The 115,343-nt window shown below is 38.2% G+C and carries 101 protein-coding genes, 1 tRNA gene, 1 other RNA gene and 2 pseudogenes (1 of these 105 cut by a window edge); 44 read left to right on the forward strand and 61 right to left on the reverse strand.

The features are described from left to right. The 9 genes and pseudogenes from F938_RS06180 to F938_RS06215 all read left to right on the forward strand — a co-directional run. Nucleotides 1–232: pseudogene (locus F938_RS06180) on the forward strand (DUF7666 domain-containing protein); the annotation flags it as partial. 169 nt (nt 233–401) lie between these two features. Next, nucleotides 402–1,538 carry an ATP-binding protein gene (locus tag F938_RS06185; protein ID WP_005030386.1) on the forward strand — a complete coding sequence of 379 codons (1,137 nt, stop codon included), beginning with the start codon at nt 402–404 and terminating at the stop codon, nt 1,536–1,538. Further along, a complete protein-coding gene (locus F938_RS06190) occupies nt 1,535–1,888 on the forward strand; it encodes a hypothetical protein (RefSeq protein WP_005030388.1) in 354 nt (117 codons plus the stop codon). The genes F938_RS06185 and F938_RS06190 overlap by 4 nt, the downstream gene beginning before the upstream one ends. Nucleotides 1,889–1,937: 49 nt before the next feature. Further along, nucleotides 1,938–2,303, forward strand: coding sequence for a hypothetical protein (locus F938_RS06195; protein ID WP_034715124.1), 366 nt, complete (start codon nt 1,938–1,940; stop codon nt 2,301–2,303). 4 nt (nt 2,304–2,307) lie between these two features. Then, nucleotides 2,308–2,625 (forward strand): hypothetical protein, encoded by a 318-nt coding sequence (locus F938_RS06200; protein ID WP_005030390.1) that lies wholly within the window; start codon nt 2,308–2,310, stop codon nt 2,623–2,625. After that, complete coding sequence (locus F938_RS06205) at nt 2,612–2,794, forward strand: hypothetical protein (protein ID WP_005030392.1); 183 nt, start codon at nt 2,612–2,614, stop codon at nt 2,792–2,794. The genes F938_RS06200 and F938_RS06205 overlap by 14 nt, the downstream gene beginning before the upstream one ends. After that, nucleotides 2,781–2,957: a hypothetical protein gene (locus tag F938_RS24315; RefSeq protein ID WP_005030394.1), complete on the forward strand. Its 177-nt coding sequence runs from the start codon at nt 2,781–2,783 to the stop codon at nt 2,955–2,957. The genes F938_RS06205 and F938_RS24315 overlap by 14 nt, the downstream gene beginning before the upstream one ends. Further along, nucleotides 2,950–3,285 (forward strand): hypothetical protein, encoded by a 336-nt coding sequence (locus tag F938_RS06210; RefSeq protein WP_005030396.1) that lies wholly within the window; start codon nt 2,950–2,952, stop codon nt 3,283–3,285. Before F938_RS24315 ends, F938_RS06210 begins: the two co-directional genes overlap by 8 nt. Continuing rightward, nucleotides 3,285–3,461 carry a helix-turn-helix domain-containing protein gene (locus F938_RS06215; RefSeq protein ID WP_005030399.1) on the forward strand — a complete coding sequence of 59 codons (177 nt, stop codon included), beginning with the start codon at nt 3,285–3,287 and terminating at the stop codon, nt 3,459–3,461. Before F938_RS06210 ends, F938_RS06215 begins: the two co-directional genes overlap by 1 nt. Here the strand turns inward: F938_RS06215 and F938_RS06220 are convergent. Both F938_RS06220 and F938_RS06225 read right to left on the reverse strand, forming a co-directional pair. Further along, on the reverse strand, nt 3,451–4,689 hold the full coding sequence (locus tag F938_RS06220; RefSeq protein WP_005030403.1) for a tyrosine-type recombinase/integrase: 1,239 nt from the start codon (nt 4,687–4,689) through the stop codon (nt 3,451–3,453). The two genes, F938_RS06215 and F938_RS06220, sit on opposite strands and share 11 nt — an antisense overlap. A gap of 165 nt (nt 4,690–4,854) precedes the next feature. After that, nucleotides 4,855–4,930, reverse strand: a tRNA-Arg gene (locus F938_RS06225). Nucleotides 4,931–5,117: 187 nt separating this feature from the next. Here F938_RS06225 and F938_RS06230 point away from each other — a divergent pair. The 11 genes from F938_RS06230 (at nt 5,118) to F938_RS06280 (ending at nt 16,465) form a co-directional block, all read left to right on the forward strand. Further along, the gene (locus tag F938_RS06230; protein ID WP_005030406.1) at nt 5,118–6,053 is read left to right on the forward strand and encodes an ABC transporter ATP-binding protein; all 936 of its coding nucleotides are present in this window, start codon (nt 5,118–5,120) and stop codon (nt 6,051–6,053) included. Further along, nucleotides 6,050–6,823, forward strand: coding sequence for an ABC transporter permease (locus tag F938_RS06235; protein ID WP_004831680.1), 774 nt, complete (start codon nt 6,050–6,052; stop codon nt 6,821–6,823). The genes F938_RS06230 and F938_RS06235 overlap by 4 nt, the downstream gene beginning before the upstream one ends. Next, nucleotides 6,823–7,647 (forward strand): NADPH-dependent 7-cyano-7-deazaguanine reductase QueF, encoded by an 825-nt coding sequence (gene queF, locus F938_RS06240; protein ID WP_005030409.1) that lies wholly within the window; start codon nt 6,823–6,825, stop codon nt 7,645–7,647. Before F938_RS06235 ends, queF begins: the two co-directional genes overlap by 1 nt. 17 nt (nt 7,648–7,664) lie before the next feature. After that, nucleotides 7,665–8,315 (forward strand): hypothetical protein, encoded by a 651-nt coding sequence (locus F938_RS06245; protein WP_005030410.1) that lies wholly within the window; start codon nt 7,665–7,667, stop codon nt 8,313–8,315. 345 nt (nt 8,316–8,660) lie between these two features. Further along, complete coding sequence (rodA, locus tag F938_RS06250; RefSeq protein ID WP_010590864.1) at nt 8,661–9,803, forward strand: rod shape-determining protein RodA; 1,143 nt, start codon at nt 8,661–8,663, stop codon at nt 9,801–9,803. A 33-nt stretch (nt 9,804–9,836) separates the two neighbouring features. Beyond that, nucleotides 9,837–10,838, forward strand: a complete 1,002-nt coding sequence (mltB, locus tag F938_RS06255; protein ID WP_004831688.1) for a lytic murein transglycosylase B — start codon at nt 9,837–9,839, stop codon at nt 10,836–10,838. Nucleotides 10,839–11,123: 285 nt separating this feature from the next. Next, on the forward strand, nt 11,124–11,735 hold the full coding sequence (locus F938_RS06260; protein WP_005030413.1) for a septal ring lytic transglycosylase RlpA family protein: 612 nt from the start codon (nt 11,124–11,126) through the stop codon (nt 11,733–11,735). Between the two features lie 212 nt (nt 11,736–11,947). Beyond that, nucleotides 11,948–13,111 (forward strand): MFS transporter, encoded by a 1,164-nt coding sequence (locus F938_RS06265; RefSeq protein ID WP_005030414.1) that lies wholly within the window; start codon nt 11,948–11,950, stop codon nt 13,109–13,111. Nucleotides 13,112–13,303: 192 nt separating this feature from the next. Beyond that, the gene (locus F938_RS06270; protein ID WP_005030415.1) at nt 13,304–15,091 is read left to right on the forward strand and encodes an amidohydrolase; all 1,788 of its coding nucleotides are present in this window, start codon (nt 13,304–13,306) and stop codon (nt 15,089–15,091) included. A gap of 19 nt (nt 15,092–15,110) precedes the next feature. Further along, nucleotides 15,111–15,884, forward strand: coding sequence for a DUF4850 domain-containing protein (locus F938_RS06275; protein WP_005030416.1), 774 nt, complete (start codon nt 15,111–15,113; stop codon nt 15,882–15,884). A 134-nt stretch (nt 15,885–16,018) separates the two neighbouring features. Next, nucleotides 16,019–16,465 carry an Mpo1 family 2-hydroxy fatty acid dioxygenase gene (locus tag F938_RS06280; protein WP_005030417.1) on the forward strand — a complete coding sequence of 149 codons (447 nt, stop codon included), beginning with the start codon at nt 16,019–16,021 and terminating at the stop codon, nt 16,463–16,465. Between the two features lie 51 nt (nt 16,466–16,516). On the opposite strand, the gene F938_RS06285 is transcribed toward F938_RS06280, so the two are convergent. The 6 genes from F938_RS06285 to rpsB all read right to left on the reverse strand — a co-directional run bounded on the left by F938_RS06285 (nt 16,517) and on the right by rpsB (nt 21,140). Then, complete coding sequence (locus tag F938_RS06285) at nt 16,517–16,831, reverse strand: AzlD domain-containing protein (RefSeq protein ID WP_005030418.1); 315 nt, start codon at nt 16,829–16,831, stop codon at nt 16,517–16,519. Next, nucleotides 16,828–17,574: an AzlC family ABC transporter permease gene (locus F938_RS06290; protein WP_005030419.1), complete on the reverse strand. Its 747-nt coding sequence runs from the start codon at nt 17,572–17,574 to the stop codon at nt 16,828–16,830. Before F938_RS06290 ends, F938_RS06285 begins: the two co-directional genes overlap by 4 nt. Nucleotides 17,575–17,698: 124 nt before the next feature. After that, on the reverse strand, nt 17,699–18,520 hold the full coding sequence (locus F938_RS06295) for an AraC family transcriptional regulator (protein ID WP_005030420.1): 822 nt from the start codon (nt 18,518–18,520) through the stop codon (nt 17,699–17,701). A gap of 135 nt (nt 18,521–18,655) precedes the next feature. Beyond that, nucleotides 18,656–19,204, reverse strand: a complete 549-nt coding sequence (locus tag F938_RS06300) for a DUF3465 domain-containing protein (protein ID WP_004831702.1) — start codon at nt 19,202–19,204, stop codon at nt 18,656–18,658. 168 nt (nt 19,205–19,372) lie between these two features. Next, nucleotides 19,373–20,248 carry a translation elongation factor Ts gene (gene tsf, locus F938_RS06305; protein WP_004722025.1) on the reverse strand — a complete coding sequence of 292 codons (876 nt, stop codon included), beginning with the start codon at nt 20,246–20,248 and terminating at the stop codon, nt 19,373–19,375. Between the two features lie 139 nt (nt 20,249–20,387). Next, on the reverse strand, nt 20,388–21,140 hold the full coding sequence (rpsB, locus tag F938_RS06310) for a 30S ribosomal protein S2 (protein WP_004831703.1): 753 nt from the start codon (nt 21,138–21,140) through the stop codon (nt 20,388–20,390). Nucleotides 21,141–21,359: 219 nt separating this feature from the next. On the opposite strand from rpsB, the gene map reads away from it, so the two are divergent. The 3 genes from map (at nt 21,360) to F938_RS06325 (ending at nt 24,963) form a co-directional block, all read left to right on the forward strand. Beyond that, nucleotides 21,360–22,187 carry a type I methionyl aminopeptidase gene (map, locus tag F938_RS06315; protein WP_004831704.1) on the forward strand — a complete coding sequence of 276 codons (828 nt, stop codon included), beginning with the start codon at nt 21,360–21,362 and terminating at the stop codon, nt 22,185–22,187. A 327-nt stretch (nt 22,188–22,514) separates the two neighbouring features. Next, the gene (locus tag F938_RS06320; protein ID WP_005030424.1) at nt 22,515–23,564 is read left to right on the forward strand and encodes an OmpW/AlkL family protein; all 1,050 of its coding nucleotides are present in this window, start codon (nt 22,515–22,517) and stop codon (nt 23,562–23,564) included. A gap of 172 nt (nt 23,565–23,736) precedes the next feature. After that, nucleotides 23,737–24,963: an MFS transporter gene (locus tag F938_RS06325; RefSeq protein ID WP_005030426.1), complete on the forward strand. Its 1,227-nt coding sequence runs from the start codon at nt 23,737–23,739 to the stop codon at nt 24,961–24,963. 332 nt (nt 24,964–25,295) lie between these two features. On the opposite strand, the gene F938_RS06335 is transcribed toward F938_RS06325, so the two are convergent. The 6 genes from F938_RS06335 to F938_RS06360 form a co-directional block, all read right to left on the reverse strand. Continuing rightward, complete coding sequence (locus F938_RS06335; RefSeq protein ID WP_005030428.1) at nt 25,296–26,540, reverse strand: NADH:flavin oxidoreductase/NADH oxidase family protein; 1,245 nt, start codon at nt 26,538–26,540, stop codon at nt 25,296–25,298. A 133-nt stretch (nt 26,541–26,673) separates the two neighbouring features. After that, a complete protein-coding gene (locus F938_RS06340) occupies nt 26,674–28,272 on the reverse strand; it encodes an ATP-binding cassette domain-containing protein (RefSeq protein WP_005030430.1) in 1,599 nt (532 codons plus the stop codon). Next, nucleotides 28,244–29,260: an ABC transporter permease gene (locus F938_RS06345; RefSeq protein ID WP_005030432.1), complete on the reverse strand. Its 1,017-nt coding sequence runs from the start codon at nt 29,258–29,260 to the stop codon at nt 28,244–28,246. The genes F938_RS06340 and F938_RS06345 overlap by 29 nt, the downstream gene beginning before the upstream one ends. Further along, nucleotides 29,260–30,330 carry a microcin C ABC transporter permease YejB gene (locus tag F938_RS06350; RefSeq protein WP_005030434.1) on the reverse strand — a complete coding sequence of 357 codons (1,071 nt, stop codon included), beginning with the start codon at nt 30,328–30,330 and terminating at the stop codon, nt 29,260–29,262. Before F938_RS06350 ends, F938_RS06345 begins: the two co-directional genes overlap by 1 nt. A 114-nt stretch (nt 30,331–30,444) precedes the next feature. Further along, the gene (locus F938_RS06355; protein WP_005030436.1) at nt 30,445–32,283 is read right to left on the reverse strand and encodes an extracellular solute-binding protein; all 1,839 of its coding nucleotides are present in this window, start codon (nt 32,281–32,283) and stop codon (nt 30,445–30,447) included. A gap of 77 nt (nt 32,284–32,360) precedes the next feature. Then, on the reverse strand, nt 32,361–35,648 hold the full coding sequence (locus F938_RS06360) for a LysM peptidoglycan-binding domain-containing protein (RefSeq protein WP_005030439.1): 3,288 nt from the start codon (nt 35,646–35,648) through the stop codon (nt 32,361–32,363). 215 nt (nt 35,649–35,863) lie between these two features. Here F938_RS06360 and dnaQ point away from each other — a divergent pair, with 215 nt between their 5' ends. From dnaQ to nudC, 3 genes are all read left to right on the forward strand, one after another. Next, on the forward strand, nt 35,864–37,279 hold the full coding sequence (gene dnaQ / locus F938_RS06365) for a DNA polymerase III subunit epsilon (RefSeq protein ID WP_005030442.1): 1,416 nt from the start codon (nt 35,864–35,866) through the stop codon (nt 37,277–37,279). 127 nt (nt 37,280–37,406) lie between these two features. Further along, nucleotides 37,407–39,050: a hypothetical protein gene (locus F938_RS06370; protein WP_005030444.1), complete on the forward strand. Its 1,644-nt coding sequence runs from the start codon at nt 37,407–37,409 to the stop codon at nt 39,048–39,050. Continuing rightward, nucleotides 39,050–39,808 carry an NAD(+) diphosphatase gene (gene nudC, locus F938_RS06375; RefSeq protein ID WP_005030446.1) on the forward strand — a complete coding sequence of 253 codons (759 nt, stop codon included), beginning with the start codon at nt 39,050–39,052 and terminating at the stop codon, nt 39,806–39,808. The genes F938_RS06370 and nudC overlap by 1 nt, the downstream gene beginning before the upstream one ends. A 36-nt stretch (nt 39,809–39,844) precedes the next feature. On the opposite strand, the gene F938_RS06380 is transcribed toward nudC, so the two are convergent. The 4 genes from F938_RS06380 to F938_RS06395 all read right to left on the reverse strand — a co-directional run bounded on the left by F938_RS06380 (nt 39,845) and on the right by F938_RS06395 (nt 42,921). Next, a complete protein-coding gene (locus F938_RS06380) occupies nt 39,845–40,747 on the reverse strand; it encodes an alpha/beta hydrolase (RefSeq protein WP_004831721.1) in 903 nt (300 codons plus the stop codon). Further along, nucleotides 40,731–41,435 carry a BON domain-containing protein gene (locus F938_RS06385; protein ID WP_004831722.1) on the reverse strand — a complete coding sequence of 235 codons (705 nt, stop codon included), beginning with the start codon at nt 41,433–41,435 and terminating at the stop codon, nt 40,731–40,733. The genes F938_RS06380 and F938_RS06385 overlap by 17 nt, the downstream gene beginning before the upstream one ends. A gap of 107 nt (nt 41,436–41,542) precedes the next feature. Beyond that, nucleotides 41,543–41,959, reverse strand: a complete 417-nt coding sequence (locus F938_RS06390) for a YraN family protein (protein WP_005030449.1) — start codon at nt 41,957–41,959, stop codon at nt 41,543–41,545. Between the two features lie 11 nt (nt 41,960–41,970). After that, nucleotides 41,971–42,921, reverse strand: a complete 951-nt coding sequence (locus F938_RS06395; RefSeq protein WP_005030451.1) for a penicillin-binding protein activator — start codon at nt 42,919–42,921, stop codon at nt 41,971–41,973. 10 nt (nt 42,922–42,931) lie between these two features. On the opposite strand from F938_RS06395, the gene rsmI reads away from it, so the two are divergent. Together rsmI and lptA are read left to right on the forward strand one after the other, a co-directional pair. Then, nucleotides 42,932–43,774 (forward strand): 16S rRNA (cytidine(1402)-2'-O)-methyltransferase, encoded by an 843-nt coding sequence (gene rsmI, locus F938_RS06400; RefSeq protein WP_004831728.1) that lies wholly within the window; start codon nt 42,932–42,934, stop codon nt 43,772–43,774. Between the two features lie 194 nt (nt 43,775–43,968). Then, nucleotides 43,969–44,415, forward strand: a complete 447-nt coding sequence (lptA, locus tag F938_RS06405) for a lipopolysaccharide transport periplasmic protein LptA (RefSeq protein ID WP_227567140.1) — start codon at nt 43,969–43,971, stop codon at nt 44,413–44,415. Nucleotides 44,416–44,487: 72 nt separating this feature from the next. Here the strand turns inward: lptA and F938_RS06410 are convergent, their stop codons facing one another. The 7 genes from F938_RS06410 to F938_RS06440 all read right to left on the reverse strand — a co-directional run bounded on the left by F938_RS06410 (nt 44,488) and on the right by F938_RS06440 (nt 54,398). After that, complete coding sequence (locus F938_RS06410; RefSeq protein ID WP_004831732.1) at nt 44,488–44,739, reverse strand: hypothetical protein; 252 nt, start codon at nt 44,737–44,739, stop codon at nt 44,488–44,490. A 172-nt stretch (nt 44,740–44,911) separates the two neighbouring features. Further along, the gene (locus tag F938_RS06415; RefSeq protein ID WP_005030455.1) at nt 44,912–46,153 is read right to left on the reverse strand and encodes an FAD-dependent monooxygenase; all 1,242 of its coding nucleotides are present in this window, start codon (nt 46,151–46,153) and stop codon (nt 44,912–44,914) included. Further along, nucleotides 46,150–47,361: a 2-octaprenyl-6-methoxyphenyl hydroxylase gene (gene ubiH, locus F938_RS06420; protein WP_005030457.1), complete on the reverse strand. Its 1,212-nt coding sequence runs from the start codon at nt 47,359–47,361 to the stop codon at nt 46,150–46,152. The genes F938_RS06415 and ubiH overlap by 4 nt, the downstream gene beginning before the upstream one ends. A 328-nt stretch (nt 47,362–47,689) precedes the next feature. Next, nucleotides 47,690–50,524 (reverse strand): TonB-dependent receptor domain-containing protein, encoded by a 2,835-nt coding sequence (locus F938_RS06425; RefSeq protein ID WP_005030459.1) that lies wholly within the window; start codon nt 50,522–50,524, stop codon nt 47,690–47,692. A gap of 270 nt (nt 50,525–50,794) precedes the next feature. After that, entirely contained in the window at nt 50,795–51,886 is a 1,092-nt protein-coding gene (locus tag F938_RS06430; protein ID WP_227562169.1) for a tetratricopeptide repeat protein, read from the reverse strand. A gap of 248 nt (nt 51,887–52,134) precedes the next feature. Then, nucleotides 52,135–53,457, reverse strand: coding sequence for a Xaa-Pro aminopeptidase (gene pepP / locus F938_RS06435; RefSeq protein WP_005030462.1), 1,323 nt, complete (start codon nt 53,455–53,457; stop codon nt 52,135–52,137). A gap of 308 nt (nt 53,458–53,765) precedes the next feature. Further along, on the reverse strand, nt 53,766–54,398 hold the full coding sequence (locus tag F938_RS06440; protein WP_005030463.1) for a UPF0149 family protein: 633 nt from the start codon (nt 54,396–54,398) through the stop codon (nt 53,766–53,768). Between the two features lie 64 nt (nt 54,399–54,462). On the opposite strand from F938_RS06440, the gene F938_RS06445 reads away from it, so the two are divergent. The 3 genes from F938_RS06445 to ssrS all read left to right on the forward strand — a co-directional run bounded on the left by F938_RS06445 (nt 54,463) and on the right by ssrS (nt 55,583). Further along, nucleotides 54,463–55,014 (forward strand): hypothetical protein, encoded by a 552-nt coding sequence (locus F938_RS06445; RefSeq protein ID WP_004831739.1) that lies wholly within the window; start codon nt 54,463–54,465, stop codon nt 55,012–55,014. 2 nt (nt 55,015–55,016) lie between these two features. Continuing rightward, the gene (locus F938_RS06450) at nt 55,017–55,301 is read left to right on the forward strand and encodes a cell division protein ZapA (RefSeq protein ID WP_004831740.1); all 285 of its coding nucleotides are present in this window, start codon (nt 55,017–55,019) and stop codon (nt 55,299–55,301) included. A 100-nt stretch (nt 55,302–55,401) separates the two neighbouring features. After that, nucleotides 55,402–55,583: non-coding RNA, 6S RNA (gene ssrS / locus F938_RS23690), on the forward strand. 269 nt (nt 55,584–55,852) lie between these two features. Here the strand turns inward: ssrS and F938_RS06455 are convergent. Together F938_RS06455 and F938_RS06460 are read right to left on the reverse strand one after the other, a co-directional pair. After that, on the reverse strand, nt 55,853–56,269 hold the full coding sequence (locus tag F938_RS06455; protein WP_026040274.1) for a GFA family protein: 417 nt from the start codon (nt 56,267–56,269) through the stop codon (nt 55,853–55,855). Between the two features lie 93 nt (nt 56,270–56,362). Continuing rightward, entirely contained in the window at nt 56,363–56,569 is a 207-nt protein-coding gene (locus F938_RS06460; protein ID WP_005030465.1) for a hypothetical protein, read from the reverse strand. A 198-nt stretch (nt 56,570–56,767) separates the two neighbouring features. Between F938_RS06460 and F938_RS06465 the strand changes: the two genes are divergently transcribed. Continuing rightward, the gene (locus tag F938_RS06465; protein ID WP_228129442.1) at nt 56,768–57,199 is read left to right on the forward strand and encodes a GNAT family N-acetyltransferase; all 432 of its coding nucleotides are present in this window, start codon (nt 56,768–56,770) and stop codon (nt 57,197–57,199) included. Nucleotides 57,200–57,819: 620 nt separating this feature from the next. Here F938_RS06465 and F938_RS06470 read toward each other — a convergent pair. The 3 genes from F938_RS06470 to F938_RS06480 form a co-directional block, all read right to left on the reverse strand. Continuing rightward, nucleotides 57,820–60,405, reverse strand: coding sequence for a TonB-dependent hemoglobin/transferrin/lactoferrin family receptor (locus F938_RS06470; RefSeq protein ID WP_005030469.1), 2,586 nt, complete (start codon nt 60,403–60,405; stop codon nt 57,820–57,822). A 143-nt stretch (nt 60,406–60,548) separates the two neighbouring features. Beyond that, nucleotides 60,549–61,532 carry a FecR family protein gene (locus F938_RS06475; protein WP_005030471.1) on the reverse strand — a complete coding sequence of 328 codons (984 nt, stop codon included), beginning with the start codon at nt 61,530–61,532 and terminating at the stop codon, nt 60,549–60,551. Further along, nucleotides 61,522–62,070 (reverse strand): sigma-70 family RNA polymerase sigma factor, encoded by a 549-nt coding sequence (locus F938_RS06480; RefSeq protein WP_005030473.1) that lies wholly within the window; start codon nt 62,068–62,070, stop codon nt 61,522–61,524. The genes F938_RS06475 and F938_RS06480 overlap by 11 nt, the downstream gene beginning before the upstream one ends. A gap of 160 nt (nt 62,071–62,230) precedes the next feature. Here F938_RS06480 and F938_RS06485 point away from each other — a divergent pair, with 160 nt between their 5' ends. Next, on the forward strand, nt 62,231–62,605 hold the full coding sequence (locus F938_RS06485) for a hypothetical protein (RefSeq protein ID WP_010590871.1): 375 nt from the start codon (nt 62,231–62,233) through the stop codon (nt 62,603–62,605). A 257-nt stretch (nt 62,606–62,862) separates the two neighbouring features. On the opposite strand, the gene F938_RS06490 is transcribed toward F938_RS06485, so the two are convergent. The 15 genes from F938_RS06490 to kdpA all read right to left on the reverse strand — a co-directional run bounded on the left by F938_RS06490 (nt 62,863) and on the right by kdpA (nt 84,418). Beyond that, nucleotides 62,863–65,190, reverse strand: coding sequence for a TonB-dependent receptor (locus tag F938_RS06490; protein WP_005030477.1), 2,328 nt, complete (start codon nt 65,188–65,190; stop codon nt 62,863–62,865). 260 nt (nt 65,191–65,450) lie between these two features. After that, nucleotides 65,451–66,941 carry a surface lipoprotein assembly modifier gene (locus F938_RS06495; protein ID WP_005030480.1) on the reverse strand — a complete coding sequence of 497 codons (1,491 nt, stop codon included), beginning with the start codon at nt 66,939–66,941 and terminating at the stop codon, nt 65,451–65,453. A 63-nt stretch (nt 66,942–67,004) separates the two neighbouring features. Continuing rightward, the gene (locus F938_RS06500) at nt 67,005–67,763 is read right to left on the reverse strand and encodes a Slam-dependent surface lipoprotein (protein WP_005030482.1); all 759 of its coding nucleotides are present in this window, start codon (nt 67,761–67,763) and stop codon (nt 67,005–67,007) included. A 202-nt stretch (nt 67,764–67,965) separates the two neighbouring features. Next, nucleotides 67,966–71,097, reverse strand: coding sequence for a TonB-dependent receptor (locus tag F938_RS06505; RefSeq protein WP_026040275.1), 3,132 nt, complete (start codon nt 71,095–71,097; stop codon nt 67,966–67,968). Between the two features lie 422 nt (nt 71,098–71,519). Then, entirely contained in the window at nt 71,520–72,533 is a 1,014-nt protein-coding gene (locus F938_RS06510) for a FecR family protein (protein ID WP_005030486.1), read from the reverse strand. After that, a complete protein-coding gene (locus F938_RS06515) occupies nt 72,534–73,055 on the reverse strand; it encodes a sigma-70 family RNA polymerase sigma factor (protein ID WP_005030488.1) in 522 nt (173 codons plus the stop codon). It abuts the gene before it with no gap. Between the two features lie 282 nt (nt 73,056–73,337). Then, on the reverse strand, nt 73,338–73,775 hold the full coding sequence (locus F938_RS06520; protein ID WP_005030490.1) for a Fur family transcriptional regulator: 438 nt from the start codon (nt 73,773–73,775) through the stop codon (nt 73,338–73,340). 21 nt (nt 73,776–73,796) lie between these two features. Beyond that, nucleotides 73,797–74,222 carry a YbaN family protein gene (locus F938_RS06525; RefSeq protein WP_005030492.1) on the reverse strand — a complete coding sequence of 142 codons (426 nt, stop codon included), beginning with the start codon at nt 74,220–74,222 and terminating at the stop codon, nt 73,797–73,799. 30 nt (nt 74,223–74,252) lie between these two features. Continuing rightward, a complete protein-coding gene (locus tag F938_RS06530; RefSeq protein WP_005030494.1) occupies nt 74,253–74,849 on the reverse strand; it encodes a biliverdin-producing heme oxygenase in 597 nt (198 codons plus the stop codon). A gap of 41 nt (nt 74,850–74,890) precedes the next feature. Next, nucleotides 74,891–75,748, reverse strand: a complete 858-nt coding sequence (locus F938_RS06535) for a TonB family protein (RefSeq protein ID WP_005030496.1) — start codon at nt 75,746–75,748, stop codon at nt 74,891–74,893. A gap of 366 nt (nt 75,749–76,114) precedes the next feature. Then, nucleotides 76,115–76,825 (reverse strand): response regulator, encoded by a 711-nt coding sequence (locus F938_RS06540; RefSeq protein ID WP_005030500.1) that lies wholly within the window; start codon nt 76,823–76,825, stop codon nt 76,115–76,117. Nucleotides 76,826–76,852: 27 nt separating this feature from the next. Then, entirely contained in the window at nt 76,853–79,510 is a 2,658-nt protein-coding gene (locus F938_RS06545) for a sensor histidine kinase (protein WP_005030502.1), read from the reverse strand. Between the two features lie 519 nt (nt 79,511–80,029). Beyond that, nucleotides 80,030–80,632, reverse strand: a complete 603-nt coding sequence (gene kdpC, locus F938_RS06550) for a potassium-transporting ATPase subunit KdpC (RefSeq protein ID WP_004828681.1) — start codon at nt 80,630–80,632, stop codon at nt 80,030–80,032. A 20-nt stretch (nt 80,633–80,652) separates the two neighbouring features. Next, the gene (gene kdpB, locus F938_RS06555) at nt 80,653–82,683 is read right to left on the reverse strand and encodes a potassium-transporting ATPase subunit KdpB (RefSeq protein ID WP_005030503.1); all 2,031 of its coding nucleotides are present in this window, start codon (nt 82,681–82,683) and stop codon (nt 80,653–80,655) included. Between the two features lie 10 nt (nt 82,684–82,693). Further along, complete coding sequence (gene kdpA, locus F938_RS06560) at nt 82,694–84,418, reverse strand: potassium-transporting ATPase subunit KdpA (RefSeq protein WP_005030506.1); 1,725 nt, start codon at nt 84,416–84,418, stop codon at nt 82,694–82,696. A gap of 315 nt (nt 84,419–84,733) precedes the next feature. On the opposite strand from kdpA, the gene F938_RS06565 reads away from it, so the two are divergent. After that, nucleotides 84,734–85,534, forward strand: coding sequence for an undecaprenyl-diphosphate phosphatase (locus F938_RS06565; RefSeq protein WP_005030508.1), 801 nt, complete (start codon nt 84,734–84,736; stop codon nt 85,532–85,534). Between the two features lie 191 nt (nt 85,535–85,725). On the opposite strand, the gene hfq is transcribed toward F938_RS06565, so the two are convergent. Both hfq and F938_RS06575 read right to left on the reverse strand, forming a co-directional pair. Next, nucleotides 85,726–86,067, reverse strand: coding sequence for an RNA chaperone Hfq (gene hfq, locus F938_RS06570; protein ID WP_005030511.1), 342 nt, complete (start codon nt 86,065–86,067; stop codon nt 85,726–85,728). A 153-nt stretch (nt 86,068–86,220) separates the two neighbouring features. Continuing rightward, on the reverse strand, nt 86,221–86,487 hold the full coding sequence (locus F938_RS06575; protein ID WP_010590876.1) for a hypothetical protein: 267 nt from the start codon (nt 86,485–86,487) through the stop codon (nt 86,221–86,223). Nucleotides 86,488–86,641: 154 nt separating this feature from the next. Here F938_RS06575 and F938_RS06580 point away from each other — a divergent pair, with 154 nt between their 5' ends. After that, the gene (locus F938_RS06580; protein WP_004828666.1) at nt 86,642–87,322 is read left to right on the forward strand and encodes a heavy metal response regulator transcription factor; all 681 of its coding nucleotides are present in this window, start codon (nt 86,642–86,644) and stop codon (nt 87,320–87,322) included. After that, a complete protein-coding gene (locus tag F938_RS06585; protein WP_005030515.1) occupies nt 87,315–88,691 on the forward strand; it encodes a heavy metal sensor histidine kinase in 1,377 nt (458 codons plus the stop codon). Before F938_RS06580 ends, F938_RS06585 begins: the two co-directional genes overlap by 8 nt. Nucleotides 88,692–88,994: 303 nt before the next feature. Here F938_RS06585 and F938_RS06590 read toward each other — a convergent pair whose 3' ends face one another. Beyond that, a complete protein-coding gene (locus F938_RS06590) occupies nt 88,995–91,364 on the reverse strand; it encodes a heavy metal translocating P-type ATPase (protein ID WP_005030518.1) in 2,370 nt (789 codons plus the stop codon). A 268-nt stretch (nt 91,365–91,632) separates the two neighbouring features. Here F938_RS06590 and F938_RS06595 point away from each other — a divergent pair, with 268 nt between their 5' ends. The 5 genes and pseudogenes from F938_RS06595 to F938_RS06615 all read left to right on the forward strand — a co-directional run bounded on the left by F938_RS06595 (nt 91,633) and on the right by F938_RS06615 (nt 97,386). Next, nucleotides 91,633–92,004 (forward strand): copper resistance CopC family protein, encoded by a 372-nt coding sequence (locus F938_RS06595; protein WP_005030520.1) that lies wholly within the window; start codon nt 91,633–91,635, stop codon nt 92,002–92,004. 62 nt (nt 92,005–92,066) lie between these two features. Beyond that, a complete protein-coding gene (locus tag F938_RS06600; protein WP_005030522.1) occupies nt 92,067–92,948 on the forward strand; it encodes a copper resistance D family protein in 882 nt (293 codons plus the stop codon). 648 nt (nt 92,949–93,596) lie between these two features. Continuing rightward, complete coding sequence (locus tag F938_RS06605; protein WP_010591551.1) at nt 93,597–96,077, forward strand: heavy metal translocating P-type ATPase; 2,481 nt, start codon at nt 93,597–93,599, stop codon at nt 96,075–96,077. 17 nt (nt 96,078–96,094) lie between these two features. After that, a complete protein-coding gene (gene cueR, locus F938_RS06610) occupies nt 96,095–96,556 on the forward strand; it encodes a Cu(I)-responsive transcriptional regulator (RefSeq protein WP_005030526.1) in 462 nt (153 codons plus the stop codon). A gap of 142 nt (nt 96,557–96,698) precedes the next feature. Next, nucleotides 96,699–97,386: pseudogene (locus tag F938_RS06615) on the forward strand (IS982 family transposase). Nucleotides 97,387–97,446: 60 nt separating this feature from the next. On the opposite strand, the gene F938_RS06620 reads toward F938_RS06615, so the two are convergent. Then, nucleotides 97,447–97,635, reverse strand: coding sequence for a heavy-metal-associated domain-containing protein (locus F938_RS06620; protein WP_004828649.1), 189 nt, complete (start codon nt 97,633–97,635; stop codon nt 97,447–97,449). 627 nt (nt 97,636–98,262) lie between these two features. On the opposite strand from F938_RS06620, the gene F938_RS06625 reads away from it, so the two are divergent. From F938_RS06625 to F938_RS06635, 3 genes are all read left to right on the forward strand, one after another. Beyond that, entirely contained in the window at nt 98,263–99,156 is an 894-nt protein-coding gene (locus tag F938_RS06625; protein ID WP_005030531.1) for a LysR family transcriptional regulator, read from the forward strand. A gap of 97 nt (nt 99,157–99,253) precedes the next feature. After that, nucleotides 99,254–99,577 carry a hypothetical protein gene (locus F938_RS06630; RefSeq protein WP_004828645.1) on the forward strand — a complete coding sequence of 108 codons (324 nt, stop codon included), beginning with the start codon at nt 99,254–99,256 and terminating at the stop codon, nt 99,575–99,577. A 153-nt stretch (nt 99,578–99,730) separates the two neighbouring features. Further along, nucleotides 99,731–100,630, forward strand: a complete 900-nt coding sequence (locus tag F938_RS06635) for a LysR family transcriptional regulator (RefSeq protein ID WP_005030533.1) — start codon at nt 99,731–99,733, stop codon at nt 100,628–100,630. 253 nt (nt 100,631–100,883) lie between these two features. On the opposite strand, the gene F938_RS06640 is transcribed toward F938_RS06635, so the two are convergent. The 12 genes from F938_RS06640 to pcaH form a co-directional block, all read right to left on the reverse strand. Continuing rightward, entirely contained in the window at nt 100,884–101,321 is a 438-nt protein-coding gene (locus tag F938_RS06640; RefSeq protein WP_005030535.1) for a fimbrial protein, read from the reverse strand. A gap of 63 nt (nt 101,322–101,384) precedes the next feature. Further along, a protein-coding gene (locus tag F938_RS23695) for an IS3 family transposase (protein ID WP_228129510.1) occupies nt 101,385–102,517 on the reverse strand; the annotation gives its coding sequence in 2 pieces (ribosomal slippage) (nt 101,385–102,265 and nt 102,265–102,517; 1,134 coding nt in all). A 53-nt stretch (nt 102,518–102,570) separates the two neighbouring features. Further along, the gene (locus F938_RS06655) at nt 102,571–103,326 is read right to left on the reverse strand and encodes a hypothetical protein (protein ID WP_005030538.1); all 756 of its coding nucleotides are present in this window, start codon (nt 103,324–103,326) and stop codon (nt 102,571–102,573) included. A gap of 3 nt (nt 103,327–103,329) precedes the next feature. Beyond that, nucleotides 103,330–105,885 (reverse strand): fimbria/pilus outer membrane usher protein, encoded by a 2,556-nt coding sequence (locus F938_RS06660; protein WP_010591321.1) that lies wholly within the window; start codon nt 105,883–105,885, stop codon nt 103,330–103,332. 27 nt (nt 105,886–105,912) lie between these two features. Beyond that, nucleotides 105,913–106,623, reverse strand: a complete 711-nt coding sequence (locus tag F938_RS06665; RefSeq protein WP_005030542.1) for a fimbrial biogenesis chaperone — start codon at nt 106,621–106,623, stop codon at nt 105,913–105,915. Between the two features lie 33 nt (nt 106,624–106,656). Next, nucleotides 106,657–107,262, reverse strand: coding sequence for a fimbrial protein (locus tag F938_RS06670; protein WP_005030545.1), 606 nt, complete (start codon nt 107,260–107,262; stop codon nt 106,657–106,659). Nucleotides 107,263–108,110: 848 nt separating this feature from the next. Continuing rightward, entirely contained in the window at nt 108,111–110,534 is a 2,424-nt protein-coding gene (locus tag F938_RS06675; RefSeq protein ID WP_005030547.1) for a glucose/quinate/shikimate family membrane-bound PQQ-dependent dehydrogenase, read from the reverse strand. 16 nt (nt 110,535–110,550) lie between these two features. Beyond that, a complete protein-coding gene (locus F938_RS06680) occupies nt 110,551–111,879 on the reverse strand; it encodes a carbohydrate porin (protein ID WP_005030550.1) in 1,329 nt (442 codons plus the stop codon). Between the two features lie 16 nt (nt 111,880–111,895). Beyond that, entirely contained in the window at nt 111,896–113,356 is a 1,461-nt protein-coding gene (locus F938_RS06685) for a right-handed parallel beta-helix repeat-containing protein (protein WP_005030552.1), read from the reverse strand. A gap of 20 nt (nt 113,357–113,376) precedes the next feature. Then, nucleotides 113,377–114,156: a type I 3-dehydroquinate dehydratase gene (aroD, locus tag F938_RS06690; RefSeq protein ID WP_370469258.1), complete on the reverse strand. Its 780-nt coding sequence runs from the start codon at nt 114,154–114,156 to the stop codon at nt 113,377–113,379. Nucleotides 114,157–114,391: 235 nt separating this feature from the next. Then, nucleotides 114,392–115,021: a protocatechuate 3,4-dioxygenase subunit alpha gene (gene pcaG / locus F938_RS06695; protein WP_004828630.1), complete on the reverse strand. Its 630-nt coding sequence runs from the start codon at nt 115,019–115,021 to the stop codon at nt 114,392–114,394. An 11-nt stretch (nt 115,022–115,032) separates the two neighbouring features. Then, nucleotides 115,033–115,343, reverse strand: the 3' end of a protein-coding gene (gene pcaH, locus F938_RS06700) for a protocatechuate 3,4-dioxygenase subunit beta (RefSeq protein WP_004828629.1). 415 nt of this gene lie beyond the right edge of the window; 311 of the gene's 726 nt are visible here — the last part of the coding sequence; the start codon falls outside the window, past its right edge; its stop codon occupies nt 115,033–115,035.

Genomic DNA, 115,343 nt, shown 5'->3' on the forward strand with positions numbered 1-115,343 from the left:
AAGCCAAATCATTGAAAAAGAAGATTGCTTTGGTGTGGCAGTTGGTGTGGGTTATCAAAACAAAGCGCGTGCACCAGAAGGCAGTGCAATTGTTTTAGCTTTCCGTGGTGATGAAGGTGAGATTATTCACATCCGCGCTTCAAAGGTCGGTGATAACGGTGTTAAGGCAAACACTTGGTACCAGTTGAGTGAAGATGGTGAGTTTATTGAAGTCAAGGAGCCACAACAATGAATATGCTTTCTAAACAACCTATATACGGTGTCGATTACATTCATTGCGTCAACTGTGGTCGCACCGTTCAAAACAAAAAAGCAATAAGCACAAATGGTCACTCATGGATCTGTTCATGTGGTTGGTTCAAAAACATTTGGTCTTGCAAAGTGGCTTAGGGGAATAACAAATGGCTATTCAAATTATTACTGCTGATCAAGCGCTAACAGTTAAAGCAATTATCACATACATCTATGCCGATCCTGGTCTTGGTAAAACTTCGATGGGTTTCACTGGTGACAAAGCAATCTCATTTGACTTTGACAAAGGCTCACATCGTACAGGTGAACTTCGTCGTGGTGCCGTGGTACCGGTTCAGAAGTGGACTGACATTGGTAATCTGACTGAGCAAGACTTGGCACCTTACAACACAATTGTTTTGGATACTGTGGGCGCAATGCTTGAATGCATTAAGTCTTACCTACTATCAATTCCTAATAATCGTCAGAAAGACAATACATTGAAGTTAAAGGCGCAAGGTGCTGCAAATGTAATGTTTAAGAACTATGTGCATATGCTTATTAGCATGGGTAAAGATGTAGTTTTCTTAGCTCATGCTTCTGAAGATCAAAACGGTGACCAAGTGATTTATCGTCCAGATCTAGGCGGTAAAAACCGTAATGAGCTATATCGAATCGCCGATGTAATGGGTTATTTAACCACTGTCAGAACACAAGAAGGCAAGACAGCAAGAGTTATTAACTTCAATCCTTCAGATACTCATCATGCAAAAAATGCAGGTGCTTTGGGTGGTGAAACTGGAGAAGTATGGGTTCCTGATCTAAAAGAGAATCCTACATTTTTGGCAGATTTAATCAGTCAAGCCAAGGACCACATTAATACTCTAACCCCTGCCCAATTGGCAGCAAACAAAGCTATTGAAGAATTTAATAACTTTGCCCAAAGCTGTGAGGAAGCCGCATATGCAAGTGATCTAAATCAACTGACTGAATCCCTTGATAAAGATCACGCGTTTTATCACAACATGCGTCAATCAATGCTCAAGCGAGCAAAAGAACTTGGATGTGTATTTGATAAAGAGCGCAATGCTTGGTCCAACCCTCCTGAATTCAATGCAATCTCTGATGCTCAGCGTGATGAACTTCAAGACATCATCTCGATGAATGGATTAGACGTTAAAGAAGTCTGTGAACACTTGGGAATAGACGCCCTCTCAGCAATTGAACTATCTCATTTCTCCGATGTTAAAGCAGAAATCACACGTATTGCAGTGGAAGGCTTCAATATTGAAGGAGCTACTCAATGACAGCATATTTAGCAATTATGGCTAACGGTGAAAGTGTTGATGCAGTTCGCATCGGCACTCACTTTGAAAGCTTAACTGGTGAAATCCTAGATCCAATCTCATTCGTCAATTTTGATCTGATTACCCGTGATCAATATGCATTTGAGTCAGATTTCAAAAAGTACACAATGAAAGCAGATTTCAGTAAATTTGACAGTCTTGTTTATCGAAATTCATTCACCGATGCAGCTTACAAGCTTTGGCGTATTCGTGGCGGATTGTCAATCGATGACCCTGAATACAAGGTGATTGAAAAAGATACCTATATTCCGCAATCCCCTATTTACCGTGGTCGCCGAGGTGAATCATGACCCTCCTAAAACTTTACTTTCAACTTTGGCAAATGGCGTGGTGGTTGTGATGGAAAAAACATACCAACCAAATAGCAGATATCCACTTCAAGATCACTTGGTTGTTGATATTGAAAACAATGTATTGGAATTTCCTAGAAAAAATACCAAGAAATGCCAACACATGTTTGTTGAAATTGATACCAAAGCCCTTGAATTGGTTTGTAAGAAATGTGGCACAAAAGTCAATCCAGTTTTATGGATTAAGGATTCAATAAGTTATTTCACTCGTATTCAGCAAGATATTACGGAACAACGCGAAAGACTTAAAGAAGATGAAGCCGAATTAAAGAATCGCTCAAGAACACGCTGCCAACACTGTACCAAAATGACAGCAATCAACTTGAAGCATCATAATTTTCAGATATTAGGGTGATGAGATGGAAAATAAAGAATGTGAAGCTTTTGAGAGTGTTTTTACAGCTGAAAACGGTTGGGATTTAACTTGTATAAATGGATGTTATCAAAATATAGGAACATTTAAGGCATTTGCAGGTTGGCAAGCAGCCAAAAAAAAAGCTACCCCCGAAGGGTTTGTTTTGGTGCCGAATGACACGATCATGAGCATTTATGATACTTGCGATAAAGCCCTAGACTCTGATATTGCGTATAGATCAGCATTGCTGAATATTAAAAACGATGTTGCTCAATATGCTGATTCGATCGAAGCACAGGAACAAAGTCATGACTCTAAATGAAAAAATCAATTTAATAATTCGTGATGTAGCAGAGCTTCCCGATCGCACAAGCCCTGAAGATTTTCCAGAGGCATTGATTGTGACTAGTGATGAACTTGAAGAGATTTTAATTCATCACTTAATCAATGAGCATGATGTAGTGCAGGAGCAGAATCATGATGAAATGTGATAACTGCGGTAATGAAAATTATTTGCTACTTACTCGCCAAAACCCTAAGGGACAAAAAGGTATTTTTCATTGTGAACAATGCACTGGAACATTGGTTGACAATGTGGGCGAAGCGCTAGTTGAGGCAATTAAAGGTGATTCTCAGGAGCAAAGTCATGACTGAGCAAACATTTAAAATAAAACCAATTGATGTTCCAGGTGACTTAGATAGTTACTGGTTCCACCCTGATATTGCAAAACACGACACTATCACTGATGGGGCTGAGCATTACACTAATGAGCAATGGTTACAGCTTAAAAAGAATCTTGGCATAGAGATAATTTATGATCACTGGGATTACCAAGATATTCCTGAAATCCCTAGTGATGACAGCGCTGACTGGTCTAACTGGAAACCTGTTCCACCTGAAGAAGGTTTATTTTTAATTGCTGCATATGACACAGAAGATGGTCCAGTTTTGTGGTGGGCTAAGGAAAAGGAGGAAGGTTGATGGTTATAACAGTACCTCAAGCAATTAAACTTCTTGGGGTTCACCGTTCAACTATATATAGAATGTTTGAAACTGGTGAGCTCAATAAAGTTAAGCTTGCTAGATCAACAAGAGTTGAACTTCCTGAACACTTAGAAAAAGCATATGCGAAACAAATCAAAGCCCTTAACTTTTAAGGGCTTTTTCTTTTAATGAGTCAAGATAATCAGACCAAGCCTGCATCATGATTGTTCTTTCATCTAAGTATTTGGTTCTGTTGTATGCCCTGCCATGCATATCCCGAACTTGATGCCCCATCTGTTGCTCAATTCGCTCAATAGGAAATTTCAAAACTTCATCTAATAAGGTGCGGGCGGTTGCGCGGAACCCGTGACCTGTAGTCTCACCATTTTTGAAGCCAAGATTCTTAAGTGCTTTATTAATTGAACTATCACTGAGAATTCTAGTTTTGCCCCAATGATTTGCAAAACAATATTCACTATGCCCTGTAATCACTTTCAGCTCTTTAAATAGTGCCAAGACTTGTTTTGATAAAGGTACAACCAATTGAGTGCCTAAAGCGTTTTCTGTTTTAGAAGGTGTGTAGGACCATGTCGCATTTTCAAGATCCACGTCTTCCCATTTTGCCATCCGCAATTCACCTGGTCGAACAAAAACTTGAGGCAAGATTTTTAAAATATAACAAGTGATAATTGATCCGCGTTTGTCATAGCCATCAATGTTTAAAAGAAGTTGACCTAATGCTTCAGGATCAGTTACAGCTGAATGATGCTTAACCTTTCCTGTCTTTAATACACCTTGAATATCCATTGCAACATTTCGATCGCAGAAACCAAGCACAATTGCATATTTAAAGACTTGGCTGGCTTTGGATCGCATTCGTCTAGCTGCTTCATACTTGCCCTGCTTTTCATATACTTGGCAAACAGATAAAAGTTCACGTGCTGTAATTTCGTGAATCGGACGTTTCCCAATGGCATCAAATAAATGTTGATATGAAAATGCATTACGTGAAGCTGTTGAAGGCATAACACTTTCGGTCTTCATGAATTCACGAGCAACTTGTTCAAACGTATTTGCCAGTGCATTTTTTGCCTGATCTTCTTCAAGCTTCTTTTCAACAGATGGATCTATGTTTTGGGCTAATAACTCTCGATATTCATCACGCATTTTACGCGCCATAGCAAGTGTGACAGTTGGATAAACACCAAGGCTCATTGTTGCGTATTTTTTTGAAACTGGTCGTCTGTAGTTAAAGCGCCAATAGGTTCTACTTGCACTATCTATATAAAGGTATAAACCGCCACCATCAAAAACCTTTTTGGCTTTATCTGGATTTTTCTTATGAGCTGAAATTTCTGCCCTAAGCTTTGTGTCTGTCAGATTTACTATTAATTTTGCCATTTTGAGGGTACATTTTTATTAGGTTTTACAGCATACCCCCAAATGTACCCTTATTATGAGGGTATACAGAGGAACAAACTGCGACAAACTGAGACAATAAGAATGTCTAGATGCTTTTAATATAAAGGGTTTTGAGACAAATTGGAACAAGGAGGAACAGTAAGATGGTACGCCCAGCGGGACTCGAACCCACTCCACAGGCTTCGGAAACCTGTACTCTATCCAGTTAAGCTATGGGCGCTTAAATTGAGATGGCACATCATAACAAAAAAAACCGTGAGGTAAAGCATTTATAAAACAACTCTTTTCATTGATGATCATGCTTTAAACAATGTTCTATATTTGCAATGTAGAATTCCGTCTAACTTACTTGGTTTATTCAAAAAGATCGCTCACAATACACACTCCTGAAACCATGTGAGAATTTCATGACTGATGCCTTGACGTTAAGAGATTTATCGAAAACCTATAGAAATGGATTCCAAGCACTCAAAGGAATCAATCTAACTGTTCCAGAAGGAGAGTTTTACGCACTTTTAGGACCGAATGGTGCAGGTAAATCTACAACAATCGGTATTATCAGTTCCTTGACACGTAAAACTTCAGGAACCGTGGAAATTTTTGGACACAACCTAGATACCCATCCATCAAATGCCAAACAATGTTTAGGTGTCGTCCCTCAAGAGTTTAACTTTGGTCAATTTGAAAAGATCTTTGACATCTTAGTGACCCAAGCAGGTTATTACGGTATTCCTCCAAAAATTGCACAAAAACGTGCAGAAGAATACTTAGAAAAACTTGGATTATGGGAAAAACGTAATACTCAAGGTCGGATGTTATCTGGTGGGATGAAACGCCGCTTAATGATTGCCCGTGCCATGATGCATGAACCGAAACTTTTAATTTTAGATGAGCCAACTGCTGGGGTAGACATTGAGCTGCGTCGTTCAATGTGGGACTTTCTCACTGAAATGAATGAAAAAGGCACCTCAATTATTTTAACCACACATTATTTGGAAGAAGCTGAAATGCTTTGTCGCCAAATCGCGATTATTGACCGTGGTGTGATTAAAGAGGACACCTCAATGAAAGCCTTTTTAAATCAACTCAGTGAAGAATCATTTATTTTTGATTTGGAGTATCCAATCGAGCCCATCACTGTTGACATCATCGGGGTTAAATTTAATTTAATTGATCCAATGACACTAGAAGTCACGATGGACAAAGCACACGCTTTAAATGATTTATTCCAACTTTTAGAAGCTCAAGGTATTCGTGTACGCAGTATGCGTAATAAATCGAATCGTCTAGAAGAACTCTTTGTTAAAATAGTGGAGAAAAACCTGCAAGGAGCAGCACAATGAATTTTAATCAACTGCAAATTGCACTTTACACACTGGTCTTAAAAGAAATTCGCCGCTTTATGCGAATCTGGCCACAGACACTATTACCACCCGCCATTACCATGAGTTTGTACTTTGTAATCTTTGGTAATTTGGTTGGTTCTCGGATTGGTCAAATGGGTGGATTTAGCTACATGCAATTCATCGTACCCGGTCTGATTATGATGGCTGTAATTACCAACAGTTATGCCAACGTCTCTTCAAGTTTTTTTAGTGCCAAATTTCAAAAAAGTATTGAAGAGCTTATCATGAGCCCAGTTCCATTACACATGGTTTTATGTGGTTACGTGATTGGCGGGGTGTGTCGTGGTGTGCTTGTCGGTGCGATTGTCACTGCCATGAGTATGTTTTTCACTGACCTTTATATACATAATATTTTCGTGACCATATATACGGTGATTGTGACCTCACTATTGTTCTCTTTGGGTGGTTTTATCAATGCTGTATATGCAAAATCTTTCGATGATATTTCAATTATTCCAACCTTTGTATTAACACCACTGACTTATCTTGGTGGGGTATTTTACTCGATCAGTGCTTTAAGCCCATTTTGGCAAAATCTCTCTTTAGTTAACCCGATCGTATATATGGTTAATGCTTTCCGTTTTGGAATTTTAGGTCATAGTGATGTCAATGTTACTTTGTCTTTAATCATAGTGACACTTTGCTGTGGCTTACTTTATGGTGTTGCTTACTATTTACTTTCTCGTGGTTCAGGAATGCGTGAATAATGTCTGTTGAACAATCTTTATTGGGTAAAGAAACCAATTACCCGACCACCTATCAGCCTGAAATTCTTTTCCCAATATCACGTGCACAAGCACGTGAACAATATGCTGAAGTTGAAGGCATATATCAAGGTCAAGATTGGTGGCATGTTTTCGAAATTTCTTGGCTAAATGCTAAGGGAATTCCTCAAGTTGCGATTGGGCGTATTGCACTCCCAGCAACATCACCGAATTTGATCGAATCTAAATCACTCAAGCTGTATTTTAATAGCATGAACTTTACTCAGTTTGATTCCCGTCAAGCTTTTATCGATACTGTTGAAAAAGATTTGTCTCAAGCAGCGCAAGCACCTGTCACTTTAACGTTGTTTCAAGTGGATGATTTAGACATTACCAAACCGACAGGTATTTGTATTGATGATCAAGAACCTGACTGTCTGGTCAATCATCCAGATGCTAGCCTTTTGGAATTCGATCAAAACACTTCAAATACAGATAAAAATGTTGAAATTCAACTATTTTCACACTTATTAAGAAGTAACTGCCCTGTGACAGGTCAACCCGATTGGGGGACTGTTTTTATCCGTTATCAAGGTAAAAAACCTTGTTATCGTAGTATTTTAGCTTATATTATCTCCTATCGTCAGCATAACGGTTTTCACGAACAATGCGTGGAACAAATTTTTGCCGATATTTGGCAAAATTTAAAACCAGAAAAGCTGATGGTTTATGCAACTTATACACGCCGTGGCGGTTTAGATATTAATCCGTGTCGTGTATCTGATGAATCATGGATGCCAAGCCCAATTCGATTGGCGCGACAATAAACATTGAGGTTGAACACATGCCTTTTTTTGGTTTTGTACCTTCTGAAGAACTACTCAAGAATATTCAGACAGGTATCGAGAAAAAAAACTCTAACGAACCACTCTATCCTTTACGTGATCAAACAGCCTTACTTATCAATGAAGAAATTATTGATACGCTTTTGATTGAACTTGTTCGTCGTTTCCCTGCAAGCGACAAACGAGACACTGCGGAAAAACTCGCGGGTTATGTCAAATCAACCGTTGCTGTATTACTTAAACAGTTATTAAGTAAAGCAGACAATGATGTGGTTCGCCAGTCTGTAGATTTTTCAGAACGTAGTCTATTTAAAGATCCGCAAGGTCAATATCGAGTTGGGGTTAACTTAGATCCTAATTTGGTTATTAACCTAAAAAATAGCTTTGCTGAAGTTCAAGCCAATGGCGATGTCAATCGTGCCATTTTAGCAGAGCAATTTAAACAGTTTGCTGATGCAACTACCAACCACTTTATGCGCGACTTTAATAAAACCCTTGATTTAGGGATGATTAAACGTAAAGCAGCAGATATTGGTGCAGCGGCTGTAGGTAAAGCTGTACATATCGCAATTGATAAATTGATTCCTAATTTAAATAAGGATGAAATTGCAGCAGTTGCAGAATATTACGACACTTTATTTTTTAATTGATCGATAAATTTTAATTGATTTTTTAAATATAAAAATGCCCTTTTGATTCAGGGCATTTTTTTATGCTCTCAATCTGTCAGTTTTAAAATATATAATTTCTTTTTAAATTCAAACAACTAATCACAACTATAATTATATACTATTGGAGCGTGTAGAAAATTTTAGAATTAATCTCAACATATCAGCGTAAATTGGCGATTCAGCTTTAGCTTTAACATCTTTCATCTATAACCCCCCCCCCTCTAAATATTCAAACATAATTTTGTTGCGAAGTATTGATATTCATTGCCTTCGGAGGGGATTGTGATAGCATGCGCAAAACATATTTTTGTACAAAATAGACCAATGGCACCAAGCGCTCAATATAAATTTTTACGGCATTCTCCTCGTGATGGTTTAAGCACCGCCACGCTCCCTTCTCGTTGGCAAAGACTACATATTGACCCTTGGTTGAGTTTATTTCTCATTTTAAATGCATTACTGGGCTTAACCGTGCTTTATAGCGCATCGGCACAGGATATGGGGTTGGTTTCCAAACAAGCAATGAGTTTTGGGATCGGTTTCTTAGTGATGTGCAGTTTAGCCCAAGTCCCACCCAAAGTTTATCAAGCGTTCGCACCATATTTTTATCTTTTTGGTTTGGTCTGTCTGGTTGCAGTTAAGCTATTTGGTGAAGTGCGAATGGGCGCACAGCGTTGGATTGGTATCCCAGGCTTCGGTAGTGTACAACCCAGTGAGTTCTTAAAAATTGGTATGCCCTTAATGATTGCTTGGTTTTTATCACGTAATCCACTTCCACCAAGCTTTAAGAATGTCGTTTTGTCATTATTGATGATCGGTATACCTTTTATCCTAATCGCTGAACAGCCTGATCTAGGGACATCACTGTTGATCTTAGCCAGTGGGATTTTTGTGCTCTTTCTCAGTGGGCTTTCATGGAAAATGATTTTAGGAGCGGTTAGCGCAGCTGCTGTGGTTATTCCAGTGGCTTGGGAGTTTTTACTGCATGATTACCAACGACAGCGTGTTCTCACCTTATTTAATCCTGAAGCTGACGCCTTAGGCACAGGCTGGAACATCATTCAATCTAAAACGGCGATTGGCTCAGGCGGATTTATGGGCAAAGGCTACTTAGAAGGGACTCAATCACATTTACACTTTTTACCAGAAGGTCACACTGACTTTATTATTGCTGCATTTTCGGAAGAATTTGGTTTGATTGGTATCCTACTTTTGATCACCATTTACTTTTGTATTATTTTTAGAACTTTTCAAATGAGTTTACAGTGCTTCCATAATTTTGGTCGTTTGGTTGCAGGTACATTTGCTTTGTCATTTTTTGTTTATGTATTTGTAAATGCAGGCATGGTCAGTGGTATTTTACCTGTAGTCGGTGTACCACTACCCTTTATGAGTTATGGTGGCACAGCAATTATTACTTTAATGGCCACTTTTGGCATTGTGATGTCGATCCATACGCATCGTTAATTTTTTATCATAAATAATTAGGAAATATAACCTATGCTTACTTTTGGGCTTTTACAGAAGGTTAAAAATATCACTTTCTGTGCGGCAGCATTTTCACTGACCAGTTTTTGTCAAGCCAATGATTTTGCCAGCAACCCTGAATACAATAATTTTAAAGCCAGAACTATGCAAACATACGGCTTAAGTGCAGAACAGATTGATTGGGCAATGAATGGTTCACGCAATTTACCGAATATCATCAATATCATGGAACGCCCAGGTGAAAGCAAGCCTTGGTATCAGTATAAGACTAACTTTTTAGCCGAAGGCACTATTCAGCGTGGCGTGCGTTTCAAACAACAATATGCAGATACCCTAAATCGCGCAGAACAGCAGTTTGGTGTGCCTCAATCGATCATTTTGGGCATTCTAGGGGTTGAAACAGGTTATGGCTCGAATAAGGGCTCATTTATCACTCGTGATGCACTTGCTACACTGGGTTTTGGTTATCCTCGCCGTGCTCAATATTTTCAGGATGAATTAGGTGCCCTTATTGCATGGTCATATAAAGATGGTGTTCCAACCAACTCGATTGTTGGTTCCTATGCAGGTGCTGTAGGCTATCCGCAATTTATGCCAAGTAATGTGTCTAAGTTTGGTGTGGATTATGATGGCAATGGTCATGTCGACTTGCGAAACTCTGCTGTAGATGCAATTGGTTCTATTGCGAACTATCTTGCTCAGCATGGTTGGCAACGCGATCAACCGATTGCATTTTTAGCGCGATATACAGGAAACAATCCTGATGCAATCATTGCCAAAGATTTAACCCAACCTGTTCCTTATGGTTCACTGAAAAATTTAGGAATTTCTCCATTAAACCCAATTGTTAAAATTGATGATTTAGACTTGGTCAATATTATTCAGTTACAAGACACAAATGGTCCTATTTATTATATTACTTATCCTAATTTTCAAGTGATTACCACATATAATAGAAGCCGCATGTATGCCACCGCTTTATGGCTTTTAGGCACTGAAATTGTAAGTCGATAAGACTTACAATTTCCTTTAGATAGAATAAGTCAAGAAATATTTTTGTTAATTTGATCACATTATATACTTTTTAAATAAATTGTTACAATATTGGTTATTTTTTAATCAAAACCTGTAAGAATTTGTCCTTTTTGTAACGGTTTCTTAAATAATGCTAGACACCTTTAATGCAGCTTGAATATTATCCTTTCCGTTAAATGCAGTTGCAAAAGTGAATTTACAGACCTCTATGGTTAATTTTCAGCGACTTAGAAAGTTAAAATTGAGGTTCCAAGGAGTTAAACGATGCATGCTTCACTCAAATGTGTGATAGCCCTGACCATGGGTCTGAGTATGACGCAAGTCAACTCAGAAATGGTTCAGTCATCATATTTAAATAATGATTCGGATAGTTCGAGTCTAGCTTCTCGTGTGATTAGCAAAGATTCAACAAATTTCAATTCTCATTTTTCAAACCTAAACAGTTTGTCAATTACTGAACGTTCTGGCGACCAAGTACGTCGTCAAACTATTGCAGCAAAGATTCAAGTTCCTGAAGATGAGCCTTCAGTAATTGATAAACTTAATGAAGTTGCTTCTAATACAGTTCGCAAATTTAGCCAAACTGGTGTTGCATCTTGGTACGGTCGTCAGTTCCACGGTCGTAAAACTGCAAGTGGTGATACATTCGATATGAATGATCTCACAGCAGCTCATCGTAGCCTGCCATTAAACTGCTTTATTCGTGTAACCAATAAAGACAATGGTAAGAGTGTTGTGGTTAAAGTTAACGATCGTGGTCCATTCCATGGTAATCGTGTACTCGATCTCTCTTATGGCGCTGCGAAGCGTTTAGGTATTACAAATTCAGGAACGGCACGCGTTAATATTGAACGCGTAGACGGTCCAAACTCGTAAATCACTGCATGCATTTAACAAAAGCCACTTTCCAGTGGCTTTTTTATTATCACTTAAAAATACTCATGTCCGAATTGCCCCCTTATTTTTTTAATTATTCCCCTTTTCTTTAAAATTATTTCCAATCAAAATTAAAATTCAATGAGCACAGGAAGTGTTCGAGAACATATCCAAAAAAAGCAAAAATCTAAAATTAGGCAAGTGAGTCCAGCATGGAAGCAAACCATAAGATCCACCGTGTAGATCATCGAATACTCAGCAGAACACACAAAGTGATTGCGCTCGGGTTTGCGACACAAGGACTTGGTTACGCCACAGTCATGACTGCTCTCCCCACAATAAAAGACCGATTTAAGTTAACTGAAGACCAGTTAGCAATGATCATTCTAGGAGTCTGTATTGCTGCAGCACTCGGTTCAATTTTAGCCGATCGTATAGCGGTTAAACTTGGGTCACGACTTGCCATTGTGACTGGTTTTATTTTTGAAGCCATTGGAATAGCAATTGCTGCATTTAGCCCAAATGTGATGCTGATGATTGCGAGCTTCTTAGTGTATGGGCTTGGACTAGGCTGCTTAGATGCAGCACTTAATATGCAAGCCGTCATGATGGAACAACGACTTGGGAAAAGTGTTTTTGGCGGTTTCTTTGCTTGCTATACAGCGGCTGCTTTTCTAGGCGCATTGATGATGTCAGCCACTGTTTCAACCCCACTTGGCGCAACGACAGCATTATGCATCGCTGTGGTGATTGCGTGCATCACCTCGCATTTGTCTAGAAACTGGTTATTTCAGCAAAAACAGTGTGCAGAATTAAATCCACAGCAGAAGCCAGCCATCCCATATCAACAACTACTTATTTTTGGGCTAATTATCCTAATTGTATTTACTGTCGACTCCGCAATCAGTACTTGGAGCTCCATTTATCTCAAAGATGTTTTAGCAAGTTCAGCAACGATTGCTCCTTTAGGTTATGCAGCTTATCAAATTGGAATTTTACTGACGCGATTAAGTCTTGATTATTTGCTGCGATTTAAAACAGCCACATGGGTTGCATTAGTCACAATCCTGATCGGAGCATTTGGATGTGTATTATCAGGAATAAGTCATTCACTCGTTACCGTAATCATTGGTTTTGCGCTGGCTGGTGTCGCCGTAGGTGCATTGGTCCCACTGACCTTTTCCGCCGCAGGTCGTTTAGATGAAAATCGACGAGATGAAATTATTGCTCGAGTTAATATTTTTAATTATGGCGGTGCTGTTGCAGGTGCAGTTATTGTTGGCTTACTTGCAACGCCTTTTGGTTATGCCCCATCGTTTATTGGCTTGGCATTTGCTTTGCTGGGCATCCTTTATTTTAGAAAAAGACTGGTTTAATCTGTATCAATTCTAATCTTACATTCATAAAAGTGACTAAATAGCCCAGTTTAAATATGTGAAAAGTAAACATCATTTCTATACTTAGCATGAAATCTTTGTTAATTTAATTCTTATTCTATACGCTATTTTGAATTCAATTGTAGCGACGTATATTCAATTCTAACAATACAAAAACTAGGGTGATTCACTATGTTGCAACTTAACCCATCCCAGCTTGTTCGATTTATTGCTCCTATCATCTGCATCAGTAGTTTTGGATTGCTCAGTGCTTGTACCAACATCGCTCAATCAGATCCCACAAAATCTCAAACTGTCACAACTTCCCTTCCACAAGCCAGTACACTTTTTTATGGTGGCTCGATTTTGACCATGCAAGGGATGTCACCACATTATGTAGAAGCATTGTTTGTCAAAGATGGAAAAATTGTCTTTGCAGGTGATTTAAACCAAGCACAGAAACTCAAACAAAAGAATACTCAAGTAATTAACTTAAAACGTCATACTCTACTCCCCGGGTTTATCGATGCACATAGCCATTTAAACAGTGTGGGTTTACAGCAAACTGTTGCCAACCTCTATCCAACACCAGATGGCAATGTATCCGATATCCCCTCTCTGATTCATGAACTTTCCTTGTGGCAACAAAAAAATCCTGATTTTATTAAGGCAACCTCAGGATGGATTATTGGCAATGGTTATGATGATGCGCAACTGAATGAAAAACGCCACCCAACTGCTGATGATTTAGACTTGGTTTCGACCAACCATCCTATTATTGTCTTACACCAATCAGGTCATTTAGCCTCAGTCAATCATAAAGCGCTTGAGGTTTTAAACATCAATCAGAATACACCTAATCCAACTGGAGGGATTATTCGCCGTAAAGCAAATTCTCAAGAACCCAATGGCGTACTTGAAGAAGCTGCCGTTTTCTCAGCAATGGCAACTGCTTTTAGTCAAGTGCCACCTGAGATCATGCAAAATATGGCAAAAACAGCGCTCAATACCTACATCAAAAATGGCTATACCACCGTACAAGAAGGTCGTGCTGATCACGGCACAGCTGAATTGTGGCGAAGTTTTGCCGCTATCAACCAATTAAATATTGATGTTGTAGTTTATCCCGACATCATGAATGAAAAAAACTACATGCTTAAAAATGGCAGCAGTCTAAATTACCAAAACCATTTTAGAATTGGCGGGGTAAAAATCAGCCTAGATGGTTCTCCTCAAGGCAAAACTGCATGGCTCACTCAGCCTTATCTTGTTCCACCAGAAGGCAAAAGCAAAGATTATCGAGGTTATCCTGCTTATCCTGATATCAAACAAGTTCAAGATGCAATTAATCTTGCTTATCAGAATCACTGGCAAATTCTTGCACATGCCAATGGAGATGCTGCAATTGATCAATATTTAACAACCATTGAAAAAGCAAATACTCAATATGGATATGCAGACCGCCGTAATGTCATTATTCATGCCCAAACCATGCGTGAAGATCAATTAGATCAAGCCAAAAAACTTGGACTGATTCCATCATTCTTTTCATTACACACCTACTATTGGGGTGATTGGCACAAACATGAAACGCTTGGCGCAGAACGCGCTAACCGAATCTCCCCAACTGGATCTGCTTTACGCAAGAATATGATTTTTACTGAACATCATGATGCGCCTGTTATTCCACCCAAGAATATGATGGTGATTGATGCCACTGTGAATCGAACGACCCGTTCTGGAGATGTTTTAGGTGAAGATCAAAAAGTCAGTCCCTATATTGCTTTAAAATCAGTGACTGATTGGGCTGCATATCAGTACTTTGAAGAAAAAAATAAAGGTACTTTAGAGCAAGGAAAATTGGCGGACCTTGTACTTTTAGATCAAGACCCTTTAAAAGTCCCTTCTCAAAAGATCAAAGACATTAAAATATTAGCGACCTATAAAGAAGGTCGATTGATTTATCAACGCCCTCAATAAAGATCAAAAAGGATAAGTCATGCTCAAGCAAAAAATTTTAATCATGATTTTATTCCTGCTCAGTGGTTTTGCTTATGGCGATATTTCCATATTCAAAGCCACTTTTCCAGCGTTGAAAAATAACAAAGCGCCACATCAACAACACCACATCGAAAAGCTGCCAGCGACCAGACTTAATCATGATGTTTTTGTCGACACGTATATTGCTGCCATTCCCAATCCATTTAACGATACTGGCTTTTATAAAGACGATTCCGTATGTAACAACAACAAAACCCAAGCTGTGAAGTGTCAATTTAATTATCAATTGTCCACAACACAGGCTAAAAATTTCAAAATTATCTTGTTACCTGGTATTGGTCCCGTACTCATCCCTAAAACATGGCAGGTCATCAGTACAGATTTAGGACCTTCTGGTGTCGCTTATGCTGTACTCGCAAGTTCTCAAAAAGATGAAGCGATCACAATTTACAATTCATCTGCTTGTGTTGGCTGTGCCATGCACAGTGCCAGTTTATATTTTCCAAATGTTCGAAAACTCAGTCTAGCCAATGAGTTTGGTGCTATTGAGGACAAAAATCATCTATTAAAGATCGTCAGAGTGAACAAAAACAAAGTTTATTTTAGTTATCAGATTCCCAACCACAACGCACATACACATGGTATCGCCTACTATAGCGATGAAAGTGACGGTAATGACATCACCAACTTTCAAGAAATCAAAGTCACGCTCAAACCGCAACACCAAACTTGGGCACGTGATATCTTAAATTTTTATCAAAGCACGCATTAAAATAGGTCGACTAAAACAATCGGAATTGATTTGGTCAGTCGGATTTTGACCTCAAGCCAATTCTGAATTATATTATTTTCAGGAAAATTAAAGCTAGATGAACAATAAAGCCAACCATCTGCATGGAGCGCCAAATGAAAAACATTACTGAATGGTTTGATGAATATAGTGAAAGTCATCAAAACAAAACCAATAAAGCCATCCATTGGGTCTGTGTTCCTGCGATTTTATTTGCCATCATTGGAATCCTTGCACATTTTAGTGCCTTGCTTACAGCCCTTCTTTTAGTGCTTACACTGGTTTTCTACACCCGCTTAGATATTGTGCTTGCTGTCGCCATGACCGCATTGATTGCCGTCATGGCATGGGTGATCTACCTGCTTCCTGTTGGCGTTGGTTTTTATATTGGCGTGTTTGTTTTGGCATGGATTGGACAGTTTTATGGGCATAAAATTGAGGGTAAAAAACCTTCATTTTTTAAAGATCTTCAATTTCTCTTGATTGGTCCTGTATGGTGCATGGATGCATATCTAAGTAAAGTACTGCCAAAATGGAAAACACGCCAAAAACTGGCTTTTTAAGGTAAATACATTGAGGGGAAATTCCGCACTGAGGTTCCCCTCCATTTCCTGTCAATTGAATAAATAAAACAAACCATAGAAACACAGTAGACTTAGACCAAGATTGACTAAGATTTTTTTAGAAATCAGCGCTAAAACAATACATACGATCGCTGTTAAAAAATAAGCATCCAAAGGTAAAGCTCGCAATTGCTGATCATTGAAGAACACAATCGGTGCACAAATGGCGGTGAGTAAACAAGGTGCAGAATACTGCAACATATTTTCAATCCAATGCGGTAACTTAAATGCAACTTTGGGTTCGAGAAAGAAATATCGATTTAGAAATACAATAAATGCCAAGCTTAGTAGCAATAACCATGTCATTGTTGAACTCCTAAGCTTCTAAGTCTTATCAACTTTGCTGCACACATCGCACTCAACATGCCAAAAATTCCTGATAATACAATGCTGCCTTCGAATTGAAGATATTTAAAGATACAGGCAAAAATTAAGGTAAAGATCACCCCAATCAAGGTCGCTTTGTTTTTAATCATTGGTACAATGATGAGAATAAATACCGCAACAATCGAAAAATCGAGGTGTAAACTTTCTAAATTAGGTATCGACTGTGCCAGCAAGATGCCAAATAAGCTAAATAAACACCATGCTAAATAAAAACATAAGCCAGCGCCAAATAGATAAGCGAAGGTTCGTTGCTTATTTTCCCCTATTCCCACTGCAAATAATTCATCGGTTAACAGAAAGCCAATCACCAATCTCTGTCTAAAAGAAAATTGAGTAACATCCTTACGGAAGTTCAAGGCATAAATCAAATGTTGACTGGTTAAGAAAAACACCGTAATAAAAATGGTCCAAACCGAAGCCCCCGCCATAACCAAACCCAAACTCACCAGTTGAGCAGCACCTGCAAATACAACAGCCGACATCGAAAAAGCCTGAGCAAAGGTCAATCCTGCGTTGATGGCCATCGAACCTGCCAGAATCCCCCAAGGCAATACAGCGATTGATAAAGGTAAAATATCAACAACACCTCGTAAAAATGCTTTTTTATTCAAGTCGGATTGCGATTGAATGTCAGCAGAACAAGGTTCAAATTGATGACTCATTAATTAAATCCAAAACCACGAATAGGATGAGTATCTTCAAAAGCAGTGGACGTGGCTTGCATGAAATTGCTGCTTTATTGCTGTCTAAGGATTTCTTATAACGTTTAAAAGATGTTGAACTAGGCTAAATATTCAAAGTGCTTAAATATTGGGACGGTGTTACGCCCATTGCCTTTTTAAAATGTCGATTAAAATGGCTTTGATCTGAAAAGCCACAATTTTGTGCTGTCATTGCGATCGTATAACCTTGTTTTAATAATTGCCGTGCTTTATGCAAACGGACTTGTACCAACCAACTGTGTGGCGGCAACCCTGTATACTTTTTAAATTCTCGCAAAAAGTGCCAAGGACTCAATCCTACAGTTGCAGCCAAATCAGTCAAAGAATAATCTCGCTCAGGAAAAGCATTCAATAAATCTTTGACAATTTCAACTTTACGTTGTGCTTCAGGAAGCTCTGCGGGTGTTAACTTTGCTCGACCATAGCGACTGATTAAACGAGCCAAAGTTGATAAATACAGACTTTCCTTGAGCAACGTATTTTCTTTTTGTTCTAATAGATCAAACAATAAGGTAAATTGTTGTGCCAAGCCAACATCGTGAACAACAGCATAAGGAAACCAAGGCACACTATTTTTGACACTAAAAAAATCTTGCCCTGCCTCAAGCAACATTTCGGGTGTTGGATAAATTGCTCGGTATTTCCAACCCGACTCAACCGCAGATGAACCTGTGTGAATTTCATCTGCATTGACTAAAATAATGTCACCTTTCGGCGCTGTATGTAACTGCCCTGTTCGATAAAAACTTTGCGCACCATCTTCAATCACACCAATACAATAACCTTCATGCACATGCTTTGAAAATTGCTTATGGTGATACTGTGCTTTTAACAACTCCAATCCACCTAATTCTTTAAGGTGGAAATAGTTTGCCCACTCCTGCATGTTTTCGATTCAAACGCCTTCTGATGGCTTAAAAATAGCACGATTAGAAACAAGGTATAGAACAAAATTGCTGTCGAAATCTGAATAGAATAACAATCAACTAAATTTTATAGAACTGAATGAACAATGCACTATTTATTGATAGGTTTTTCCATCATGCTTTAACCAACCATCTTCATGACGGCGACTTGGATCATGATGTGTCCAATGAATCACACCACCTTGATTACTGTATTCATACTCTCCAAAAAACTCAACACGATCGCCTTTACGTAAATGATCAATTCGTGGTGCTAAATCAATATTATGTGCGACCAAGACAGTTAAACCGTTATCCAATGAAAGTATGAATTTTTGATGACGTGAACCTTGAGTATCGTCACGTAATATTGCTTTTACTCGCCCTTCCGACTGAACTTGAACATTACTCAACTTTCCATCAAAAGCTTGACGAATAACCGTTAACCCTTGCTGATTTTGACTATTGTTTGACTGCGTGTTTTGAAAATTTTGCTGATCACTTGATTTAGAATCAAATTGTGCAGCACGATTGTTTTGATCTTGGGAATTAACTTGAGCTTGCCCAGTTGATGCCTTGTTTTGTTGGTTTAGGTCAATACCAAAATAAGCAGCAACAATTACAGCGATTGCAGCACCAATACCAAGTTGCGTTTTGTTTGCCATTAAGTTTTAGTCTAAGCAATATGAATAATAGAGATTATAAAAGAATAACGCTCATCATTTGTATAAAATCATTTTACTGATTCTTCTTGAATTTTTTTCTTTAAAATCAATAGCAATAAAAAACCCCTCAAATGAGGGGTTTTCAATAATTATACTCAGAAAGTAAAATTATTTAGCAGCAGCCTGAGCAGCAGCAACTTCTTCAGCAAAGCTCATTTCAGCTTTTTTCTCAATACCTTCACCTACTTCGAAGCGAACGAATTGAGCTACAGTTGTTGCAGTCGCTTTCAATACTTCAGCAACTTTTTTGTCGTTGTCGATAACGTATTGTTGACGCTCAAGAACAACTTCGTTCAAGTATTTTTCAACTGAACCAGTTACCATTTTTTCAACGATGTTTGCTGGTTTACCAGATTCGATTGCTTTAGCTTCTGCAATTTCTTTCTCTTTAGCGATAAGATCAGCAGAAACGTCTTCAGCAGTTACAGCAACTGGGTTGAACGCAGCAACGTGCATTGCAATACCTTTACCAGTTTCAGCAGAACCTGTGTAAGAAACAACAACACCAATTTTTAAACCGTGTTTGTAAACTGCAAGGTTTTCACCTTCTACAATTGCAGCACGACGAACTTGAATGTTTTCACCGATTTTTTGAACAAGCGCAATACGAGCTTCTTCAACAGTTGAACCGTCTTCAAGTTTCAATTCAGCAATTTGAGCAGCGTCAGTTACGCCAGCAGCAAGTGCAGCAGCAGCAACTTTAGCAGAGAAACCAGCAAAGTTTTCGTCTTTCGCAACGAAGTCAGTTTGACAGTTTACTTCTAAAAGAATTGCTTTGTTACCTTCTTGAGCAATCGTGATTGCACCATCAGCAGCAATATTACCAGCTTTTTTAGCTGCTTTTGCTTGACCTGATTTACGAAGGTTATCAATCGCTAATTCGATGTCACCGTCTGCTTCTGTTAATGCTTTTTTGCATTCCATCATTGCAAGACCAGTACGGTCACGTAATTCTTTTACCATGCTCGCAGTAACTGCAGTCATGTTGTTCTCCTAAATACGGTAGAATATGAATCTGTTCAACAAAAACGGCCCAAAGGTTTCTCTGGGCCGTTTTGCTTTATCGACGCTCAATTTGTCATCATTTTAATTCACAAAAATGACAAGCTTGCGTCAAAACGCATTAAGCCTCAGGAGCTTCTTTCGCAGCTTCTTCGCCTTTAGCTTGAGCATTTGCTTGAGTTTGAGCGTATTCTTTACCAGCAAGAATCGCATCAGCCATTGCAGAAGCATAAAGTGTAACAGCACGGATCGCATCGTCGTTACCAGGAATAACGAAATCTACGTTATCTGGGTTAGAGTTTGTATCAACGATACCGATTACTGGAATACCAAGGTTTTTAGCTTCTTTAATCGCGATTGCTTCGTGATCAACGTCGATGATGAACAATGCGTCAGGTAAACCACCCATGTTCTTAACACCGCCTAAAGAGCGTTCAAGTTTTTCCATTTCACGAGTACGTTCTAATGCTTCACGTTTAGTAAGTTTAGCAAAAGTACCATCTTGTGATTGAGTTTGAAGATCTTTCAAACGGTTGATTGACTGACGAAGAGTTTTCCAGTTAGTCAACATACCACCCAACCAACGGTGATCAACATAAGGTTGACCAGCGCGCTGAGCTTGCTCACGAATGATGTTAGAAGCAGCACGTTTTGTACCAACGAACAATACTTTGTTCTTTTTGCTTGCTAGATTGTTAACAAAATTCAAAGCATCATTTAACGCAGGAACAGTGTGTTCAAGGTTAATGATGTGAATGCGGTTACGCGCACCAAAAATGTATTGACGCATTTTTGGGTTCCAGAAGCGAGTTTGGTGACCAAAGTGCGCACCAGCTTGAAGAAGGTCGCGCATGCTTACGTTGTAATCTGCCATTTTCTTTACCTTAAAAGTTTGGGTTAGGCCTCCATATGTCCGCATTCTCCACCCTTTCAGGCACCCAGAGTAATGTGACGACATATGTGCGGATTTTTAAATTGCCCTTATCAAAATTTCCATAAACGATTCATAAAGAAAGTCACAGAAAGCATTTGATAAATTGGGCGGCTATTTATACCATAGTCACATACAAATTTCCAAAAGTTTTTAAAGATCATGAACAGTACTTACGAAGCGCCCCGTCGATTAATCAAAACCGCAGATGAAATTGAGAAGATGCGTGTTGCAGGTCGATTGGCTGCAGAAGTTTTGGATATGATCAAACCGCATATCAAACCAGGTGTCAGTACACTGGAGTTGGATACGATTTGTCATGACTATATTGTCAATACACAAAATGCTATACCTGCATGTTTGGGTTATGGCGCTGCACCCGGCCGACCGGCTTTCCAACATGTGATTTGTACTTCTGTGAACCACGTGGTATGTCACGGCATTCCGTCTGAAAGTAAAATCCTGAAAAAAGGCGATATCCTGAATATTGATGTCACAGTGATTAAAGATGGTTACCACGGCGATACCAATATGATGTATGTCGTTGGTGGAGAAACTTCAATCATTGCAGACCGTTTATGTAAAGTTGCTCAAGAAGCAATGTACCGTGGTATGGCAACCGTTAAACCAGGCTCTACAATTGGCGATATTGGTGCTGCAATCCAAAAGTATGTTGAGTCAGAGCGTTTTAGCGTTGTCCGTGAATATTGTGGTCATGGTATTGGCACTGTATTCCATGACGAACCCCAAGTTTTACATTATGGACAACCAAACTCAGGTATGGTTTTAGAAGAAGGTATGACCTTTACCATTGAGCCGATGGTCAATGCAGGCGTTTGGCAAACCCGTTTGATGGGCGATAAATGGACTGTCGTAACCAAAGATCATAGCCTTTCAGCGCAATACGAACATACACTTCTAGTCACTAAAAATGGTGTTGAAGTTTTAACCGCGCGCCCTGAAGAAGACTTGTCTCGCTTTCAGAAATAAATAAGTCATTGACTAAACTGACTTGAGTCATTTAAGAAAAGGTCATATTGATATGACCTTTTTTTATTACTGCAATTTTCCACTATAAATAAGATATTGTTTTAAAATATTTTTTACCGTAAAAATCTTCTATTTTTACAATGTAATGCAATATTAACACAATTACATAGATGCTAAGATTATCAACCCGATGATAAATAAAACATTAAAAAAAGAACATTCACTTAAAAAAAGACCTTGCAAAAGCAACATTCAAACACAGCAAAAAATCCTAATAATAAAAATACATAAAAATTAGTATCAATTGCGGACATGGAGTCCAATTCTATGAAGAAATCATTACTTTGCATGATCACCACATGTGTGACTTTACCTATGATGGCACATGCGGATTCACCTTATTTCAGTTTTAAAGATGGTGATGGATTTAAGCGATTTTCTGTATCAGCAGGCTGGTTACATGCTATGCCACAAGGCAATGGCAATCCCATCAAAGTGAATACCGCCGTTGCTGAAGGAACCCAATCAAAAGTAGGAGATATTTCTAAAAAAGCTGTACTAGATGCAGCTGTTAAGGAATCAAATCCTTTTCTATATGGTGCAATCGGTCTTTTAGGTGACACAATTCCCAGTGCTTTAACTGGTACAGCGACTGTCAATGGCTTATCGAGTTGGACTGCTGAAGGTACAGGCTTAACAGCAAAAGATGTTGATACTTTTGGCTTGATGGGCAATTATTACTTTACTGACAATATTTCTCTAGAGTTTAAAGCGGGTATTCCACCTAAAGTTGAGATTGAAGGTAAAGGTCAAATCTATGCCCCTTTGACAGGCAAAGATTCAACTCCACTCGGGAGTATTGACTTACAGAAAGATATTCCGATTACCGATTTATCCAAGCACTCTAAAGCAGCATCGGCAACTGCATGGTTACCAGCAGCAGAGTTACATTATCAATTTGGTAAATCTGGTGTAAATAAATTTCGACCTTATCTTGGTGTCGGTGTGATGTATGCACATTTCACCCATTTAAAAGTCGATAATGGCGTGAAAGATGATTTGATTGCAGCAGGTCATATGATTCAAAATGTCTTAGATAATCAAGCAGGTGCTGCACTTGACGGTAAACTATCTTCAGCAAATCCTGTAGTCAAAGTCAAAGCAGATGATGCTTGGGCGCCTATGGCAACATTGGGTGCAACCTATGACTTTAATGAGCGTTGGTTTGGCGTAGGCTCAGTAACTTATGCTCCTATGAGTAGCGATGCCACAATTACCATTTCAAACTCAAATACCAATAAAGATCTTGTTACGGCTAAGACTAAAATTGATATCGATCCTCTGATTACCTATGTGGGTGTAGGTTACCGTTTTTAATTTCTGAGACTAAAATGATTTTCTTGAAAAATCATTTAATCAATAAATTAAAATCATTGACCTAAACCGAGCAGATTGATCACTAAAATTTATCGATCGATAAAATTTTATTCTATCGCTAAGTCCCATTGAATCCTCTACAATTCTCATATGATGATTCAATGGACCACTTATGTCAGCGCTACAGGACGACACTCGCTTTTCTAAACCTCTCATTTATATGCTCATTGGAAGTGCTTTTATTCTGGCACTTTCTTTGGGTGTGCGTCATGGTTTTGGACTTTATTTAGTCCCGATGAGCCATGAGTTTAACTGGAGCCACCAAGTTTTTAGCTTGGCAATTGCTATGCAAAACTTACTCTGGGGTGCTGTTCAACCCTTTACAGGTGCACTTGCTGATAAATACGGCAGTAAAAAAGTTGTTGCAGTTGGTGGTGTACTTTATACGATTGGCTTGTTGTTGATGTCAGTCAGTTCAAATGCCCTTTTACTTGACCTTAGTGTCGGTTTAATTATTGGCTTAGCTCTCTCTGCAACTTCGTTTTCGGTACTGCTTTCAGCAGTTGGGCGTGCCGCTCATCCAAGAAAACGCAGCATGGCTATGGGGATTGCAAGTGCGGCAGGTTCATTTGGGCAATTTATCATGTTGCCTACCACCCTCCTACTGATTAAAAACTTTGGATGGTCTTCGGCACTGGTCATCACGGCAGTCTTGGTTGTATTGATTATCCCATTGGCATGGATGCTGAAAGCACCAATGTATACCCCGCCAAATGCAGTCAAGCAGGCGCTAAAACCGAGCTTAACCTTTAAGCAAATTTTAAACATTGCCTTTCATCACAAACCTTTTCTGTGGTTGGCCTTTGGTTTCTTGGTATGTGGATTCCAAGTGGTGTTCTTAGGTATCCATCTTCCTGGCTATCTGATTGATCATGGTTTTGATGCTTCAACAGGTACAGTATTTCTTGCACTGGTTGGATTATTTAATATTGTAGGAACCTATGCCGCAGGTTGGTTAGGCGATAAATATTCAAAACCTCATTTGTTAATGGGTCTCTATGGCTTACGAGGCATAACCATTATTGCATTTTTGATGCTGCCACTGAGCATCTGGACGGTATATGCTTTCGGCATCATTATGGGGATTCTTTGGCTTTCAACGGTTCCTTTAACCAATGGCATTGTTGCCAATATGTTTGGTGTAAAATATTTAACCATGCTCAGCGGTATTGTATTTTTCACCCATCAAGTCGGCTCATTTTTTGGTGGCTGGTTGGGTGGCTTAAACCATGATATAACAGGTAACTACAACATCATCTGGGGTTGTTCAATTGCGTTAAGTCTGTTTGGCGTTATTGTGCACTTCTTCGTGAATGAGGAGGCGGTTGTCGATGACTGATACTGATATATGGTTAAAATTTGCTGTTTGGGGTGTCATTATTCTATTGTTGCTCTTGTCTAGCCTACTGTGGTTTAACACACCTGAATTGTTTGAATATTTTAATATGGCTTTTTGTGCACACTAATTTGAACTAAATTTGACGACTTAAACGTTTGAGCTGAATCTCAGTGCGATTGATTCGAAAGCGTTCAAAAAAAGCTGCCAGACAATCGTGCTTATGGCAGCTTTTTTAAAATTCACTATTCAGTCTTTATTTTTTGAATAAAAAAGTTTAGACATTAAAAAGACCATTTCACAATGGTCTCTTTAATGATCAATCTTAGATGACCTTAAGCTGATTTGCGTGAGTTTACTCGCCCTTGAATCACAGCTTTGACATTATTTTTGGCATAATTCAAGAATACTTTTAATGGTGAAAGTTTCGGATTTGGCTTTTTGCCTTCACCGATCGCTTTAAATTGAGCGGCATACCAAAGGATTTCCATAATTGCCATTTTATCAACAAAAGGAATACCGGTTTTGATTTGCTCTACTGCGTAGCGCACATCTCGACCTGCGATCAAATGATTACTCACATCAGGCTCTACTGCCAAAGGACGAGCAATACCAATAAATTCGCAAGCGCCACTCTCCAGTGCTGCATTCATCCCTTGCGCTGTGCGGAAACCACCTGTCACCATCAGATGACATTTGACCTCTTTACGGATTTTTTCAGCAAAATCTAGGAAATATGCTTCACGTGCAATAGTGCTTTGTTTACGCTTGTCAGCCTTTGCTCCCGCCATTGCTGGTGCTTCATAAGTTCCACCAGAAATTTCGATAATATCAATACCAGCTGCATCAATCGCTTTGAATACTTGCACCACTTCTTCTTCAGTAATTCCACCACGTTGAAAGTCCGCAGAGTTCAACTTAACCGATACAATAAATTTTTCTGAGGTTTTGGCACGAACTGCTTGATAAATTTCCAATAAGAAACGCATACGGTTTTCAATTGAACCGCCCCACTGGTCTTGACGCTTATTGGTCAACGGTGAGAGAAATTGGCTGATCAAATAACCATGTGCGCCGTGGAGCTGCACCCCTTCGAATCCTGCTTTTTCACAAATCCGCGCTGATTCTGCAAAACGCTGGATAATATCTAAGATTTCAGCTTCACTTAACGCTCGAGGAGTCCCAAATGTGGTTGCCAGTAATGGACTAAACGGTACGGCAGATGGCGCAACTGTTTCTTTATTTAGCCCTTTTGGACACTGACGTCCCGGATGTGACAATTGAATCAATTGCACCATGCCGTGTTTTTTTCCGATATTTGCCCATTCAGTCAATTTGGCAAGATCTCGCTCGGTTTCAACCACAACCACACCCGGCTCATTTTTAGCACGGAAATCGACCATCACATTACCAGTGATCGCACAACCCAAACCACCTTTGCCCCATGCATCATACAGTCCCAAATGCAGTTGATTGGGTTGTCCGGCATGGTTTGCCAGTGCCTCACTCATCGCACCTTTAATAATGCGGTTTTTAAAAATGGTCTTATTTATTTCTAATGATTCTGCAAGATGGCTCATGGTCAAATCTCTTCAATGATTAGAGTTTTTACTCTATTTTAAATTTAACATAGTTCAAGCGTAAATCTGACAATTTAATTTGTCAATTTTGTAAGTGTGACTGAAGAGATTAAAATTGCTCAATCATTACAGCTTAATATTGACTCGCTTTAATTAAATTTTTTGTGTAACTATTCAACGGCTTGTCAAATAAATCTTGGGTATCTTGGAACTCGATAACCTTCGCCTCTTTCAGCACCAATACTTTCTGACACAGTGCTTTGACTACTTGCAAGTCATGACTAATAAATAAATAGCTCATTTGATAGTCTTGTTGCAATTGACGCAATAATTTCACAATTGCACGCTGTGTGGTTCGATCAAGTGCAGATGTTGGCTCATCAAGAATCAGTAATTTAGGTCGCAGTACCACTGCACGTGCCAAAGCGACACGTTGACGTTGTCCTCCTGAAAGCTGATGCGGATAAAGTTGTTTCACGACAACAGGTAATTCAACTTTATTCAAAATTTCATTGATCCGAATAATCATTTCTGATTCTTTTAAATTTTGTAGTGCCAAGCCCTCTCGAATAATCTGATCGACCGTCATTCTTGGGTTTAAACTGCTTAATGGATCTTGAAAGACAATCTGAAAATTGCAGCGTAGCGGTCTTAATTTGCGCTGATTCAAGCGATTAATATCTTGATTTAATAAAATAATATTACCTGTACTTTCAATCAGTCTTGCAATTGCCAAAGCTAAAGATGTTTTACCAGAACCGCTTTCTCCGACAATCCCAATGGATTCAGCACGATTCAAACGCAAATTTAAAGGCTCAACCGCAATAAAATAATCTTGGATTCGATTTAAAACTCCTTTCCGAATTGGAAATTTGACCCCGAGTCGATGTAAAGATAGTACCAAATGACTGTCATTCGGTGTTGGATTGGCTTCACCAAAGTTATGATCCAGTAAATATTGGGTATATGCTGTTTTAGGTTTTAGAAAAATATCTCGAACTAAACCCTTTTCTTCAACTCGTCCCTGATTCATCACGATCACTTGATTGGAATATTTACGAACCAAATTCAAGTCATGGCTAATCAGGATCATCGCCATTTTATGATTCAAAATCAGCAATTGTAATAAGTTTAAGACTTGGGATTGTAAGGTAACATCCAATGCTGTGGTTGGCTCGTCTGCAATAATAATTTCAGGTTTTTGTGCCAATACTGAAGCGATTAAAACACGTTGTCTTTGCCCGCCCGACAGTTCATGTGGATAACGTTGTAACTTATCCTCAGGATCATCCATCCCGACATCACACAATAAATCATAGACACGTTTTCTGGCTTTTTCTTTAGACATCCCTTCTAAAATTAAGGTTTCACCCACAATCCGTTCTACTTTATGCAATGGATTTAAAGCGGTCATCGGTTCTTGAAAGATCATGGCAATTTTTTTACCACGAATATTTAATATACCATTTTGATTGAGTGCCAATAAGTCGTGTTGATCATAGACAGCTTGCCCTGAAACTTTTAAATCATCTGGAAGTAATCCCAGTAAAGCCAAACCGCTGATAGATTTCCCGGATCCACTCTCCCCGACAATCGCTACAGTTTCACCGACATGTAAATCAAAATTCAGATTCTCAACCAGCACTTTCTGTTGTTTATTTTCAATGTGCAGATGCTTAACAGACAATAATAAAGATTCATCATTATTTTTGGCGTCTTGGATCGAATGCATCGCGTGTCGCCTCCCCAATATAAATTAATAATGACAAAACCAACGCCAATGTAAAAAAACCTGAAAGTGCAAGCCACGGTGCATCTAGGTTATTTTTACCTTGTAGCAGTAACTCTCCCAAAGATGCGGCATCAGGTGGTAAGCCATAGCCTAGAAAATCCAACGCCGTAAGTGCTGTAATATTTGCAGTCAACATAAAAGGTAATTGTGACAAGCTTGAACTCATGACATTTGGCAGAATATGCCTAAAAATAATCACTAAATCACTTACGCCTAATGCACGCGCTGCTTGCACATAATCCAAGTGACGCGCACGAAGGAACTCCGCTCGCACAATACCCACCAACTCTGTCCAGCCAAAAATCAACATGATCAAAAACAGCCAATACACACTTGGCGTAAACAAACTGACTAAAATAATCACCATAAATAAAGTGGGTAATCCTCCCCAAACTTCGAGGATTCGTTGCCCAATCAAATCAATCCATCCACCATAATAGCCCTGAATCGCACCCACAACGACTCCAAGAAAAGCAGCAAACAACGTAAGAGCAAAACCAAATAACAAGGATATACGTAATCCATACAGGATTCTGGCCAAAACATCACGTCCTTGGTCATCTGTTCCCAACCAATTTTGCGTTGTAGGTGGTGATGGTACAGGGACAGCTAAATCTAAATTAGGGGTCTGATAGGAGAAGCGTAGAATAGGCCAAATCGCCCAGCCTTTTTCATCAATCAACTGTTGAACAACAGGATCTCGATAATCAGCTTCAGTTTCAAAAACTCCACCAAAGGTTGTTTCTGGATAGGCTTTAAACACAGGCATGTAATAGTGCTGATCGTATTTGACCAATACTGGCTTATCATTGGCAATAAATTCAGCTGAAATAGAAATCACAAACAGTGCCATAAATAGAATAAAACAGCCAAAGCCCAATCGATTTTGTTTAAATTTCTCTAAACGGGCATGCATGATTGGTGACATTATTTCGCACCTCTTGATTCAAAATCAATCCGAGGATCAATCACCCGATACAACACATCGCAAATCAATCTTAAAATCAGACCAAAGAGGGTCAAAAAGAATAAAGTACCAAAAATCACAGGATAATCACGCTGTTGTACAGCTTCAAAACCCAGTAAGCCTAATCCATCTAAATTAAAAATTATTTCGATCAGTAAGTTACCTACAAAAAACACCCCCACAAGCACTTCAGGTAACCCTGCCACAATCACCAATAAGGCATTACGGAATACATGTTTGTAGAGCACTGTATTTTCGGTCAAACCTTTGGCACGTGCAGCGAGTACATAATGCTTATTTAACTCTTCCATAAATGTATATTTTGTAAGATAGGTTAAACTGGCAAAACCACCCAGCACCATTGCCAACAAAGGTAAAGCCATGTGCCAAAAATAATCAATCACCTGCTCAAACAAGTTCAAACTGTGAAAGTTGTCTGATACAAAACCCTGTAATGGAAACCACTGAAAATAAGAACCACCAGCAAAAAATACGATCAACAAAATCGCAAAGACAAAAGCAGGAACGGCATAACCTACAGCGAGTAGCAATGATGTTGCTCGATCAAAAAAAAGACCATTCTGTTTGGCTTTCCTTATACCCAAAGGAATGGAAATTAAGTAAATCAGCAAAGTGCTCCATAAACCCAAAGACATTGTGACTGGCATTTTTTCGAGTAAGAGTTCTGTAACAGGTTTATCTTTAAAAAAACTGCTGCCAAAATCAAAAGCCAAATAATTGCTCAGCATCAGTCCAAAACGTCGATACGCGGGTTGATCAAAACCATATTGCTTTTTGATTTGCTCAACCATTTCTTGGCTCAAACCTTGCGCACCACGATACTCATGACGGTCGATCGAAGCAGAAACTCCACCCGTGCCGATATGATCTCGTTGAAAGTTTTCTGCTTGCTGAATCGCCTGTTCAACAGGTCCGCCTGGTGCAATTTGAACCACAACAAAATTGATCAATAAAACAAAGAACAATGTTGGAATGATCAGTAATAGCCTTTTGAGTATATATGTGCCCATTGCAACAAGGTTCCTTATGTCCTCATGAGGATGGATGAATCAATTTAACTACGACTTAATTTGAGTCACTTATGTTTTGCATACTATTGTCTTTTAGACAATTTTTTTCATCGATTATCTTTTTAAATATTGCTCTACTTTTTTAGTTTCAATCGGATCAGCCCACCAATACTCCAAACCGAGTGATAGTTTGGGTTTAATTACAGGTTGATGATACATGTTCCAATAGGCATACCAATTTTTATCATTGCCATAGGTCAGAATTTGATAATAACCAGCACGTAACACACGATCGAGTACACGTGTATGTAATACCAGTTGTTCACGATTTGGGGAAGCAATCATCTTTTGGATCAATTGATCGATTACAGGATTTTTAATTCCTGCATAGTTATAATTGCCCACCTCATCTGCTGCTTTAGAACCCCACATTTGAGCCTGTTCAGCACCTGGCGTCAAAGATTGTGGCATATCCATTGGTGTCATCTGAAAATCCAAACGGCGCATACGTTCAGTATATTGCGGCAAATCCACTTGGCGAATCGTAACTTGAATACCTAATTTTTTTAAATTGCGTATATAGGGCAGCAAAGTTCGTTGCGCACCATCCTGATGAATCAAAAACTCAATGCGAATAGGTTTCCCTTGCTGATCAAGCAATTGACCTTGGTAAAAACGATACCCTGCTTTTAATAAAATAGAACGTGCAATCAACAGGTTTTGCCGATTAAAACCACTGGCATCAGAAACAGGATATTGCCAATCTGCTAAAACACCTTCTCGTTGTAAAGTTGGAAGTTGTTTAAGATAAGGTTTAAGAATCTCTAGTTCTTGAACACTGGGTTTCCCCGTTGCAGCTAGCTCACTGTTTTGAAAATGGCTTTGTAGTCGAATATTTTGACCATATAACAAAGCTTTGTTGATCCATTCAAAATCATAAGCATAGGTTAAGGCCTGTCGAAAATACAGATCATTAAAAGGTGTTTTCCGGGTATTAAATACCAAACTTTGAGTTAATGCCGGTGTTTGAATTTTAGCGGTATAAGCTTTGACTAGTCCTGCTTTTACCGCAGGAAAATGATATGCAGTCACCCAATTGCGCGCGCTTTTCTCTTGGTAAAATGTATACTGTCCGGACTTAAAGCCCTCAAAAGCAACCTCAGGACTGCGATAATAAACATATTTGATTCGATCAAAGTTATAACGTCCGCGATTGACAGGCAAGTCTTTTGCCCAATAGTGTGGGTTCCGTCTATAAGTAATACTACGTCCAGAATCAATTCGTTCAATTAAATAAGGACCAGATCCTAAAATCGGTTGCAAAGTCACTTTGCTATAGTCTTTATTTTTCCAATCCGCTTTTGAGTAAATTGCGATCTTTGCCAAAATATAAGGCATATCAGGATTATGGGCAGATTTAAAGGTCATTTTTACCTGATACTTGGACAACACTTCCGTTTTTGCCAAATCAGATAAATACATTTGAAAGCCAAGATTGGCTTTGGTCTGAATCGTATCAAAGCTAAATTTGATATCTTCAGCGGTGACTGGTGACCCATCACTAAAACGGGCTTGAGGATTTAGGTGAAAAATGACATATTTGGTTTTAGCGGGATCATAACTGACTTTTTCAGCAAGTAGTGGATATAACACACCTGGTTCATCCAACGAGCTATCCATCAAGCTATCAAATACATAGTTGATTCCTTCAGTCGAACTGCCTTTGCCATTCAAACTGTTTAAATTATCAAATGTACCAATACTTGACGTACTGATATAACCGCCTTTGGGCGCATTGACATTGGCATAAGGCATGACCTGAGCTTTGACATATAATGGCGAATTATGAACCGCAATATAAGGTGTAGTCTGAATTGCAGCAGCTACATCCACTGCAATACCTCCCCCCAATGCCAATACGAATGTACTGACATGTGTAAAACTCAGGTGCATTCCCCTACTTTCCTTGATTCAAAAAATCATTTTGAAAATTTAAATCACTCAGTAAATCCATCTATCACCCAAATCAATTAAAGATTTGGAACTTTGATAATACTGCCAATACGTAAAGCGGCATTTGGTTTCAGATCATTCATCTCAGCTAATGCACCAGTATCGATACCGAACTTACTGGCTAAACGAATCAATGAGTCGCCACTTTTCACTTTGTACTCAGTGACAGTTTTAGGAATACGAATGGATTGACCGCGCTGTAAACCAGCACGTGGACTTAAATCATTCATCTCAGCCAGTTCTTGTACGGATAAACCCACACGACTTGCAATGACATTTAAAGATTCGCCTGCCTTAACAGCATAACTTTCAGTATTCTTACTCGCTGCTTTAGATGAAGACTTTGCTGAAGCTTTTAAGTCTTCCTTTTCCTTAGAAAGCGAGGATTTACTGGGTAAATCTCCGTCAATTTTCAAACGTTGTCCAACATCAAGTGCTTGATTACGAGATAAACCATTTAAGTCGCTCAAATAGCTCAACTGTAATTTATATTTCTTGGCAATACTTGCCAGCGTCTCACCTGATTTTACGACATGAATGTCCTTGCTTGAAGCTTCAGATTTTGCTTCACTTTTGCTATGTGCTCTGTCTTTAGCACTACTTTCAGGTGTCCCTGTTAATTTGAGCTTTTGTCCAACCAGCAAACCTGAAGTCGTTGTTAGACCATTTAACTCAGCAATTTGGTTAACTTGTAAATTATATTTGTTAGCAACTGCAATCAAACTATCGCCCGATTGAACTGTATAGGTCTCTGGAGTAGAACTTCCAGCAGGAATTTTGATCACCTGACCTACAAGTAAGTTTCGAGATGGAGAGAGTTTATTCAACTCAGCCAACTCCGTTAAAGATAATTTAGACTGTGCTGCAATACTGGATAAACTATCACCACTTTGAACTTTATAGTTTTCCGTTTTATAGCTTGGTTCAGATTTCAGATTTTTAAACTTACTTTGCTCAACCACTTTCGACTCAAGCTTGTTCTCTTGCTCATTCACTTCATTAAGGGGCACATTGATTTTTTGCCCGACAAACAAACTGCTTGAAATATCTAATCCTGGAGTTAAATCAGCAAGTTCATGTACTGATAATGCATAACGATCAGCGATGATTTTGAGATATTCACCACGTTTGACCACATAAGATTTAGTTCTTACTTTGGCAACGGGCTTAGATGTATCTGCTCGAACCACAGTCTTATTAATTTCTGATAATTTATCATCAGCAGTATCTTTAAGTTTTAATTTTTGACCAACAAATAAATTACTGTTGGTATTCAAATTGTTATAACTTGCCAATTGTGAAACCGATAAATCAAATTGATTGGCAACGCCAGTTAAGCTGTCATTCGGTTTAACCACATAAGTGGTCGGTGCTGACTCTGTTGCTTTCCGTGAGGTGGTTGGCGCATCAATCTGTGGTTTAGCATCATACAAATACAATGTTGCACCAACAAATAAAGTTCCATTTGGATCCACTTGGTTCCATTTGGCAATGTCACGCCAATTGACTCCATTTTTCAAAGCAATCGTTGCTAAAGTATCACCTGCCAAAACAGTATAAGTGCTGCGTTTACCTTTAGGAGGTTCCACCACGACTTCAGTATCAGTTTTCTTAAAGTTCTTATCTTGATTCAGTTTCGCTTCTTCAGAATTTGCAGGTGTAGTATCAGCCAAGCCTTTAGGATAGGCAAATCCAACGGTATTTTCTCTACCCTGCACTTCTGCGACTGATTGACTGGTCTGAATCGCAGTCAGTTTAATTTTGCCGTCATACGGGTCTAAAACTTCTGTACCTTGTGGCGCAATTGCTTTAATTTCTTTAACAACTTCTTCTTTTTCTGCTTGTGTTGCTTGTGGCTCTAACACTTGTTTAACTGTTTCTTTTTCACCTTCAGCTTTCACCGCAGCAAGAATTTGAGCCTTTTCTCGTGCAGAAATAGGCGGTTCTACTGCAACAGGTTTAACATTGGCAGCCGTAGTAACGGCAACAGGAATACGTGGTGCACTTGGAATATCTGCATTGGCGGCAAATCGCGCCAAAGCATCTGAGCCCTGTGGCGTATTCTTTAAAGTATTTACTGAATTTGCAGTGCTGGTTGTCGTAGTGGTTGCTTTATTTGAACTCAATACAGGTGGCGTGGTACGGGTCGGCGTAATCGATTGCGTTACCGTAGACGTTACACCAGCAGGTGTTAAAGTCTGGGTTGCTGTCGTTGGGCTATTATTGCTTGCCCAAAATCCACCATCAGAGCTTGATTTTAAAGCTCTTAACTTGGAATCAATTGTTGGGCTTAAATCAGCAGGAATCAAAATTCGTAAAGTACTTGATGGATCAACAACTTCACCACGATGCCCTGGATTCAGTGCGTACAATTCCGCACGGCTTAAACCTGTGATGGACGCAATTTGATTCAATTGTGCACCTGGTGGAACAGCGACTTCTCTAAAATGCGGACGATTGGCAATCGGCGGTAAACTTACACCATATTTAGATGGATTTTTAATGATTTGTGCGACCGCCAAAAAGCGCGGAACATAGTTCATCGTTTCTTGTGGTAATCGTAATGACCAATAGTCTGTTGGCAACCCTGCTGCTTGGTTTCGATTAATTGCCTGTTGAATTCGTCCTGGACCAGCATTGTATGCTGCCAATGCCAATTCCCATGAACCAAACTGATTATACAAACCACCTAAAAACTCATATGCTGCACGAGTGGACTCAACCACATCACGACGCCCATCGTACAAACTGGTTTGTCTTAAACCGTAAATTTTACCTGTGCTTGGGATGAACTGCCACATTCCCGCTGCCGCAGCACTACTGGTTGCAGCAGGATCGTAAGAACTTTCAATGATTGGTAATAATGCCAATTCAGTTGGCAAACCGCGACGTTCAGCTTCTTTTACTGTATGGTAAAGATAACGTGATGCACGGGCACTCAAACGATCAATATAAGGTTGACGAGAAACGAACCAGCTTCGTTGTGCATCAATCCGTGGGTCCCAATGGTTTTCATCCATTTTAAAACCAACAGACATGCGCTTCCAAACGTCACCATGTTTTAAAATCAATAAACGATCACCTTCTACCGCACGCATATCAGTTGCTGACAGAAGATCCTCTAGTGAATCCAAACTGTTCGCGTCCAACATCCCTGACGACTTTGATGTTTGAGTTTTTGACGTCGATGGGTTCGAAGAACACCCAGCAGTCAAACCCAGTGCCGCCAATGCAGATGTTAATAGTGATAGTTTAAAGAAAACAGATGCAGTAGGTTGCCACACCATTGTGGTAGGTTTAAACATAAGGGTTCCGAACAACATTTAGTAAATTATTTTATCTTTGCCATTTTAGTAGAGCTTAGGGCGCATACAAGGCAAAATTTGAATGCGAATTGCATACAAATGTTACAAGAAATTAAAAAAATCTCAGTTCATGCGTAGAAAACGCTGATTTGCGTATACAATAAATTCTTAAACCACGATGTTCAACTCTTAATTCACTTTCATTGGTTATTACTATGTCACAAACAATCACACTTTATGTCGACGGTGCTTGTAAAGGCAACCCAGGTCCTGGTGGCTGGGGTGCTTATATCATCACTGAAACTGAAGAGCATAAATTGTGTGGTGGTGAGCTGGATACCACCAATAATCGTATGGAGCTGAGTGCTGCGATTGAAGGCATTTCATTTTGCCCTACAGAAGCGAAACTGATTATTTGGACCGACTCCAACTATGTGAAGCGCGGTATTACCGAATGGATTGAAGGTTGGAAAAAGAAAAATTGGAAAGATGTCAAAAATCCTGATTTATGGCAAAAACTGGATCGCGTATGTAGAGGTCGTGAAATCGAATGGAATTGGATTAAAGGTCATGCAGGTCATGCAGGCAATGAAATGGCTGATCAATTGGCAAACTTAGGTACGGAACAAACATTGGCAGCAAAAAACACGAAGGTGCCTCAATCAGCCACCGAACAGATTGTAGAAAATAATGATAAAAAAAAAGATGAAAAAGACTGGTTGCTTGATGATCCCTTCGGATTTGACTTGATGGAATCCGATGAAACTATCGATACTGAATTGCCGACACCCAAACAAACTGTGACAAGTTCTGAGACACCAAATAATAATTTGCGTGATCAAGATGTAGTAGAACAGGTTGAACAAAGTACTCTAATGAAAGATATGAATATTCACCCGCAAATTGTGATTACACCTGCGACCATAAAACTGCATGGACCTAAACAGTTTATTCTTGATACCGAAACCACAGGTTTTTATTATCAGGACAGTGATCGAATTGTTGAAGTTGGTGCGATTGAAATGGTCAACCGTAAACTCACAGGCAGTTCGATTCACATCTATATTAATCCAGGAAAACCTGTAGGTGAGTCAGAAGCCATCCACGGGATCACTGATGAATTTTTAAAAGACAAACCCAAGTATGAGGAAATTGCCGAAGTCCTATTCGACTACTTAAAAGGCAGTGAAATCATTGCACATAATGCAAGCTTCGATATGAACTTCTTGGACATGGAATTCAAACGCAGTGGTCTTCCTGCCCTGTCTGAAGTGTGTACAGTGACTGATACTTTAGCGATGGCTAAAAGTAAGCATCCAGGACAAAAAAACTCTTTAGATGCACTTGTTCGACGTTACGAAATTGTTCAACGTGACCGTACTTTCCACGGCGCATTGCTCGATGCTGAAATTTTAGCCGATGTTTATCTCGCAATGACAGGCGGACAAGTATCCTTTGACATGGATGCTATTTCTGCACATACTGAACAAGCTCAGGGGAATACAACACGGCAAAAAATTGAAATTGATGTTCCAGTAATTTACGCTTCAGATGAAGAATTGGAAGCACATGAGAACTGGGTCAATAAATATCAAGAAAAACATGGGGAAGCCTGCATTTTTGCAAAATAAAATTTCCTATTTAGGCTGATTTTTTCTGTAAAAAATCCCTTGTTCAGCTATATTAAAACTTAGAAAATTAGCCTCGTTTTGAGGCTATGCAATAGAACATTTAGATACCCAGGAAAGGTGCAGATCAATGTCTTACCAAACCTCTATACATTTTGATCCGACGGCATTACTGATTATTAAAAAAGAAGTCGATAATTCAATTTTACAAGTTGAATCTGCTGTCAGCAGTTTAGTTGAAGATCAAACTTTACCTTTTGGAATTGATGATGCATTGCTACAACTGGAACAATGTAGTCATGTACTGATGCTGATTGACATGCCTCAAGTTGCCAAAATTGCCGAACTTTCAGCACAAGTCATGCGTAAAATCATGCAAAACCCACGTGAAATCAATACTCAAGATGTGATTGCATTGAGCGAAGGTACAACCATGCTCAAACGTTACATCGAGTTTAGTTGTCTACGTGAAGTCAAAGTGCCACAATTTTTGCATGATACACTAAACCGCTTGGAACTTTCTTTAGGTTTAGAACTCACACCAGAAGGTCAAGCTATTGTGCCACTACTGGATTGTGTGACGCCTAATTTTAATCTCTTACAAACTCCAGACTTGGAACATTCAGTGCATGTACATAAGCTTTATAAACTGTGTCTGCATAAACTCTTAAATCAACACGAGACAGATTTAGATCTGCAAGGGATAAAACTGGTTGGCAATTATTTAGCCAATATCGCTCAAGGACAACCGAGTGCTCAATATTGGGCGCTGATTGCTGTGGCTTTAAATCAGATTGAAAATATTATCCTCAACGATACACGTTTAAGAACATTAATTAGCATCGAAACCAACATTTCATCATTCTTTAAAGACCTTGCAGGATTTATTCCATCCTTAACCGATACTGCAAATGTATTGAGTATTTGTATTAGTCAGGAAGATGAAATTTCTCAACACATTCGTGAGCAAATCAATGTAGGCGAAGATATTTTAACGGATACTCAATTACAGATTTTTAGTCGTCATTTGTACGGACCAGATTTCGATACGATTCATAGTGTCAGCCAGCTCATTACAGATGAAATGTCGCAAATCCGTAATGATATCGAGTTTAATTATCAAAATATGAGTGATGAAAAAACTCAAGAATTAAAGAGTAAACTCACAGACCTTGCACATGTATTTAAAGTACTTAACTTAAATGAAGCCTATAGCGAACTAAAACAGCAAGCTGATCTGTTGTCTCAAGAAAACATGCTGAGAGATGAAAACTATGCACAGCAATTGATGAATAGTATTCTATCTGCGATGAACTCTATTGGAATTCTTGAACGCAATTACACTTCTAATCGCTTGCAATTAAAGGTCAATAATCTACATATTTCTTTAGACCGTCTTGATGAAGCTCACACCGCTTTACTGACTGAAACTAAAGCAATGGTCGATTTAAGCTCACAAACACTGGTTCAATATTTACAAGATCCGCAGTCTACAAGTCTAGAACTACTACCTTCTCAATTATATGAAATTGGAGGAGCTTTATTGTTTCTTGCAGCCAAAGATGGTCAAAAGGCATTGGCACAGTCTGCCGAATTTATTCAGTCTGGACTCAACAAAGAACAGATATTTAACCAACAACAGATCAATAAACTTCTGGATGTGTTAGCCAGTGCAGATATGATGATTGAAAATCTACAGAATAAACAACCTGTTTTGCAAACGATGTTTGATGTAGCATTAGCAAGTAGTCAAAATTTAAAATCGGTAGCCTAATGTCAGAATTATCAGTTGCTTATATCTTTCATCACCAACAACTTTTAGTAGATGAAAACTTACAACTTCCGAAAGTAGAGAAATTGGCAAGTGATATCAGTTTTAACTCGGGTGATCAAATCATTGCCCGAGATCTTTTTATTGAAGATGAAATTCCACAAGGTTATCAACTGATTCCAATTCGACAGCTCATCTCACAATGGACAAAATCTGAATTTGAACAAGCCAGTCGAGCAGTGCAACTGCTTGAATGGCGTCGAAATCATAAATTTTGTAGTCACTGTGGACATGAAACAGAAGTTCACCCGATTGAATATGCAATGGTTTGCCCTGCCTGTCGTTATCACCAATACCCTCGCGTACAGCCGTGTATTATTACGGTGATCACACGCGGCGACAATGAAATTTTATTGGCTAAAAATGCCAAGAATAAAACTAATATGTATGGTCTGATTGCAGGTTTTGTTGAAGTCGGTGAAACCCTTGAAGAAGCGGTAAAACGTGAAACTTTGGAAGAAGTCGGTTTAAAAGTAAAGAATGTACAATATTTATCGAGTCAACCGTGGCCTTTTCCAAGCAATTTGATGCTTGCCTTTAAAGCCGAATATGAGGCGGGTGAAATCGTATTGCAAGAAGAAGAGATCAGTGATGCGCAATTTTTCAAATTTGATCAATTGCCTGAAACGCCGTTTACAGGCAGTATTGCACATGCCATGATTGAACATGTGATTCACAATACACCGATGCACCAAGATTAATTTGATCCGTATCCTTAATAAAAAGCCTAGCGATTGCTAGGCTTTGTTCATTGCATCATCGAGTACTTTTATAATTTCCGATCGTGTCATAAAGAAACGACTGAATAAACTCGAAACACTTCCCATAATCGAGATATGTCCCGTTTTAGGAATCGTCAAGATTTCACAATGATTACCTTGTTCATGTAATTGTTGTTTGAAATCAAATGAGTTTGAAGGCTTTACGATTTGATCATTTTCAGCCAGAAATAAATAATGCTTTACATCATTCTTGGCAACAAAGTAATAAGGCATCACTTGTTGATATGGAATCGCCTGATCAAATGCATCTTCAGCCAAAGCATCACCTTTATAATCAAAATGATAAGGTCCCGCAATTCCAATCATGGCTTTGATGTTTGGTTTTAGCGCCAAAGCATAACTTTTGGGATGATAAAGCAATGAGGCAATATTAAATGCCCCAGCTGAATGCCCCATGAGTGCAATTTTATCTGTAGTAATCCCTAAACGTGTTTGCTGTTGTTCAAGATAATTCAAAGCAACGGCTAAATCATCAACATAGCTTGGAAACTTATGTTCAGGTGCTAAATGATAATTCATAATCGCAACGTTATAGCCATAGCGACTAAATGCTTCACCTACAAATTTATAGGCACTTTTATCACCATGATTCCAAGCACCACCATGTACAAAAACAATTAAAGCTTTGTTATGTGTTTGATGGGAAAGATATAGATCTAAACGTTGTCGAGCTTTTAAACCATAAGCAATGTTTGATTTTATGGAATACCCCTTTTTAGGGGTTAGTCCATTGATCGTTATGCTGCCTAAATCATATAAACGAAAATCTTGATAATGTGCTTTAAACTTAACTTTAAGCTGTTGAAATTGCTTATCAAGTTTAATTTTTAGCAATTCTAATCTATTGTTGGATAACATTATTGTTTTGCCCTGAAGCATCTGGATCAATTGCAACAGGAGTTTGCACATCTGGTTGTTGTGCATTGTTTACCACAGGTGCCGTAAACGATGAAGTTTGAACTGAATTATTTGCTTGCTCAACATTGTCAATCAAGGTCACAATTTTAGTCACATTTCCAACCTTTTGTAGAACATCATTTAAATCTGCGATTTCAGCATTATTTAAACGACCCAAAACATACAGTACGCCATCTTCAGTATGAACCAAAACTTTGTTATCAGAAACGACAGGCGCTTTCATGATTAAGCCACGCGTATTTACGGTTACAGAAGCGTCTTGCATAATCGTGCTATAGCCGATTTGATTGCCAACAGTTAAATAATTATGTACCGCTTTTACGTCACTCATTGCACGTAAATTGTCTTCGGCAAGCTGCTTTAAATGTGCATCAGGCACTTGTCCAGTCAGTAAAACATTACTATGGAAACTATTAATATTTACACGAGATTGTTTAAATCGAGCATCCAGCTTATATAGATTAATTTTCGCAGTACGCTCAATAGAAGAATCAATAAAAACCTGCCCTAAAGATCGGACACCGCTTTCTGTTCCCACTGGTGAAGAACCAGTACCACCTGAGATAAAACTAGCGCAACCAGACAAACTTGCTACACACATCATGGTGATGACAATACGCTTTAACACTCAGCAAGACTCCTAATGATTTTAACTGACAACACAACATCCTGATTACTCATTAAGATGTTGGAACATATCTTTTTTTTGATAAAAAACTGTGAGGCAATTCTTCATCACAGATTAATCAAGTCTGCATCCAAAGTAAATGCATTTTCAATCCAAGACTGATCATAAGAGATTTTAGTTAAGTCTTGCTGTACGTTTTTTGCAATTTTATGATGTAAATCAAACCCAATTACATCAAAACGACAATAATACTGTTCATATTGCGGATATTCTTGTAAAAACCTAAACGCTGTTTTGATCATTTTTTGTTGCTTAATCAAATTCACTGCTTCAAAGGCATATCCCCTATAGCTTGACGTTCTGGCTTTCACTTCAATAAAAACTAATTCTTGCTGTGTCTCAGCAATAATATCGATTTCGCCAAAGCGAGAAAAATAGTTCAATTTGACAATCGTGTAGCCAGACTGCCGCAGTATTTTTACTGCCTCATGCTCTGCCCATTGCCCTAAATTATTTTTAGCCATCGATCATTCAACTATAAGGGCACTAAGTTATTTTTAGAGCGCTCAAAACATTGTGGAATGCGCTCAACGCGATTACCTTCAATTTTAATTTTTCCTGTCCGCCCATTAAAGGTTAGACTTTTGACATTGGGATCTAACACAAATTGTTCAGCAATGTACCAAGCATCACCACCAAACGCATATAAACGTTGGTAAGGTAATGACTTTGGTTGATCCTTATAGGCTTTCACCACATCTTCCCATTCTTTGATATACAAAGCAGGCACATCACAGAACTTCATGCCTTTCGGTAATGTTCTACTTTCATTTACGGCGATCGCTTGAGTATAAATATTCTTTTTCTTTAACTTCTTTAAATTTGCCAACCATTGATTTGACCCAAGCAATAAAATACCTTCACTTGCTTTGGTCGTATTTGGCATCGCATCTACTGGGTCAACTTCTCCTGCATAATTTGCGAAAAGTGCATTTAAAAAGCTGATTGATTCTGCCTCAGTGCCCTTTTCACGAACAACATAGAGTTTGCTGACTTTATCATGCTGAATATAATCCAGAAGTGCTAAAGCATCGTCATTTTTAGACAGACTATATTGCCAAACATTTTTATGGGTCGGATACACCTCATTCAAAGCAAGCACTGGAACTTTGGGTTTTAAATTAATCAATGCTTCTACATCTGGACGTGCCAAAGGACCAATAATCATTTTGGTCTTTTTATTCACATTTTGCTTCAATATGGTTTTGATGGTTTTTTGATCAGAATCGACAAATTTTAATGGAATTTGGTTCTTGGATGCATGAGATGCATTCAATATTCCTTGTTTGATACTTAAACCTGCTCGCGACATGGGACCTGTTTCAGGTAAGATAACAAGAATTTCTGCGTGAACTTGGATTGTAAATCCAATTATTCCCAAACATACCAGTCTTTTAATACTGTTCAACACTATCTTAGTTTTCATGGAGACCTTTATGAGTGCTCAATTATTTGTCGTAGCGACCCCAATTGGGCACTTAGATGATATGACTTTCCGTTCTATTGAAGTTTTAAAGTCGGTTTCTATTATTGCGGCAGAAGATACCCGCCAATCCGCTCAATTATTAAAACATTATAATATCTCAACTCCACTTACAGCGTGTCATGATCATAATGAAAGTAACAAAATTGATATACTTATCGAAAAATTAAAGCAAGGTCAAGATATTGCACTGGTCAGTGATGCTGGAACCCCGCTCATTAGTGATCCTGGATTTAAATTGGTTCGTGCTGCACAAGACAATGGAATCCGTGTCATTCCTGTACCGGGCGCTTGCGCTGCAATTGCAGCTTTGTGTGCTGTTGGCTTACCTAGTGACCGTTTTAGTTTTGAAGGCTTTCTATCTTCAAAACAATCTCAGCGCTTAATACAACTAGAAAAATTAAAATATGAAACGCAAACCATGATTATCTATGAAGCGCCCCACCGTATTTTAGACAGTGTCAAAGATATGGCTCAGGTTTTTGGTGAACAACGCCCCGTCGGTTTCGCTCGCGAGATCACCAAGACCTTTGAAACTATTAAAAAAATGACGCTAGGTGAATTGGTGAGTTTTATTGAAAATGATCATCACCAACAAAAAGGTGAGATCGTTTTAGTCATCGGTGGTCTACCTGATGCCAAAGATCAAGATGTTGAACAAGATAAGTTAGATCAACTACTCACACGATTATTACAGGACTTATCTGTTAAAGCTGCATCGCAACTCGCAGCTGATTTAATGGGTATCAAAAAGAAAATTGCTTACCAACGAGCGTTAGAACTCACCAATCAATAATCACGTGATATAACAATAAAAGTAGAATGATCATCATTGAGGAATAGAATGTTTAGTGGCTGTTCCTCAATGTATCTAAGAATATGATTGAACATTTATTTTTTATTTATCAGAAATTTTAACTTATGATCAATAAACCAAAGATTCAAATTTTTAAAATATCAAAACCACGACTCTTTTTATTGTCATGGCTGATGACATCATCCTTATTTGCTGCACAAGATCCGGATTTTAATGAGCCACTTCAACTGTCAGGTGATTTTGCTCAATTTAATATCCATAACTCCTCTGGCTATTACAAAGGGAACTTTAGCGCTAAACAAGGAAGTATGCAGATCACAGGAAATGAAATACAGCTCAATCAAGATAAAAATAAACAACTTGTGTCTATCATCGCTTTTGGCACCCCTCTAAAACTGAATAAGAGAATCTATAAAACGAAAGAAAACATTCAGGCTTCTGCAAATAAAATGATTTTCGATGCGAAAAAATCAATAATCACTCTAGAAGGTAATGCAATGATTAGAAGTGATGTTGGACAACAAATTAAAAGTTCAAAAATTACTTATGATTTAATCAGTAATGACTTTGAAGCAATTGGGAATGATCAACAACGTGTCGAAATCATCATGCAACCTTAAATGTTGAATCAATCAACCGCCCCTAATCAAATTTTAGAGACATTAAAAAAGCACCTGACGGTGCTTTTAAAATCAATCTCTTGCAGATTCATCAGGGGGAACTTCAGTAATTTTTCCACCACGCGCTAAAAATGCAGCGATTTCATCTTCTAATGCTTCACGTTGTCTTTTTTTCGCAGTCACCGTGAGTGTTTCTGCTTCAGCCAAATCTGTATCAGACACCGTTGATTCACTTACCGCAGCACCTTTTTCCGCTGCTTTAGCTTCATCATCGTCAACTGCATGATCTTCTGAATTATCATCATAATCATTTGTATCTGTCATCTTGAACTCCCCATCAACGACGTCAATTTACCATCCAAAAAATGGTGATGTTTTACAGAGAAATGTACCAATCTCTTGCGGATTCGACTAGTCTCTAGATACATAAAATCGTGTTTTTTTTCATCAAATTCGTAATATTGTTTAAATGATTGTTTAAAAAGTATCAGTCAACTCATGAAATGGCATATTGCGTGCTTTTTAACGTTTCTAATCCACTGGCTTTTGTTAAAAATTGATCTTTTAAAAGCGGAGTATTTTCCACTTGTTTCAGTCCAAAATTACGCGCCCAGATCATAGGAAAGAATTCAGCAGTTTCCAAGAAACCAATCATCGACATGCTATGCATCATGGCATCATTTTGCCCTTTACGTGTGTGTTCATAACGTTTTAAGGTCTGTTGGTGTGCCCACACACCACGCTTTTTATCTTGCAATAAGACATCACAAAGCACTGCCGCGTCCAAACAACCTATATTCACTCCTTGCCCGGCCAAAGGATGAATCACATGTGCTGCATCACCAATCAATGCCAACCCTTCCTTGACATAACGCTGCGCTGCGCGTGCTTTGAGTGGAAATTTTGCACGTGGTGTTGCTTCAATTATTTCACCCAACATATGATGACTTTCACGGGTGAGCAACTGGCAAAAATCTACATCATTCAAACTGGCATATTCATCTGCATAATCATCAGGCAGTGTCCAGACAATTGAAATCCAATGCTCAGCTTGTTGAGGATTCAAACTCGCCATCGGTAAAAATGCCAAAGGACCAGTTGGATGGAAAATTTGACGAGCCACATAATGGTGCGGTTGTGTGGTACGAATCGCACAAGTCAAACCTGCTTGCTGATAATCAAGAATATCGTAATCAATAAAAGCCTGCTCACGCACAAATGAGTTTGCCCCATCTGCCCCAATGACTAATTTGGTCTTTAACTGACTGCCATCTGCAAGATGGATTATCCAACAACCAACGCCTTGTTCAACACGAACGACTTTCACCTCGGTACGATAGTCGTTTAATTGTTCCAGCATTTGTTGTTGAATGGCGAGATTTAATAAGCTGGGTTCAACCATTGAACCTAAACTATGTTCATCCGTCGGAAAATTTATGGATTCTTGACCAAAATTAATTTCTCCATAACCATTTTTATTCCAGACTTGCATCCCTGTATAAGGCATCTTTCGGGCAATTTTATCCCAAACATTCACAGTTTTAAGTAAATGAATGGTTGCTTGACTGAGTGCCAAAACTCGTGGATTCGCTTGGGCTAAAACTTTTTGCTCGTCTAAAATGGGTGCTGCGTCTAATACTGTTGCTTGAACACCGCCTTGCGCCAAAAGTAATGCGGTTAAACCGCCTACCAGACCGCCACCAATAACAATAACATCTAAAACATTTTGTTCTATCATGCTTTTAACCCCATTGCGTAATTGGCAACCAAGGGTTTTATTCCAGGGATGACATCAAATGCAACCAACCCTGTATTACGTAATAATTTTAAAACTGGATTCTGATTACTAAAGCCTCGTACAACCGAATCACAAAATTTGATGACCCGTTGTTGATCTGTTAAGCGAGCCTGTTCGTATGCCTTTAACATCTCAGGCTCACCTATATCTTCAGACTTAGCCATTTGTGCTGTGATATAACGCAGCAATACATCAGCATCACGCATGCATAGATTAAATCCTTGCCCTGCCACAGGGTGAATCGTATGTGCCGCATTTCCCATTAAGATCACACGTCCAACCGCCTGTTTATCTGCCAGCACTTGTGACAATGGGAAACTAAAACGTTTGCCTGTCTTTTGGAATTTACCTGCACGATCTCCATAGGTTTGCTGTAAGGCATCCAGAAAATGTTGATCATTCTCTTCCCCTAGCCACTCACCCTCTGTTCCTTTTTTTACCGGCCAAACAACTGAACGGCGGCATTCACCAGGCAAAGGTAATAATGCTAATGGACCTAAGTGGCTAAAGCGTTCAAAACCCACTTGCTGATGCGGTTTAGACGTTTGTACAGTGGTGACAATTGCAACTTGATCATAATCATGTACATCCACACCGACGCCTAAGGTTTGACGGCAAAAAGAGTCTCGACCATCTGCTGCAATCACCAATTTAGCTTTGATTGAATGACTATATTCTTCACCACGACTTGCTTCTATATAAACAAAGTCATTGTCTTGTTTTAAAGAGTTTACTTGCACACCATCAATCAACTCTATAAGAGGTTGTTGTCTTACCTGAGTAAGAAGTACCCGTCCAAGCCATGCATTTTCAATCACTTGCCCAAAGCTTTCGACTTTTTCTTGATCTGCTTTTAAACGGGCTTTACCGAAACTGCCTTGCTCTGTGATATGAACTTCAAGAATCGGGGTTGCATGCTCTTGTAAAGCATTCCACAAACCGAGCTTTTGATAAATTTGTACAGTACGACGTGAAAGTGCTGTATTTCGAGCATCAAAACTTGAATGATAAGCTACAGCATTGTTGTCATCATAATTTGGGTATTTCACCGCTTCTAAGAGCTTTACCGCAATATTCGCTTTCGCCAACATGAGAGCCAAACTCAGCCCAACCATTCCACCGCCAACGATGATGACTTCTTGTTGCATGCTTTGATCCTTTCTATACGTGATTCAGCTTACTGAATACTTATGATCTTGATGAATTTTATCTTACATCAAGCGCGATTATTTTTATATTGAAATAGGAAATTGTTGCTATCATTTGTACTGAATCAATACGTTATTTTAAAAATGGGATAATCAATCAATGAACAATATAAAAAAATAAGGCTGTAATTTATTATATTTAAATCACAGCCTTAAAGTTGTTAAAAGGATGACAATCAAACGAAGCGATTGTTTAATCGATATGCGCTTGAACACAACCAATATTAGAATACTTTAGTTATCTCACGTATCTCATGTAAGACATGGACTAGAACGATAGTTTAAGATTGAGATAATACTGACGACCTCTTAAATCACTATATTTACTCAGATAACCTTTTGTACCAGATAAATCAACCGCGTAGTCATTAAATAGATTTTGGATGCCAAAACCGACTTCTGCAGCGTTAACCTTATTAGATTTGCCAAACGGCAATTTAGCTTTGGCAAAAATATCATGATATAACTGATCATTTATTTTTAGAGTTTTGATATCTTTTCCTGTCTGATTTAAAATTGCAGTTGCATTAGTTACAGTATATGAACCATAGTACTGTGTAGCCCAACCAAAAGCCCATACATCGTTAGGTTTCAGGTAGATTGATGCATTGGCACGATGCTTTAATGGATAATCATTACTACTTGCCATTGCGACATAATCAACAAAAGGCGTGTCGGCAGTGTCTTGTTGCTTATATTCACTGACATAGGTATACCCTAAATTAAACGAAGTATTTCCGACTGCACTGTCGAAAGCATAACTTAAATTAGTATCAATCCCTTTAGTTTTTAGTCCTAATGCATTGAAGACTGCAGTATTTATCGACGTTATATCACCGTTGGCATCACGTTTTATTCGATTGCCGTATTTATTTTGATTATCCAAAATATACTGTGCATTTACCGATGTAATATTATTACTTTTTTTAATCTGATAATAATCCACAGATAACCGCAAGTTTTCAATTATCTCTGGTGTCAAGACCACACCAAAATTATAACTTTTCGATTTTTCAGGGGTAATCGTTGGATTACCGCCTGAAATAATATCTGTGGTCATATCCAATATTTTCCCTGTAACAGGATCTTTAAGTGAAGTGCTAGTATTTTGACTGACCGTCTCTAATGCTAACTGCCCTGCTGTTGGCGTAACAAAACCTTCACTATATGAAGCACGGAACATCATCTGATCATTAGGCTCAAATTTAAAACCAATCGTTGGTGAAATAGCATCAAATTTAGCAGTTCCTGAGTCACTATAGCCCAAAAAATTAGACTTATAACCTGTAGTAGGATCAGCTTTAGGATCATACTGAGGTACTTTTGCTGATACTTTGAAATCCTCATAACGTGCAGCTACCTGCATCTCGAGTGACTTCGCGAAACGGTAATGATGATCTGATGAAAGTAAAGGTATACTGAATTCAGTATACACACTTGAAGCTTGAGTTTTACGTTCAGTAGGTTTAACCCAAGGATTATCGACATACTGATGATCAGCATAACCTTCACTTGCATAGCGTCGGTGTTCGATTCCGGTCGCCAATCGAATATCCCCTGCATACCATGTCGCAATTGGTCCTGTTGCCCGTATCGACATGTCATTTAAAGTTTGCTGAGTATTATTTTTAGTATAATGCCAATACTTTTGAATAAGATCAGTCGGTTTCGTGGTGTAGTCTTCAATGAAGTCAATCAAATTATTGGCTGTATCTTTATTCCATTGGGTTGCTCTCGGATTTACATTTCCTTTACGGATATATCTTTGACCAATATCCGATTTACTCCAAGAATAATCACCAGATAGTAACCATTTAGGTGTCAAATCAAAAATAAAACCTGTTGCAGCCTTTTTCTGTGTCGTTTCAAAAGTGTCTTTCGCCCAAGCACCGAAACTGTCTCCATTCAGCGTATAGTTGACCAATACATCTTTACCAAATGGATTATATTGACTGTTTTTGCTTACTGTGACCACACCAAAACCATGTGGTGAACTGTTATAGCCCCAGCCTTTTTCACGATCATAACCTGCCTCAAGAAATACATTGAAACGATCAGTAAAATCACGATTGATTGAGACTCCCACAGACTCAGTATCTGTATCATATAAAATTGGTGAGTCTCCAGACCAACTACTTACCCCTTTTCCTAGACCTAAAGCATAACCTTTTTCTAATGTATTGATATCACCATTCCAACCCTTGGGAATATGTGCAGTTGAAGAACCACTTCCAGGAATCAATTCTGAACCATCTTTGGAACGAATATTGGTGAGATCACCTGCTGGTGGATTTACTGTTGGACCAATAAGTGCATTTGGATTATTTTTTAAAATTCTTTGCCGTTGTTTATCTTTAAAGCCCCGCTCACGGTCTAATAAACCATCCTGACTCTTTTTCGAAGCAGTGAGCATTACGTTAGTACGTCCCTCTTCCAAAGCAAAACCAGAGACAAAGTTAAAGGATTTCACGGGCTGCTGATCATCTGTTGTATTGGCATAACGTAAATCTAAATCTGTACCCACGTAGTCTTTACGCAATACGACATTGATCACACCGCCAACAGCACCACTACCATAAATTGCTGCTGCTGACGTCGGTAAAATCTCGATTCTTTCAATCGCTGCCAGCGGAATATTATTTAAATTGGGCTGTTGTGTGGATTCTGCTGAACCACGATTTCCAGTTCCTGCACTACGACGACCATTGATTAACACCAAGGTTTGGTTTGTACCTAAACCTCGTAGATTAATCTGGCTTGAGGTAGCGCTAAAGTAATCTGAATTATTGGTTGATGTTGCCATTGGAAGTAGCTTTGTAATTGCTTCTGTGACTGTTGTTGCCCCTGAACGTTCTAATTCCTCACGTTCAATTACTGTATAAGCCTGCACATCATCTTCTGTACGAGGAATGTCCATATTGCCTGATCTATATGCCACAGGTGTTTCATGTAATGCACTAATTGCAATTGTAGGTAGTGCAGATACATTTTGCTGAGTCTCTTGAGCATAATTGTGCTGTGAAAAAATAATGCCGAATATGGAGATGCTTAGTTGAGTCCTGAAAGAAATAAGAGGTTTTGTGTAGTTCGTGTTTTTTTTCATTAAAATTATCATCAATTATGTAAACACAATAAATCATACACAAAAAATCACAAAAGTAAACGATAATAATTATCATTTGCATCAATGATTTTAAAATACTCCCTTCTTCTAACTTTAAGTTATGGAGTCTTTAATCAAAAAAGAAAAGACTATTTCTCGTCGAAATAATTCTGTAGACATGCTCTGATCTTATTGAAATATCAAATTATTATTTAACTCAACGTTAAGAAATATATTTTGGCATCTCAGATTTCAAATAAAAACGAACGATTATTTCCGCAACTCATCCAAACGTTTTTGGGCATCTTCATTAAAATGACTAGCTGCCTGATAGTACCAGCGCATTGCCATTTTGATATCCGCGGCAAAACCATATCCATGCTCATACATTAGACCCAGTTTATAGGGTGCAACAGCATGTCTTTGTTTCGCTGCCTTACGGTAAAGGATTGCTGCTTCAGCAAAACTTTGTTCTACACCTTCACCCAATTCGTACATTTCCCCCAGCACAGTTAGCGCATCAGCATTTCCATTGGTGGCGGCTTTAGATATCCATTGCAAAGCTTGTTCTAGGTCTTTTTCGACACCTTTTCCTGCTTTAAAAAGTAACCCTAGATGAAGTTGCCCGCAATGATCATTTTGATTAGCAGTTTTTTGGTACCAATATCGTGCTTTTTCAATATCTTGTTCAATACCATGACCCTGCTCATACATCATGCCCAGTTCATTCTGAGCCGGCACATCGTTCTTTTCTGCTCGTTTTAAAATTCGGTCATACGCTGGAATTGTGTTGTAATCAATTTTCAAAGACTGCTTAACCTTACAATCACCATCAATAATATCAAAACCTAAGAAGTGTTCGAACATCTCTACCATCAATACACGAGCCAATCTTGTGTGATACATCGTCTGATTTTTTAAAGTAATATGGTAATATTTAAAATAATTTTCATGATCCTCAATGTGCTCTAATGAAAACTTAGGATCCGTTATTTTTTCTTTTTTTATTTTCCCATTTTCTACATATTCATGTTCATAATAGATTGAAAAATCAAGCCATACTTTCTCAAAATCTTGCACCTCACCCTCAAAATACAGATCTTCATCTTCTTCCTGTAGCATCCTTCTAACTTCATGATTATTTTTGTAAATCAGATAACTATAACTATCACAACTGTCGACACATTCGAAGAAAATAATCCAATCGTTAAAAGGCAAATCAACAACGAGTTCTTGCCATAACTCAGGGTGATTATATGCTGAATAAAAAATATCGATATTATCAATAATTACAAAGTTATCGTGTATCAGCTCAATTCGAATTGTAGTATAGCTTTCAATAATTTCAACTTCATGTTGCATCCATGTATAAATCATTGTTTTGATTTCTTGGATGTCACCTTGGAATGGAAATACCATTCCAGTCATTCGAGTACCCATCGTTTTTATAATCTTAAGCAAAGTATCAAAGCAACTTCATATCTGATCAAGATCAAAAATGATTGAGTTGATATGTTTAATTTAGAAAAAAGCGCAATATTGTCAAAATATTGCGCTTGTTAAAGCCATTTCAATGCAATGGCTCAGTCGAACATCAATAATTAACATATTCAGTTGTGGGATGCCATCAAGGCTTCAATATCCTCAATCGTTTTCACAACATTCTTGGTCAACACCAAAGGACCGTGTTCGGTTGCCACGACATCGTCTTCAATTCGGATACCAATACCACGCCATTTTTCCTCGACAGTTTCATCATCTGGCGCAATATATAGACCCGGCTCTACTGTAACTACCATGCCTTGCTCGTAGGTTCGCCATTGACCATTGTCATCTTTATAAGCACCAACATCATGTACATCCATACCTAGCCAATGCCCAGTTCCATGCATATAGAACTGACGATAACTTTCAGATTCGATAATTTGATCAACATCACCTTGCATAATTCCAAGTTCAACCAAACCTTCAACCAGAATTCGTACTGCTACCGTATGCGGTTCTTTATAAGAGTTTCCAATTTGAATCGCTTCTATCGCTGCAATTTGTGCATCTAAAATAATTTGATACAAGGCTTTTTGTTCAAGACTAAATTTGCCATTCACGGGAAAAGTCCGTGTGATATCTGAAGCATAACATTCATATTCACACGCCGCGTCAATCAACACCAGATCACCGTTTTTTAGGGGCTGATTATTTTCTACATAATGTAAAATACAGCCATTTTTACCACCACCGACAATGCTGTTATAGGCAGGGACACAACCATGCTGACCGAAAATATAATTCAATTCAGCTTCTAAAGCATATTCCATCATTTCGGGACGAACTGTTTGCATGGCACGGGTATGCGCATCCGCACTAATATTTGCTGCGATTTGCATCAATTCAATTTCTTCAGCTGATTTATGCAAACGCATTTCATCTAAAATCTGATCAAGTTGCATAAGCTGTGTTGGCACGCCGAAACCACGACTGGATTCTTGTGCTTTGGAAATCCAATGCGTTATTTTGACATCAAACTCTGCTCGTTGACCAATCCGATAGAATAGTTTTTCTTTATTGAGGATTTTGGCAATAATCTCTTCATCAAGCAGATCTATGGCATATGCTTCATCTGCTTCATAGTCATCAATTGCTCCATCAATTCCTGCTCGATAACCATTCCAAATTTCCATTTCACGGTTTCGCTCACGGCAAAATAGACTATAAATATACGTTTCACCAGTTTCATCTGTTTCGAACACTGCTACTGCTTGAGGTTCGGCAAAACCTGTAAGATAAAAGAAACTACTGTCTGCACGAAACTTATAGTCAGCATCTCTATTTCGCATGACTTCCGGACTAGTGGCGATAATTGCAATACTATTGGGACCCATTTGTTCAGCGAGGCGGTCACGACGTTCCTGAAAATCTGCTTGAGTTAATTTCATTCTCTATTCAGCTTATCTTTCAGTTCATTAAATTAATTGGTGAATGTTTAAATTACAGTTTGATGGGGTAAGATGTAAATACGAATACAACAATATTTATCCATTTATTTTAAAAACAAAATCAGCAGTATTCTATGAGATTGATTGATCGATCCTTATCAATATCCTTAAAATGACTTGGTTTGGTGATCAAAATATATCCGCATATCATGATAAAAAAATGGCTGATTGTGGTCTCTAAATTTTAGAGATTTACACAATCAACCATTTCATTAAAACTTAGCAGTGCTTCATCTTGAACAAAAAATTTAACTTGGACGGTGTGGTGTAAACATTTCGACCACATTGCTACTTTCAGATGAGTCTATAGCTTGCTTCATTTTGCTATGGAAATTTTGCAGCAAAGGGCTTTCTGAAACTGGCACTTTTTTGCGCCCTACAGATAGGGATACTGGAATCAAGCGAACAAACTCATATAGCTCCTCATAGCTTGCTTCACCCTCTTCATCGTCATCTGATTCATCAAACTCAACAGATGCGACATCTTGTAAACTTTCAATTAACTCTTGTTCGTCTGAACGAATGTGACCTGAAGCCAAACCAAAACCTAAAACAACGCCAGCACACCAGTCAGCCAAAGCTTGAACACGCTCCGATAAAGTATGTTCATCATCTGGAAGCATCGGAAGATAGTCTAAATCATCTTCAGCAAGCGCATGTGACACATCTTCGGTTTCATCTGAGAGTACAGCCAATGCTTCATCGTCTAATTTTGGTACATCCAACGTCGATAAAATTTGTAACCATTCATCTCGGGTTGGTACTTCGGTAACACAAACTATACCTGTTAATAAGCCATGTAACTCACTCGGGCTTGAAATTTCCTCAATCCCTTTAAAATTTTGGTTCCAATCTGACCAACCTGAAATATCGTCTTGCATTCGCTTATCCAATCTCTATACTTCTGTATATATTACCTTTGATTGCAAATCTGTGCGACCCGTTATGTTAGAACAATTACAGCGTCTACAAACGCATATTGGTGTTTTAAAAACACGAATCGAGACTGTTGAGAAAGAAAATGCATCGCTGTTAAAAGAAAAAGATAACAGTGAAGAGCAAGCTCACGCTCAAATCAGCCATAAAAACAGTATTATTACCCAAAAACAAGATGAAATTGATTCGCTCACTGAACAGCTTGCTCAGTTGCAAAATCAATTTCAACAGCTCAACACTGATGCCTCATCTTTAGCTGAACGCTATAGCCGTTTAGAAAAAAGCTGTACAGATTTAAAAAATCGTTTTCAGGAAATTTTAGCCGAACGCAATGAATTACGCGTGGTTAAAGAGAAAATGGCAAATGAACAGCGCCATCATTTGCAGGACATTAAAAACCTGCAAGATGAGCGTGAACGTTTAATCCAAAAAAATGAACATGCAAAGACCAAAGTTGAAGCGATTATTCAACGTCTTTCTATTTTAGGGACTGAACAAGATCATCATGCGCAAGAGATTCAACAACTTGCTCATCCTTCAGAATCTAATGAGGAAGTATAATTATGTCTGAACATGTTACCGTAGAATTGCGTTTAATCGAACAGACTTTCCGTCTAGGTACGACTACAGAAAAAAGGCATGAGTTAGAACGTGCTGGTCAGCTATTAAATGATAAGTTTCAAGAGTTCCGTCGCAAAGCACCCAACGTTGAACATAATAAGTTGGTGATTATGGTGGCGTTAGAGTTAATGCAAGAAGTTTTGAGCATGAATAAAACGTTACAAGAATACGCACAATGTGAACGTTTATTAGAAGCTATGCTCGAAGATGTTGAAAAAGCGGGCTAAACCGCTTTTTTTTCGTGCAGTTGATTTCATTTTTTTATCTATATTTATAATTTGTGACCTTTGATGATTTGCCACAAACGTCAGATTATGTATACTTAATACAACTCTGGGGTGTTCGCCAGTACGTCTATTCCCCTGCCGATACTTAAACTTATGGATGTGTTCTGTATATTTTGAGTGTATGCCCACCGCGAGTGGGAAACCCAGTAAGTGTACGTCACGTCCACCTTGAACTCATCGGGTTCAGGGTAACGACCATGCAGCGGCATCACCGGAGTACTTATTTTTATTATAAAAATTTAATGTTTAAAATTCATTCTAGTTCTCTGACGATTCTCTTTATACTGTATCCTCTTAAAATTTTCATGTTTTGATTTATATGGTCATTTCAATTGTATGATCCGCATAATCCTTACACTTATAACTCAACATCACATTAGGTTCTCAATTTAAGACCTGATACTTCATAAATACGTTCATTCAAACACAACACAGATCAACTTCATATTTTGACTTGAAAAACTTGATATTTTGCTAAAGCTTGATTGTGTCTATTTATGATTTAGCGCTTCATAGCAAAGATAGCCTGTTACACCACCACCCCCATCTTTCGGGTGCTGGATACCATCCATAACTGGAACTTTTTCAAAATCAAACGGTGAGACTCCAACGATACAGGAAACATTCACTCCAAACTGCTTAGGATTGGAGCGACGTTGATGAAAAGTATAAATTCCACAAACTGAACAAAAATAATGTGCTGCTTGTTTTGTGTTAAATCTATACTCTGTTAATTTATCACGACCTTCATAAACATTTATTCCTGAAAGTGGAGCAGACACGGCTACAGCTCCCCTCATACGACAAAATGAACAATTACAACGTCGTATTGTCTCAAAATTATCTGACAACTCTACGGTGAATTTCACTGCCTCACAGTGGCATTGCGCATTTAAAGCCATATTCATTCAGTTATTAAAGTCATATTTATTATGTCTAAAATAAGCAATAACCCTGAGAAAAAGCAAAATATTTCACTAATATTAGATAAAGAATCAATATTAATTTTCTTTATGGTTTTTCTTCAAATCTGGTCTTACCATTTGAATATTATTCTGCAATTCAAAAATATGACTTAAAGCCTTTGCTGTAAGTAAAATATTTTCTCTATGATCTAAATCAGGGACTTCTTGTATTCTTTTAGGAATACTATCCAGTTTCAAAGCAATCTCATATAAATCTGAATAAATAGTTTCTAATGTGCTCATTTATACTCTCTTACAAGAATTTTGGCTCATGACCTACAGGTCATTGAAAGTCATTTTTTAATCATAAATTCTATTCTTTTAAAATTATAAAAGAATAGTCGATCAATAAAGTCAACCATTTCTTGAATATTGATACTGCATAGACAAATCTAATCATCTGAAATATTGCTATAGTATTTATCCGAATGACAAGAGTAGATGGATATAATGTTAATTCGCCTCGCCAGTGAAGCCGATCTCAAATATTTAATAGCGATTGATAGTGTTGCCTTACATGAGGCACAACGAGTATTACAAATTCACGCTTGGTGTGCTCAAAGTACATGTTTTCTTGCTGAAAAGGATGGCGAAATCATGGGTTATGGTGTTTTAAATTACCATTTCTTTGGATGTGGCTTTATTGAAATGTTAATGGTTGGAGAGCATTATCGACGTAATGGCATCGGACTTGCCTTACTGAATGGCTTGAAGTCAAAATGCCTACATCCAAAACTTTTCACCACCACCAATCGTTCTAATTTGCCAATGCAACGTTTGTTACGCACTTCTGGATTTATAGAAAGTGGTCAAATTGAAAATCTTGATGAGGATGATCCAGAATTAGTATTTTTTATTCCAATCCCCCAATAAGTTACTTTTAAGCAGTCGCATTTCTAACTTTTAGGGCAATCCATCACTACTGCTTTCAGATTGAAAGATGGAACGATAGCTCGATATGATTTAATCAATGAAGACTACATTTATATATCAAATCATAAAGTAAAAATTGGTCATTTAGTTCTTGGGCTAATTGTTAGAATCAAATTGTGATTATTTACCACTTTTTAATGTTTGCAATAAGAAAATTAATTTCAAACAATATCAATGACAAATAAAAAAATACCCACTTGATGGAGTAAAGTGGGCGATAAAAACTGCGTATATAGTTGAAGCACAACCTTCAGCACTATGATTTGAATATGGCAAAGAAAACTTTAAAATTCAAGTTTATTTTTTACCCATTGGTAAATTTTTACGATCATTAAGTAACCAAAATGTAATTTAAAAAATGATGATTAATACTTGGTTTACGTGTAAAAATAAAGTTTTGTTATTTCAATCGCTTGTAATTCCAATAGCTTATCAGTAACCCAAAACACATCATCTTTTCAATACGTTTAGATCCAACAAGATATAAGTAGCCCATTTTCAATGAAACCCTATGGGCTACTCATGAGAGATACTAAGTGTTCAACATCCAGACTTCAACTTTAGAATTTTTGAGAAATACTGAACTTATAATCGCGCCCTGTACCCGTCATATATTCACCTAAATACATTTTATAGTCTCGATTAAACAAATTATCTATAGAGAAATTAAGTGTTGGTCCTTTCTCACCCACAGGTTGCCAATCTGCATATACGCCATGAAGCGAGTAGCCTTTGGTTTTAGGTAAAGAAAAAGAAGATGCAGCAATTGATTTATCATTATCAGATAAACTTCTGTCTTGAGCCGCAACAAAAATTCCTCTCCATCCCATGGTTAAGTGATGCTCAGGCACATTTACCCCTAAAGTTGCTGTGGCTTTTTTAGGTGGGATATCAACCATCCATGTTTTTTGGTCAAACCATGGATTCACAGGTGAATTATCACGTTGCCCACGAATATATGAATAAGTTAAACCAGCAAACCAAGTCGGTTGATTGTAGAAAACTTCAGCTTCATAGGCTTTAATGGTGTAATCGGTAACGTTTCGATAGAAACCATGATTGTAATTACCATTGCAGTCTTTAACACTGCCCTCACCTGTACTTGCATTATTTTCTGCTTGGGCTTGGCAAAAGGTTGAACGGTTTCTAAATATTTCGTCAGCACCACGATTACGATGGAAAGTCAATCGTACTTGTAGATGGTCATCTGTACTGAACAAATCATCAAAATTCATTTCATTACCGATACGTATCGCCAGCATTTTTTCAGGAAGCAGATAACGACTGGTCGATGGAACAGTGGTTGCCGCTGATTGCACATAATACTGCTCATCAACACGAGGAGCACGCCATGTCTTACTCACATTGGCAAACCATGTCATGTAGTCTGTTTGCTTCCAAGACATTGCCAAACGAGGTGACCAACCTGTATAGGTTTTACTTGAGTAATCGTGTCCTGCGGTAGGATCATTATAGCGTGATGCTCGATTGGGTTTCCCTGTGTTTTCAATATGATCGTAACGTAACGATGGTGTGATAATGATATTATTGAACTGATATTGATCTTCAACAAATGCGCTCAACATTTGCTGATCGCCTGCTGGCATATAATTGGGTTCATAATAGCCAAAATTAAAATCAGGCTTCTTCACATTGTTTTTATCAAAAATCAGGGAATTCTGTTCCATCTTTTGATATTGCGTACCGAATTTTAACTTATGAGTACCATATTTAGTTTCTATATCACTGATATTACTGAGTTTAAATGCTGTATTGGTATAGGTTACCCAACTTTCATTGCCTAAAAGTGCTGCTGAACCATTTACGCTTGGTAGTCTTTGGTCATGCTGATAGGTTTTTGAATATGAAGCAACCGCTTTGAGATTCAAATATGGATTGTCTGCTGGATTAAACTCATAATTTGCTGAATAACTGGTATCTTCCTGATCACGATAAACCAAACGTCGTTTCCATGCTTCATCATAGCCATATTTTGCAATATCTGCCTGTGTAGGCACAGCATCCTGATCACGCATGGCAGCAAATGGCTCCCGACCCTCATGTCCGCTGCGCATAGCATTGAGAGAGATTTTATGTCCATCTGCAGGATAAAAATTAAGTTTTGCTAAGTAGGTCTCTTGCTCTTGGGCAGAGTATAAAAATGTACTGCCATCTGGACGTTTAACATTACCACTGTCCCGGTTGGTATAATAAAACAAGCCATCTACTACACCATTATCAGCTTTACCATATACCGCACCTGTGTAGGTATTTTGGCGATTATTTGAATATCGAGAATACTTTAAAAATGCCCCTACATTTTTATCTTTATCTAATAAATCTGTCGCATCTTTGGTTTCTAAAGTAACCTTCCCACCAAAACCACCATTTCCAACTTCAACATTATGCGGACCTTTATCTACAGTGATTTTCTTTAAAATTTCAGGTTCTATAAATACCGATCCCTGACGATATTTATCAAAACTTTTTACAGAATCATCTAAAGTAATCGGAACATCTGCGACCCCACCCATACCCAGAATATTGATCGTTTGACCGCCGGGGCGAGGAGATGCAGCAGCCCCAACACTTGGCATGTTGTCTAAGAGTTGTGCCACATTATTGGCCTGATAACGATCAATTGCTTTTTGGTTTAAAACACTTTGTCCAAACTTAATTGTATCTTTTTGAACGGCTTCTACCACAATCGGCGTCATTTGATAAATTTGATTTTGCCCATTCTGATTTGAAGGCAGATTTTTGTCTGAACTCACTTTATCATGGTTCATTACAGGGGCACTTTCAACACTGGGCTTTTCCATTAATACATAGCCAGCTGAAGTTTTTTGGATTTGAAAGGGTGTATTTTGAACCAGCATTGTAAATATCTGGTCTAAGGTGTATTTACCTTGGATACTTTTAACTTGGTATCGATTGGTTTTGTTGGAATCAAGCAATAATGAGACATTGGCTTGTTGCGCCAAACTGTTTAAAGCTTGGGTGAGTGAACCACGCTGCACTTGATAGAAAGTCGTGGGCACAGCAGTTTCTGCGTAAATTTGTGTACTGACGACTCCCATAGACAAGGCTATGGCAGCGGTCAATGCGAGCGGTTTTATGGCATTTCGATATAAAGACTGGGACATTTTGAAGCCACCTAAAGTCAAATGATAATCATTCACTTCATTCAGTTAAAAAAAATATGTGTTCTAACTTATATGACGAAGACCATCCAAAAAAACCGCAATGAATGGTCATTTTTTTTAGAAGACACTGTTTAAACGTTTTATCACTCTGCATTTATTGCAATCACATGTTGCCCTATTTTTTTGATTTTTAAAGGATACTGTGTTGCCAAGAGTGCAAGTGTCTGTTCCAAATCTTGTTGAGTATTAATCACACCGCTCACTTTGTATTGCGCTAAAGTTGCTTGGTTAAATAATAAATATTGGTGATGATAGCGCCCTAAACGGCTAAGTAAATCTGACATTGGTAAATCATTCGCCAAGATTTGCTGTTTCTGCCAAGCGAATTCTGTTGATGCAGTATCTATTTTAGTTATCTGGCTTAAACCTTGTGAATCCGCTGTGATATTTTCACCTTGCTGAACCACTTTAGACAAAGGAGCTGCCTGCAAAGCCGTCGCTTCGACTTTAGAATGTAGCATATTCAATACACTGTGCTTTGGATATTGATTCACAATAAAGCGAGTTCCTAATGCCTTATAATCTGCTTGTGGCGTGTGGATAATCAGTGGTCTATTTGGATCTTTGGCAACATCGATATAAATGTCACCCTGAACTAAGTCAATTCGGCGTTTATCCGCTTTGAAATCCAATTTAATTGCAGATCGTGCCCCCAAAGATACTTTTGAGCCATCCTCCAAAGTGAATGACTGCATTTCACCTGTATCTGTTTTTAAATCAGCCGTATAGTAAGAGAATATTGTTGAGTGATAAGCAAAATATGTTGCGCTTGCTATACTTAAACAAAGTACAAAAGCTTTGGTAAATAATTTCTGGATTTCTGTTTTACTCTGCTGACTGATTTGCATAGAGTGATGAACATTCTGACTGGAAATACCATGTGTCATCGAAAGCTGTTGCATCGTTTCAGAAAAACTCAGCATTTCATCTAATTGATCCTGATATTCAGGATATTGATTGCGCCAAAGATCAAATTCAATCTGAGCCTGACGGCGCTCCTCTTGATCATCCGCATTTAAGCGAACAATCCACAGCGCCATATCTTTACGCAACTGTTTAGCGTTCATCTTGCTCCAGCTCAAGCAGATTATTTTTCGCTTCGTAACATAGTTGTAGACATTCAGCTAAATACAATTGCGTACTACGCAATGACCGACCAATCTCTAAGGCAACCTCACTTTGACTATAACCTTCAAAGTAATACATGATAAAAGCCTTACGCATCAGCGGGGTGGTATTTTGTAGCGCAACCGTCAAAAAGTCTAAAATTAACACTGCTTCTTCGATTTGATCGGATGACAGCAAGCTTTCTTGTTCATCTACGTGTTGCTTTAGGGTCTCTAAATAATTTTGCTCTAAGATATAACGACGGTGCTTATCAATAAGCAAATGTTTAGCCACATTGACCAAATAGGCTCGAGGTTCTTGAATGGAAAATAGCTGTTTAGTTTGCAACAGTTTTACAAAAGTATCTTGAACCAAATCAGCTGCGCTAAATGGATACTTGATCCTTAAGCTTAGCCAATGACGAAGCCAATCATGATGATCCAGATACATTTCTTGCAGTAACTGCTGACGTGATTGAGTTGTGGGAGTCTGAATCATAAAATGTAGTGCGCAAATACAAACAATAATAATTATCGTTTACATAAAGACTTTTGTAAATGCTCTATTCGACAACTTTTTGTCCTTTATTGAATAGACTTTTCCTAGGAATTAATTGATAATGATTATCAATTGCATTATTTAAAATTTGGTGAATATTGTGGAACAGCATACTCTAGGAACAGAAGCCATCCGAGCATTTTTCACACTACAATGCTGTTGGCTAAATAATGAAGAAATTTATCTCGAAAAAGGTTGTTTACATTGTGGTTCTGCAGCCACCTATTTAATTTACTTTACCAATACACCAATTCAAAACTTATTGTTGAATTTTATTCAAAAATACAATTGTCATCATAGCCGTAAATTGGACTTACTTGATCTGTTAGATTTTGAAGAACAATACAATGATTTCCTGCAAATCTTAGAAAACGCTGTTAACAGTTACGCTTGCCAATATCAAAATCGTCCAAGAGCACTTGCCTTTGAACAGGTTGATTCTATTTTTGAGCGAGAAGCTGCCGTTGCATGTTAAAGCGCTATATATTAAACCTTTGTAAGCCAAATCAATACACGGCTTAATTCTCAAAGCTTCAACGATGACTTAAATCATTGAAGCTTATAACCACGCCCTGCTCTCTTTGATCAATTAAAAAAATCAAGCATCATTAATCATATTGAAAGCGCCCTATTCTTAAAGAACAAGGCGCAGATGATCTGTTGATTTCTGTTGAAATGCTGCATGATTAAGATAGCGAAAACAATACTTCTCAATACGGTTAATCAAGCCGATTAGATTTTTATATTTACACCGACTTGAAAACCACGTCCAGGAAGCGGTGCAATATATTTTAACGGCGAGTTTTGTGGTCTTGCTTCTTCATTCAACAAATTCGACCCATTTAAAAATACGTCCATACTGGTTTTTTGTAGTTTGAAGTGTTTTTGAATTTGAAAATCCATCATGTTATATGCTGGCAATGGTACTTCTTCAGACACGCTTTTTCCTAAATATTGAGGCTTATCAAAATAGATACTGGATAATCTCACAGACCAATCATTTTGTGCCCATTCAACACTCATGCCATAACGGTTGGTTGGCATATTGGGTAAATAGTTTCCGTCATTAAACAGACTAAACTGATTCGGATGAAGGTTCTTATTTTTAACAAAATCGGCAAATGCTGATAGCACAACTGAGCCATAGGCATTTAATTCAACTTTTTGTTTTAAATCAACTTCAAACCCTGTGATTTCAGCATCGGTCTGTGTCCAATATTTAAGCGGCAAGCGGTTTTGAGTCTGCACACCTGAATGGGTTAAGTATAAGTAATTGTCATATTTCATTTTATAAACAGTGGCAGTTAAATTAAAATTTTGATAATTCAATAATCCTGTCAATTCTAGATTTTTTGACTTTTCTGCTTTGAGCTTTTGATTTCCTTCTTCTTGCAACATGGTAGAGTAATGCGCATTACTCGCATAAAGCTCATTGATTTCAGGCGCCCGATCTGAAACCGAATAGCGTAATTTTAAGCCCAATAAATCATTATATTTGAAATAAGACCCAAAGCTATAACTGTCTAAATCAAATTCAGTATCCTTTAACTTAGTATTTGGTGAGTTTCTTGCTGTTTTAAAATCACTCGCTTGAATTTTGTGTTCTACTTTTTCATTACGGTAACCTGCATCTAATTCTAGCCAGTCAAAGTCTAATTTTTCCTTAATAAATACAGCTTGTGTTCGAGTATCAACATGAGGTAAATAACGTAATTTCCCTTGCCCTTCAACTTTACGATCTATTTGATTTAGACCGACAAAACCACTCCAAAATTCGGTTGGTCGATGTTTAAGTAATAATTCTGCTTGTTGTGTATCAAATTGATAACGATTGGCCATCCCAGTACCCAGATACTCAGCAGAGGTATTGACTGTTTTACTGGCGTTAAACTGAATTTGATTGAGCAACAATGGGCTAAAGTTAAGTTCACTCGCAAGTGAATATCTTCGTTGATCCGTTTTAACCCCTACTGGTACGCTTTCACTGGTCGATTGAAAGGATTTATTTTCAAGAGAAAATCCCGGAACACCGTATTCACTTTTCTTCGAATCAGCACTGAGTCCGATATATCCTTGATCAAGAAAATATGTTGTGCCTACAGCAAAATGCTGATTATCTAAGTAACTGTTTCCAAGCTTACCGCTATAGTTCGGGGTGACGTCCTTATTAATTTTATTTTCCGTATACTGTTTGGTATTTGGAACATAATTGGGATTTACAGGATTGGTATAAGTTTTCCCACTCCATACAGATGTTGGCTTGTCTGTATAAAAAGAAAATGTACCATCTGCCCAATCTGGATTTTCTGTCATGAATTGGTCAATATATGGCTGTGATGCCGTGTTATACACCTGTTGAATTCGTGCTTCTTTTTGGCAAGCATCAGCTAAACCAGTATTAACTCCACCTGTTGCAGGAAATAATGCGCTATTACAGACTTTTGCTTTACCGTTACCCGGAATTTTATATGCCGCTATCTCTTGTGTCGAAAATAAGAAATTGGTCGAAAAATTCTTTTGGTTATTTAAATTTAATTTAAAGCCCTTTGCATCAAAATCATTCCAGCCCTTTTTAGCGACAAGTTCCAGTTCAGTTTTTTTTTCAGGAAGCACTTGATCTATGATTCCTGTATCAATGTCCACACTCCCACCGATAGCATTCCCACCATAACGCACCGTATCAGAGGATTTATTGACGGTAATTGATTGGCTAAACAATGGATCAAATGGAATATTAATATTGCCACTGATTGCATTCATTCCATAAAGCGATTGACCATTTTCTAAAATCTGTACCCGATTGCCGCCTAAACTACGGATGACTGGTGCACCAGCATTTGGACCAAAAGCACTACTTTGCACTCCTGAAACTTGCTTTAAGGCATCTCCTAAAGTTTTATTGTCCGCATTTTTATTTTTTACAACCACAAGATCTTGTTTAAAAATGTCTGTTTCTGCATCTACTCGAATGATGGGTAAAACATTGAGCTCTTTATTATCCACTGCATAGGCAGGAAAGATCGGTAAAGAAATTGCAATGGCTAAACTATGACGACGCACGATGATATATCCAGATTGTAATTTATTGTTATGTTATAACATTACATTTAACTATTCAACGACAATAATCTTAATGATTTATCCAACAAACACTATTGTGATAAAAATAATTTAAATAAGCCTTTGATCTAAATTAATAATTTAAAAAATTTATGCTATTTATGAACAAATTTCTTTGTTCTGAAATGCTGCATTGTTGATCTGATACTTATATTGATGAATTAAAGTTGTTTTTTAAGAGCTTAAGTTAAAATATCAGTTTAAAAACGATGTTCTAACTTTAAGCTGATATTGTGTTTATCATAAGAATACAACCACTCTACATTACTGTTATTTTGATTATATTGATAAGTGAGATTTGGTGTTAAACCGTAAAAGGCCCAACGCGGTGCACTTAAAATCAAGGTATAGTTTTGTTCAAAATCATGTCGCCTAGTCTCTAATACAGGCGTAAATTTATCAAATTGACGCCAACGAAAAGAACTAAATAAATTGGTGTTAAAGCCTGCGGTAAAATTTTTGGACAACCCTAAACGTATGCCTTGTTGTTGATATGCTGTGAAATATTGCTCTTGGGTATTATGGTCAACGAAATCGAGTCCACCAAATAAGGTCCAGTTTTTTGGTAAAATTTTCCAAAAAGTTGAATAGACTGAGTATTCCGTGCCATTCTGCCCCTTATACTGAGAATAGTTCATATCTTTCATTTCAGCCTCTAACTTGACGGCTTTATCGTTGGAAATAAAGCGCATCCACTCGCCTCTTAACCCATAAGCATTGTAGAGTGGATCATGTGCATAGTATTTATGTTCAAATACAGGAGCAACCAAGACTTGATTACGTTCATTATAAAAACTATAACCCGCATTTAAATTAAAAGTTAATTCATTATAATCTGTCTGATCTGGGTAAACTTGACCATAGAATAATCCACGTAAAGCAATACCATGCTGCCCAGAAAGTGACCAACGCTTGGTTAAAGTGGCTTCATAATCCAGACCTTGGGCACTGATCGCATCTGGTGTACCTCGCTTTAATTGTTCGACAGGCACGACTTCCTTGGTTTCTGGGTCAATACCGTAATAGGTCACGATGTCGTATTTATCCGAAGCGTTATTGATATTATTGGCATAACGTGAACCAAAAGCTAAAGAACCTTGCCATGCATCACGTTGTTTAAGTCCTTTAAGATACATCTCTACAGTTTGAAGAATACCTTGAGCAGTAGGATCGTTAGACATAGTTAATTGAGATTGAATCTGCTGAAATAACTGTAGTCCTTGCTGATTTTTTTGTTGTTCGGTGTAGACACGCGCCAGCTCAAGCTGAGTCATTAAATTATTGGATTGAATCTTTAGACTGTGTTGTAGTTTACTTTCAGCTAAGCTTAAATTTCCCTGTGTTCGTGCCATGACGCCTTCAGCGAATTCAGTCAAAGCCTGATCATAATTTGGAAATTTTTTATATTTTTCTAAATAACGTAAAGCGACATGCCATTGTTTTTGCATCACTGCCAAATAAAGCGCATAAGCAACTTCTGCGGGTTCATCCTTCACCATATATTCCTGACCTTGTATGATCAGATTCGGTAATGCTTGGTCTTTTTTGGGATCATCTGATTTGAGTAGTTTCTTATCATTTTGATATTGTTGCTGACTAATTTCCTGATTTAACCTGATACTGGTATCATCCGCTGCATAGACAGATTCTCCACACAGTACCACAACGCCAAGCAATACTATTTTTTTCATTGATCACCCTATAAAATAAAAAAAAGAAAGACTTACCAAAGCAAGCCTTTCTTATTCAAATCATTATTTCTTACCGCCGAATGCAACATCATATGTATTGTTACCTACAAATGTTGCAATGCCTGCTAAGCTGCTTTGGCTATTATAAAACTGACCTGAAACATCACCACCAGAAGGTCCACCTGTCCAAGATGCATTTGAACCACTAATCGTAGCGTCATTATTAATTGTTGCAGTACCTAAATTAAAGGTACGTGAACTATCGCTCAATGAACCAGTTAACTGTTTGGTTGCAAAGTTTGCAGTAAACGTACCTGACAACAAATTAGAGCCATTATAATTATTGACACCTTGAACGCTATAATTTGCAGTACCTGTAGACGGTACGCTGGTATCCGCATCTTTACCATTGTAATAAACAGTATGTGTTGTTGGATCAACTGTACCTAGACGGTTTCCACTGGCATCTTTGGCTTCGGCATTCCACTCACCAAACCAAACGTCTTGCGTAGGCACTTGTTTATAGTTGGCATAACCGATAGCAGCATGTGTTGGCGGAAGACCTGGTAAATACGGGTTCAAACGCACTACCCCATTGCCATCTGCATAACCGTTAAAACCCGAGAATGCAACAACTGCGCCGTTATAAAAGTCTTTGATTCCGAAACCTACACCCGAGTTTGGATGGTTTGGCCCCAGTGAACCTGTAGCTGCGACCTCGATTTTACTAACATCACTCGACTCACCGACTATAGCTGCCTGAGCAGCACCGACTAAACCAATAGATAGTAAAACAGCCAGTGAGATAGATTGAAGTTTCATTTTAAATTCCTCGTTATGAGTTTAAAGTTTTACCATTAAGAATAAAAATAAAAAACTTAATGATTATCATTTAAAATAAAACATGTGCTGCACTGATTTTAATTTTTCAATTTAAGTGTAAAATCAAGGAGTACCTGTCTTATTTTCCACACATTTATTGCACACCACGTGCAATAAATTCGGTTAATTACCTTTAAGTTCCTTAAAACTTATGGGTAATGCTTAGCTTAAATGTTCGACCAGGTGCTGCGATTGCCGAACGGGTTAAAGGATCAATATAGAATTCGTCAGTAAGATTAGTTCCCACCAGTTCAAATAAAGTGTCCTGCTTCAGTCGATAATTGATATAAGCATCTAAAATGGTCATTGAGTTCCAAGCCAAAGGGGTATTGGCGTAATAACTCATCTCTATCCCGTTATAGTTTTTCGTTTCAGGATTTTCATATTTTTGGTAATAACTCGCTCGTGTACCCAATTCCAATTTCTGATCAAAGAAACGTCCTCCAAGCGTCAAATTTACTGAATATTTGGGAATTGCCATACTGACCAAATATCCCCCTACAAATCCATCATCGACACAGCGATTTACTGAGAACTGCTTATTTGCCCCCAAAATCATTGCTGAATTTTCATCACATACTTTATTCTTAAAACGGTAATTGGCACTCAAATCCGTAAAGAAACGTCCATTGTCAAAGCGACTTTGTAGTTCCAGTCCTTCTGTAGTGAGACTATCGACATTACTAAATGCCAAAGTTGGACTACGCTCAATCGCATTCTTGGTTTTGTTATAGTAATAAGCCAATTTAATATCAGCATAACTGCTGTTTTTAAAAAACTCTGAAAGATTATAAACATAGGCGAGTTCATAGTTCGATGCATGTTCAGGTTCTAACTTATAACCACTTAAAGTTCCAGAAAAACCAAGCGTACTTTCAAACATACTTGGCATTCTATATGCTTCGCTATAGCGCAAATACATTCGACTATTCGAGTTAAAGTTAACCGTTGCTGAAGCCGTCGGTGTCCAACCACTATCTTTGCTTTTTTGCACACCTGTTTTGGTTAAGTCAATATCTTCATAAGCACTAGGAGTGCCGCTCGCATAATATCCATAATCCCGCCCCTCCACTAAAGTCCCATTTAAAAAGGGATTATTGGCAATGGTTAATTGTCCACGACTATCCTTTTGATAGTTAATCGTATTACGTTGAGTATATATATACCTTTTTAATTCTTTTTGCTTATATTCTTCCGTCCAGCCCTGAGCCAAAGCGGATGCATCTAATGTATTTCTTATTTGTTGTTCTCGTTCTGGGGTCATATTTGCTTTTTTGGTAAAATAAATCATGCTTAATGCAGTGGCTTTTTTAATCAGGTTAAACTGGGGATCACCTGCATTGACCCGTTCATTAAGAAAATCATCAAAGGCCCAATAGTTTTGATATCTTGCACCTGCATTTAGCGTCAGCCATGATACAGGCTGATAGTCAAAGTTAAAATTAAACTCTTTTTCTTCTCGACGCCCTGCTCTCGGTACCATTCGATAACCTGAATTTGTTCCGTTAATATTCGGGTCTTTATAAATATCATCTGAACTGAGCTTTTCTTTTTGAAAACTACCACCAACAGTCAAACCAAGACTAGACAGTAATTTAAACTTATTGCTCAAGGTTATTCCTTGGCGAGTATTGTCTGAGTTTGCGACGGCACTGTTCACAAAGATGCCCAAGTTCTCATTGGTATCATTGGGAAATCCACCAGAACTATAGGTATTGCTTTTGGTATCAGTTCGCCAAATATTGCTGTAAAAATCAACCAAATTATTGTTTTGAGGCTGATATTTGTATTCCATATTATAGGCTTTGGAGTCAATATGACTTAAAGGCCACTGTGGTACGCCTGTTTTGTTTTTTACCAATGCCTCCCAAGCAATTCTCGAGGGCAGTATTTCTCCGTTGGTGATTGAACTGTCCCGATAACCAAACTCTAAACGCTGTTCATCAGTCGGCTTCCATGTTGCTTTTAACAAATAAGATTCTGTTTCCAGGGATGTATTCGGAACTTCTGTACCTCCCGGATAAACTTTGGCAAGATAAGGAACATAGTTATAACGCTCCTGTGATGGTTTATTATAATATTCACTGCCATTTTTTCCGGCAAAATGATTGCCCTTATTCCGATAAGCATAAGCAGCCAATACTTCAAAGTTATCTGTACGCCCCGCCAAAGCGATACGAGTCGCAACATCATCACCTGAATATATATTGTTCTCTTTATTCTGGCGTGCCATCTTAAATAAAGACGGATCATAATAAGGTTCGAATATTGGCTTACCTTGCCAGTTCGTTGCTACTGGCGGATAGTTGGGATTATCATAAATACTTTGACCTGTGAGTAATTGCGGTTCTCTAGGTTTCACTGCATTACTGCTGGTTTCTACTTTTATTTCTCCACCAAAATTTTTACCTTCTTTTAAAACATCATCTACAGCCAAAGTATGAATAACGACAGCACCGCCGACACCTGTGTTTACATTGCGGGTGATGGAAGGTCCTTTGATGACTTGTAGCCCACCGATTAAATTCGGATCGATATAACTACGGTTATTTGCACCGTTATAACCGCGCCATACTGTTAGTGCTTGCTCTGTCCCATCAATAAGCACTGGCACTCGTCCCGGTCCTTGAACGCCACGTATGCTTGGATCTAAAGCACCACTATTTCGAGCATCCCCACTGTATACTCCGACCATTCCCTTAAATAAGTCTGCTGGCTGAGCGCCTTTATATCGTTCTATTTGCTCTTTGCTGGCGTAGACGCTAGAAATATCTTGGTCATAAACATCATTCTGCCCTTTTGTATCTCGACTAACTGTGCCAAAAACAGTCATTGGGCTAAGTTGCACCGCATTTTCATATTCGGTGGCTGTTGATTGAGTGGTTGATACTGCGGTTTTAAGTTCTGCTTGAGTCACTTGCTTGAGCATATAGCCACTGCCCACTTTTGCTGCAACAAATTCAGTGGGTGCTAAAATACGCTGGAAACCACTTTCCACATCATATTGCCCAGTCAAACCAGAACTGGATTTTCCTTTTAATAAATTGGCATCTATGGCAATCGTGGTACCTGCTTGTTCAGCAAAAGTGTTTAAAACACTGGCAAGTGAACCTGCTGGGATATGATAAGAACGTGATTCCAAAGTTTGCGCAGAGACGCTCTGCGCCAGCCCCATTGCACCAATCCCCACACAAGCAACATGAATAGCAAATGCCAATGATGAAACTCGAAAAGAAGATTTTGTTTGCTTTTTATCCCAAGCAGCTTTGCTCATTTTACGCCCCAGTAAATGTAAATAAGAATCATTCAATACATGCAATTAAATGAATCCTAATTTTTGCTTCTACTTAATATGACGCACGAGAAATAAAAAAGTGGAACCTAGAATTAAATTTTTTTTAAATGAAACTTGAACGGGTCTTAGACTTATGACGAAACGGAGCTTTGGGAAGCTTTCTAAATCTGATTGATCTTGATCAGGCAAGAAACTTTTGTCTTTAACCTGAGTTCGATAAAATTCTTGATAAAATATGAAACTTGAAAAAGTCAGCCACAATTTCCTGAGACAGGGCTTTATTGATAAAATATAATCGTCTGTTCTCATTAATCAATGCGTTTCAGATCACTCATTGTTGAGTGGTGAGAGCAATGTGGTTGATTGAGATGTAAACCGACTCATAGATATAACTACTTATTTTATTGAGTCGTTACCACAGTCAGATACGGCGTGATTTGATAAATCTTGAGCTGTGGAAAAACACTATTCAACAACTTCAAAGCATTTTCAGCATGATCTAAAGGCAAGACTGCATTGACTTGGATTTTTTCCAGTTGATCCGTTTTAAATATAATTTTCGTTCGGCTATTTTGATCTAATTCCGTCAAAACTTTCGATAAAGGCATATTTTCAACAATCAACTGACCTTGCATCCATTTTTGTTGTTCGTTATGAATGTTCAAATCATGAATGGGTTGTATAGCATATCCATTAAATGTGACTTCCTGCCCTGCGGATACAATCACGGAAGATGGCTTGGATGGTTCTTTAACGAAGTGAGAAGTTTGTACTTTCACTTTAGAATGCAACATCTTGAGTTCTGTAAGTTCTGGCTGATAACGAACACTAAATGCAGTGCCTAAAGCTTCGATTTGACCATGTTGTGTTTGAACAATAAACGGACGTACTTGGTCTTTAGCGACATCTACAAATATTTCGCCTTGGACCAACTCAATGACACGTTGATTAGCAGAAAAATGTACATTGACCGCACTTTGTCCACGAAATTTCAGCGTTGACCCATCGTTTAAGCTATGAGTCATCCATTCTCCTGCCGAAGACTTGAGGTCAGCCGTGAGGTAAGCGATTGGATGATAGGCAAGATAAGTATAAATCCCCCCCAAACTGCATAATGCGATGGCAAAGAGGCTACCATAACGTAAATTCTTTTGTTTATTTACACTTTGCAAACCTGCTTTCAGCACGGATTGCGTCATCTGCTGCTGTTGCGGGGTCTGTACCAGTTTTTGAATGGAATACAGATAATGTTCAATATCTTGTGCAATTTTTTGTCGTTGCGGACTCATACTTTTCCAAGCATCAAAATCCATTTTAGCCGCTTTTTTTGTTAAATCATCATCAGCACTGAGCAATACAATCCACTCTGCGGCTTCTTCAATTAATTTTTGTTTGCTTTTCTGATCATCTATCATTTATACAAACAGATCCTTCTCTTGCTTTAGCACATAACATTGCACCAAGCATGTTGCGAGATATTTTTGAATCATTTTCGTCGAAACACCAATCTGCTCGGCAATCTCTTTATGAGTCAAACCTTCAAAATAATGTAAAACAAACGCACGTTGGGCTTTTTCAGAAACAGATGCCAATGCCTGACAAATTTGATCAATCGCTTGAATAATCTGCAGTTGGTCTTCGGGTGAAGGAATCGCATCTAAAAGATATTCCATTTGACCTAATTCATCCAAATACGCTTGTTCAATGCGTTTGCGGCGGACTTGATCAATCATTAAGTTACGTGCGATCGTGACTAAATAAGCACGTGGCTCTTTAATCCCAAACAACTCATCACGCGTCTGTAAAATCTTGATAAAAGTATCTTGAACCAAATCAGCCGCATGTTCACTGCTACCCATCTTTTTTCTCAGCCATTGATGTAACCAAGACTGATGATCACGATACAATTGATCTACAAATGCAGGATTTTTGTTCACAATAGAATCAACTCGTTTAAGCTCACACAAATGATAATAATTATCATTTAAATGTCAAGCAGCTCTTCTCTAAAATCACTGAATTTTAAATTACATTTTTGTCGACCAATCGTATATTGTTGCGATATATGGATTAAAAATAACAATTATTTTTCTATAAAACCTTATTAAAAACATCTATGACAGCGCATCATTTTTGTATCCAAATTTATTTACCTGCCCTTATGAGTATTTTCAAATAAATATAGGTTTTATTGTGATCAATATAAGTGAAACATCTTTTTAACCATCACAATAGAAACACTCCGACTTTTCCAAAGTGAGATGATAGGTGCTTGCACCATGTGCCAGCATCGACGCTTGAAGGTGACCTTCCAAATCTTGATCATGAATCAACTGTAATTGACCACATTTTTTACAGCATATTCGGATATTGGTCTGGCAATTTTTAAATGAATAGAGTGCCTGTTCATTTCCAAGTTTAAATTTCACCAACACACCTGCTTCTTCCAACTGCCTCAAGGTCTGATATACGCCTGCAAAAGACAGCTTTTTAACCTGAGGTGATGGATTGTATAAAATTTCTGCGGCAGTGAGTTCACGCCGTGCATTTTTTAAAATATTCAGTACTGTTAATCTTGTTGTAGTCACTTTTAAATTTGCTTGTAGAAGTAAATGTTTTAATTCTTCAATATTTTTATAGGGGTTAAAGATTTCCATCCAAAGATAATCCTCATAGATTCATGCCTTAAGCCACATCCATAATTGTACGCAAATCATCATCATAATAATTGCACCGACTGCCCACGGATGAGGCACTGTCAAAATTAAAATTCCAGCTGCTACACTCATACTCAACAAAGAAAACAACTTCACTTTTGTAGGTAATGTGCGCTGGGTCTGCCACTGCTGTAAAATTGGTGCAATCAGTCGATTGTTTACAATCCAGTGATGCATTCGTTTTGAGCCTTTGGCTGCAAAAATTGCTGCAAGAAAATAAAAATCAAACGTAGGCAAACCTGGTACAACTAAACCAATGGTACCCAAAATCAAACATAAACCTGCGAGTGCAATACACACGCAACGTACCAACCATGACTTCGCCAGTTTAGCTTCTGGCAATGTCATACTGGTATTGATATCTGTTTCAGTTCCTGTTTGCTTCATTGCTTGATTCCCTTTTCAACGATTCATCATTTATTTCAGTGTTTTCAATTGTGCTAAAAGCTCACCAAAACGCTGAAAGCCTTGCATCGCTCCTTCAATAATTAGTTGTTGATCTTCTGAACTAAAATTTGCCTCATCCAGCGTTTGCTTGAAACGTTTCCACACTAAGCCTCGACCTTCTGGATATGCTGCCAAATTACGTGCACCAAACTCTGCATTAAAGCCAAATTTAGCTTGTGCTTCTTTGAGTAAAAATGCTGCACCTAATGTCGAACCTTCAGAGACATAAATCCAGCCTAATGATTGAGGAAAGCTCACGGTATGCGTCGCAATATCGCTTTGTTGTGGCTGCACACCTAAATCAGCCAAATCCTGCAATGCTGCATCAGAACGACCACGCACATCTAAATCAGGAATCAACTGTTGCACCTTTGAATCTTCATATAAATGTTCAACATCTTTCTGAAAGTAATACTGTGAAAGTGTGAATTGGGCATAATTGTCTTGGCTGGCAAAAGCACCCGATTGTTGCATCAAAACTTCCATGCGATCATGTTCTTCAGCAGTCGTTTGCTTTAAACGTTGCATTAAACTTTCTGTCATTGCTTTTTCTGTCGCTGCGTTCATAAAAATTCCTCAATAAACGTTGTATACACCTGTTAGTCCAATCAGCGGTTGCGACCAAGCTTAAGCTGAATGGGAAAATCCACCACGATAGCAACTGCTTCACCATTTAAGATGTGTGGTTTAAATTTGGTTTTTTGTGCAGCCTGAACACCTCGTGCATCTAAACTGCTTAATCCTGTACTTTGTTTCACTTTGACATCAATCGCTTGTCCTTGAGGATTAATCTTGATAGTCAAAACCAGTAAACGCTGTTGATTCTGTAACTCACGGTCATCGTAATTCAGCTTGCCAAAGCTCAATACATCAACCTTACTGACCATAATCGGTTGTTGCGGTTTTGGTGCAGATTCAGCACTTTGCTCCTTTTTATTTTCTCGACCTTCTTCGCCACCAGATTTTTGAGTCTGCTCATTTGATTGCCCAGAAGATGACTGTTGTTTCGAAGTATTTAACTCAGTCTTGGTTTGCGTTTGCATGGATTGTTGTTGATTCGACGCTGTGCTGTTATTTGAAGATTGATCTGTTGTTTTTGTCAGTGTGGCTTTTTGAGTATTTTGTTTTGGTTGATCCATGATCACTTTCTTGGATTCGCTACTCTGAATTACTTTGGTTTGTTTTTGCTTGGATATTGGTGTTTTAGCATTCGGCTGCTGTGTCACTGCTTGCATTTGTGATTGTGTCGAATCGGTTGCTGTATCTGTACGGCTCTCTTGAACCGTTTCTGTCTTATTCATACGGACAAAGCGAATTTTGATCGCATTTTCTGGTGAATGCGTTTCAACGAATTGATCAGTTTGTAAAAAAGTCATCGACCAAATCAATAAGACATGCCCCAGCATGACCCCACACAACGTCATATACGTTTGTCGATCATATCTACTGGTCAATACTACAGACATCAATTGAACTTAATGATGAAGTGATGAAATATTGGAAACAGCATCCTGAAATAAATTGCTCAGGATATCTTGGCTATTTGATCTGTAATGTTGAATTACCATACTCATTCCTCTTTAGCTAAATGAAAGCAGACCCATAAAAAATCTGCCTTATATCTATATAGACGAATGAGAATGGAAAAAAGCCTAATGAGAAATGTAATGAAATGTAAACTATTCTTATTTTAGTTCTGTTTTCTCTTAAATTTTATCCACCCTAGTGAATCAACTTTCAATATCTATCAAGACCTTGCAAGTTTTATATAACCAAACAACCAACCGAACCAAAATATTGATTTTATTAAAATTATTTAAAAAGTATCGTGCTTATTGTCCTAAAAACCTCAGTCCTACACCTGGTTCGGTGACAATATATGTGGGTTGAACAGCGTTATCATTCAGTTTGCCTCGCAGTTTTGCCACTAAAATTCTTAAATAGTGTGTGTCTTCTTGATGAGTAGGTCCCCACAAACCATTTAAAATTTGCGGTTGAGTAATCAATTGCCCTTTATGCTGGGCCAACAGGGTTAACAGTTGATATTCCTTACGGGTCAATGAAATCAATTGTTGGTTTAAAAATACTTGTCGATGTGCAAAGTCAATTTTTAGCACCCCATCATCAAAACAAGCAGACTCCACAGCCACATTTTGATATTGGCGAAGCAGCACCCGTATTCGCGCCATCAGCTCCTGTACGCTAAAAGGTTTTGTCACATAATCATTGGCTCCAGCATCCAATAACTTCACTTTTTCTTCTTCACTTGAACGTACAGACAATACAATGACAGGCACATGTGACCAGACTCTTAACTCTGCCAATACTTCTGCACCATCTAGATCAGGTAAACCAAGATCAAGAATCACCAAATCTGCACCATGCAAAGCTAAAATTTCCAAGCCCTTTTGACCATTTTCAGCCAATAGTGTCTTATAGCCTTGAGCACGAAGTGCAATATCTAAAAATTTACGAATCTGTGTTTCATCATCAATAATCAATACATTGGTCATCGAGCTTGTTGATACATTTTGCTCTGGCATGATATTTCCTTAAATCAAAAAGCAAGATTATCCAATTTGCTGGATCGGGAGTTGCATACGAATACATGTCCCTTGATTATTCTTCGCAGAAGAAGCCATAATTTTACCCATATGTGCGCCAATAATCGCTTTGACAATTGTTAATCCAAGCCCTGTACCATATTGTCCTCGATCACCACGCTCCATGGTGTAGAACATATCAAAAATTCGCTCACGCTCATCTTCAGGAATACCCTGTCCTTGGTCACTGATTGCAATTTCAATTTCATTCTCACTACATTGTACAACGTCGATACATACTGCTTTATGTTCTGGCGAAAACTTAGCAGCATTTTCAAGTACATTGAAAATAGCCTGTTCAATCAGTGCGGCATGAACATATAAACTTAAGCTCTGCTCAGGTAAATGTACTTCAACGATACTGTGTGGCATATAGCGTTTTAAACGACGCACTGCTGAACCAATTAACTCATCTACACCAATCCAATCCCGTTTAAGACTAAGACCCTCATGTCCTAAACGCGTCATATCGAGTAAATTTTGGATATAACGGTCTAAACGTTCACCTTCTAAACGGATGGCTTCCAATAAACTGTCCTGATCTTGTTCATCCATAGAATGACGGTAATTGGTCAAAGTATCTGCTGCACCAATCATAGACGCTAAAGGCGAGCGTAAATCATGTGACACCGATGAAAGCAAAGCTGAGCGCAGTTTTTCAGTTTCCGAATTAATATTGGCAATTTCCAATGCTTTGCTCAGTTGAGTTCGAGAAATTGCTTGAGCAATATATTCAATCATTGTTTCGGTTAATTGCTTTTGCTCAGTATTTAAAACGGATAAATGCTTGGGAAACTTGATTCCAACGACGCCTAAACATTGTTTAGATGCCAACAAGGGCAAAAACCACCAGTCATTTTCAGTTAGAGTTTGAGTAAATCGTCCTGAAGGTTGATGATTTTTAAAGGTCCAATCTGCTGAAATTTTCTCTTTATCACTGATGGTCAATAAAGGACTTACTTCAGCAGACAAACCTGGAAAATAAAACCAGATTTCAGCATTTAAATTTTTACTTAGGCTATTTTCTGCAATCTCTTGAACCTGCTTCAAATCTACGGCGACAGAAAGCTTTTGTCCCAAATCCTGCATAATACTGTTATAACTATTTGCCGCTTTTAACGCGACAACTTGTTCTTTTAAACGTGAAGCCAAACGGCTGGAAATTAAAGCAGCACCCAGAAAAGCGACCACAGTAATCACGCCTTGATGTGCTGAAATCTGAAAAGTAAACTTTGGTGTAATAAAGAAAAAATTATACGCCAAGAAAAATAGAATCGCTGAAAAAACCGCCGCCAACATGCGTGTTTTCGATGCAACAAAAACCACCGCGGTAATAAAAATCACCGACAGCTCTTCAATACCTAAATATTCTTCACCTAGACTCGCAATGAAAATACTCATCACCGTCGTCGATAATACGTAAAATATTTCTCTTAGATTTAAAAACCGACTTTGTTCAAGAATCGTAGAATATGGTTTATTTTCTGCAACAATCGGCACCATACTGAGTTCAAAACTCGGTTGATATTTTAATAATTGATCTACAAAATTCTGCTTAAATTTTAAATGGAATTGAAAGCTCTTTGCCTTAGGTTGGGTGAGTACCAATGTCGAAATACCCCGATCAATCACATAATCAAACAGCGTTTTTGCATGTTGTTTACCATAGAGAATTTCTGTCATTCCGCCCAATTGACGGGTCAAATTTAACGCTCGTTCGATTTCACGTTGCTGAGAATTTTCAGATTTATAATGAATTTGAGAATCTTCTGAAAATGCAACCACAGTCCAATGTGCTTGACGATTTTCAGCTATACGGCAACCTGCCCGAACTAAAGCCTCTGCATGCCCTCCACTATCTAACATAATCAGAATATGGTTTTTCAAAGGAATGGGAACAAGTCCCTGTATCGAAAAATTTTCTCGAACATCGCTATCGACATGACTGGCAACGGTTTGCATCGCCAATTCACGTAAAGCTGTCAGATTGGAATGATTGAAAAAGCGCTGTAATGCTTGTTGTGCTTGTTCAGGGACATAAACTTTACCTTGATTTAAACGCTCAAGTAACTCACTTACAGGTAAATCAATTAAACGAATATCTCGAATACGCTCAAATACACGATCTGGGACTGTTTCAGCCACACGAATCCCTGTAATTTGAAATACCACATCATTTAAACTTTCCAAATGCTGAATATTCATGGTGGTAAAAACATCAATGCCTGCATCCAACAATTCATTGATGTCTTGCCAACGCTTTTCATGGCGGCTATTTGGCATATTGCTATGGGCAAACTCATCCACTAAAGCAATACTGGGTTTGGTTGCAAGAACAGCATCCAAATCCATTTCTTCAAGCTGATGCCCTTGATACTCAATGATTTTGCGTGGAATAATTTTCAAGCCTGCAAGCAAGTTTTCTGTTTCGACACGACCATGCGTTTCAACATAACCGATCACAATATTGTTGCCCTGCAAGGCTAATTCATGTGCACGCACCAACATGGCAAAGGTTTTGCCAACACCCGGAGCAGCCCCCAAAAAGATGGTGAGTCGTCCAGATTGATAGCGTTGGGTATGTTGTAACAAGACATCTGCTTTATTATTTCGATCATCTACCATAGCGCTAGTGTCTTCCAAATATTGGCAGTGATGCCATCCTTTTTAAATGTGATTAAATCAGTTTGCTTTACTTATCATGCTATTGGTATCTATTTTATGCTGTCTTTTCAAGTTTAGAACACAAGAAAACATTGAAGCAGAATGCGATAAAAATCAAATGCTCCATTAAATTTTTATCACATCCTGTACAGCCTCTAAAAATAACCGATCCAATATGGTCTGTTGACATTTCATAAATGGTTTGCGTTGTAGGTTAAAATTGAGCAGGCATGAGGAGTATACTCCGCAAGGAAATGAAGAAAATAGCGAGACTATTTTCAACTTTCATAACATAGGCTGAGATAATTTTAGCCACAACCCTTCGGGACTAGCGTGTTTTTTGTCGCTTCGTCGTTACGAACTACTCATTTAGAACGACTAAATTTCGTATTTCGCGCCTAGAATCGTCTAAAAAACACACTTAGTCGCAAACCTAGACGAATTGCCAACAGACCCTAATAAACTTGGCAATCTAGTGGATTATTTTCCAAGCTGATCCAGCGCTAAATTTAATTCTAGAACATTGACTCGTGGCTGCCCAAAAATTCCAAAAGTAGCTTGAGTGGTATATTCCTCAACAAATTGCACTACATTTTCTTCAGTTAAATGACGTGCTTTGGCAACTCGCTTAACCTGAATCATTGCAGACTGAACACTAATTTCAGGATCAATACCACTTCCCGAAGCAGTCACTAAATCCGCAGGAATTTTGGATTTTTCAACATGCTCTTGCTGAGCAATTTTATCCAAGCGTTCCGCAACAATATGATGTAATTCAGGATTGGTTCTTGCCATATTACTCCCTGCCATGTTCATGGGATCATAGTGTGCAGCCGATGGTCGAGCTTGGAAATATTGCGCTTGTTGAAAAGGCTGTGCGACTAGACGAGAGCCCAATACATGATTTTTTTCAATCAACAGACTTCCGTTGGCTTGTTCAGGGAAAATCAGTTGCCCAAGCCCAGTAGCCGCAGAACTATAGACAAAACCGCATAGCCCCAAAGCGACGAGTGTCAAACCAAATGAAGCACGAATTAAACTGGATAATGATAAGTCAACATTTTGATGCGTTTCAGTATTCATTTGCATATTCCTCTCTCAGTTTACAGTGCAAGCAATGGACTGATCATCAAATCAATCAATTTAATTGCAATAAAGGGCAGAAGCACACCACCAACACCATAAATCAGCATATTACGGCGTAACAATTGGGTAGAAGTTGCAGGTTTAAACTTTACCCCTCGTAGAGCAATTGGAATCAATAACGGTATAATGATGGCATTAAAAATGAGTGCTGAAAGTATGGCACTTTCAGAACTACCCAAATGCATGACATTCAAACTATTCATTTGAGGAATGGCTGCCACAAATAATGCAGGTAAAATAGCAAAGTATTTGGACACATCATTCGCCAATGAAAATGTGGTCAAAGCACCTCGGGTAATCAGTTGCTGTTTACCGATCTCAACGACAGACAAAAGCTTGGTTGGGTCTGAATCCAAATCCACCATATTTCCGGCTTCTTTGGCAGCCTGTGTTCCCGAATTCATTGCCAGACCAATATCCGCTTGCGCCAATGCTGGCGCATCGTTGGTACCATCCCCGACCATAGCAACCAAATGCCCTTTATTTTGCTCAGCACGAATACAGCTTAACTTATCTTCAGGTTTGGCTTCTGCAATATAGTCATCTACCCCTGCTTCTGCTGCGATTGCAGCTGCAGTCAATGGGTTATCCCCTGTAACCATCACAGTTTTAATTCCCATTTCACGCAAACGTGCAAACTTTTCCTTGATTCCTTGCTTAATCACATCAGAAAGTTCAATGACCCCAAGAATATTTTTGTCTTTTGCAACGACCAGTGGCGTTGCACCTTTGGATGCCACCTGCTCTACACGAGTTTTTAACTCACTATGACTTTCTAGACGCTGTGATGCAAATTGAAGAATTGCATCCAATGCTCCCTTACGAATTTGATGTCCATCACTTAAATCTATGCCTGAGATGCGTGTTGATGCACTAAAGGCAATAAACGCAGCATGCTCAGGTTCGCTCACACGTTCCCCCAACTCTTTTGCCAAGGCAACCACTGACTTTCCTTCGGGCGTAGGATCTGCAAGCGATGTTAATATGGCAGCTTGACGAAGTTCTGATTCAGTTACTCCGACTAAAGGATAAAAGGCTGTTGCTTGACGGTCGCCATAAGTAATCGTTCCTGTTTTATCCAACAGCAACACATCTACATCACCTGCAACTTCAACGGCTTTACCCGATTTCGCAATCACATTGGCTTTTAATGCTCGGTTCATCCCAGCAATCCCAATTGCTGGCAATAATCCGCCAATCGTGGTGGGAATTAAGCAAACCAGCAATGCTACTAATACAATCGGATTGATTTCGATTTTTAAGAAATGTCCAATAAACGGTAAACTGAGAACCACCACGATAAAAGTTACAGTCATGACGGTCAGTAAAATACCCAAGGCAATTTCATTCGGTGTTTTTTGTCGATTGGAACCTTCAACCAATGCAATCATACGATCTAGGAAACTATGCCCAGATTCGGCTGTAACTTGTACAATGATCTGATCAGTTAAAACTTTAGTTCCGCCGATCACGCCAGACTTGTCTGTTCCTGCTTCACGTAACACAGGTGCAGACTCCCCAGTAACCGCAGCTTCATTGATGGTGGCAAAGCCCTCAATAATTTCTCCATCCGCTGGAATCAATTCACCTGCACGAACTTCAATCAAATCATTCATTTTTAATTGGGTTGCTGCAATCTGCTCACCCTCTGTATCTGTTTTAGATTTGAGTCGTCGTGCGGTCAAATTTTGGCGAGCTTGTCGTAACGAAGAGGCTTGACCTCTCCCCTTCGCTTCCGCAATTGCTTCGGCATAGTTGGCAAAAAGTACGGTGATAAATAATATCAAGGTGACTGATAGACCAAATAACACATTTGCTTTGCCCATCACTGTACTGATCAAAGTAATGATCGTACCCAGCCATACGATTGCCATAACAGGATTTTTTATCGCATGTTGTGGGAGTAATTTAACCCATACATTCTTCCAAGCTTCAGCTTGAAAAAGCGTAGAAGATTTATTTGTATTCAATTGTTTTGAAGGATTCATTTGATTCACCCTAACCTTGTACCAATAACAGATGATCAGCAATCGGTCCTAAGACCAGGACTGGCATAAATTGTAATAAGGTCAACATCACCACAATGGCAATCAGCGTAAAAGCAAATGTTGGGGTCTCAACTTTTAAACTGCCTTTGCTTTCAGGCGCTTGACGTTTAGCAGCCAAACGTGCAGCAATAATGAGCGGTATGATTAAAGTCGGAAAGCGACCAAGTAATAAAGCAATGACACATGTGACATTCCACCACACCGTATTGTCTGCCAAGCCTTCAAAACCAGAACCATTATTGGCAAAAGCAGAAACATATTCGTACAGGACTTGGGAAACCGCGTGATATTGTGGATTACTGTTACCCGTCAATTCAGGGAAAAATAAAGCAATTGAAGTTAAAGTGAGAATCACAATGGGTTGAATCAAAATCACCACTGCCAATAATTTAATTTCGCCTGCTTCAATCTTACGTCCGAATAATTCAGGAGTACGTCCTGTCATTAAGCCTGCAATAAAGACAGCCAAAAACAGATAAATAATGAATTGCTGTAAACCACAACCAATCCCACCCCAGATGGCATTTATCAGCATGTTGGCGAGCGCCACTAGACCTGTTAAAGGGGATGCCGAGTCATGCATCATATCCACTGATCCATTGTTGACTTGTGTGGTCACTGCTGCCCAAAGTGCGGAAGATGCTTCACCAAAACGTAGTTCCTTTCCTTCCATTGCATAAAGTTGTGATGCCGTAGAAGAAAGGCTTTCAGACCAAATCGCAATGGTCGCAGAAAGCACGGACATGAACAGCATTGAACCAAAGACAAAGCCTGCAAATCTTGCGCGTTTGGTGAAAAAACCCAACATGAAAATAACAGAGACTGGAATCAGTAAAATGGCGATCATTTCTAAAAAGTTAGACAGTGGCGTTGGATTTTCTAAAGGCACACTACTGTTTGGTCCATACCATCCTCCCCCATTACTACCGAGTTGCTTAATGGCAACCATCGGTGCAACAGGACCTAAAGGAATTTTTTGTGTTTTTAATTCAGTGGATTGATCTACTACTTGAACGTCTGGACCACCTTGAAAGGTTGCTGGAACGCCTTGGCTATTCAATAACAATGACCACACCATACACAACGGAATCAAAAAACGAAATGTAGGGCGAATCACATCTGCCCAATAGTTCCCGACATTTATTTTTTGAACTTTACTATTAAATGGTATTGAATGATCTGCTGTGGAAAAATCATTTGTTGGTAAAGAGAATAAAGCACGGACTGTTGCAACAACCATCGCCAACCCCATCATCGGAGTGATGATTTGCAAACCAACGATCCCCACCATCTGAGACAAATATGACAATTGGCTTTGACCAGAGTAATGCTGTTGGTTGGTATTGGTTAGGAATGAAACCATCGTATGCAGTGCCAAATCCCATGACATATTAGGTGCATGATTTGGGTTTAGTGGCAGACTGGCTTGGAACATAAACAACAACCAAGTGATCAATCCAATCACCAAACAACTGATCACAAAACTCAGTGAATAGGTTTTAACATTCATCCCCTGTTTAGGGTCTGTCCCCAATAGCGCATAAATCGGCTTTTCAATCCAATTGAACAGTGGGTCAATTTTCATCTTGCGATTCTGCATAATCCATGCGAGATACTTTCCTAAGGGATAAGCCAGTGCAGTCACAATGACCAAGAGCAAAATAAACTCTAACATGACCTTGCTCCTTGGTTTGAAAGACTGAGCTGAGACATGCCAATCCTATTAATTTGGGCATGTTTTTTAAGTTTTTGTCGTAAGCATATTTTTGGATGCTGTACTTGTTGATGCGCTATATATTTAGCACTCATCTTTTCCATCCTAAACACTGGGATATTCCATTTCTCAGTATCGGAAAATAGCCCGTAAACTCTCTATTCACGGTCAGATCAACCGCGTAAAAATTTCGTAAAATTTTGTCTTTTTTCATTTATAAGTAGCGTTAAATACATTAAAAAGGTTCAATTTTTTAAATTCTTGCTTATTTCATTTATGGAAAATTTTGAACTAGTCAAAGCTTTGTTTTTGGGGCTTATTGAGGGTCTGACCGAGTTTTTACCGATTTCCAGTACTGGTCACTTAATTCTATTTGGGCATTTGATCGACTTCCACTCAGATTCAGGTCGAGTATTTGAAGTGGTGATCCAACTCGGGGCAATCTTGGCTGTATGCTGGTTATATCGTCAAAAAATCATCGAATTAGTACGCGGCTTTTTCTCAGGTGATGTACATGCTAGACGTTTTACAATCAATGTCTTGGTTGCCTTTATACCCGCTGTGGTGATTGGTGTACTTGCTGTTGACTTTATTAAACAGGTGCTGTTTAGCCCCCTAGTTGTTGCTTTTGCTTTAATTATTGGCGGTTTGATTATTTTTGCCGTTGAAGCCAGAAAGTTTGAGCCGAAAACCATAGAAGCAACCGACATCACCTTGAAACAAGCTATTTTGGTGGGTTTTGCACAATGCGTTGCCATGATCCCTGGAACTTCACGTTCTGGCGCAACGATTATTGGCGGAATGTTATCGGGCTTATCACGAAAAGCAGCCACTGAATTTTCATTTTTCTTGGCAATGCCAACCATGTTAGGTGCTGCAACCTATGATTTAATTCGTAATGCTGATGTTTTAACGTCTGATAATCTGATGAATATTTCAGTAGGCTTTGTTGCTGCATTTATTGCCGCTATTTTGGTGGTAAAAGCTTTGGTAAAATTTGTTGAAAAACATACATTAAGAGTCTTTGCATGGTATCGTGTTGTATTGGGTATTATTTTATTGATTGTATTTTTATAAAAAATTTAAATCGTTTGAACTGGCTATGATCTGGTTGTTATGATTTTGCCCTACCTCTATCGACCCACATTCACTGTGGGTCTTTTTTTAAGTTTAAATTCCCTGAATAGTTTAGAAATATCTTAAGTACTTTAAATCATTGAACATGGTCAATATGAAAACTCTACAGGGAATAACATCATTCTCGCTCATTATTCCTGACTATGAGCATTCATTTCATTTTGCGAAAACGCTTCATATTGAGTTTCATCCCCTAACTCATCTGGACGACCAAAACCATATCGAGTACCGAATTGAGACAGATAAACGCCAATATTAGGACGTGGATTACGTGTTGGAAATACTGTAGAAATCGAGTGTTTATATATGATCTGAATTTGCCCCATAGTATTTTTTAGCAAAACAACATAAGGGTCAAAAGACTCAATATGTCCTTGTAGTTTAATTCCATTGACTAAGAAAATATAAACAGGGATATGTTCTTTTCGAAGTGCATTCAAAAAAGGATCTTGTAAACTTTGATTTTTTGACATTTTTTCAACTCCAAAATTTAAAATAGGGAGCAGACTCGACTAAGTTGTTAAAACTATTCATCCATGAAGCCCACACATTATGTTGTTCAAAACTAGACCATAGCGTGTAAGCTCCTACTCATGTCTCAGTGTTGCATCCCGATTTTCATTGGATTATTTAGAAGTTTTATTTGACATCTTTGAATGATCCATTTTCGACATATCAGTCGAGTTTCCATGCTGATGTTGTGAATGATCATTTTTTTGAGTTTTACTTTCCTTGGTTGGTTTACAAGGCTCTTTACACTTCTCCTGTTTTTTTACTGTAGTTTTACCGTCAGCTGTTTTATGTTCATCACCATGTGCCCAAGTTTGTGTAGTGCCGATTAATGCACCTATACACATGAATACCATTACACTTTTACTGAATATTTTTTGCATTTTGTCACCCAAGTTGGCTTTGATTCGCTCTACAATAAGACAGTGACTCAAACTTCAAGATGACATGAAAATGACATTTATGTCATTCATGGGCATGTTTGCTTTTATAACGTTATGATGACACCGAATGAGATAGACACTTGAGGAAATTACAATGAGAATTTTATTGGTCGAAGATGAACAAAAAACTGGTGATTATCTCAAACAAGGTTTATCTGAAGCTGGTTATATGACTGATTGGGTCACAGATGGACGCATGGGCAGACATCAAGCGCTTTACGAAGAATATGACCTTATTATCTTAGATGTCATGCTGCCAGAGCTAGATGGTTGGCATATCATTCATGATGTCCGTAAAAGCGGAAAAACCATGCCTATTTTGTTTTTAACCGCACGTGATCAAATTGAAGACCGAGTTAAAGGACTGGATCTAGGTGCAGATGATTATTTGGTTAAACCTTTTGCCTTTGCAGAATTATTAGCACGTATTAAAAGTCTGCTTCGTCGTGGACAACAAAGAGAAGACAGTAACTTAATTCGGATTGCAGATCTTGAGCTAGATTTAAGAAAACGTCGTGTTACCCGCGCAGGACAACGTATTGATCTCACTGCAAAAGAATTTGCACTGATGGAATTATTTATGCGCAGACGCGGAGAAATTCTTCCTCGAGCACTCATCGCATCGCAAGTTTGGGACATGAACTTTGACAGTGACACCAATGTGGTTGAAGTTGCAATTAAACGTTTGAGAAATAAAGTCGATCAAGATTTTATGCCAAAACTGATTCAAAATGTTCGCGGAATGGGCTATGTGCTTGAGGTAGAAGATGAGTAATCGTCTGTTTAATGCTTTAAGTTTTAGAATTGCCATTATTTTTTCTTTTTCTACCATTACTATTCTAATGACAATGGGATTGGTCATCCATAAAGGCGTCACACGGCACTTTGAGAAAGAAGACCAAAAGTTACTTGATGGAAAAATCCAACTCATTCATAGCCTATTAGCGCAAAACCCCACCGACTCGTTTGAGCTGTCCATCTCATTAAATGATGCACTCATTGGGCATGATAATCTGATTGTTCAAGTTGAACGACCAACAGGTAAGATTATTTTTAGTTCAACCAATGCCATTATTGCCACACAGAAAAACACCAAATCTCAGCACTATCCGTGGATTGAATGGAAAGTACAAGATAAAACCTATCGTGGATTTATTTATAAAAAAAATATTAAAAGCAATAATATTATTCAATCTACCCAAATTCTAGTGGGTATCGACACCTCCGAGCATTTAATCTTTTTAAACGAGTTTAAGCGCCAACTGTTTTATATCGGTTTAATTGGTACACTGTGTTTGATGTTTTTAGGTTGGTACGCCGCATGGCGTGGCTTACGTCCTGTGCAAAGAATGGCGAAAGTCGCAGAAAGTATTTCCGCACAACATCTTTCTGTTCGTTTAGAACTTAAAAATACTCCTTTGGAATTAAAACCTTTGACCATTGCATTTAATGAAATGCTCGATCGTTTGGAATTTGCGCTGGAAAAGCTCTCAGACTTTTCATCAGATTTAGCCCATGAAATCCGCACTCCGATCAATAACTTAATGACACAAACACAAGTTTGTCTGTCTCGTAGCCGTGATATAGATGCCTATAAAGAAGTTTTATTTTCCAATTTAGAAGAGTTTGAACATCTGGCAAGAATCGTCTCGGATATGTTGTTTTTAGCAAAAGCAGAAAATGGTTTAACTTTAGCCAAAGTTGAACAGATTGATTTAGCTACAGAAATCGAAGCATTATTTGAGTTTTATGATGCACTAGCTGCGGAAAAAAATATCCGTTTTGAACAATCAGGTTCAGGTAAAGTCAATGCCGATCCAACCATGTTACGCCGTGCCTTGAGCAATTTATTTTCCAATGCGATCAAATATGGAAAAGCAAATTCAGTCATTCGTGTTAAATTTCAACAACAAACAGAAAATACTTTATTTTCGATAGAAAATGAAGGTCCTGCCCTCTCTCCAGAACAATTATCACGTGTATTTGACCGCTTTTATCGGACTGATGCATCTCGTCAAAGAGTTGAAGATGGCACAGGGCTTGGTCTGGCAATCACCAAGTCAATATTGGATATGCACAACGCACTGATTTATGCAGAATCTAGAGATGGGCTGGTGATTTTTTCGATTATTTTTAAGAATTAATACTTTGACTAAGCATCTCAATCACAATTGCGAATCAATAGGTCAAGATCGTCAATCCACCTGATTATTCATACAAGTGATTCGATTTCAATTATTCATATTCAATAAACTTTATGCTTTTATAAAAATGATTAGACGCTTTTAAAGATTTATTTTTGAATCATAGGTGGTCTTTCTATCGTGAGGCAACATGGATGTCGCCCTGTTGAGCGAGGGTGTAAGTTTCCCTCGCTCAACAGGGTAAAAAACCAAGTACGGTTTTTTACAGCACACGTTTTAACAACCTCTCAGAATATGAACTTTTTATGCACTTAGCCGTAAACGTAATGCATTTGCGATCACGGAAGCAGAACTCAAACTCATTGCAAGCGCAGCGATCATTGGAGACAACAACCAACCTGTAAAGAAATAAAGCGCTCCTGCGGCAATAGGTATTCCCAAAGCATTATAAAGAAAAGCAAACATCAAATTTTGCTTCATATTTTGGACAGTTGCTTCAGAAAGTGCGCGCGCAGTCCCAATTCCTCTAAGATCACCCTTAATCAAAGTGACTTGAGCGCTATTCATTGCAACATCAGTACCTGTTCCCATCGCAATGCCAACATCAGCTTTTGCTAAGGCTGGTGCATCATTAATGCCATCTCCTGCCATTGCAACAATGCGCCCCTCACTTTGTAATTTACTGACCAAATCAAGTTTATCTGCGGGTTTAACTTCGCCATAAACTTGGTCTATTCCCAGTTTTACCCCCACTGCACGAGCTGTGGTCATACCATCGCCTGTTGCCATTACGATCATCACGCCATCTTTCTTTAAAATTTCGATCGCTTCCGGCGTGCTGCTTTTTATGGGATCAGAAACTGCCAGTAACCCCAACAGATGCCCATCAGCTGCCAAATACATAACACTAGCGCCTTCAGATCTTAATTTCTCTGCTTGAGACACTAAAACATCAACAGAAACATCCAACTGTTGCATTAAAGCAGTATTACCAAGTGCCAAGGTCAAACCTTCTACTTTGCCCATCACCCCGATACCAGAGTCAGAGTCAAAAGATTCAGGTGTAGTTAATTCAATATTTCGTTCACGGGCAGCGTGTACTATGGCTTCGGCTAAAGGATGCTCACTTCCTTGATCTAAACTTGCAGCCAAACGTAATACATCATCACTTGAAACACCTTCTGTGGCAATAACACGATCAAATCTCGGCTTCCCTTCAGTGAGCGTCCCTGTTTTATCAATAATTAAGGTATCGACTTTACGTAAATTTTCAATTGCAGCAGCATCGCGAAACAGCACGCCCTTTGTCGCCCCATTTCCAGTTGATACCATAATGGACATGGGCGTCGCCAAGCCCAGAGCACATGGACAAGCAATAATTAAAACAGCAACAGCATTAATTAAACCATATACCCAACTTGGATCAGGTCCGAAAATCCCCCATCCGATGAAAGTAGCAATCGATACGCCAATCACAACCATGACAAATTTTCCTGCAACTTGATCTGCCATACGTTGCATCGGTGCCTTTGATCGCTGAGCTTGCGAAACCAACTGCACAATTTGGGAAAGCATGGTCGCAGAACCCACTTTTTCTGAACGTATAATCAATGAGCCACTTGTATTTAAAGTCGCTCCAATCACTTGATCTCCAATTTTTTTATTGACAGGTAAAGGTTCACCAGTCAGCATAGATTCATCAATAGAGCTTTGTCCCTCTACAATAACGCCATCAACGGGTACTTTTTCACCCGGTCTAACTCTTAATACATCTCCAACGTGTACAGAACTCAGTTCAACATCTTCTTCAGTTCCATCAGCATTGATTTTTCTTGCTGTTTTAGGGGCAAGACCAAGTAATGATTTAATCGAGGCTGAAGTTTGGGAACGGGCTTTTAATTCTAAAACCTGTCCTAATAAAGTCAGTGTGATGATTGCGGCAGTTGCCTCAAAATAGACCGATACACGCCCCATAGAAACGAAAGAGTCAGGAAAAACCTGAGGAGCAATTGTTGCAACCACACTATAGACAAATGCAGCCCCTGTTCCTAAGCCAATTAATGTCCACATATTTGGATTTCGGTGTACCACGGACTGCCAACAACGAATAAAAAATGGGCGACCTGCCCAAAATACGATAGGTAAAGTTAAAACCAACTCAATCCAACTTTGCGTCGACATCTTAAACCAGTTCACTTGATGACCAAACATAGCAAGAAAAACAACAACAATCGTCATTGGTAAGGTCCACCAAAAACGCTTTTGAAAATCTTCTAATTCAGAATGATCTTCATTTTCTAAACTGGGCAATTCTGGTTCTAAGGTCATACCGCATTTAGGACAATTTCCTGGATGATCTTGTCGAACCTCAGGATGCATCGGACATACATAGATTGTTACGGAATTTTGAAGAGATTGATCATTCTCACTTGGCTGAGCAGAATGGTGTGAATGACTTGCTTTTTCATGTCCTACTGGAGGTTGTATTTCCTTATTGCTGGAGGTGTATAAATGTGGAGCTGCGCTAAATTTTGATTGGCATTTCTCACTGCAGAAATAATAGGTTTTCCCTTCAAAATCATGCTGAAGTGCCTCTTGTTTATCTACATACATATTACAAACAGGGTCTTTCATAGAGTTTTCTATAGTTTGCACTTTTTGTTCGTGTTCCATACTTCTCTCCGTGATTTTTTTCACATGCTCACTAATTTAATATTTCAATTGTTGTAACAGGTGTTCCTTTCCACATGCTGTTGACTTTGATCATGTTCAAACCAACAATTTATCATTGCCTATTATTTAGATTTACTAAACAACAAAAATGTAATTTTAAAGTCATATTGTTGTATATCTGAATATTGAATAATTGAATAGTTAAGCAATCGTAGAGACTGAGGTGATACGGTTGCTTAACCATTATCTTATTAATAGGAAGTTTCATATGCGCTTTTTTCAGAAGAAAATTTCAACAGTATCCAGCATATTTCTTGGTATTACACTGCTTTTTACAGCAACCAGTGCACTTGCTCATGTGAAATTACTTAGTGCAGTTCCAGCCGTAAATGCAGCTGTAACGGATCAACCTAAAAATCTCACTCTAAATTTTGGCGAAGAGGTCATGTTGATGAACATTAAGTTAATAGATGCTCAACAAAAAAATATTTCACTGAACTATAAAGTGAATCATGACCTTAAAAAATCCTTTAATGTTCCAGTTCCAAATCTTCAAAAAGGAAAATATACCGTGGTATGGACAACCATGGGCAAAGATGGACACAACATGAGTGGTGAGTATAGCTTCACACTTCAATAAAATATTTGAATCGTCAATGAAACACCAGCAGATTTCTAGCACCGTATTGATTTGGGAAAATCATGATTTCTGAATATTGGATTGGATTAACTTGGCTGAGCAAAGTCACTTTGTATTTAAGCATGGCATTTATTACAGGTGGCGCATTTTGTTACTTGTTATTTAATCGTTTCATCTCACTGAAAAAAAGCATTCTTCAATATATGTGCTTTGGAGCAGGTTTAGGGCTGATCTCTAGCATTGCTTGTTTTTTCATTCTGGTCGGTAGTTTTGCAGATTCAGGGTTTGCTGGAATATTCAATACGACGTATATCCAGATCCTCTTGAATACAGTTACTGGTCAAATGTTGATTGGACGTATCCTTATTTTTCTCGTTCTTCTGCTTTTATTGTTCATCAAGTTCACTCAAAAAACCACACAGACGTCTATGTTTGAACGATTTTTATTTGGGCTATTCTTGCTACCGCTTGCCTATAGTTTTTCTCAAACTGGGCATGCAGCAAACTTACCTTTTTTTGCTCAAATTCTACTGACAGTTCATGTACTATTCATTTCCGTTTGGATGGGTGCTTTATATCCATTATTCAAAGCTACCCGTCAATTGGTAGGGCTTGCTTTGAAAGATCGTACACATTTATTTGGGCAGATTGCTGGATTTATTGTGGGCATCTTAATTGTTTGTGGTGCAAGTGTTGCGGTGCTCTTATTTAAAGATATTGATACCTTGACCAGCACCCCTTATGGCTATGGATTTATACTCAAAATCTTGTTTGTTGGTTGTATATTACTTCTCGCTGCATTTAACAAATGGTTTTTTACCCCGCAACTGCACAAACCTCAATTTGGACGATATCTGGGTTATGCCATTTTGTTTGAAATGTCGATTGGGTTAATGATTCTGTTTACCACGGCATATATTACAACAGTCGTCGGGATTGAATGAGTGCCCTATACTGACTGACCCTGTCATCCTTTTTGCCTTACTTATTTCAAAACGCAAGACTTACTGTTCTTAGACTGTATTGCCTCATCTTCAGTCTTGCTTCGTTCCAAAGCCCATCCAAATATTAAATAAAGTATCAGCTTGTTTGGCTTATATTTTTAAGGAAACATCTTACACAATAGTCAAATCGTCTGATGATTCACATAAGTAATTTTATTTCGATCATGCATATTCAATAAACTTTCTGTTTTTATACAAGTTGTTAGATGCTTCAGTGATTCATTTATTTTTGCAAGCATGGATGGGCATTCTATCGTGATGCGAGATGGATATCGTCATGTTGAGTGGGAGTGTATGAGCAAAAACAAACTCTGATTTGTTTGCAGCATAAGAATGCGGTTAAACAAAAAAATGATTTAGGCAAAGTGAGACATCATCTATACAACGTTATTCAAACTTTAGATGTAAAGCATGGCAACGAAAGCTAAAAATTTTTAAACAATAGATTCATCTCATTCATTTTATTGATCAAGAGAAATTCTATTTTACGATATGAGTTTTACTACAGATTGATTATATTTCGCTTGACCTTCCCATGATGGAAGAGTTTAGGATTAAATCATTCAAGAAAATAGTAAGGTATAAATGATGGCAAATTCTCCATATAGTACTGATTCTGATTTAAAAATGAACTTACAAATCGAGGGGATGACATGTGCCAGTTGTGTGGGTCGTGTAGAAACTGCGCTTAAAAAAGTGGATGGTGTAAAAGATGCTGTCGTAAACTTAGCAACAGAACGCGCAGATATTTCACTCGATAAACCAATACAACGTCAACAGCTCATTCAAGCTGTTGAACAAGTTGGTTATGATGTTATCGATGAAAAAATTGAATTCTCCATCGATGGAATGACCTGCGCTTCCTGCGTAAGTCGTGTTGAAAAAGCATTAAAAGCAGTTGATGGCGTAAAAGAAGCGGTTGTGAATTTAGCGACTGAGCGCGCAACTGTCAGTGGTCATGCCAGCGTCGATGCACTCATTGCCGCCATAGATCGAGCCGGCTATGATGCCAAACAAATCCAAAATGCAGTTCCTAATCAAACACAGCATCTTGAGAAAAAAGACAAAGAACGAAGTGAATTAAAAAGAGATTTAACGTTAGCAACAGTTCTTGCTCTCCCAGTTTTTATACTAGAGATGGGTTCGCATATCTTCCCTAGTCTGCATCACTGGATTGCACAAACCATCGGTATGCAAAATAGTTGGTACCTACAATTTATTCTGACCACTTTAGTACTGCTTATCCCAGGTCGCAGATTTTATGTACATGGTTTCCCTGCTCTGTTCCGCTTCGCGCCAGACATGAATTCACTGGTGGCTGTAGGTACATTAGCAGCCTATCTTTTTTCTCTTGTTGCCACATTTGCACCGCAGATTTTACCCGCTGGCACCGTCAACGTTTATTATGAAGCGGCTGCTGTGATTGTCGCCTTGATTTTACTTGGTCGTTTTCTCGAAGCAAAAGCAAAAGGAAGAACTTCCGAAGCCATACAACGCTTAGTCAGTTTACAAGCGAAAATCGCACATGTATCACGTAACAATCAAGTCGTCGATATTCCTATAGATGAAGTAGTTGTAGGTGACTTTATCATTGTGAAGCCAGGTGAACGAATTCCAGTCGATGGCAAGGTGGTGGATGGGCAAAGTTTCGTTGATGAATCCATGATTACTGGAGAACCTATTCCTGTTGAGAAAAAGGTTGAAAGTGATGTTGTCGGCGGCACCATTAATCAAAATGGTACTTTGACCTTTACTGCTGTTGCTGTTGGCGGTGAAACCATGCTTGCTCAAATTATTCGCTTAGTTGAACAAGCACAAGGCTCTAAAATGCCGATTCAAGCAGTGGTCGATAAAGTCACATTATGGTTTGTTCCTGCCGTAATGTTGGCAGCGACACTCACTTTTTTAATCTGGCTTATTTTTGGTCCATCACCAGCCTTAACTTTTGCTTTGGTCAATGCTGTGGCTGTTTTGATTATCGCATGCCCTTGTGCCATGGGTTTAGCAACACCAACATCAATTATGGTGGGTACAGGACGTGGTGCTGAATTGGGTGTGCTGTTCCGCAAAGGTGAAGTATTACAACTGCTTAAAGACTCTAAAATTGTTGCTGTAGATAAGACGGGAACTTTAACAGAAGGTCGTCCCGTATTAACGGATTTTGAGGTCACTCAAAACTTCAAATATGAACATGTTTTAAGTTTGGTCGCAGCTGTAGAGTCGCGTTCCGAACATCCGATCGCGCAAGCAATCGTCAATGCAGCAAAACGGCAAAATCTTAAACTTTCTCGTGTGGATAGTTTTGACTCTGTCACTGGTATGGGCGTTTTAGCAACGATCGATGGGCATACGATTCATGTCGGTGCAGATCGTTACATGCTTCAGTTAAATGTGGATATTTCACCATTTGCACATACCGCACAACGTTTAGGAGATGAGGGAAAATCTCCACTTTATGTTGCGATTGATCACGAGTTAGCCGGTATTATTGCCGTTGCTGATCCAATTAAATCCACCACACCAAGTGCAATTAAAGCCTTACACCAATTGGGTCTCGAAGTCGCGATGATCACAGGTGACAACGCGCGTACAGCGCAAGCCATCGCGAGAAAATTAGGTATTGATCAAGTGATCGCAGAAGTCCTACCCGAAGGAAAAGTAGACGCGATAAAACAGCTAAAAGCACAACATGGCAACATCGCTTTTGTTGGAGATGGTATCAATGATGCACCTGCTTTGGCGGAAGCAGATGTTGGTCTTGCAATTGGTACAGGAACAGATGTTGCGATCGAATCCGCAGATGTCGTGTTGATGTCTGGAAACTTACAGGGTGTTGCCAATGCGATTGCATTGTCCAAAGCAACCATTGGTAATATTCATCAAAATCTATTCTGGGCATTTGCTTACAACGTTCTGTTAATCCCCGTTGCGGCAGGGTTGCTTTATCCTGCTTACGGTATTCTTTTATCACCCATATTTGCTGCTGGTGCAATGGCATTATCAAGTGTATTTGTTTTAGGAAATGCTTTACGTTTACGTCGGTTTAACCCGACGTTGACTGCACAATAACATCCAAGGAGACTCAGATGAACATTGGAAAACTGTCTAAAGCTGTCGGTATATCTGCCAAAATGATTCGCTACTATGAACAAATTGGTTTAATTCCCGCTGTCGGACGCAATAATTCAGGTTATCGTTCATACAGTGCTCAAGATGTAGAGCGCTTAAAATTTATTAGAAAATCAAGAACATTGGGTTTTTCAGTCAGTGAAATTACCGATCTTCTCGATTTATGGAATGATAAAAAAAGACAAAGTGCAGATGTTAAAAAATTAGCACAATCTCATATTGAAAAACTGGAATTGCGGATTTTTGAATTGCAGAAAATGACGGAGACTTTACAGAATTTAATCAATTGTTGTGCTGGCGACCATCGACCAGACTGCCCTATTCTTGATGGATTGCAGACAACAGATCTCGAAATAAGAGATGTGCATCACCATAACGATACTTTATCCCTGTCACCACTTGGCACATCCAAAGCTTAAATCTTCATCTATTTTTAACCCGAATCCGGAATAAGAAAATTGTTAAAGAATAGGCATTTGAGTCACAATTTAATCACTACAAAAAAATTGAATATACTCAAATGCCTATATCGATATACAGCTTATATGACTTTTTTGCTTAATTGATGATTTTTGTTCAGATATTTCCGATGATATTAAGCAATATATGTTCACTCATAGCAAAACAAATTGAGCGTTCAAAAGTATCATCCGTTGGAATCGCCTTCATTGACTCTACTAAACTTGCTGTATGCCGTAACAAAAGAATAAATCAACATCGTGTATTAACTGATAGTGCCAGTCGAGAAAAAAGTTCAGTAGATTGGTTTTATAGCTTTAAATTACATTTAATTTGTGACCAAGTTGGACAATTCGTTTCTTATTGTATTACAACAGGTAACGTGGATGATCGTAAAGTTTTACCTGATTTAGTTCAGTCATCAAAACTAAAGGGGAAACTGTTTGGTGATCGTGGTTATATTGGCGAAAATTGGAAAGTTCGTCTTGCTGAGATGGGTGTTCAACTCATCACACGAATTAAAAGAAATATGAAGCCACAAGCTTTAGACCCACTTGATCGTGCGGTATTAAGAAAGCGAGGCATTATTGAATCACCATTTAATTTAATGAAAAGTCAATTTGATCTTGAACATACACGACATCGATCAAAAATAGGACTGCTAACCACGATATTTTCAGCTTTAATGTTGTACGCCTTACTACTTGTAAAAGACGATAACTCAGAAATTCAACAGATTTTAGCTCCTCTTAAATTAAAATCCTTTAAGCCGAATTCACGTTATTTTTAGTTTATGTGAATAAATATAAAAAAAGCTACTGACCAGAGTAGCTTTTTTATGCCTCAGATTTTATCGTGCCGGATAGCCAATTTCAACGAGCATCCCTCTTACATCTTCTTCAGTCACGATTGTACTGACTTTCAAATGACGGTTCGGTGTATCCGCGATAATTTCTGCGTCCTCGTCTAATGTTTGAATCGCTTTTGCTATACGGCGCACGCACGCACCACAGGTCATATTTTCAACATGGAATTCCATATTTGGCTCCTTAATTAATCGTAAACTCATGATAAAAGTTGCCATTATTGTAAGGTCAAGTGTTTGAAATCATTTCTTTAACGATCATTGTAATTTTAAAATAATCAGGATGAATGACTTTAATTAAATGCATTTATTTATCTTTAAAGCTTGTTCATATTTAATACATCTTTATCCTTTTAATGATGCATTGTGTATAAATAAAAATTTAAATAATTTTTTAAATTAAAAATCAGTACTTAAATAAAAATGTTTACTCAAACAAAATCACGCAATATCAAAAAATTTACTTAAAAAATCAACAATAATCAAAATTTTTATCATAAAAACCTTAAAACGACCAACATACAAAAAAACTCATTAACATATCTAACAAAACAACTTAAGCAAAAGAACATGCATTACTTATAATTAATAAAAAATATGACTTTTTGTAATGCAAAATTTAAAGTAAAACAATAAAAATCAATTTTATCGCTATAAAAAAATGTATTACATTTTCTCAATCATACACTTGATAAATCATCAAATTAATAAGATTGCTAAGAATAACTTCACTATATAAACTAATCTTGTTTATTCATATAAATATAACCTCAAACCCAAAAATATAGAGCAAGGTCTTAAATGGTTAAAAGGATTTCACTAAACTCATTTAAGTTTTTTTATTATGTAGCGATGTATGAAAGTGTGACAATTGCCTCAGAAAAGCTTTTCGTTACACAAGGTGCGGTTAGTCGACAAATAAAAAACTTAGAAGATGATTTGAATATAGCTCTTTTCATCAGAAAAGGAAAAACGTTAGATTTAACCAATGAAGGGTTGTTACTTTTAAATTGTTGTCAAGGTATTTTTCATGAGATCGATAAATGTCTTATTCGACTAGACAATAAAAAAGAAAATATCAAAGAATTGGTGGTTTCTTGTGAATCCACATTATGTATGAAATGGTTAATTCCTAGGCTAAAAAACTTTAATGAATTAAACAGTGGTTTTGATTTAAAGATTACTACAAATGATAGATCTATAAATTTCAATAATACAGATATCGCCATACGCAGGGACGATATTAATTGGAAAGAGCATATTTATAGCATCAAACTCATGGATGAAACCATGTTCTTTGTTAAAAATTCAACCAAAAGTAATAATAACATTCTAATATCATCATCAAGACAGAAGTTCTGGGGGACTTTATTAAAGATCAATCATATTAGAGATAAGATCACCCAGCTGAACTATAAAGAGCTTGATCATTTTTATCTCTGTATCGAAGCATGCTTATCTGGTTTAGGTTCAACGATTGTGTCTGGATACATGATAGAAAAATACTTAAATAACGGTAACTTAGAATCAATAACAGAACCATTTCAAGATGGCTCTTCCTACTATTTACTGTCAGCATCGCCTTTAGAAGAGGATTATCGCAAAGTTGTTTTCAAAAACTGGTTAATTGAGGAGATAAATAAGACACAGTTAAATTTAGAAAAGTTTTATTATCAAAAAAAAGCATTTAATTAATGAGATTCATCATTCAATAAAATCATAAAAATCATAAAAATTTACTCAATTAAATAAAAAATTTAGATATGAGAAAATAATCAAAAGGAGAAACTAAATGCTTAAACCCAATATTTCATTTAAAACCAAGAAGTGGACTTGCAAACATTGTGGTCTACTCAAAGATATTTCAAAATGGCGAATTAAAATTGGTGACTCCGTTTTTTTTAATACGGGGCATCTTGATAAAAACTTTGAATATATTAAAACAACGACTCATGGCATTGTGATTGATCGGCAAAATAAATTTCTAACTGTATTAGATCAAAACAAGAATCAAACCTACTTTATTGACCAAAACGAGGTCTATCTAACAAATTCTCCTGCTTTATTTTTATATCACATGTATGGAAAGTGTGCCTGTAAACATGATAAAAATTAAATAAAATAGATGATTTTTACGAATCTTTACGACTAAATGCATTGCGACACATTACAAAAACTTTTAATATCTATTAAAATAAAATACTAATACTTGATTCAGGTGATCAAGTAAATCAACTAATTCTATGTATGGATTACACGAGCTTTTAACATGATAGAAAGATTATCACTTAATTCATTAAAGTTTTTTTATTATGTGGCGATTGAGGGAAGTGTAACCATTGCAGCAGAAAGGCTTTATGTTACCCAAAGTGCAGTAAGTCGACAAATTAAAAATTTAGAAGATTTACTGAATGTTGCTTTATTTGAAAGAAAAAATAAATCATTAATTTTAACCGCAGAAGGTAGAGTGCTTTTAGATTGCTGTCAACATGTTTTTAATCAATTAGATCATTGTGTAATCAGTATCAAACAACAAAAATATAAGAACGATAATTTAATCATCTCCTGTGAACCCACGATTTCGATGAAATGGCTAATTCCTCGTATGGTCAGATTTAATGAATTAAATCTTGGTTTTGGAATCACCCTTTTAACTGGTGGTGGACCTCTAGATTTTCAAAATCAAGATATTGATCTTGCCATTCGAAGAAATGATTTTGCTTGGGGTGATCATATTTTCAGTACCAAAATTATTGACGAATTTATGTTTATGGTGAATTCCAATCAACAAAGTGCTACAAATTTGTTATTAAGTACATCACGTCCAAAGTTTAAAAATTACCTAGCGAAAGAATATCCTGAAATCTCAAAATTAAACACCATTGAGCTTGATCACTTTTATTTATGTATTGAGGCATGTTTATCCGGTTTAGGACAAACAATTGTTTCTGGCTTTATGATTGAACATGAACTTGATCACGATTTCTTTCAAGTTGAAAAGTATCTCCACTTTGATGATTCAGCCTATTACCTATTGGCATCCTCTTCAATAGAAGAAGACAACAGAAAAGTGATTTTTAGAGATTGGCTGATTAAAGAAATGCAACAAACTCAACAAAACCTGTTGCATAAATTTGGCTTTGTAAACAGCGACAAAGAGTTAGTGTAAATCAAAAAGAATAGGCTGTTTTATCAATCTCCATTAGATCCATAATTCAACATAAAAACCCTCGCCCAAACTTTTCCAAAGGAGAGAAGGAACTCCCGATATCATTCTAATTTAAAATCCATTATCAATTCTTGATCTATACAAAAATCTAGTCTATAAAAGTATATTTAAATAAAAAAAAACCTTGTATCTAATTGGGATATAAGGTTTTTTTAAAAAATTAAAAATTGCAGATTCTTATTCTTTATTTTAATTATTGATAATCCAATGAAACAGTTGCCTGAGTTTGAACATAACCTGGTGTTGCTGTTGCTAAAGTCCGGTAATATCGTGCTTTTAATGTTTTCATAAATGTCGTTGCAGTTGAACCAACAGGAATCGAATAAAAAGGGCTTTGTGCCCCAATCGCCAATGGCACATCGGTACTGTCTCTTAACTGCACATCGACATTACTGCGATTTGCTAAACTCGGTGAATTTTTTAAAATTCCGTTGTTATTTATATTGCTTGGCGTATAGCTGTCAGTGATCGTTGCCAATAGAACTTTATTTGGCATTGCTGCGGTACAATTAATATTGACATTAAAAGCTTGTTCATTGGCTGTTTGATTACTATTCAATGTTGCCGTCGGCACAGGTGCCAAATTCACCACTTGATTGAGCATAGTACACGTAGGTAGCACAAAGTTCATTTAGAGGTGGTCCCACTTGTTTGAACAACTAAAAGCTTATTTATAAGTGATACTCTGCTCTAGTTAAGCTACCTTATTTTGTTGTGGTAGCTGGTCATAGTAAAACTCATCTGGAGTCATTTTGTCCAGACTCGAATGAGGTCGTTTCAAATTATAAAATTCAAAATATGCGTTTAATTGCTTCTTCGCATCCAAAACATTGCTGTAGGCTTTGAGATACACCTCTTCATATTTAACGCTCCGCCATAATCGTTCAACCATCACATTATCAACCCATCGACCTTTACCATCCATACTGATTTGAATGCCATTTGATTTCAATACATCAATAAATGCATCACTGGTAAACTGACTGCCTTGGTCTGTATTAAAGACTTCAGGTCGGCCATATTTTTCAATAGCTTCATTTAATGTTTCTATGCAAAATGTAACCTCCATACTAATCGATACTCTATGCGCAAGTACCTTGCGGCTATGCCAATCAATCACAGCACATAAATAAACAAAGCCTTTTGCCATAGGGATATACGTTATATCCGTAGACCACACTTGATTACTGCGCTGAATAGCCAATCCTTTGAGCAGATATGGATATTTACGGTGAGCTTGATTAGCCTGGCTTAAATTTGGTTTGCAATATAACGCATTAATGCCCATTTTCTTCATTAAAGTACGTGTATGACGTCGTCCTATATGATGTCCTTGACGATTCAATAAATCACGCATCATACGGCTACCTGCAAAAGGGTATTGCATATGTAACTCATCCATACACCGCATTAGCTTCAGATCTGATGCACTCACAGGTTTTGGGCGATAGTAATAACAACCACGGGAGACTTTCAGCAGCTGAGCTTGCTTAGATACTGAAATCTGAAGTGAGTCATCGATTAACTTTTGTGGTTGAAGCGGCCCAGTTTCTTCAACACACCTTCTAAAAAATCAATTTCTAATGCCTGCTCACCGATTTTTGCATGTAGTTTTTTTAGATCGATGGGTGGTTCTGTTGGAGCTTTTGATTGATCGAAAGCTTGCGAGGAAGCTGAAATCAGTTGATTTTTCCAGTCAATAATTTGGTTTTGATGAACATCAAATTCAGCACTCAATTCAGCAAGTGTTTTTTCTGCTTTAATCGCAGCAAGTGCTACCTTAGCTTTAAAATCATTTGAATGATTTCTTCTTGGTCTACGTGCCATAAAATACTCCATATATTGATGTTTATAACATCATTTGGGGAGCAAAATATCACTTATAAGTGTTGTTCAAATTTCCTGATCCACCTCTTTTTAACGTCTACATATATTTCTGTTGCTCCCACTTTTGGCGTACCACTGGGCATAATCGTCGAACCATTATAATCATCATATTTATAATTAATTGTTCCTAGATGAATTCTGACTGTTGCATTATTTAAAGCATCGATTATTGCTGCTGAAGGTTTAGTTATAGACAATAACTTTAAATTAAATACTGGATTTCTCACATCTGCTGAATTAGTTCCTGAATTAGTTGCACCTCTAAAATATGCTTCACCACCAATCAATACAGGCGTACCTAAACCCGTATTGGGTAAAATATTATAATCTGTATTCAATGCAATTATATTTTGAACCATTGGAGGGCTATTATTATTGTCCTGTAAAGAAAAAGATATTTGAACATTACTCGTCAACCAAATTTTAGCCGCAGCAAGCGTTACCGGATTAGCACTCGAACCAGTTATCGTTATGGTAGGTCCTACACCAAAAGGGCTAATCCCTACTAAATCAGTATTCCCCGTCGTAGCTCTAAAACTTGAACGAATTGCTACAGGATTAGAGCAATTTTTAACTGATGGTGCTGAATTAGTATCATTGAATGTTTGATTATATGGAAAACTATTGATTGTCCCACTCACACGATTGAAAGTCACAGAATTATATGTTGTACAATTTGCAACTGCTGCCAACCCGGATTGAGAAAATATCAATATAAATGGAGCTGATAACCAAAATAACTTCTTCATGATCTATTTACACTCCACATTGATAATATTGAAATTTTCTGTATTTTTCTGTGTTAACAATGACTTAGATATCGGTTCAATCTTACACTGTTGATTGGCTTCAGCTCCCCAAACTACAGATGTATCATGCAATAATGCCTCTTGTTTATCTACGATCACTTGGCTAGATGCACCCACAATACCCAATACATTGCCCTGTTCATCCTTTAATTGACTGCCCATCGCAATTTGTGAATCTAAAGCGTAACGAATACGCAGTAAAATATTACTTGATTTATTGGCTTTAAATTCAGTAAGTTGTGAACTATATCTACGTGGAATCACTTCAGTTTGGTTAGATTCCAAAGTCACATTTGCAGGCAAATCAGCAGGGTCAAGCGTGATTAAATTTTTACTGTATGGTGTGTTGTATGGATAAATCGCATTTCCAAAGCGATCAACTTTTACCCCCCAAGCATTTGAAACAACAGCGCCCATCCCCTCTTCCGCATGCACAATAGTGTAAGTGTCAGGCAACGTATTGACTGGGGTAATCCCAAAACGATGGGCAACAACAGCACCTTGTGCGGATAAAGAATACTGGGTGTTGTTTTGATTGGTTGAAAGGGTTGCACCTAGATTCACGGCAGGCAATAAATAATTAATGTTGCCATTAAATAAGGTATCGTGCTGATTATTAATCACCCCTGCACCAAAGTTCAATTCATTATGCGCACCCAAAACGCCTGATAGACTGACATTTGAAGTGGTATTTGAATCTTGGTCATGCTGAACACTGGCATTGAGTGACATATTTTTCTTGCGCCAATCGAGTGGAACGGTCATGGAAAAATAAATAGCATCGCCTCGTTTACGCGCATGATCTGAATAGTCGGTACGTGATAAGCCAAGGTTATAACTTATTCTGTTCCATGTATTGCCATAACTCAGGTTATATTGATAATAATCTTGGCTGTCATCCCAATAGTTATTTTTACGAACTGCTAAATTAAAATTACCGAGACGTGTATTTGGGAATGACTTGGAAACACTGATGCCCATATTTTGTTTTAGATTATAATTATACAAAAAGTCATCATACTCACGATCAGTTAAATCAGCCAAATTACGCTGATACAAATGTGAGGAAATGCTCATATATTCACGGTCATAAGCCGAATAATCTGCATAAAAATTTAGATTTTGAGCTAGCCAATCATAACGATAATTCAGACTGTATTTTTGCCCACGATAATCCTTACGATATAGTTCAGATTCAGTATGTTCTATAGAAGCGGTTACGCCACCAAGTAGTGTATTAGTAGATATTGCCAGCAAGCCACTGGCATAGTCATCACTAAAATTTGCACCTGCACCAATGGTCAAGGCATTATTGATCCCGTAATTAAAACTGCCTTGAAACAATTTATCATGGGTTGTTTCATGACGTGTGCGATAACGACCACCCGCAACACTGTAGTTATAACGACCTTGACGCACTAAATCATAATTGCTTTGCATCGGAACATTAAAGCTTCTTCTTTCACCGCCTGTTTCAGTAATTTCAACGGTTAAATCTCCTGAAGTTGCCGTATTTAAATCAGTAATACGAAATGCGCCAGCAGGTACGGTACGCTCATAAATTTTTTGACCACTTTGATAAATTCTGACTAATGCATTGGTATTGGCAAAATTTTCAATTACAGGGGCATACTGCCGAGCTGACCACGGTAACATTTCCTGATCAGACGCCAATTGCGCACCTACAATGGGTAAATTATCCAAACGATAAGTTGTGGTATTGAATTGCCCTAAACTCAAACGTGATTTTAATCGGGTCATATCGCGATATAACACGTTTTGATCAGAATAATAGTGCCCCAAACCTGAGTTTTCAGACTCAAATGCACCTGCATGTCGGTAGTACCAACCCGCAATATTTAATCCCCCATTTAAACCCAAGTATTTGCTTTCTCGATCTTCATCACGGTTATAGTTAAACGCATAACCAATAAAACTTGAATTTACCCCTTGATTAAATAATGCTGGATCAATATATCCTTCTGGACGTTCGACTCGTATTGCTTGAGGAATGGAAACATTCAGTTTTAATTGAGACAAATCAAAGTCATAATAGGCATCAGCATTGACTTGTTTAATGGTTCGACATGGCATTTCAGTTAAACTTTTACGAAACGCTGGTATTAAATCAAATTGATTTAATAAATTCGTATCTACACAAAGCACAGCCGAACGTTGCCCATCCAAATGATCAAAGCGGACTTCCTGATTACCGATCACTTGCTTATTGACCGACAACTCAACTAAATATTTACCAGGCGCAACAAAGTTTTTAACTTCAAAATTGGCTAAAGAAACATTACGGTCATTGCCAAATAAAGATGCAGAATTAAAAGTCACTAAAGCATTATTTTGCGCAACCAATTGAGTATTGTCTTGAGCAATCAAATGTTGATTGTCTTGTGCGAGCAAATTTTGTTGATTTTCTTCAGCTGACACCTGCAAAGCAATCGCAGACAACAGCATTAAGCAGAGCTCGCTTTTTTTAAAATTTAGCATGCTAAACGATCCATTATTAGTGTTTTATTACTGCATGACGGCTTCGAATGTTTGTACTGCGCCTAGATCATTGACAATTTCATAGGATATTTTTGTTGTTGTAAGATCGGGGATAAAATTTTTTAAATTACGACTGCTAAAAGGCTCTAACATGATGGCATCTTCGCCGGAGTTAAAAGCATGATTTTTTCCACTTTCTACTTGTAAGACCGTAATGTAATACGGTGTTGGATTACTAATGGTCAAACTATTTGCAGAACGATCTAGTTTAAATTGAAGGCTTTGTTGTGCATGATCGGCTTTCATTGCCAACTGTGTTGGACGATAAAATAATTTAACGCGTGTCCGTACCGTAAATGACAAATGATTTTTATCAGCTAAATTCGGGTCACTCGGTGGAATATCTAAAATATTGAACCAATAAATCGACTCTCGATCTTTTGCTAATTTTGAGGCGTCTAAAGGAATAATTCGAATAATTTGCCCTTTATTTGGCTCAATGCGAACTAAAGGTGGATTAAGTACGAATGGGACTTCTTCTGCCTGAGGGGTTTTCTTTGGATCGCCATTATCAATCCAAGCTTGTACCAATGCAGGTGTGTCATATATGTTTCTGAGTTGGACATTTACACTTTTAGACTGAGCAGGGAAAATTATACGTGTACCATCTATAGACACCCCAGCATAAGCAAGTGGCATGGTTAAGAATACACATATAGCAGCTTGTAGATAACGCATAATATTCCCCTTCACAATTTAAGCAAACACAGATTAGTTATATTGCAATGTATAATTTACAGTTGCTGTCACATTCTGCGCATCTACAGAACCAGTTTTAGTGAAGTAGCGTGCTTTATAAGTCATGGTTGCAGTGCCAGTACCATCTGCTGCAAGCCCTGTGATCGCACTTTTTGCTTGTGTACCCCAAGCTTGTGAGTAATCTACAGGTGTATCTGCATCAGTTAAAATTTGAATAAATACTGGCTTAGCAGATGAAGCATCTGTTGACTTGTTTACTAAAGCTGTTTTTTCTGTTGCATCATAATCCGCAGCCGCCGCTGTTTCTAAAAACAAACCTTTAAGTGCTTTATTTGTTGCCGCATCACAGCCACCTGTACCTGCACCATTTTTAAGTTGTAGGTCAAAGCTTTTCGTTGCAGCAGATTGGTTTGCTGTTGTAAAAGTAGAAGTTGGAACTGTATCTAGAGTCACGATAATATTTTTAGAGCCAGCAGTGCCTGGACCTGACCCAGTTAATGTACATGTGCTATCAGTCACTACACCATTGACAGTGATTGTGCCGTCTACAGCAAAAGTATGTGTACATGCTAAACCTAAAACTAACGCACTTACTGTCGATAAAGATAAACTTTTCATGCAATAAACCTCATTGGATTTTAATAAAAAATAGTACTGAATTATTATTTTGTTCACCTATATTTATTAACAGTAAGGTTCACTTAATTAATAATTCCAAATTTGTGAATCTAGTTACTATTTATTTAAAACTACCTTGTTATAAAAAAAATAACAATAGTTCAAAAATAAATCAGGAACTTCACTCTGATTCAAATGATACATCTGTCACATTTTTTTTGATTGATTTATTGTCATACTAATACATTACTTTTTATCATTTATTTATTTTATTTATATAATACAATAAAATACAAACAACTTTCCGCTGTTAAATTTTTAAAAAATCTATTTGATTTAAATTTAAGCAATCAAGAAAATATTTTTATAATTGACGAATGATGAAGAGATTATAATATTTTAGTTAAGCTAATTAATTTATTTTTATTTTAACTTAAACTAAATTATTAATAAAAATTTAAAAATACAATTATATTTTAAAAACAACTAAATATTATAATTTTATTAACATAACCATTATTTACTTTTACCTTAATTAATTACCAATTTAAAAAAATAAATTATTGATCTATTTAATTTAATGACATTTCTGTAATCATTCAAACAGTAAGTTTAACTAAAATTTAAGGAAAAAATTAAAACCTAAATCACATTCTAGATTAAAATAGATCTAGCATCCTGATTCAAAAAATAATTATAAATTCATGATTTTATTAAATTTTTAAATATAATGAAAAAGATTAAAGTCTTATTCATTATTTGTTAATGATCCAAGCTATTTAGGAAAACTCATAAAAAAACTGCAATCACTTAGGATTGCAGTTTTTGCTAGTGTTTAAAATAAAGACTTATTTCAAACTATATGCAATCACATAGTCACCATGATCAGGTGATTGACGCGCTCCACCTGCTGTGATCATGACATATTGTTTGCCTGTTTTCGGAGATACATAGCTGATCGGTGTGCCTTGGCTACCCACAGGTAAGCGTGCTTTCCAAAGCTCTTTACCAGAAGATGAGTCCAAAGCGCGTAGGTAGTAATCTTGCGTTGCAGCAAAGAATACCAAACCACCTTGCGTTGCCATTGGACCACCAATGGTTGGCATTCCAATCGGTGCTTTCAGCCCCATCTTAATCCCCATCGGTCCAGTATCTTCTACTGTTCCCATTGGTACTTGCCATGCAATTTGACGAGTTTTCATATCAATCGCAGTCATGGTGCCATAAGGCGGTTTTTGGCATGGAATATTCAACTTCGACCAGAAACGATCTTTATTGACTTTATACGGCGTACCTTTCATCGGTACTGCACCCATCCCAGTATTGACCTTCTCACCACCATTTGCCTGTTTAGCCAAATCTTCAGGTGTTTGTTCAATCAACTGAATCCATAAACCTAAGCGCATGTCATTGACAAACATATATTGATGACTTGGATCGAAAGCAATACTGCCCCAGTTCATACCACCGAGAGAGCCTGGGAAACTTAACGATTTATCTTTACCCGGTGCAGTATATAAGCCTTCATAACGCATTGATTTAAAGTTGATACGACACATCAATTGATCAAATGGTGTAGCGCCCCACATATCCGATTCAGTAATGGTTTGATTACCAATCTGCGGCATTTCAACAGAGCGAGGTTGTGTCGGACTATATTGTTCACCTTGAATATCTGCTGGCTTGACAGCTTGCTCAATCACCTTGGTTAAAGGTTGCCCCGTCAAACGATCCAAGACAAAAAACTGACCGGATTTCGTTCCAATCACCACAGCAGGTTTATTCGAACCATCTTTCATTGGGAAATCGACCAAACTCGGTTGCATCGGTAAATCAAAATCCCATAAGTCATTATGAACAGTTTGATAAACCCACTTTTCCTTGCCCGTAGTCGCATCCAAAGCCAAGACAGATGAATTGTATTTATGGTCCAACGGTTGGCGATTGCCACCCCAAACATCCACAGAAGAACTGCCCATCGGCAAGAATACCGTATTCATTTGCGGGTCATAAGACATCGCAGCCCATGAGTTTGCTGAACTGCGTTTATAAGTTTCACCTTCTTTTAACACATGGTTTGGATCTGGATTACGTGGATCAAAAGCCCAACGCAATTGCCCTGTAATCACATCATAAGCGCGGATCACACCACCGGGCATATCTGCTGCAAAGTTATCCGCAATTCGACTTCCCACAACAATCACTGTACCTGCGATGGTTGGTGCTGAGGTTACTTCAAATCGTGGTGCAGTGGTTCCCTCACCCAAACCTTTGAGTAAGTCTACAGTACCATCCACCCCGAAATCTTTACAGCGTTCACCTGTATCCGCATTGACTGCGATTAAGCGACCATCAGGTGTGTTAGTATAAACACGACGCAAACATGAGGTATTGTTTGCCACAGCTTGAACAGGCGTAGCACCTGCCAAAGTTGGCTGAACCAATGCTTGGGTTGAATCAAAATAAGCCACACCACGGCAACGTTCCCACGCATCAGACTTAGAATTCACTTCAGCTTTCCAAAGTTGTTTTCCTGAATCTGCTTCTAAGGCAAAAATGTTATTGTGCGGTGTACATAAGTAGATCTTATTGCCGACTTGCAATGGGGTCATTTGATCTTCAGCACCATTGCCTGTACCTGTAGTAAAATCACCTGTACGGAAACGCCATGCTTCTTTTAACTGATGTACATTATCTCGAGTGATTTGATCCAATGCAGCGAAACGGCTTCCCCCTGCATCCTGCCCATAATGTTGCCAGTTGGTTTGTTTCATGTCTGTTTTAACAGGAACCAATGGCAATGCCTGCCCCGTTGCAGCAACCGTTGGATGTGGTTGGAACATCTGATAAAGTCCAATCAGCATCCCAACAACAGTCACAACACCCAAGCCATAAGCAGGTAGACTCATGCTCGGTTGAGCTTGATAACGGCGAATGGCTGGTAAACTAAACATCAATGCTGCAAATAAGCCTGCTGGAAACATCAGTCTTGAGAATAAAGGCCAAAACTCCCAACCTGCGTCAATCAAAGCCCAAATCAATGTACCGATAAAAACCAGACTAAATAAGCCGACACCGATCACTTTTTTCTTAAAAATGAAAATCGCAGAAGCTAAGGTGAGTACGCCAGAGATCACGAAATACCATGATCCCCCCAAGGTCACCAGTTTTATCCCACCCACTGTAAAAAACAGTCCTGTGAGTAATAAAGCCAATGCTAAAATAAAACACCATATTTTCAGTATAGTATGTGAGTTCGAAGATTCAGACATACGTCATACTCCTAGATTAGAAATTTACACGCATGCTTAAACCTGCAACCCATGCATCATCCACTTCTTTAACACCTGCGGGTTGATGAATATATTGTAGGTTTGGTCTGAGCATGACCGCTGGTGACCATTGGTAGGTATAGTTCAGTTCAATATTTAACTCATCACGTTGAACAGGAACATAGTCTGCTGCAAATGCATCGTATTCGTCATAACCACGACTATTATTCAGCGCAATTTGACGGTCTTTATAACGATCATTCACCACATAATTGGCAATACCAAAACCAATAGAATCATTTGGACGACCATCAAATGGTCCTTTGTACCAAAGCGCCAATTGTTGTGTGCTTTGGACTGCTGTGGTGGCTTTATCATTCACCACGACATTCACACTGGCATATAGACCATGTTTAGGATCATTGCCTTTTTGGCTCAATTGTTGTTGTGCATTCAACCAAAAACTGTGTTTACCGTCATGTACTTTACCCGTGGTTGCAATATCATTGGCTTCAGCTGTCGAATACAATGCACCGACTTTATATTCACCTGGCAAACCATCGAATGTCGCGAGTTTCGGTCGCCAAGCCAGTTCAACAGGAATTGTTGCACCTTTGACATTATTCATATCCAAATTAAAACCATCGCTATTTTTGGCGGTTTTAATATTGTCTGGATTGACTTCATAGACACCCACACCCAGTGTCCAATCTGGCGCAAATTGATATTTAACATTGGTTCCCCATAGCCCCACAGGTAAGTTGTACCAAATGGAGCCAATAGATTTTCCAAGCTGTCCGCCACATAGTAATAAATTCTGGAATTCACACTGTGAACCATTGAAGTCGTCAGACATGCCCATACGCCCAATCTTGAATTGAACTGTATTGTCAGCAAATCCTTTTTTGACCCATGCTTGAGTCAGACGCCAAATTTTACCTCGACCATAAATTTCTTGTGAATTTCCCAATGCACTCGAACGAGGATCTTTAATACGATCCAAAGTCAAAGCATTGCCATCACGCTTGGTGATTAAAATATTGGCGGTGGTATTGTCCCAACCTGCTATTTTCTCTAGATCAAAATTTGCACCTAACGCCAGTTGCGCTGCATTTTTAAAAGTATTGCTATCGTTATAACCGCCATCTAAATTGGTGGCTGCTTGACTCATAATAGAAGCAGTAAATTTATAACCTTGTTTTTCCAGTTGTTGACGCTCACCATTCCAATCACCCAATAACCACTGACGATCCTGTGACCACGGTTGATTCGCAAAGCTGTGTTGAACAGTACAAAGCGCAACAGTCAAGCAACTCAGTTTGATCAAAAATCTTTTTGAATTCATCTCAAGCTCCTGATTGTTATTTTAATTTCACAGCTGAACTGAGTTCAGAAGTTGCACCCAAACGATCTGTAATATTTGCGGTAACAGATGCGAATTTATTGGTCGGTTTCCATAAAAGCTTGGCTAGACCTTGTCCATTGGTCGCAGCAACAGCTGAACCTAAATAAAATTCTGCTTCATTTGAGCTCGCTGAAGTGTTTCCAAAGAACTCAATCTGATAACGTTGATTTGGTTGCCCCTTGACTTCAACCGTAACTTGACCTTTGGCATAGCTTAATTTAGGTGCTTGAATGCCTTGATTTGGTTGAGCATTACAACCTTGCTCATTCGGCTGTTGACAAGTTTTCTGTAAATTTGCTGGATCAATCTTGACACCATGACCACGTGAACCCACAAAGTGCGCATGTTCCAATCCCGGAATATCAAAGATAATCGCACCTACACGTTGATTAGGTACACAACTCCCCCCCGCTTCACAGCGCTTAATGTCTTGACCGTTATTCCAAATTTGGTTCTTGGTAAGCGTGATGTGTGCATTGGCATCTTTTTCAGAACGAATCGCAATACCAACACGGTTTCCATGGACTTTATTGCTGTCAAAAATATTGCCATCGCCTGTTAAGTTAAAACCATTCGAGTTATTGGTCAGTTCATTGTAGGCAATATAATTTCGCTTGCCCCAGTTGATCTGCAAGCCATCTGAATAGTTTTCAAACTTATTGCCCACCACGGCATTGTCATTGCCCCATAAAATCTCAATACCTTGCGATGGCTCTGGATTTGCAGATGTTGAAATAAAGTGATTATTTGCAACCAAGTTAAATGCTGCACCACGGGTTAATTCAAGCCCATCACCATTGTCTTGGAAATAATTATTCAGCACTTTATTGTTATTGGTGGTGGTTGCAGTAGGATTGCCCTTGCCATCATCTCCTGTCAACATCACGCCTGCACCACCATAGTTATGCATAATGCGGTTATTTTGAATCAGGTTATTACTGGCACGATTCATTAAAATACCAATACAGAAACGGCGAATTTCTACACCTTGAATAGTGACCCCGTTGATGTCACGCAAAACTAAGCCTGGTAAAGTTGTGGTACGCACATTGGTACCAAACTGCCCTTCAACCGCTCCCGGACAAGCTTCAACACCTGTCCCTTTAATATAATTTGAACCATCAATGGCGATAAATTCACCTGTTTTCGCCCATTGGGTTCCCGTAATTTTTACGGGTGCTTTAATCTCAGGTAAAGGACTATTCACCTTGATGGTATAAGGTGCTGTCCCAACCGCTTGAATCAAAATCTCACTGGCCTCAGTCGGTTTGGCATTTGCCTGTTCAATTGCCCAGCGCAATGAACCTTTTTCACTGTCATCCTGATAGCGGTCTACCACATAGCTTTCCGCCATTGCTAAACCAGAAACTGCAAGCCCTATCGCCAATGCGCTTAAACGTAAAGAAATCAATTTCATGTCTTAAAAGTCCTTTTAAATTATGGTGTAGGTTGAACAGTTTTCAATAACTGCTTCAATTGGGTTACATCAATTTGACCGGGTGCAGAAGCTTCACCGATCATGCCGAAGCTAAAGCTGCCGCCCATATTTGCCGTAGCAATTCGAGAAATAGTGCCCAACTTGCCCATCGACATGGTCAATAATGGCTTTTTGGATTGTTGACTCACTTTTAAAGTGGCATTCATTAAGGTGAATACATCTTGTTTGCTTTGTGGCATCACTGCGATTTTTAAAATATCTGCCCCAAGCTCATCCTGTTTAAGTAAACGTTGAATGATCTCATCTTCATTAGGTGTCTTTTTAAAATCGTGATTCGACATCACAATCAATACTTTTTTGGCATGTGCCAGTTTTACGATACTGTTTACGGCTTGTGGATCTCGGAACATCTCCACATCTAACATATCCATAAATGGCTGCTTTAAATAAGCTTGATAAATTTTTGCATAATCCGCATCAGTGATGGTCAACTGCCCACCTTCATTGTGTGTGCGAATGGTAGCAATCATCGGCTTGCTGCCTAAAATCTGTTTAAGTTGATGCCCCAAAGCAATCACTTGTTGTGTGTTGTTGGCAAAGTCGAGCAAGTCGATACGGAATTCCGCTAAATCTGCATCGGGATTACTTGCAATCACTTTGGCTTGCGCCAAGGCTTGTTCTTGAGTTTTGGCAGTAATCGGTACAATCGTTTTCACTGGAAGTTTTGCCAGTTCAGATAATTCAACACGCTGTACTGGAAGTGTTTGTGCTTGTGTCATTTGCAATGTAAAAATTGGGCTCAATGCCAGCATCACTGCTGCAATTTTTTTTAATTTCATTTTCCATCTTCCTTAATAGATGATCTGTAATAAATAATTCGAATATAGATACTGTTTTAATGTCCTATGCTTTAAACCAATGTACTTAAATCGCATTCATCCTCCCTTTTTACGGGGAGGAAAATCATAAATTGATCAAACTCCATGATGATCAAAGTAAGATTTGACAAAATACTTAGATATCAAAAAATACCGTTTCATCTTCACCTTGAATACGAATATCAAAGCGATAGACGATTTCGCCATCAACTTCCGTACGTTTGGCAATAAGAGTCTGACGACGAGTCGCCCATTCAATACTGTTTAAAACTGGATCATTGGCATTGGCATCTACTTCATCCTCAAAATAAATACGGGTATGTAGTCCAATGTTGATGCCACGTGCAAACAGCACCACGGCAATATGAGGTGCTTGAATCGAACCTTTACGTCCAGCTACAGCACCGGGTTTTACAGTTTCAAAATGCCAAAAACCTGTTTCAAAATTCGCCCCTGTACGCCCCCAGCCTTGAAAATGTGGATCTACAGTTTTGCCTTGGGTATCTGCCTGACTTGGATAAACACCATTGCTATCTGCTTGCCAGATTTCCAGTAACACATCTCTTAATGGCAAACCCAGTCCGTCAAAAACTTGACCTTCCAGGCGAATACGTTGCCCTTGAGTTTTGTCATTGGTCAATTGGTGATTAAAGTTGTGTTCAAACACTTCAATATTGGCTTGTTGAGGCAATAAGCCAATATGAACATAAGGACCACCTGTTTGAGATGGGGTCTCTTTCAGTTCTTGAAAATTCCATGCGTTCATCGTATACACCCTTAAGTCAAATCATTTTCAAAATAAGTCGCACGACGACCACGAAGATGAATATCAAAGCGGTAACAACGGCTATCCGCTTCAATAAAGTTGTTTTTATCTTCGAGTGCGATCAGGGCACGACGCTGATCTTCAGAAGGAATCGTTTTTAAAATTGGGCAGCTATCAATCAGCGTATCGCCTTCAAAATAGAACTGCGAAATTAAGCGCTGTGCCCAACCATCTGCAATCAATGAAAAATGGATGTGCGCTGGACGCCATTCATTGATACGGTTACGCCACGGATAAGGACCCGGTTTAATGGTACGAAAAA

Origin of the sequence: Acinetobacter bereziniae LMG 1003 = CIP 70.12 (assembly GCF_000368925.1) — a bacterium.
GTDB classification, from domain to species: Bacteria; Pseudomonadota; Gammaproteobacteria; order Pseudomonadales; family Moraxellaceae; genus Acinetobacter; species Acinetobacter bereziniae.

What these genes read in the sequence shown, in the direction of transcription:
- F938_RS06565 (WP_005030508.1), top strand. Translation starts at nt 84,734, where the DNA reads ATGGAAAATTTTGAACTAGTCAAAGCTTTGTTTTTGGGGCTTATTGAG.
- F938_RS06260 (WP_005030413.1), top strand. Translation starts at nt 11,124, where the DNA reads ATGCATGCTTCACTCAAATGTGTGATAGCCCTGACCATGGGTCTGAGT.
- F938_RS06360 (WP_005030439.1), bottom strand. Translation starts at nt 35,648, where the DNA reads ATGTTTAAACCTACCACAATGGTGTGGCAACCTACTGCATCTGTTTTC.
- F938_RS06210 (WP_005030396.1), top strand. Translation starts at nt 2,950, where the DNA reads ATGACTGAGCAAACATTTAAAATAAAACCAATTGATGTTCCAGGTGAC.
- F938_RS06430 (WP_227562169.1), bottom strand. Translation starts at nt 51,886, where the DNA reads ATGCAACATGAAGTTGAAATTATTGAAAGCTATACTACAATTCGAATT.
- kdpA (WP_005030506.1), bottom strand. Translation starts at nt 84,418, where the DNA reads ATGTTAGAGTTTATTTTGCTCTTGGTCATTGTGACTGCACTGGCTTAT.
- F938_RS06630 (WP_004828645.1), top strand. Translation starts at nt 99,254, where the DNA reads ATGCTTAAACCCAATATTTCATTTAAAACCAAGAAGTGGACTTGCAAA.
- F938_RS06350 (WP_005030434.1), bottom strand. Translation starts at nt 30,330, where the DNA reads ATGGGCACATATATACTCAAAAGGCTATTACTGATCATTCCAACATTG.
- F938_RS06295 (WP_005030420.1), bottom strand. Translation starts at nt 18,520, where the DNA reads ATGCAGGAGTGGGCAAACTATTTCCACCTTAAAGAATTAGGTGGATTG.
- F938_RS06200 (WP_005030390.1), top strand. Translation starts at nt 2,308, where the DNA reads ATGGAAAATAAAGAATGTGAAGCTTTTGAGAGTGTTTTTACAGCTGAA.
- F938_RS06215 (WP_005030399.1), top strand. Translation starts at nt 3,285, where the DNA reads ATGGTTATAACAGTACCTCAAGCAATTAAACTTCTTGGGGTTCACCGT.
- F938_RS06685 (WP_005030552.1), bottom strand. Translation starts at nt 113,356, where the DNA reads ATGAAATTGATTTCTTTACGTTTAAGCGCATTGGCGATAGGGCTTGCA.
- mltB (WP_004831688.1), top strand. Translation starts at nt 9,837, where the DNA reads ATGCTTACTTTTGGGCTTTTACAGAAGGTTAAAAATATCACTTTCTGT.
- F938_RS06525 (WP_005030492.1), bottom strand. Translation starts at nt 74,222, where the DNA reads ATGAAGCAAACAGGAACTGAAACAGATATCAATACCAGTATGACATTG.
- kdpB (WP_005030503.1), bottom strand. Translation starts at nt 82,683, where the DNA reads ATGAATCCTTCAAAACAATTGAATACAAATAAATCTTCTACGCTTTTT.
- F938_RS06600 (WP_005030522.1), top strand. Translation starts at nt 92,067, where the DNA reads ATGATTTCTGAATATTGGATTGGATTAACTTGGCTGAGCAAAGTCACT.
- F938_RS06590 (WP_005030518.1), bottom strand. Translation starts at nt 91,364, where the DNA reads ATGGAACACGAACAAAAAGTGCAAACTATAGAAAACTCTATGAAAGAC.
- F938_RS06335 (WP_005030428.1), bottom strand. Translation starts at nt 26,540, where the DNA reads ATGAGCCATCTTGCAGAATCATTAGAAATAAATAAGACCATTTTTAAA.
- pcaG (WP_004828630.1), bottom strand. Translation starts at nt 115,021, where the DNA reads ATGAACGCATGGAATTTTCAAGAACTGAAAGAGACCCCATCTCAAACA.
- F938_RS06355 (WP_005030436.1), bottom strand. Translation starts at nt 32,283, where the DNA reads ATGCACCTGAGTTTTACACATGTCAGTACATTCGTATTGGCATTGGGG.
- F938_RS06620 (WP_004828649.1), bottom strand. Translation starts at nt 97,635, where the DNA reads ATGGAATTCCATGTTGAAAATATGACCTGTGGTGCGTGCGTGCGCCGT.
- F938_RS06205 (WP_005030392.1), top strand. Translation starts at nt 2,612, where the DNA reads ATGACTCTAAATGAAAAAATCAATTTAATAATTCGTGATGTAGCAGAG.
- F938_RS06455 (WP_026040274.1), bottom strand. Translation starts at nt 56,269, where the DNA reads ATGAATATGGCTTTAAATGCGCAATGCCACTGTGAGGCAGTGAAATTC.
- F938_RS06195 (WP_034715124.1), top strand. Translation starts at nt 1,938, where the DNA reads ATGGAAAAAACATACCAACCAAATAGCAGATATCCACTTCAAGATCAC.
- F938_RS06480 (WP_005030473.1), bottom strand. Translation starts at nt 62,070, where the DNA reads ATGATTCAGACTCCCACAACTCAATCACGTCAGCAGTTACTGCAAGAA.
- F938_RS06230 (WP_005030406.1), top strand. Translation starts at nt 5,118, where the DNA reads ATGACTGATGCCTTGACGTTAAGAGATTTATCGAAAACCTATAGAAAT.
- F938_RS06545 (WP_005030502.1), bottom strand. Translation starts at nt 79,510, where the DNA reads ATGGTAGATGATCGAAATAATAAAGCAGATGTCTTGTTACAACATACC.
- F938_RS06320 (WP_005030424.1), top strand. Translation starts at nt 22,515, where the DNA reads ATGAAGAAATCATTACTTTGCATGATCACCACATGTGTGACTTTACCT.
- nudC (WP_005030446.1), top strand. Translation starts at nt 39,050, where the DNA reads ATGTCAGAATTATCAGTTGCTTATATCTTTCATCACCAACAACTTTTA.
- rpsB (WP_004831703.1), bottom strand. Translation starts at nt 21,140, where the DNA reads ATGGCAGATTACAACGTAAGCATGCGCGACCTTCTTCAAGCTGGTGCG.
- F938_RS06235 (WP_004831680.1), top strand. Translation starts at nt 6,050, where the DNA reads ATGAATTTTAATCAACTGCAAATTGCACTTTACACACTGGTCTTAAAA.
- F938_RS06275 (WP_005030416.1), top strand. Translation starts at nt 15,111, where the DNA reads ATGCTCAAGCAAAAAATTTTAATCATGATTTTATTCCTGCTCAGTGGT.
- F938_RS06245 (WP_005030410.1), top strand. Translation starts at nt 7,665, where the DNA reads ATGCCTTTTTTTGGTTTTGTACCTTCTGAAGAACTACTCAAGAATATT.
- F938_RS24315 (WP_005030394.1), top strand. Translation starts at nt 2,781, where the DNA reads ATGATGAAATGTGATAACTGCGGTAATGAAAATTATTTGCTACTTACT.
- F938_RS06640 (WP_005030535.1), bottom strand. Translation starts at nt 101,321, where the DNA reads ATGAACTTTGTGCTACCTACGTGTACTATGCTCAATCAAGTGGTGAAT.
- rsmI (WP_004831728.1), top strand. Translation starts at nt 42,932, where the DNA reads ATGAGTGCTCAATTATTTGTCGTAGCGACCCCAATTGGGCACTTAGAT.
- F938_RS06680 (WP_005030550.1), bottom strand. Translation starts at nt 111,879, where the DNA reads ATGAATTCAAAAAGATTTTTGATCAAACTGAGTTGCTTGACTGTTGCG.
- F938_RS06285 (WP_005030418.1), bottom strand. Translation starts at nt 16,831, where the DNA reads ATGACATGGTTATTGCTACTAAGCTTGGCATTTATTGTATTTCTAAAT.
- rodA (WP_010590864.1), top strand. Translation starts at nt 8,661, where the DNA reads ATGGCACCAAGCGCTCAATATAAATTTTTACGGCATTCTCCTCGTGAT.
- F938_RS06625 (WP_005030531.1), top strand. Translation starts at nt 98,263, where the DNA reads ATGGTTAAAAGGATTTCACTAAACTCATTTAAGTTTTTTTATTATGTA.
- F938_RS06670 (WP_005030545.1), bottom strand. Translation starts at nt 107,262, where the DNA reads ATGAAAAGTTTATCTTTATCGACAGTAAGTGCGTTAGTTTTAGGTTTA.
- F938_RS06325 (WP_005030426.1), top strand. Translation starts at nt 23,737, where the DNA reads ATGTCAGCGCTACAGGACGACACTCGCTTTTCTAAACCTCTCATTTAT.
- F938_RS06445 (WP_004831739.1), top strand. Translation starts at nt 54,463, where the DNA reads ATGTTAGAACAATTACAGCGTCTACAAACGCATATTGGTGTTTTAAAA.
- F938_RS06540 (WP_005030500.1), bottom strand. Translation starts at nt 76,825, where the DNA reads ATGCCAGAGCAAAATGTATCAACAAGCTCGATGACCAATGTATTGATT.
- F938_RS06290 (WP_005030419.1), bottom strand. Translation starts at nt 17,574, where the DNA reads ATGAGTCATCAATTTGAACCTTGTTCTGCTGACATTCAATCGCAATCC.
- F938_RS06510 (WP_005030486.1), bottom strand. Translation starts at nt 72,533, where the DNA reads ATGATAGATGATCAGAAAAGCAAACAAAAATTAATTGAAGAAGCCGCA.
- F938_RS06495 (WP_005030480.1), bottom strand. Translation starts at nt 66,941, where the DNA reads ATGAAAAAAATAGTATTGCTTGGCGTTGTGGTACTGTGTGGAGAATCT.
- F938_RS06415 (WP_005030455.1), bottom strand. Translation starts at nt 46,153, where the DNA reads ATGATAGAACAAAATGTTTTAGATGTTATTGTTATTGGTGGCGGTCTG.
- F938_RS06450 (WP_004831740.1), top strand. Translation starts at nt 55,017, where the DNA reads ATGTCTGAACATGTTACCGTAGAATTGCGTTTAATCGAACAGACTTTC.
- F938_RS06535 (WP_005030496.1), bottom strand. Translation starts at nt 75,748, where the DNA reads ATGTCTGTAGTATTGACCAGTAGATATGATCGACAAACGTATATGACG.
- hfq (WP_005030511.1), bottom strand. Translation starts at nt 86,067, where the DNA reads ATGTCAAAAAATCAAAGTTTACAAGATCCTTTTTTGAATGCACTTCGA.
- aroD (WP_370469258.1), bottom strand. Translation starts at nt 114,156, where the DNA reads ATGACACAAGCACAAACACTTCCAGTACAGCGTGTTGAATTATCTGAA.
- F938_RS06470 (WP_005030469.1), bottom strand. Translation starts at nt 60,405, where the DNA reads ATGTCCCAGTCTTTATATCGAAATGCCATAAAACCGCTCGCATTGACC.
- F938_RS06185 (WP_005030386.1), top strand. Translation starts at nt 402, where the DNA reads ATGGCTATTCAAATTATTACTGCTGATCAAGCGCTAACAGTTAAAGCA.
- lptA (WP_227567140.1), top strand. Translation starts at nt 43,969, where the DNA reads ATGACATCATCCTTATTTGCTGCACAAGATCCGGATTTTAATGAGCCA.
- F938_RS06505 (WP_026040275.1), bottom strand. Translation starts at nt 71,097, where the DNA reads ATGAGCAAAGCTGCTTGGGATAAAAAGCAAACAAAATCTTCTTTTCGA.
- F938_RS06370 (WP_005030444.1), top strand. Translation starts at nt 37,407, where the DNA reads ATGTCTTACCAAACCTCTATACATTTTGATCCGACGGCATTACTGATT.
- F938_RS06190 (WP_005030388.1), top strand. Translation starts at nt 1,535, where the DNA reads ATGACAGCATATTTAGCAATTATGGCTAACGGTGAAAGTGTTGATGCA.
- F938_RS06340 (WP_005030430.1), bottom strand. Translation starts at nt 28,272, where the DNA reads ATGCATTCGATCCAAGACGCCAAAAATAATGATGAATCTTTATTATTG.
- F938_RS06575 (WP_010590876.1), bottom strand. Translation starts at nt 86,487, where the DNA reads ATGCAAAAAATATTCAGTAAAAGTGTAATGGTATTCATGTGTATAGGT.
- F938_RS06390 (WP_005030449.1), bottom strand. Translation starts at nt 41,959, where the DNA reads ATGGCTAAAAATAATTTAGGGCAATGGGCAGAGCATGAGGCAGTAAAA.
- F938_RS06395 (WP_005030451.1), bottom strand. Translation starts at nt 42,921, where the DNA reads ATGAAAACTAAGATAGTGTTGAACAGTATTAAAAGACTGGTATGTTTG.
- F938_RS06530 (WP_005030494.1), bottom strand. Translation starts at nt 74,849, where the DNA reads ATGAACGCAGCGACAGAAAAAGCAATGACAGAAAGTTTAATGCAACGT.
- queF (WP_005030409.1), top strand. Translation starts at nt 6,823, where the DNA reads ATGTCTGTTGAACAATCTTTATTGGGTAAAGAAACCAATTACCCGACC.
- map (WP_004831704.1), top strand. Translation starts at nt 21,360, where the DNA reads ATGAACAGTACTTACGAAGCGCCCCGTCGATTAATCAAAACCGCAGAT.
- F938_RS06585 (WP_005030515.1), top strand. Translation starts at nt 87,315, where the DNA reads ATGAGTAATCGTCTGTTTAATGCTTTAAGTTTTAGAATTGCCATTATT.
- F938_RS06475 (WP_005030471.1), bottom strand. Translation starts at nt 61,532, where the DNA reads ATGAACGCTAAACAGTTGCGTAAAGATATGGCGCTGTGGATTGTTCGC.
- kdpC (WP_004828681.1), bottom strand. Translation starts at nt 80,632, where the DNA reads ATGAATACTGAAACGCATCAAAATGTTGACTTATCATTATCCAGTTTA.
- F938_RS06265 (WP_005030414.1), top strand. Translation starts at nt 11,948, where the DNA reads ATGGAAGCAAACCATAAGATCCACCGTGTAGATCATCGAATACTCAGC.
- F938_RS06655 (WP_005030538.1), bottom strand. Translation starts at nt 103,326, where the DNA reads ATGAAGAAGTTATTTTGGTTATCAGCTCCATTTATATTGATATTTTCT.
- F938_RS06465 (WP_228129442.1), top strand. Translation starts at nt 56,768, where the DNA reads ATGGATATAATGTTAATTCGCCTCGCCAGTGAAGCCGATCTCAAATAT.
- F938_RS06660 (WP_010591321.1), bottom strand. Translation starts at nt 105,885, where the DNA reads ATGCTAAATTTTAAAAAAAGCGAGCTCTGCTTAATGCTGTTGTCTGCG.
- F938_RS06345 (WP_005030432.1), bottom strand. Translation starts at nt 29,260, where the DNA reads ATGTCACCAATCATGCATGCCCGTTTAGAGAAATTTAAACAAAATCGA.
- F938_RS06635 (WP_005030533.1), top strand. Translation starts at nt 99,731, where the DNA reads ATGATAGAAAGATTATCACTTAATTCATTAAAGTTTTTTTATTATGTG.
- F938_RS06380 (WP_004831721.1), bottom strand. Translation starts at nt 40,747, where the DNA reads ATGTTATCCAACAATAGATTAGAATTGCTAAAAATTAAACTTGATAAG.
- F938_RS06440 (WP_005030463.1), bottom strand. Translation starts at nt 54,398, where the DNA reads ATGCAAGACGATATTTCAGGTTGGTCAGATTGGAACCAAAATTTTAAA.
- F938_RS06520 (WP_005030490.1), bottom strand. Translation starts at nt 73,775, where the DNA reads ATGGAAATCTTTAACCCCTATAAAAATATTGAAGAATTAAAACATTTA.
- F938_RS06580 (WP_004828666.1), top strand. Translation starts at nt 86,642, where the DNA reads ATGAGAATTTTATTGGTCGAAGATGAACAAAAAACTGGTGATTATCTC.
- F938_RS06595 (WP_005030520.1), top strand. Translation starts at nt 91,633, where the DNA reads ATGCGCTTTTTTCAGAAGAAAATTTCAACAGTATCCAGCATATTTCTT.
- F938_RS06300 (WP_004831702.1), bottom strand. Translation starts at nt 19,204, where the DNA reads ATGGCAAACAAAACGCAACTTGGTATTGGTGCTGCAATCGCTGTAATT.
- F938_RS06270 (WP_005030415.1), top strand. Translation starts at nt 13,304, where the DNA reads ATGTTGCAACTTAACCCATCCCAGCTTGTTCGATTTATTGCTCCTATC.
- ubiH (WP_005030457.1), bottom strand. Translation starts at nt 47,361, where the DNA reads ATGCAACAAGAAGTCATCATCGTTGGCGGTGGAATGGTTGGGCTGAGT.
- F938_RS06675 (WP_005030547.1), bottom strand. Translation starts at nt 110,534, where the DNA reads ATGTCTGAATCTTCGAACTCACATACTATACTGAAAATATGGTGTTTT.
- dnaQ (WP_005030442.1), top strand. Translation starts at nt 35,864, where the DNA reads ATGTCACAAACAATCACACTTTATGTCGACGGTGCTTGTAAAGGCAAC.
- cueR (WP_005030526.1), top strand. Translation starts at nt 96,095, where the DNA reads ATGAACATTGGAAAACTGTCTAAAGCTGTCGGTATATCTGCCAAAATG.
- F938_RS06410 (WP_004831732.1), bottom strand. Translation starts at nt 44,739, where the DNA reads ATGACAGATACAAATGATTATGATGATAATTCAGAAGATCATGCAGTT.
- F938_RS06425 (WP_005030459.1), bottom strand. Translation starts at nt 50,524, where the DNA reads ATGAAAAAAAACACGAACTACACAAAACCTCTTATTTCTTTCAGGACT.
- pepP (WP_005030462.1), bottom strand. Translation starts at nt 53,457, where the DNA reads ATGAAATTAACTCAAGCAGATTTTCAGGAACGTCGTGACCGCCTCGCT.
- F938_RS06665 (WP_005030542.1), bottom strand. Translation starts at nt 106,623, where the DNA reads ATGCGTTATCTACAAGCTGCTATATGTGTATTCTTAACCATGCCACTT.
- F938_RS06220 (WP_005030403.1), bottom strand. Translation starts at nt 4,689, where the DNA reads ATGGCAAAATTAATAGTAAATCTGACAGACACAAAGCTTAGGGCAGAA.
- F938_RS06460 (WP_005030465.1), bottom strand. Translation starts at nt 56,569, where the DNA reads ATGAGCACATTAGAAACTATTTATTCAGATTTATATGAGATTGCTTTG.
- F938_RS06605 (WP_010591551.1), top strand. Translation starts at nt 93,597, where the DNA reads ATGGCAAATTCTCCATATAGTACTGATTCTGATTTAAAAATGAACTTA.
- F938_RS06500 (WP_005030482.1), bottom strand. Translation starts at nt 67,763, where the DNA reads ATGAAACTTCAATCTATCTCACTGGCTGTTTTACTATCTATTGGTTTA.
- tsf (WP_004722025.1), bottom strand. Translation starts at nt 20,248, where the DNA reads ATGACTGCAGTTACTGCGAGCATGGTAAAAGAATTACGTGACCGTACT.
- F938_RS06280 (WP_005030417.1), top strand. Translation starts at nt 16,019, where the DNA reads ATGAAAAACATTACTGAATGGTTTGATGAATATAGTGAAAGTCATCAA.